At 64.5% G+C, this 81,445-nt stretch carries 74 protein-coding genes; 34 read left to right on the top strand and 40 right to left on the bottom strand.

The window, feature by feature from the left end; genetic code table 11:
* The first annotated feature begins 80 nt into the window (after positions 1-80).
* Together rhtA and DMX06_RS18495 are read left to right on the top strand one after the other, a co-directional pair.
* A complete protein-coding gene (gene rhtA / locus DMX06_RS18500; RefSeq protein WP_110738780.1) occupies positions 81-968 on the top strand; it encodes a threonine/homoserine exporter RhtA in 888 nt (295 codons plus the stop codon).
* A 186-nt stretch (positions 969-1,154) separates the two neighbouring features.
* Positions 1,155-1,436, top strand: a complete 282-nt coding sequence (locus DMX06_RS18495; protein WP_062573425.1) for a hypothetical protein — start codon at positions 1,155-1,157, stop codon at positions 1,434-1,436.
* A 54-nt stretch (positions 1,437-1,490) separates the two neighbouring features.
* On the opposite strand, the gene DMX06_RS18490 is transcribed toward DMX06_RS18495, so the two are convergent.
* Positions 1,491-3,293 carry an aminopeptidase P family protein gene (locus DMX06_RS18490; protein ID WP_110738779.1) on the bottom strand — a complete coding sequence of 601 codons (1,803 nt, stop codon included), beginning with the start codon at positions 3,291-3,293 and terminating at the stop codon, positions 1,491-1,493.
* A 195-nt stretch (positions 3,294-3,488) separates the two neighbouring features.
* Here DMX06_RS18490 and DMX06_RS18485 point away from each other — a divergent pair, with 195 nt between their 5' ends.
* Positions 3,489-4,601, top strand: coding sequence for a DUF3182 family protein (locus tag DMX06_RS18485; protein ID WP_110738778.1), 1,113 nt, complete (start codon positions 3,489-3,491; stop codon positions 4,599-4,601).
* Positions 4,585-5,355, top strand: coding sequence for an alpha/beta hydrolase family protein (locus DMX06_RS18480; RefSeq protein WP_110738777.1), 771 nt, complete (start codon positions 4,585-4,587; stop codon positions 5,353-5,355). Before DMX06_RS18485 ends, DMX06_RS18480 begins: the two co-directional genes overlap by 17 nt.
* Here DMX06_RS18480 and DMX06_RS18475 read toward each other — a convergent pair.
* Positions 5,334-5,714: an antibiotic biosynthesis monooxygenase gene (locus DMX06_RS18475; protein ID WP_110738776.1), complete on the bottom strand. Its 381-nt coding sequence runs from the start codon at positions 5,712-5,714 to the stop codon at positions 5,334-5,336. The two genes, DMX06_RS18480 and DMX06_RS18475, sit on opposite strands and share 22 nt — an antisense overlap.
* Positions 5,715-5,802: 88 nt before the next feature.
* Here DMX06_RS18475 and soxR point away from each other — a divergent pair, with 88 nt between their 5' ends.
* Positions 5,803-6,276: a redox-sensitive transcriptional activator SoxR gene (soxR, locus tag DMX06_RS18470; RefSeq protein WP_110738775.1), complete on the top strand. Its 474-nt coding sequence runs from the start codon at positions 5,803-5,805 to the stop codon at positions 6,274-6,276.
* Between the two features lie 4 nt (positions 6,277-6,280).
* On the opposite strand, the gene DMX06_RS18465 is transcribed toward soxR, so the two are convergent.
* Positions 6,281-6,844 (bottom strand): helix-turn-helix domain-containing protein, encoded by a 564-nt coding sequence (locus DMX06_RS18465; protein ID WP_110738774.1) that lies wholly within the window; start codon positions 6,842-6,844, stop codon positions 6,281-6,283.
* Positions 6,845-6,928: 84 nt separating this feature from the next.
* Between DMX06_RS18465 and DMX06_RS18460 the strand changes: the two genes are divergently transcribed.
* The 7 genes from DMX06_RS18460 (at position 6,929) to DMX06_RS18425 (ending at position 14,313) form a co-directional block, all read left to right on the top strand.
* Entirely contained in the window at positions 6,929-7,873 is a 945-nt protein-coding gene (locus tag DMX06_RS18460; protein ID WP_110738773.1) for a DMT family transporter, read from the top strand.
* Between the two features lie 391 nt (positions 7,874-8,264).
* The gene (locus DMX06_RS18450; protein WP_110738771.1) at positions 8,265-11,171 is read left to right on the top strand and encodes a monovalent cation/H+ antiporter subunit A; all 2,907 of its coding nucleotides are present in this window, start codon (positions 8,265-8,267) and stop codon (positions 11,169-11,171) included.
* A complete protein-coding gene (locus DMX06_RS18445) occupies positions 11,171-11,515 on the top strand; it encodes a Na+/H+ antiporter subunit C (protein ID WP_028690551.1) in 345 nt (114 codons plus the stop codon). Before DMX06_RS18450 ends, DMX06_RS18445 begins: the two co-directional genes overlap by 1 nt.
* Positions 11,512-13,191 (top strand): monovalent cation/H+ antiporter subunit D, encoded by a 1,680-nt coding sequence (locus tag DMX06_RS18440; RefSeq protein WP_110738770.1) that lies wholly within the window; start codon positions 11,512-11,514, stop codon positions 13,189-13,191. Before DMX06_RS18445 ends, DMX06_RS18440 begins: the two co-directional genes overlap by 4 nt.
* Complete coding sequence (locus DMX06_RS18435; RefSeq protein ID WP_110738769.1) at positions 13,188-13,676, top strand: Na+/H+ antiporter subunit E; 489 nt, start codon at positions 13,188-13,190, stop codon at positions 13,674-13,676. Before DMX06_RS18440 ends, DMX06_RS18435 begins: the two co-directional genes overlap by 4 nt.
* The gene (locus tag DMX06_RS18430; RefSeq protein WP_011534656.1) at positions 13,673-13,951 is read left to right on the top strand and encodes a K+/H+ antiporter subunit F; all 279 of its coding nucleotides are present in this window, start codon (positions 13,673-13,675) and stop codon (positions 13,949-13,951) included. Before DMX06_RS18435 ends, DMX06_RS18430 begins: the two co-directional genes overlap by 4 nt.
* The gene (locus tag DMX06_RS18425) at positions 13,948-14,313 is read left to right on the top strand and encodes a Na+/H+ antiporter subunit G (protein WP_110738768.1); all 366 of its coding nucleotides are present in this window, start codon (positions 13,948-13,950) and stop codon (positions 14,311-14,313) included. The genes DMX06_RS18430 and DMX06_RS18425 overlap by 4 nt, the downstream gene beginning before the upstream one ends.
* A gap of 3 nt (positions 14,314-14,316) precedes the next feature.
* Here DMX06_RS18425 and DMX06_RS18420 read toward each other — a convergent pair whose 3' ends face one another.
* From DMX06_RS18420 to DMX06_RS18395, 5 genes are all read right to left on the bottom strand, one after another.
* On the bottom strand, positions 14,317-14,526 hold the full coding sequence (locus tag DMX06_RS18420) for a hypothetical protein (RefSeq protein ID WP_110738767.1): 210 nt from the start codon (positions 14,524-14,526) through the stop codon (positions 14,317-14,319).
* On the bottom strand, positions 14,523-14,993 hold the full coding sequence (locus tag DMX06_RS18415; RefSeq protein ID WP_110738766.1) for a hypothetical protein: 471 nt from the start codon (positions 14,991-14,993) through the stop codon (positions 14,523-14,525). Before DMX06_RS18415 ends, DMX06_RS18420 begins: the two co-directional genes overlap by 4 nt.
* Before the next feature lie 507 nt (positions 14,994-15,500).
* Positions 15,501-15,695 carry a hypothetical protein gene (locus tag DMX06_RS18405; RefSeq protein ID WP_110738764.1) on the bottom strand — a complete coding sequence of 65 codons (195 nt, stop codon included), beginning with the start codon at positions 15,693-15,695 and terminating at the stop codon, positions 15,501-15,503.
* A gap of 116 nt (positions 15,696-15,811) precedes the next feature.
* Positions 15,812-17,410 carry a methyl-accepting chemotaxis protein gene (locus DMX06_RS18400; protein ID WP_110738763.1) on the bottom strand — a complete coding sequence of 533 codons (1,599 nt, stop codon included), beginning with the start codon at positions 17,408-17,410 and terminating at the stop codon, positions 15,812-15,814.
* Between the two features lie 161 nt (positions 17,411-17,571).
* Positions 17,572-17,976, bottom strand: coding sequence for a TraR/DksA family transcriptional regulator (locus tag DMX06_RS18395; protein ID WP_110738762.1), 405 nt, complete (start codon positions 17,974-17,976; stop codon positions 17,572-17,574).
* Positions 17,977-18,325: 349 nt separating this feature from the next.
* Here DMX06_RS18395 and DMX06_RS18390 point away from each other — a divergent pair, with 349 nt between their 5' ends.
* Positions 18,326-22,879 carry a hypothetical protein gene (locus tag DMX06_RS18390; protein WP_146232216.1) on the top strand — a complete coding sequence of 1,518 codons (4,554 nt, stop codon included), beginning with the start codon at positions 18,326-18,328 and terminating at the stop codon, positions 22,877-22,879.
* A gap of 36 nt (positions 22,880-22,915) precedes the next feature.
* Here the strand turns inward: DMX06_RS18390 and DMX06_RS18385 are convergent, their stop codons facing one another.
* The 8 genes from DMX06_RS18385 to DMX06_RS18350 all read right to left on the bottom strand — a co-directional run bounded on the left by DMX06_RS18385 (position 22,916) and on the right by DMX06_RS18350 (position 35,089).
* On the bottom strand, positions 22,916-23,689 hold the full coding sequence (locus tag DMX06_RS18385) for an enoyl-CoA hydratase (RefSeq protein WP_110738760.1): 774 nt from the start codon (positions 23,687-23,689) through the stop codon (positions 22,916-22,918).
* A 13-nt stretch (positions 23,690-23,702) separates the two neighbouring features.
* Positions 23,703-24,830: an acyl-CoA dehydrogenase gene (locus tag DMX06_RS18380; RefSeq protein WP_110738759.1), complete on the bottom strand. Its 1,128-nt coding sequence runs from the start codon at positions 24,828-24,830 to the stop codon at positions 23,703-23,705.
* Positions 24,831-24,838: 8 nt separating this feature from the next.
* Positions 24,839-26,032, bottom strand: a complete 1,194-nt coding sequence (locus DMX06_RS18375; protein ID WP_110738758.1) for an acetyl-CoA C-acyltransferase — start codon at positions 26,030-26,032, stop codon at positions 24,839-24,841.
* A 12-nt stretch (positions 26,033-26,044) separates the two neighbouring features.
* Positions 26,045-26,812, bottom strand: a complete 768-nt coding sequence (locus DMX06_RS18370) for an SDR family NAD(P)-dependent oxidoreductase (protein ID WP_110738757.1) — start codon at positions 26,810-26,812, stop codon at positions 26,045-26,047.
* Between the two features lie 12 nt (positions 26,813-26,824).
* Positions 26,825-28,471 (bottom strand): AMP-binding protein, encoded by a 1,647-nt coding sequence (locus tag DMX06_RS18365; RefSeq protein WP_110738756.1) that lies wholly within the window; start codon positions 28,469-28,471, stop codon positions 26,825-26,827.
* 89 nt (positions 28,472-28,560) lie between these two features.
* Positions 28,561-33,066 carry an NEL-type E3 ubiquitin ligase domain-containing protein gene (locus DMX06_RS18360; RefSeq protein ID WP_110738755.1) on the bottom strand — a complete coding sequence of 1,502 codons (4,506 nt, stop codon included), beginning with the start codon at positions 33,064-33,066 and terminating at the stop codon, positions 28,561-28,563.
* A gap of 78 nt (positions 33,067-33,144) precedes the next feature.
* A complete protein-coding gene (locus DMX06_RS18355; protein WP_110738754.1) occupies positions 33,145-34,161 on the bottom strand; it encodes an AraC family transcriptional regulator in 1,017 nt (338 codons plus the stop codon).
* A 64-nt stretch (positions 34,162-34,225) separates the two neighbouring features.
* Complete coding sequence (locus tag DMX06_RS18350; protein ID WP_110738753.1) at positions 34,226-35,089, bottom strand: LysR substrate-binding domain-containing protein; 864 nt, start codon at positions 35,087-35,089, stop codon at positions 34,226-34,228.
* 114 nt (positions 35,090-35,203) lie between these two features.
* Between DMX06_RS18350 and DMX06_RS18345 the strand changes: the two genes are divergently transcribed.
* Both DMX06_RS18345 and phnX read left to right on the top strand, forming a co-directional pair.
* Positions 35,204-36,310 carry a 2-aminoethylphosphonate--pyruvate transaminase gene (locus DMX06_RS18345; RefSeq protein ID WP_110738752.1) on the top strand — a complete coding sequence of 369 codons (1,107 nt, stop codon included), beginning with the start codon at positions 35,204-35,206 and terminating at the stop codon, positions 36,308-36,310.
* 34 nt (positions 36,311-36,344) lie between these two features.
* The gene (gene phnX / locus DMX06_RS18340; RefSeq protein ID WP_110738751.1) at positions 36,345-37,172 is read left to right on the top strand and encodes a phosphonoacetaldehyde hydrolase; all 828 of its coding nucleotides are present in this window, start codon (positions 36,345-36,347) and stop codon (positions 37,170-37,172) included.
* Between the two features lie 127 nt (positions 37,173-37,299).
* Here phnX and DMX06_RS18335 read toward each other — a convergent pair whose 3' ends face one another.
* The gene (locus DMX06_RS18335; RefSeq protein WP_110738750.1) at positions 37,300-37,860 is read right to left on the bottom strand and encodes an NADPH-dependent FMN reductase; all 561 of its coding nucleotides are present in this window, start codon (positions 37,858-37,860) and stop codon (positions 37,300-37,302) included.
* A 158-nt stretch (positions 37,861-38,018) separates the two neighbouring features.
* Between DMX06_RS18335 and DMX06_RS18330 the strand changes: the two genes are divergently transcribed.
* The gene (locus DMX06_RS18330; protein WP_028690532.1) at positions 38,019-38,237 is read left to right on the top strand and encodes a hypothetical protein; all 219 of its coding nucleotides are present in this window, start codon (positions 38,019-38,021) and stop codon (positions 38,235-38,237) included.
* Here the strand turns inward: DMX06_RS18330 and DMX06_RS18325 are convergent.
* The 4 genes from DMX06_RS18325 to DMX06_RS18305 form a co-directional block, all read right to left on the bottom strand.
* Positions 38,221-40,464, bottom strand: coding sequence for an Orn/Lys/Arg family decarboxylase (locus DMX06_RS18325; protein ID WP_110738749.1), 2,244 nt, complete (start codon positions 40,462-40,464; stop codon positions 38,221-38,223). The genes DMX06_RS18330 and DMX06_RS18325 overlap by 17 nt on opposite strands.
* A gap of 154 nt (positions 40,465-40,618) precedes the next feature.
* The gene (gene dnaQ, locus DMX06_RS18315) at positions 40,619-41,374 is read right to left on the bottom strand and encodes a DNA polymerase III subunit epsilon (protein ID WP_110738783.1); all 756 of its coding nucleotides are present in this window, start codon (positions 41,372-41,374) and stop codon (positions 40,619-40,621) included.
* Between the two features lie 109 nt (positions 41,375-41,483).
* Positions 41,484-41,930, bottom strand: a complete 447-nt coding sequence (rnhA, locus tag DMX06_RS18310; RefSeq protein WP_011534678.1) for a ribonuclease HI — start codon at positions 41,928-41,930, stop codon at positions 41,484-41,486.
* 13 nt (positions 41,931-41,943) lie between these two features.
* Positions 41,944-42,717 (bottom strand): class I SAM-dependent methyltransferase, encoded by a 774-nt coding sequence (locus DMX06_RS18305; protein ID WP_110738748.1) that lies wholly within the window; start codon positions 42,715-42,717, stop codon positions 41,944-41,946.
* 84 nt (positions 42,718-42,801) lie between these two features.
* Between DMX06_RS18305 and gloB the strand changes: the two genes are divergently transcribed.
* The 12 genes from gloB (at position 42,802) to DMX06_RS18245 (ending at position 56,164) form a co-directional block, all read left to right on the top strand.
* On the top strand, positions 42,802-43,581 hold the full coding sequence (gene gloB, locus DMX06_RS18300) for a hydroxyacylglutathione hydrolase (protein ID WP_110738747.1): 780 nt from the start codon (positions 42,802-42,804) through the stop codon (positions 43,579-43,581).
* A 100-nt stretch (positions 43,582-43,681) separates the two neighbouring features.
* Positions 43,682-45,109, top strand: a complete 1,428-nt coding sequence (locus DMX06_RS18295) for a lytic transglycosylase domain-containing protein (RefSeq protein ID WP_110738746.1) — start codon at positions 43,682-43,684, stop codon at positions 45,107-45,109.
* Between the two features lie 213 nt (positions 45,110-45,322).
* The gene (locus tag DMX06_RS18285; protein WP_220037415.1) at positions 45,323-47,155 is read left to right on the top strand and encodes an extracellular solute-binding protein; all 1,833 of its coding nucleotides are present in this window, start codon (positions 45,323-45,325) and stop codon (positions 47,153-47,155) included.
* Entirely contained in the window at positions 47,152-48,984 is a 1,833-nt protein-coding gene (locus DMX06_RS18280) for an extracellular solute-binding protein (protein WP_110738743.1), read from the top strand. Before DMX06_RS18285 ends, DMX06_RS18280 begins: the two co-directional genes overlap by 4 nt.
* Position 48,985: 1 nt before the next feature.
* The gene (locus tag DMX06_RS18275; protein WP_046854817.1) at positions 48,986-50,059 is read left to right on the top strand and encodes a microcin C ABC transporter permease YejB; all 1,074 of its coding nucleotides are present in this window, start codon (positions 48,986-48,988) and stop codon (positions 50,057-50,059) included.
* A 1-nt stretch (position 50,060) separates the two neighbouring features.
* Positions 50,061-51,080, top strand: coding sequence for an ABC transporter permease (locus DMX06_RS18270; protein WP_110738742.1), 1,020 nt, complete (start codon positions 50,061-50,063; stop codon positions 51,078-51,080).
* Between the two features lies 1 nt (position 51,081).
* Entirely contained in the window at positions 51,082-52,698 is a 1,617-nt protein-coding gene (locus tag DMX06_RS18265; protein ID WP_110738741.1) for an ABC transporter ATP-binding protein, read from the top strand.
* A 94-nt stretch (positions 52,699-52,792) separates the two neighbouring features.
* Positions 52,793-53,956 carry a hypothetical protein gene (locus DMX06_RS26155; RefSeq protein WP_146232215.1) on the top strand — a complete coding sequence of 388 codons (1,164 nt, stop codon included), beginning with the start codon at positions 52,793-52,795 and terminating at the stop codon, positions 53,954-53,956.
* A gap of 542 nt (positions 53,957-54,498) precedes the next feature.
* On the top strand, positions 54,499-54,744 hold the full coding sequence (locus DMX06_RS18260; RefSeq protein ID WP_011534689.1) for a hypothetical protein: 246 nt from the start codon (positions 54,499-54,501) through the stop codon (positions 54,742-54,744).
* Between the two features lie 78 nt (positions 54,745-54,822).
* A complete protein-coding gene (locus DMX06_RS18255; RefSeq protein WP_011534690.1) occupies positions 54,823-55,092 on the top strand; it encodes a DUF3077 domain-containing protein in 270 nt (89 codons plus the stop codon).
* 176 nt (positions 55,093-55,268) lie between these two features.
* Positions 55,269-55,742 carry a GNAT family N-acetyltransferase gene (locus DMX06_RS18250; RefSeq protein WP_110738740.1) on the top strand — a complete coding sequence of 158 codons (474 nt, stop codon included), beginning with the start codon at positions 55,269-55,271 and terminating at the stop codon, positions 55,740-55,742.
* A 74-nt stretch (positions 55,743-55,816) separates the two neighbouring features.
* Complete coding sequence (locus DMX06_RS18245) at positions 55,817-56,164, top strand: DUF3757 domain-containing protein (protein WP_110738739.1); 348 nt, start codon at positions 55,817-55,819, stop codon at positions 56,162-56,164.
* Between the two features lie 175 nt (positions 56,165-56,339).
* Here DMX06_RS18245 and DMX06_RS18240 read toward each other — a convergent pair whose 3' ends face one another.
* Both DMX06_RS18240 and DMX06_RS18235 read right to left on the bottom strand, forming a co-directional pair.
* On the bottom strand, positions 56,340-57,656 hold the full coding sequence (locus tag DMX06_RS18240; protein ID WP_110738738.1) for an APC family permease: 1,317 nt from the start codon (positions 57,654-57,656) through the stop codon (positions 56,340-56,342).
* A 384-nt stretch (positions 57,657-58,040) separates the two neighbouring features.
* Positions 58,041-58,853, bottom strand: a complete 813-nt coding sequence (locus tag DMX06_RS18235; RefSeq protein WP_110738737.1) for a LuxR C-terminal-related transcriptional regulator — start codon at positions 58,851-58,853, stop codon at positions 58,041-58,043.
* A gap of 123 nt (positions 58,854-58,976) precedes the next feature.
* On the opposite strand from DMX06_RS18235, the gene DMX06_RS18230 reads away from it, so the two are divergent.
* Positions 58,977-59,792: a carbon-nitrogen hydrolase family protein gene (locus DMX06_RS18230; RefSeq protein WP_110738736.1), complete on the top strand. Its 816-nt coding sequence runs from the start codon at positions 58,977-58,979 to the stop codon at positions 59,790-59,792.
* Positions 59,793-59,855: 63 nt separating this feature from the next.
* Here DMX06_RS18230 and DMX06_RS18225 read toward each other — a convergent pair whose 3' ends face one another.
* On the bottom strand, positions 59,856-60,728 hold the full coding sequence (locus tag DMX06_RS18225; protein ID WP_110738735.1) for a contractile injection system protein, VgrG/Pvc8 family: 873 nt from the start codon (positions 60,726-60,728) through the stop codon (positions 59,856-59,858).
* Between the two features lie 165 nt (positions 60,729-60,893).
* Entirely contained in the window at positions 60,894-61,997 is a 1,104-nt protein-coding gene (locus DMX06_RS18220) for a polyamine ABC transporter substrate-binding protein (RefSeq protein ID WP_110738734.1), read from the bottom strand.
* 138 nt (positions 61,998-62,135) lie between these two features.
* Between DMX06_RS18220 and DMX06_RS18215 the strand changes: the two genes are divergently transcribed.
* A complete protein-coding gene (locus DMX06_RS18215; protein WP_110738733.1) occupies positions 62,136-62,927 on the top strand; it encodes a helix-turn-helix transcriptional regulator in 792 nt (263 codons plus the stop codon).
* 2 nt (positions 62,928-62,929) lie between these two features.
* Here the strand turns inward: DMX06_RS18215 and DMX06_RS18210 are convergent, their stop codons facing one another.
* The 3 genes from DMX06_RS18210 to DMX06_RS18200 all read right to left on the bottom strand — a co-directional run bounded on the left by DMX06_RS18210 (position 62,930) and on the right by DMX06_RS18200 (position 64,226).
* Positions 62,930-63,385, bottom strand: a complete 456-nt coding sequence (locus DMX06_RS18210; RefSeq protein ID WP_110738732.1) for a hypothetical protein — start codon at positions 63,383-63,385, stop codon at positions 62,930-62,932.
* 101 nt (positions 63,386-63,486) lie between these two features.
* A complete protein-coding gene (locus DMX06_RS18205; protein WP_110738731.1) occupies positions 63,487-63,915 on the bottom strand; it encodes an MAPEG family protein in 429 nt (142 codons plus the stop codon).
* The gene (locus tag DMX06_RS18200; protein ID WP_110738730.1) at positions 63,912-64,226 is read right to left on the bottom strand and encodes a DUF2834 domain-containing protein; all 315 of its coding nucleotides are present in this window, start codon (positions 64,224-64,226) and stop codon (positions 63,912-63,914) included. The genes DMX06_RS18205 and DMX06_RS18200 overlap by 4 nt, the downstream gene beginning before the upstream one ends.
* A gap of 246 nt (positions 64,227-64,472) precedes the next feature.
* Between DMX06_RS18200 and DMX06_RS18195 the strand changes: the two genes are divergently transcribed.
* Positions 64,473-65,297 (top strand): helix-turn-helix domain-containing protein, encoded by an 825-nt coding sequence (locus DMX06_RS18195; RefSeq protein ID WP_258378881.1) that lies wholly within the window; start codon positions 64,473-64,475, stop codon positions 65,295-65,297.
* Positions 65,298-65,342: 45 nt separating this feature from the next.
* Here the strand turns inward: DMX06_RS18195 and DMX06_RS18190 are convergent, their stop codons facing one another.
* The 3 genes from DMX06_RS18190 to DMX06_RS18180 all read right to left on the bottom strand — a co-directional run bounded on the left by DMX06_RS18190 (position 65,343) and on the right by DMX06_RS18180 (position 68,272).
* On the bottom strand, positions 65,343-66,695 hold the full coding sequence (locus DMX06_RS18190; RefSeq protein WP_110738728.1) for a spinster family MFS transporter: 1,353 nt from the start codon (positions 66,693-66,695) through the stop codon (positions 65,343-65,345).
* Positions 66,696-67,111: 416 nt separating this feature from the next.
* A complete protein-coding gene (gene cynS, locus DMX06_RS18185; protein ID WP_110738727.1) occupies positions 67,112-67,582 on the bottom strand; it encodes a cyanase in 471 nt (156 codons plus the stop codon).
* Positions 67,583-67,612: 30 nt separating this feature from the next.
* Entirely contained in the window at positions 67,613-68,272 is a 660-nt protein-coding gene (locus DMX06_RS18180; RefSeq protein ID WP_110738726.1) for a carbonic anhydrase, read from the bottom strand.
* Between the two features lie 110 nt (positions 68,273-68,382).
* Here DMX06_RS18180 and cynR point away from each other — a divergent pair, with 110 nt between their 5' ends.
* The gene (gene cynR / locus DMX06_RS18175) at positions 68,383-69,273 is read left to right on the top strand and encodes a transcriptional regulator CynR (RefSeq protein ID WP_110738725.1); all 891 of its coding nucleotides are present in this window, start codon (positions 68,383-68,385) and stop codon (positions 69,271-69,273) included.
* Positions 69,274-69,276: 3 nt separating this feature from the next.
* On the opposite strand, the gene DMX06_RS18170 is transcribed toward cynR, so the two are convergent.
* Both DMX06_RS18170 and DMX06_RS18165 read right to left on the bottom strand, forming a co-directional pair.
* Complete coding sequence (locus DMX06_RS18170; RefSeq protein WP_110738724.1) at positions 69,277-69,615, bottom strand: hypothetical protein; 339 nt, start codon at positions 69,613-69,615, stop codon at positions 69,277-69,279.
* A gap of 92 nt (positions 69,616-69,707) precedes the next feature.
* Positions 69,708-70,142 (bottom strand): GFA family protein, encoded by a 435-nt coding sequence (locus DMX06_RS18165; RefSeq protein WP_110738723.1) that lies wholly within the window; start codon positions 70,140-70,142, stop codon positions 69,708-69,710.
* Positions 70,143-70,249: 107 nt separating this feature from the next.
* Here DMX06_RS18165 and DMX06_RS18160 point away from each other — a divergent pair, with 107 nt between their 5' ends.
* Positions 70,250-71,146, top strand: a complete 897-nt coding sequence (locus DMX06_RS18160; protein ID WP_110738722.1) for a LysR family transcriptional regulator — start codon at positions 70,250-70,252, stop codon at positions 71,144-71,146.
* Between the two features lie 27 nt (positions 71,147-71,173).
* Here the strand turns inward: DMX06_RS18160 and DMX06_RS18155 are convergent, their stop codons facing one another.
* Positions 71,174-72,088 carry a LysR family transcriptional regulator gene (locus tag DMX06_RS18155; protein ID WP_110738782.1) on the bottom strand — a complete coding sequence of 305 codons (915 nt, stop codon included), beginning with the start codon at positions 72,086-72,088 and terminating at the stop codon, positions 71,174-71,176.
* A 118-nt stretch (positions 72,089-72,206) separates the two neighbouring features.
* Between DMX06_RS18155 and lysA the strand changes: the two genes are divergently transcribed.
* Positions 72,207-73,442, top strand: coding sequence for a diaminopimelate decarboxylase (lysA, locus tag DMX06_RS18150; protein ID WP_110738781.1), 1,236 nt, complete (start codon positions 72,207-72,209; stop codon positions 73,440-73,442).
* 9 nt (positions 73,443-73,451) lie between these two features.
* Here lysA and DMX06_RS18145 read toward each other — a convergent pair whose 3' ends face one another.
* The 6 genes from DMX06_RS18145 to kdpF all read right to left on the bottom strand — a co-directional run bounded on the left by DMX06_RS18145 (position 73,452) and on the right by kdpF (position 81,379).
* Positions 73,452-74,147, bottom strand: a complete 696-nt coding sequence (locus tag DMX06_RS18145; RefSeq protein WP_110738721.1) for a response regulator — start codon at positions 74,145-74,147, stop codon at positions 73,452-73,454.
* Positions 74,144-76,798, bottom strand: coding sequence for a sensor histidine kinase (locus tag DMX06_RS18140; protein ID WP_110738720.1), 2,655 nt, complete (start codon positions 76,796-76,798; stop codon positions 74,144-74,146). Before DMX06_RS18140 ends, DMX06_RS18145 begins: the two co-directional genes overlap by 4 nt.
* A 148-nt stretch (positions 76,799-76,946) precedes the next feature.
* On the bottom strand, positions 76,947-77,510 hold the full coding sequence (gene kdpC, locus DMX06_RS18135) for a potassium-transporting ATPase subunit KdpC (RefSeq protein ID WP_110738719.1): 564 nt from the start codon (positions 77,508-77,510) through the stop codon (positions 76,947-76,949).
* Between the two features lie 10 nt (positions 77,511-77,520).
* On the bottom strand, positions 77,521-79,575 hold the full coding sequence (kdpB, locus tag DMX06_RS18130) for a potassium-transporting ATPase subunit KdpB (RefSeq protein WP_110738718.1): 2,055 nt from the start codon (positions 79,573-79,575) through the stop codon (positions 77,521-77,523).
* Positions 79,576-79,585: 10 nt separating this feature from the next.
* Positions 79,586-81,280, bottom strand: a complete 1,695-nt coding sequence (kdpA, locus tag DMX06_RS18125; RefSeq protein ID WP_110738717.1) for a potassium-transporting ATPase subunit KdpA — start codon at positions 81,278-81,280, stop codon at positions 79,586-79,588.
* A gap of 9 nt (positions 81,281-81,289) precedes the next feature.
* Positions 81,290-81,379: a K(+)-transporting ATPase subunit F gene (gene kdpF, locus DMX06_RS18120; protein WP_011534724.1), complete on the bottom strand. Its 90-nt coding sequence runs from the start codon at positions 81,377-81,379 to the stop codon at positions 81,290-81,292.
* Positions 81,380-81,445 lie beyond the last annotated feature (66 nt).

The following is an 81,445-nucleotide window of genomic DNA, read 5'->3' as shown; positions in this document are numbered from 1 at the left end:
CCCTATCCCAACCTTGCCAACCCACCCTCCCGCTGCGCACTATATTGCACACCCTTGCGCGCACAATAACGGAAGCCTCCATGAACACCCCAAACCGCAGCCTGGCCGCCACGCTGTTCCCCATCGGCTTGCTGCTGATCGCCATGGCCTCCATCCAGTCCGGAGCCTCGCTGGCCAAGAGCATGTTTCCCATCGTCGGCGCCCAAGGCACCACCGCCCTGCGCCTCATCTTCGCCAGCGTGATCATGCTCCTGTTGCTGCGCCCCTGGCGTGCTCGCCTGGATGCCAGCACCCTGCGTAGCGTGATTATCTACGGCATGGCCCTGGGCGGCATGAACTTCCTCTTCTATATGTCATTGCGCAGTGTGCCGCTAGGCATCGCTGTAGCCCTCGAGTTCACCGGCCCGCTCGCGGTGGCGCTATGGGCCTCGAGACGGGCGCTGGACTTCCTGTGGATCGCCCTGGCGGTCGTCGGCCTGCTGCTGTTGATCCCCATCGGTCAGACCGACGGCGGGTTAGACCCGATCGGCGCCGGCTATGCCCTGGGAGCCGGCGTGTGCTGGGCGCTGTACATCCTCTACGGGCAAAAGGCCGGGGCCGAGAACGGTATCCAGACCGCTGCCCTGGGGGTAGTGATCGCAGCCCTGTTCGTCGCCCCCATTGGTATCGCCCACGCCGGCAGCGCCTTGTTGACACCTGCGCTGCTACCGGTAGCCCTGGGCGTGGCCATCCTGTCGACAGCCCTGCCCTACAGCCTGGAAATGGTCGCCTTGACCCGCATGCCCGCCCGCACCTTCGGCACACTGATGAGCATCGAGCCGGCCTTTGGCGCATTGTCCGGGCTACTCTTCCTGGGTGAGAAGCTTACCCTTTGGCAATGGCTGGCAATCCTCGCCATCATCACTGCCTCTGTAGGCGCGACCTTGTCCATGAAACGAGATGCGGTACCACCCGTGGCCGCCGACTGATTTGAGAAATATTTGCATTTAGCTGACCTGCAACCTTGTACCGCCCGCCGTGGCTGATTAAGCTGTCACCCAAATATAATCTTGACGCTATCTACTGAGCGGTACATGGACGCTGGGGACCATCAGGGAAGAGACGAAGCGCAAACCACAGGCCCGTGAGTGCAGTCGGGCCAAATAAGGACAGGAATGAAACGTATTTTTCTCATCCTGGCCATCCTGGCCATCGCTGGATGCGCCGCGACAGCCAATACCGAGGTGAAGCGGGGGAAAAAGGGCCTGCATATCAACTGCTCGGGGCTCTCCTCGTCATGGGACAAGTGCTACAGCAAGGCCGCCAGCTCCTGCAGCAGCAAAGGCTACAAGGTCATCGCCCGGTCCGGCGACACCGACGAAGAGCCTGGCGACTATGTGTTCGGCATCAATCCGGCCGGCTATACCAGCCGCAGCATGATCGTGATTTGCAAGTAATCGATAAACAAGGGGCAGCCAATGGCTGCCCCTTTTGTTACCAATACATCATTTTCACAGCGCGGCAGTGCGTCGCTCCAGCCAAGCCAGCGCCTCGCCTTCCAGCAGCGGTGCCAGCCGCTCCCGCACCGTCTGGTGGTAACGGTTCAACCAGGCGATATCGTCGCTGCCCAGCGCCTCGACCAGCAGACAGCGGGTGTCGATTGGACACAGCGTCAAGGTCTCGAACGAAAGGAACTCGCCGAACTCGCTGGTACCGGCCTCGCGGTTGACCACCAGGTTCTCGATCCGCACGCCCCACTGCCCCGGGCGGTAGGTGCCAGGTTCGATCGAGCTGATCATGCCCGGCTGCATGGCCGTCTGCGGTGTGGCCGCGGCCTGGTAGGCGATCACTTGCGGGCCTTCGTGCACATTCATGAAGTAGCCGACACCATGACCGGTGCCATGGCCGTACTCGACCTGATCCGCCCAGATCGGTGCCCGGGCGATGGCGTCGAGCAGCGGCGAGAGCATCCCGCGCGGGAAGCTGGCCCGCGACAAGGCGATCATGCCCTTGAGCACCCGGGAGCAATCGGCCTTCTGCTCATGGCTCGGCTCGCCGATCGGCACCATCCGGGTGATATCGGTGGTCCCGCCCAGGTACTGGCCGCCCGAGTCGATCAACAGCAGGCCATCGCCTTCGATGGCGGCATGGGACTCTTCGGTGGCGCGGTAATGCGGCATCGCGCCGTTGGCGTTGTAGGCCGCGATGGTGGAAAAGCTCAGCGACACGAAGCCCGGACGGCGGGCTCGGGCCGCGCTCAACTGGTCGTCGATGGTCAGCTCGGTGATCGGTTGCGCGCCGAGGTTCGCCTCGAACCAGGCGAAGAATTCGCACAGCGCCGCGCCATCCTGCTCCATGGCCTGGCGGATATGGACGAGCTCACCCTCCCCCTTGCGCGACTTGCTCAGGGTAGTCGGGTTGATGCTCTCGACCAACCGCACCTGCTCGTGCAGGTTGTCCAGCAGGCCGCGGGTGACCCGCGCCGGGTCCACCAGCAGGCTCGCCGCAGCCGGAATAGTGGCCAACGCAGCATTGACCTCGGCGTAGTCGCGGACCTCGATGCCATCGGCCGCCAGCACCTGGCGCAGATGAGCATCGACCTTGTCACGGCCGACGAACAGGAACGCCTTGTCCTGGCTCACCAGCGCGAAGGAAACGAACACGGGGTTATAGGAAACATCACTACCGCGCAGGTTGAACAGCCAGGCGATATCGTCGAGGGTGGCGATGAAATGCCAGTCGGCGCCCTTTTCCCGCAAGGTGCTGCGTAGTTCGGCAAGCTTTTGCGCACGATTGACCGTGGCATGGGGTGGCAGGTGCTGGTACACCGGATTGCCCGGCAGCGAGGGACGGTCGGCCCATACCCGATCCAGCAGGTCGAGGTCGGTGCGCAACGTCGCGCCACGCGCCTGCAAACGCTCGCCCAGTTGCCGTGCCGAAGCCAGGGCCATGACCGCGCCGTCCACCGCGACGGTGCCGGACACTTCTGCGCCCAACCACTCCAGCGCCCCGGGCTGCCCAGGACGCAGTTTCATCAGCTCGATGCCGCTGCCGGCCAGCTCCTTGCCCGCCTGTTCCCAGTAGCGGCTGTCAGCCCATAGTCCGGCAAAGTCAGCCGTCACCACCAGCGTCCCCACCGAACCGAGGAACCCGGACAGCCACTGCCTGCCCTGCCAATAGCCCGGCAGGTACTCGGACAAGTGCGGGTCGGCCGAAGGCACCAGCAAGGCATCCACACCCTCCCGGGCCATGGCCTCGCGCACGCGGGCAAGGCGTGCCGGAACGGATTCGTGAAGGGGGGACTGACTGTTCATGCGCACTCCTGCGGATAGGTGTCGACGGGTCCAAGGCGCTGATAATGTTACACCCGGCAGACGCCCGCAATCACCACGACCGTAACAAGGCATGCATTGCCCCAACTGCCCTGCCGACCGTCGATCCATCCTCCTGAACTAAACCGGCTACGGGCCTTCACAACCCTTACATACCGTGGCTATGCGAGGTCGGCCATGCCCCACTCACGCGAACCGAAAAGCGCCGTCGTGCTGCTCGACACCCGCGAGCACACCCCCGAGCACGAACGCGCGGTCCACCTGAAGATCGCCGATCATCTGGCGCTGCTGCTGGGAGCCGAGCGGGTCGAGCCATCGTCCACACAGTCCAACACGGCCGGTTACTACTATGTACCGACCCAGACCCTGGTCGACGCGCAACGGCACGCAGCGCTGGGCATCCGCGACGAACAAGACCTGTTCGGTGGCGTGGTCAGCCATCCGCACATGGCCACCAAGGCCATCTCCCACCCGCTGCCGGCAGACGCCAGCTTCCCGCCCGGCTGGACCGACGCCTTCGCCCAGCATGCCAGCGGCGCCCTGCTGCGGGGCTATACCGTGTTCTCCAAGGCCGACGCGCGCCGCGCCGCCGAACTGTTGCTACGCGATGGACCGGTGAGGATCAAGCCGGTACTGGCCTGCGCCGGCCGGGGCCAGCAGGTGATCATCGATAGCCAGGCCCTGGAACCGCTGCTGGCGGCGATGGATGAACAGCAACTGGGCCTGTGGGGCCTGGTGCTGGAGGAAGACCTCGACGCGGTCGAAACCTTCAGCGTCGGCCAGGTGCGCGTGGCCGGGCTGACCCTGAGCTATCACGGCACCCAGCACCTCACCCGTGATCATGCGGGCACCGAAGTGTATGGCGGCTCCGACCTGGTGATCGTGCGCGGCGACTACCAGCAGTTACTGCAGTTGCCGCTCGAAGATCACCTGCGCCTGGCCATCAACCAGGCCATGACCTATGAAGAGGCCGCCGAGCGCTACTTCCCGGGCTTCATCGCCTCGCGTCGCAACTACGATATCGCCCGCGGCAGGGACCATTACGGCCACCTGCGCAGCGGCGTGCTCGAACAATCCTGGCGCCTGGGCGGTGCCACCCCTGCCGAGGTCCTCGCGCTGCAGGCCTTCGCCGCCGATCCACGCCTGGACCGGCTATGCGCGTCGACCCACGAGGTCTTCGGCCAGGCGCAGTTGCCCGCCGACGCCACCCTGTTCTACCAGGGCCACGACAGTGAACTTGGACAACTCTGCAAATATGCACGGATACGCGACCATGACCATCGAGAGTGAAACCGTGGAACTGCACGTGGAGGGCGACAGCATCGTCGGCACCCTGGTCAGCCCGGGTAGCCGCATGCCGGGAATTCTCTTCGTGCATGGCTGGGGCGGCAGCCAGCAGCGCGACCTGGCCCGTGCCCGGCAGATTACCGGGCTTGGCTGCGTATGCATGACCTTCGACCTGCGCGGCCACGAAAAGACCGAGAGCCAGCGCCTGACCGTGACCCGCGAGCAGAACCTGGCCGACCTGCTGGCCGCCTACGACCGGCTGGCCAGCCACCCCTCGGTCGACCCCGGCGCCATTGCCGTGATCGGCAGCAGCTACGGCGGCTACCTGGCCACCCTGCTCACCCGTCACCGGTCAGTCAAATGGCTGGCGCTCAGGGTGCCGGCCCTATACTGGGACGATGAATGGGATGCGCCCAAGCAGGCCCTCGACCGCCAGCGGCTCAACGCCTACCGCCTGCGTGACCTGGGCCCGGCCGACAACCGTGCCCTGGCCGCCTGCGCCGAATTCGCCGGCGACGTGCTGCTGGTGGAGTCCGAACAGGACGACTATGTGCCGCACAGCACGCTGATGAGCTACCGCTCGGCCTTCGTCAGCGCCCACTCGATGACCCACCGTCTGGTGGACGGCGCAGACCACGCGCTGTCCAGCGAGGAAAGTCAGAAAGCCTACAGCGCCATACTCACGGCCTGGATCAGCGAGATGGTCATCGGCGCGCGCCTGGACCGCTACCCGCACTACGCACCCTGGTATGCCTGAGTGCTGCCCAGCTGGCAATGCAGGCCGCCATCGACGCCACGCACCAGGCTGCGCAGCGTCTGGTACGCGGCGAAGTTCACCCCGCGGGCCTGGTGCTCGCCCAGCAGGTCGAGGAACGGCTCTTCGATGAAGCAGCCGGCGGCGGCGACCCAGGCCTGGCGCGATTGCCAGCGCAGGAGCTGGAGCACCCGACGACCGTCGTCGCTGACCTGGATGCTGACGCTGAGCAGCCCGTCGCAGCGTTGCGCGAGGTGCTCGCTGCGCACCACCAGGGCCTCGGCCAGGGCGTCCTGGCGCAAGGGTGGCACGTCGTACTCGATCATCTGGGTGAACCACAGGGAATGGGTGTTGACCGCCATGACGCATCTCCTCGTTTCGGGCTCTTGCAGCAGATGGTCGTGGAGGGTAAAACCTCCAGCTAACTCAAGGTCAAGGATTTTATTGCCGATGAAGCCCCCTTCCGCCCAGGAGCGTCTGCTCAGCGTCGGCCAGCTGGCCGCGCGCAGCGGCGTAGCCGTGACTGCCCTGCACTTCTACGAGACCAAGGGACTGATCCACAGCACTCGCAACGCCGGCAACCAGCGCCGCTATCCACGGGCGATGCTGCGCCGGGTGGCGGTGATCAAGATGGCCCAGCGCCTGGGCATCGCCCTGGCCGATATCGCCAGCGCCCTGCAGACCCTGCCCTGCGATCACACCCCCACCGCCGACGATTGGCAGCGCCTCTCGGCGCGCTGGCGCGACGACCTGAGCCGGCGCATCGACGAGATGGTGATGCTGCGCGATCAGCTCGACGGCTGCATCGGCTGCGGCTGCATGTCGTTGAAGGAATGCCCGCTGCGCAACCACCACGACCGTCTCGCCGATGAAGGTCCCGGCCCTCACCCGACCACGAGCGATGCCCAGCCGTCGCAATATTGAAAACTCAGATCACCACGTTGCGCACAAACCGCACCGGCTCCTGGCCATCGTTGCGGTAGGCGTAGCGGCAGTCACTGGGGAAGACGAAGAACTCGCCCTTGCCCAGTTGCCGCTCGCCTCCTTCGATGATCAAGGTCAGGCGGCCTTCGGCCACATAGATCTGCTCGCTCCAACCGGCGGCGTCGGCCTCGCTGGCGTAGCATTCGCCGGGCGCCAGGGTCCACTCCCACAGTTCGACTTCCCGTCGCGCCGGGCTGCTGCCGAGCAGCACGGCGCGGCTGGCGGGATGTTCACCGGCCCAGGCCAGCTCTTCGATGCGGCTGGGGTCACGCCGGTCTGGCGCCTGGATCAGGGTGCTGAACGCTACCCCCAGCGCTTCGGCGATCAGGTCCAGGGTGGTGAGGCTGACATTCTTCTCGCCGGCCTCGATGGCCACCAGCATTCGCCGGCTGACCCCGGAGCGTTCGGCCAGGGCGGCCTGGCTCAGGCCGGCGTCGCCACGCAGGCGGCGAACGTTCTGGCTGACATGTTGCAACACCGATGCGCGGTGCTCGGAATCTTTGTGCACTATATTGCTCACTGGTAGGGGATGCGCAGTATACTGCCCACTTTGCGGCGAATTGTGCGCCGCCCCTTCCGAGTGTGCAAGACCATGAACCAGGCCCCCGCCCGCAAACCCACTGTCACCTTGCGCCTGAGCAAGGCCGAACTGGTGCTGGTGTTCATCACCATGCTCTGGGGCGGTACCTTCCTGATCGTGCACAACGTCATGACCGTCAGCGGGCCGATGTTCTTCGTCGGCCTGCGCTTTGCCGCCGCCGCGCTGTTCGTCGGCCTGGTGTCGGCCCGTTCGCTGCCGGGGCTGACCTTCACCGAGCTCAAGGCCGGCGTGCTCATCGGCGTGTCGATCATGCTCGGCTACGGCTTGCAGACCATGGGCCTGCAGACCATCAGCAGCAGCCAGTCGGCCTTCATTACCGCGCTTTACGTGCCCTTCGTACCCCTGCTGCAATGGCTGGTGCTGGGCCGCCGCCCGGGCCTGATGCCGAGCCTGGGCATCGGCCTGGCTTTCGTCGGCCTGATGCTGCTGGCCGGCCCCGAGGGCGGCGCGCTGCACTTCAGCGAAGGCGAGCTGGTGACCCTGGTCAGCGCCGTGGCGATCGCCGGCGAGATCATCCTGATCAGCCGCTACGCCGGCAAGGTCGATGTGCGTCGGGTCACCGTGGTGCAGCTGGCCACCGCCTCGGCGCTGTCGTTCCTGATGATCGTGCCGACCCAGGAGCAACTGCCCGACTTTTCCTGGCTGCTGCTGGTCAGCGCGGTGGGCCTGGGGGCCATGAGCGCGGTGATCCAGGTGGCGATGAACTGGGCGCAGCAGTCCGTCTCGCCGACCCGCGCCACCCTGATCTACGCCGGCGAGCCGGTGTGGGCCGGCATCGTCGGGCGCATCGCCGGCGAGCGCCTGCCGGGCGTGGCCTTGATCGGCGGGCTGCTGATCGTGCTGGCGGTGGTGGTGAGCGAGCTGAAGATCCGTCGCCAGGATGAGGCCGATACCTTGCAGGATGATGAGGCGCGCGAGCGTGAGGCAGGGTTGTAGCGCCCTGTGGCCTATCGCCCAGCACTTTGGGCTGCGCTTTCGCGCAGGAAACCATGATTGCGCAGCCAACGCGCACCCTGTGGGAGCGGCCTTGCCGAGGCGTCGGACCGGTCGGAAAGGGGCGCGTAGCGGCCCCAGGGATTCAGCGTTGACGCATCAATAGCCGGGGCTGCCTTGCAGCCCTTTCGCGACACAAGGCCGCTCCCACAGGGAATGCGCATGGTTTGAATACAGCCCCACAGGCACACGATCAGCCGCTATGCTCTGAAAGAAACTGTTATAAAAAAACAGCTTGTCACAGCACATTTGTAGGATCCTGCAACCGCTTGCGTGTTGGTGATCAACCGCCCGGCACGTATGATCCTTGGCAAACTTCTCAGAACAGAACGCTATGTCATTGATTGTGCTATTGCTTCTGCCCTTCCTGGGCAGTTGCCTGGCGGCTGTACTGCCGCACAACGCACGCAACGCCGAGTCCATTCTTGCCGGGCTCGTGGCCCTGGTCGGCACCGTCCAGGTGGCGTTGCTGTACCCCCAGATTGCCGATGGCGGGGTGATCCGCGAAGAGTTCCTCTGGTTGCCGAGCCTGGGCCTGAACCTGGTCCTGCGCATGGACGGCTTCGCCTGGCTGTTCAGCCTGCTGGTGCTGGGCATCGGCACCCTGGTGTCGCTGTACGCCCGCTACTACATGTCGCCCCAGGACCCGGTGCCGCGTTTCTTTGCCTTCTTCCTGGCGTTCATGGGCGCCATGCTCGGCCTGGTGATCTCCGGCAACCTGATCCAGCTGGTGTTCTTCTGGGAGCTGACCAGCCTGTTCTCCTTCCTGCTGATCGGCTACTGGCACCACCGCGCCGATGCCCGTCGCGGCGCCTACATGGCGCTGATGGTCACGGGGGCCGGCGGCTTGTGCCTGCTGGTCGGGGCCCTGCTGCTCGGCCATGTGGTCGGCAGCTATGACCTGGACAAGGTCCTGGCTGCCGGCGACACCATCCGCCAGCATGCGCTGTACCCGGTGCTGCTGCCCCTCATCCTGATCGGCGCCCTGAGCAAGAGCGCGCAATTCCCCTTCCAGTTCTGGCTGCCCCATGCCATGGCGGCGCCCACCCCCGTCTCGGCTTACCTGCACTCGGCGACCATGGTCAAGGCCGGGGTGTTCCTGCTGGCCCGGCTGTGGCCGGCGCTGTCGGGCAGCGAGGAATGGTTCTGGATCGTCGGCGGCGCCGGCGCAGCCACCCTGCTGCTCGGCGCCTTCGCCGCGATGTTCCAGAACGACCTCAAGGGCCTGCTCGCCTATTCGACCATCAGCCACCTGGGCCTGATCACCCTGCTGCTTGGTCTGAACAGCCCGCTGGCGGCGGTCGCCGCGGTGTTCCACATCCTCAACCATGCCACCTTCAAGGCCTCGCTGTTCATGGCCGCAGGCATCATCGACCACGAGAGCGGCACCCGTGACATCCGCCGCTTGAGCGGCCTGTTCCGCCTGGTGCCATTCACCGCAACCCTGGCCATGGTAGCCAGTGCCTCGATGGCCGGCGTGCCGTTGATGAACGGTTTCCTGTCCAAGGAGATGTTCTTCGCCGAGACCGTGTTCATCACCTCCAGCGCCTGGGTCGAAGCGGCCCTGCCGGTGATCGCCACCCTGGCCGGGACCTTCAGCGTGGCCTATGCGCTGCGCTTCACCGTCGACGTGTTCTTCGGCCCACCAGCCCAGGACCTGCCGCACACGCCCCACGAGCCGCCGCGCTGGATGCGCGCGCCGGTCGAACTGCTGGTGCTCACCTGCCTGGTGGTCGGCATCTTCCCGGCGCAATCGGTCGGCCCGCTGCTGGCCGCGGCCGCCACACCGGTGGTGGGCGGCGTCCTGCCGGAATACAGCCTGGCCATCTGGCACGGCTGGAACGCACCGCTGATGATGAGCCTGATCGCCATGACCGGCGGCATCGTCCTCTACCTGCTGCTGCGCAAGCAGCTGCAACGCGGCCGCTTCCCCTACCCGCCGCTGATCGAGCGCTTCAACGGCAAGCGCCTGTTCGAGCACGGCCTGGTGCGCCTGATGCTGCTGGCCCGCCGCGTCGAGCGCCTGCTGACCACCCGGCGCCTGCAGACCCAGCTGTTCATGCTGGTGCTGGCGGCATTCATCGCCGGCCTGGTGCCGCTGCTGTACAGCGGCCTGAGCTGGGGCGACCGACCGAAGATCCCGGGCTCCGGAGTCTTCGTCGCACTTTGGCTGATCGCCATTGCCTGCGCCATCGGCGCCGCCTACCAGGCCAAGTACCACCGCCTGGCAGCCTTGATCATGGTCGGCGTCTGCGGCCTGATGACCTGCATCACCTTCGTCTGGTTCTCGGCGCCGGACCTGGCGCTGACCCAGCTGGCGGTCGAGGTGGTCACCACCGTGCTGATCCTGCTCGGCCTGCGCTGGCTGCCACGGCGGATCGAAGGCGTGTCGCCGCTGCCCGGCAGCCAGGACCGCGCGCGCCTGCGGCGCCTGCGCGACCTGGTGCTGGCGGTGCTGGTCGGCGGCGGCATGGCGCTGCTGTCCTACGCCATGCTGACCCGTCCGACACCCAACGACATCTCGTCGTTCTACCTCAGTCGCGCCTTGCCCCAGGGCGGCGGCAGCAATGTGGTCAACGTGATGCTGGTGGACTTCCGTGGCTTCGACACCCTCGGCGAGGTCACCGTGCTGGTGGCCGTGGCGCTGACCGTGTTCGCCCTGCTGCGCCGCTTCCGCCCACCGAAGGAGAGCATGCAGTTGCCGGCCCAGCAGCGTCAGCTGGCGCCGGACGTGGTCACCGACCTGGTCAACCCGCGCCAGGCCACCGACACCGCACTCGGCTTCATGATGGTGCCGGCCGCCCTGGTGCGCCTGCTGCTGCCGATCGCCCTGCTGGTGTCGATGTACCTGTTCATGCGCGGCCACAACCAGCCGGGCGGCGGTTTCGTCGCCGGCCTGGTGATGTCGGTGGCGTTCATCCTGCAGTACATGGTCGCCGGCACCCAGTGGGTGGAGGCGCAGATGAGCCTGCGTCCGCTGCGCTGGATGGGCACCGGCCTGCTCTGCGCCACCCTCACCGGGGCCGGGGCGATACTGCTGGGCTACCCGTTCCTGACCACCCACACCGCGCACCTGCACCTGCCGCTGCTGGGTGACGTGCACGTGGCCAGCGCGCTGTTCTTCGACATCGGCGTGTACACCGTGGTGGTCGGCTCGACCCTGCTGATCCTCACCGCCCTGGCCCACCAGTCGGTGCGTGCCTACCGCCCCGCCAAGTCCAGCCAAGCAGGAGCCGCCTGATGGAAGAAGTCATTGCAGTCGCCATCGGTGTCCTGGCCGCCTCCGGGGTCTGGCTGGTCCTGCGCCCGCGGACCTACCAGGTGATCATGGGCCTGTGCCTGCTGTCCTACGGGGTCAACCTGTTCATCTTCAGCATGGGCAGCCTGTTCATCGGCAAGGAGCCGATCATCAAGGACGGCGTGCCCCACGACCTGCTGCACTACACCGACCCGCTGCCCCAGGCGCTGGTGCTCACCGCGATCGTCATCAGCTTCGCCATGACCGCGCTGTTCCTGGTGGTGCTGCTCGCCTCCCGCGGGCTGACCGGGACCGACCACGTCGATGGCCGGGAGCGTGAGGAATGAGCGGGATGAACCAATTGATCATCGCGCCGATCCTGCTGCCGTTGATCACCGCATCGTTGATGCTGCTGATCGGCGAGAAGCACCGCTGGCTGAAGGCGCGCCTGAACCTGCTGTCCACCGCCCTCGGCCTGGGCATCGCCGTCACCCTGCTGATGTGGGTGCGCACCCAGGGCCAGGCCGAATCCATCGGCGTCTACCTGCCGGGCAACTGGCCGGCGCCGTTCGGCATCGCCCTGGTGGTCGATCACCTGTCGGCGCTGCTGCTGACCCTCACCGGCATCGTCGGCTTGAGCGCCCTGCTGTTCGCCCGGGCACGCTGGGACGGCGCCGGAGCCAGCTTCCACGCGCTGTTCCAGATCCAGCTGATGGGCCTGTACGGCGCCTTCCTTACCGCCGACCTGTTCAACCTGTTCGTGTTCTTCGAAGTGCTGCTGGCGGCCTCCTACGGCCTGCTGCTGCATGGCTCGGGGCGGGCGCGGGTCAAGGCCGGGCTGCACTACATCGCCATCAACCTGTTCGCTTCGTCGCTGTTCCTGGTCGGCGCGGCCATGCTCTATGGCGTCACCGGCACCCTGAACATGGCCGACCTGGCGCTGAAGGTGCCGCTGGTGCCGGAAGCCGACCGCGGCCTGCTGCATGCCGGCGCGGCGATCCTGGCCATCGCCTTCCTGGCCAAGGCCGGGATGTGGCCGTTGAACTTCTGGCTGGTGCCGGCCTATTCATCGGCCAGCGCGCCGGTGGCCGCGCTGTTCGCGATCATGACCAAGGTCGGCCTGTACGCCATCCTGCGCATGTGGACGCTGCTGTTCTCCGGCCAGGCGGGCGCCTCGGCATTCTTCGGTGGCGACTGGCTGGTGTACGGCGGCCTGGCGACCCTGGCCGTGGCGGCCATGTCGATCCTCGCCGCCCAGCGCCTGGAGCGCCTGGCGGCCCTGAGCATCCTGATGTCCGCCGGCACGCTGCTGGCCGCCGTCGGCTTCGGCCAGTCGATCCTGACCGGCGCCGCGCTGTTCTACCTGGCAAGCTCCACCCTGGCCCTGTGCGCGCTGTTCCTGCTGGCCGAGCTGGTGGAGCGCTCGCGCTCGGCCAACGAGGCGCCGCTGGACGACGAAGAGGACGCGATGCCCTCGCCCCTGGAGTCGCTGCACCCGCCCAAGGGCATCAACCTGGACGACGAGCAGCAGGTGGTGATCGGCCAGATCATTCCCTGGACCATGGCCTTCCTGGGTTTGAGCTTCATCGCCTGCGCCCTGCTGATCATCGGCATGCCGCCGCTGTCGGGCTTCATCGGCAAGCTCAACCTGATCAGCGCACTGTTCAACCCGCAGGGGCTGGGAGTTGCCCCGGAGCAACCGCTGGGCACCGCGGGCTGGATCCTGGTCACCCTTCTGGTGTTGTCCGGCATGGCCTCGCTGATCGCCTTCGGCCGCGTCGGCATCCAGCGCTTCTGGAAGCCCGAGGAGCGCCCCTCCCCGGTGCTGCGCCGCTATGAATGCGTGCCCATCGTCATCCTCCTGGGCCTGTGCATCTTCCTCAGCCTCAAGGCCGAGCCGCTGCTGCGCTACACCCAGGACACCGCCGCCAGCCTGCGCACGCCGGAAGCCTACATCAATGCCGTGATGTCGACGCGGCCAGTACCTGGCCCGACCACCGCCGACCTGGAGCTGCAGCCATGAACCGACTGTTTCCCGCGCCGCTGCTGTCAGTCGCGCTGTTCGTGCTGTGGCTGCTGCTCAATCTGTCGGTCAGCCCGGGCAACCTGCTCCTGGGTGCCCTGCTGGGCATCCTCGCGCCGATCCTGATGGCGCCGCTGCGCCCGCAGCATGCCCACGTGCGTCGGCCCTGGGTGATCGCCAAGCTGATCGGCCGGGTCGGCCTCGACGTGATCCATTCCAACCTGCTGGTCGCCCGTGGCGTGCTGCGCGCCGGCAGCACGCCACCGCGCTCGGCATTCGTGCACATCCCGCTGGACCTGCGCGACGCCCACGGCCTGGCGGCGCTGTCGATGATCACCACCGTGGTGCCGGGCACCATCTGGTCGGAGCTGGCCCTGGACCGCAGCGTACTGCTACTGCACGTGTTCGATCTGGACGATGAACCGGCGTTCATCGAGCACTTCAAGCACACCTATGAACGTCCGCTGATGGAGATCTTCGAATGAGCGGCCTGCTTGCCAATGCCGTCCTCGCCAGCCTGTTCATCTTCGCCCTGGCCATGGGCCTGACGCTGATCCGGCTGTTTCGCGGCCCATCCGCCCAGGATCGGGTACTGGCACTGGACTACCTTTACATCCTGGGCATGCTGATGATGCTGGTGCTGGGGATACGCTATGCCAGCGACACCTACTTCGAAGGCGCCCTGCTGATCGCCCTGTTCGGCTTTGTCGGCTCCTTCGCCCTGGCCAAGTTCCTCCTGCGTGGCGAGGTGATCGAATGAACGAATCCTTGGTATTGCCGTTCTGGCTGGAGCTGGTCACGGCCGCCCTGCTGCTTACCGGCAGCCTGTTCGCGCTGATCGGCGCCATCGGCCTGGTGCGCCTGAAGGAGTACTTCCAACGCATGCACCCGCCCGCGCTGGCCTCGACCATCGGCGCCTGGTGCGTGGCGCTGGCCTCGATCCTGTATTTCTCGATGCTCAAGCAGAGCCCGGTGCTGCACGCCTGGCTGATCCCGATCCTGCTGTCGATCACCGTGCCGGTGACCACCCTGCTGCTGGCCAGGGCCGCGCTGTTTCGCAAGCGCACCTCGGGCGAGGACGTGCCGGAAGAAGTCAGCAGCGGACGCGATCGCGGGAACTGAGCCTCAGGCCTGGCTCAGGCGCTGCAACTCGCGTCGCACCATGGCGACGAAGGGGGGCGGGCTCATTTGGTAGAGCTCGCCGGCCACCCAGGCCAGCCAAGCGCCCTGCAGTTCAACCCGGCGCGCCAGCAGGCGCTCGGCCTGTTCGACCGCCCCGGCCTGGTGCTGACGGTGGAAATCGGCCCGCGATGCGGGCGTGTCCTCGTCGCTCACTCGCTGGCCTTGAAGGTGGTCAGCTCGCCCTTGCGCCACTTGGCGACCTTGCCAGTCACCGCCTTGAGCAGCTTGCCCAGGCCTTCCTGGACCTGCTGCTGGGCCGCAAACACCAGCATCACGCCCTGCCCTTCACGGAACACGATGGCCTCGCCTTCGGGCACGGAAACGAAGGCGTAGTCGCCCTGCCCGTAGACATTGAACTTGATCTCACGAAAACGCAGTTCGAGCTTGCCGCCTTCGCGGCTGGGCAGCACCGCGGCGCGGAAGTGGTCACCCACTTTCAACTCCAGGCGCTGCTTGTCGTCGACCACCATGGCGTCGTCGGTATCGATCTCGGCCATGTACAGGCCTTCGGGGTTCTGCTCGGTGACATACACGAAGCGCCCCTGGAACAACTTGACCAACTGGGCGCGCAAATCGCCCAGGGCGAACAACGCATGGGTATCCAGAGTACTGACTGCCAATGAAAAGCTCCTCACATCAATTACAGCAGGCCGCACCGCGCACGCCGCTGGGCGTGGGGTGGCAGCCACTCAAAGTCGAAGTCCGATGGACCATGGATTCGGTAAGCGAAGATCCACGCACACGAACGATACGCCAAGCAGGGAACACTTCCCCGCTGGAACATCCGGCGTGCTTCGGCAAACTATCCGCAAATAGGAAACGTAATACCTGACAGCTAAAGGGTCAGGAAAGATGCGACTACTGAGGGCGACACTTCAGCTCAAGTGTGCCCCACCCCTTCATCGCGCATTACAGGTACAGGAATATGCACGAAAACACCGAATTCCGTCGAGAGGCACGTAGCATTTCTTGTCGCACGGCCGTGCCAGGCATATCCCGGTATAGCGTCGTGGCCGCCGGTATCGGCTTTTTCCACATCACTGAAACCCACTCGGGCAAAGTCCACGGATTCCGCCAACGCTACCAGGACGCCTGGGAGCTCGCACGCTACCTGGAGCGCTGAGGGCTCACGCCGCATGGTTCCTATCCACCTGCTGTTGCCACGCAGCCTGGCACTCCAGGGCCTCGTCGCGGCTGGCGAAGGCGGTTCCACGGCGCTCGCCGTCAACCAGTACCACCCAGCACACCCTTTTGCCCAAGGTCTGCAAGGACCGTGGCACACCACTACCGATCATCACGGCCACCTCGACTCGGCTCGTCATAATTCCCTCCGGAATTTAATTAGCCACCTAACGATGTGTCCATGATACGTCCTGTACTGCTTACAAATAAAGCGCAAGGCAGAACAGCAGTGTTACATCCCAGGCAACAAATCGCCTCAGTCGAGCCCGGGTTCGGGCCGATACCCCAGACGCAGGCCACCCCAGTGCCGGCCTGCGACGAAGATCGGCACCGACAGGTCGTGCATCAGCTCTCCGGTGTCTCGCGTGTAGGTCTGCAACAGCACCCGCTGCTGATGGCTGCCGCAGCGGGCGCCCGTGCGGTCGTCAAACATGCGCTTGCTGCGGTTGTGCGCTGTGTCGCTGGCGATATCGCCGGTCAGTGGCTGGTTGAAGGCATTGTTGTGGGTCGGCACATAGCCCTGCTGGGTACAGGCGATGGCATACACCAGCCCATCGTGCTGCAGCAATGGCTCCTGGAGCTGTGGCAGCACGGTATCGGTGTAGTGGTCGAAGCGCGTGGTGAAACGCGGGGGCTGCATGCCGGCAATCGGCCGATACTGTCGGTCGAACAGATCGTCCAGGCCAATGCGTCCCTGTTCGATATCCGCCTCGAAACGCTCGCCGATGTGCCGCGCGCCCGCCTGCGCCAGCTCAAACACCCGTTGGTGGTAAGCGTCCAGACCGACCTCGGCCAACCGTTCGCTGAGGCTTTCCACCTGCCCCTCCATCTGCACCGCCGCCTTGGCCAGGCGCCGGGTCTGCTGGTCGCTGACCTCCAGATCGCCGCGCACCTGGGCCACGGCCTGGAACAGGGTGTCGAGCTGGGCTTGATTGATCTGGGTGCCCCCGGCGATTTCGCTCACCTGGCCCTCGACACTGGCTGCCAGGCTGGCGATCTGCGCCAGCTGCCCACCGGCCTGCTCGACCTGGCCGACACCCTTGCCCAGGTCCTCGGCCAGCGTGCGGATCTGCGCCACCACCTGGGCGGTGCGCGCCTGGATGTCGGCGACCATCTGCCCCACCTCCTCGGTGGCGCTGGCGGTGCGTCCGGCCAGACCGCGCACCTCGTCGGCCACCACCGCGAAGCCACGGCCATGTTCACCCGCCCGCGCCGCCTCGATGGCGGCGTTGAGCGCCAGAAGGTTGGTCTGGCTGGCAATGCCCTGGATCACCAGCGTGACCCGGGCAATATCCTCGCTGCGCTGATGCAAGGCCTCGATCAACTCGCGGCTGGCCGAAGCGCGCACACTCAAATCGCGCATGCACTGAATGGATTCGGCCAGCACCTCGCTGCCGACCACGCTGCTGCCGTGGGCTGAACGAGCAGCTTCCAGTGCCTGCTGGCTTAGCTGGGCAGTCTGCTCCTCGGTGGTGATCATGATCTCGGCGCTGCCGACGATGTCCTGGGCAGCCCCAAGCTGCGACTGCACCCGGGCGGCCAGTTGCTGTACCGAGTGGGCCACTGCAGCGGCCGACAACGCATTATGGCTGGTGCCACGGGCCAATTCTTGAAGCAGCGAACCTTCCTGGGCAGGTGCAGGCGCCGGCTGCACGACGACCGCCTTGCGCGCACGCGGTAACCACAGCACCGAAAGCGCCAACGGCAAGGCCAGGTACAAGGACAGCCCGGCGAACGCCATGGCCGCCAACACCGCGCACAGCACAACGCCCTGCAACAGGGCGACGACGGCTCCCGCAGGAGAGGGGGTGGCCCGCGCTGCTTCGCTGGCCGGCAGAGATCCTTCTCGCATCATCTTCGTGATCCATCCGCATGTCGTTATTGTGACGACATTAAACGCCACTATAACGCCATTATCCACGCTCACTTGGATGCAGCCGGCCAGCCATTGATACAAGGCAAGAAAATACGAAGGCCCCAGGGATCACTCCGTGGGGCCTTGCGCAAGGCGTTGGATCAGATCTGCCGCTGGTGGCGGTCGAGCTGCTCGTGACGCTCCTGGGCTTCGATGCAGTACTTGGTGGTCGGGCTGATCAGCAGGCGCTTCAGGCCGATCGGCTCGCCGCTGTCGTCGCACCAGCCGAAGCTTTCATCGGCGATGCGGTCCAAGGCCATCTCCAGCTGCGGCAGCAGGCGCTGGTCACGATCGATGGCATTGACCAGCCAGGTGCGCTCTTCCTCGACCGACGCCACGTCAGCGGGATCCGATGGGGTATCCAGGCTTTCGATGGAATTGCGGCTGAGTTCGATGCGCTCGTGGGTTTCGACTTTCATCGCCTGCAGCAACGCGGTGAAGTACGCGAGCTGCTCGGCGTTCATGTAGTCATCGGCCGACATGGCCAGCAACTGTTCCTTGGTCATCGACTTCTCTATGAAAAATGTGCATTTGGGCGATTCAGGTGCCACCGACGACGTATCGTCGGTAGCGAAATTCTTCAAGCGCCAACCGGCACTCTTTTACAGGGGGCGGCAGTCTAAGGTGCCGCGTCGCAGTGGGCAACATAAATGACGGAGGATTTGTCCGAAATGGCCAGGAATCCGCCTACTGGTGCGCCGCCTGCCGCTTCGCGACGGCCAGGAAGCAATATGTCGTAACAATACCGCCTTCCATCACGCCTGAACGCAAACGGCGCAACGGCTGGAGGTATCGGGTTAGTGACCACAAATCGTCGCAAATACGCTTCATACGGCCTCTACTCACGTATGAGGCTTGATCATGAACGACCTACCGCACCTACGCCTTGCCCGCTCCAGCCCGCTTCAATGCAAGATTGCCCGGCGGTTCAGCGAACGTCCCGAGCTGCTCGACGCCGCAGACCATATCCTCGCCGCTCAGTGGCCACATTATCTACCGAACGTCACCCATGATCCAAGGGCACTTTATCTCGCCAGCCGAAATCCACGTTCCGGCAACCTGTGGGTTCGCCCCTTGTCGCATGTGCTCGCCGAGCGCTATTGCATGCGCCGGACACTCAACCTCACGGTTGGCGAGGATACCCTCACCACCCGCGTCGATGGTGATCCTGCCTGGCAGGTGACCATGCCTCTGCACCAGGTGGAGTTGCTGGTCAATGACAACGCACCGTTATTGCTCGGGGTGTATCAGCAATCGTTGGCAAGCTATTGGAGCCGCTTCGACAACAGTGGTGAAACCCCCTGGCGCTGGTACGCCGAAGACCTTCGCAAGCGCTTTCTGGAGGCCGTCGAGGCCCACCAGAGCGCTGGCAGCCTACCCGCGTTCGCCCTGACCGTCGCCAGGCTGGTGCATGCCTACCCCGACCCCGATCACAGGAACTGGCAGAATGCAGCCGGCCTGAGCGTCTCACAGCTTGCCGTGGACTTTTCCAAGGATGGGACGCTGGACAACGACCTGGCGAGCGCACTGCTGATCGAACACAGCGATGCCGACCCAAAGCGCAACCTGACCCTGCTCTATACCCTGACAGGCAAGCTGCTCGCTTTCCCTTCCCGCCAGGAGATGCTGGAGAGCATCGGTCGATACTGGCCCACGAGATCCCTGACCACCTCTCGGGAAGTCAGCATCGATCGGACCGCCCAAGGGGACTTCGAAAGCATGGCGCTGGGCGTGCTGGAACAGCAACTACGGGTGATCGACCATCGCGCCACGGCCTATCGAAGCAGACTCGACGCCATCAACATGAGCCTGGAACTGGACCGGCTTACCTCCATGCTCGACCTGTGCAGCGAAGCCGAGTCCAATCAGCGCAACGCGATATCGGCCCTACTGCCGGACTGGCTGCGTAACGCCAGGAGCCAGCCCTTGTTGCATTACAGCACGCTGCTGCTCGACGTCGCCCAGTCCTGTCAGAACACCAGCGGGCAATTCTGGCTCGACGGTGTCGACAACGCCGAGGACTTCGCCAATCGGCAACTGGCCGCGCGCTTCACGGCGGATTATCCGGGTGCCCCGCTCGACCCTGGGCAGGTCAGGGTCGTCAACTACCAGACCATCGCCGCCCCCGCCGCGCGCCCAGGGCTTACCAGCACGGGCAAGGTGAATCCCGTCACCTTCTCCCTCGCCCAATTGGCCATTGCCAACATCGGCCTGCTCAAGCCCGGACGGGTGGAGTTGCTTTCGAACAGCGCAGACCTGCTGCCTGGCTGGCTGAACGAAAACTACCTGCGCACAGTGGTCAGCGAGCTGGACATCGCCAGCGCATACCCCGCCATGCTACGCAGCAAGCTGTTGGATGACATCTCCCAACGCGGGCAGCGTCAACGCCTGCTCATTGCGCAACTCGCCAGCCAATTGCCCGCACTGGCGCAGGAGCTTTACCTGCGCGGAAAACTGCCGGATCAGGACGTTGCCAGCCATATCGCCCAGGTGTTCAGCACCGCAGACGACGATGACCCGAAGCGCTGGGTCATCCGACCGCTGGGTCTGCTCAAGGCGCCTGGCTCTACAGTGGATCATCCACGCAACACCTGGCTCATCGAGCCACGGTCACCCAACGCCGACAGTTGCCTGTTGTACCGTCCCCTGCACGAGGACAGCCTGTTGCAGTTCAGCGATCGGCTGGCGCTGTTCGTCGCCATCAGTACCCCTGGCGCCCTGCAGGATGACCTGCTGCAACGCCTTCCGGCCGAAGACCGCAGGTTCTATGCCCATGGCGGCTTCCTCGAACCTCACCTGTTCGTTCCACTGGATGACACCAGCGCCATCCCGTTCGGCAGGCCAGCTCCGGTGGAACTGACAATCGAATCGCCTTCCAACGACCTCGGCGCAGACCTCTACCTTGCCTGCGTCAACGAATCGATCCAGACGTTTGAAGCGCATGCCTCGACGAGCGCACAGACCCGCTGGACGCGCTGGAAAGAGCTGGGCTGGCTGCTGTTCAACACCCTGCTCCCCTTGGCGGGAGGCGCCCTGGGCAAGGTGGCGTGGCTGGCGCAGATGGAAGAGGCACTGGCCGAATTCGTTAGCACCGATGCCGAACACGACCCCACCGGGCACGAGCTGGCAGAGGTCAACCTGCTGGTCAATATCGCCCTGCTGCTGGCCGTCCATTCGATTACCCGCCTGAATGAGCAAAGCGGCAAGGCACGCACGCTTGGCGCACCGGTCATGCCTCTGGTCGCATCCGAGCCGAAACCCGTGCCCCCCAGCGTGGTCCAGGCCGCCTCTTCGCTCCATCTCGACTTCAGCTGGACGCGCCCCACCCAAACCTTGACTGCCGTGCAAAGCACCGCACTGCGAGCCTTGCGGGCGGATACCAATACCGCCTCACTCGGTGAACCGCTGCCCAGAGGCGCCCTGCGTGGCCTGTACCTGCAGGGTGACAAGCTCTATGCACTGCTGCACGGCAACCTCTACCAGGTCATGCTCGACATGCCTCGCAACCAGATGCGCATCGTCGGCCCCGACCAAGCCGCAGGCCCTTGGCTGCGCCGCGACGAGGCCGACCGCTGGCAATTGGACCTGAGATTGACGCTCAAGGGCGGCATGCCGCTGTCCGAGCAGATCCGCAAGCTGCAACTGGAAAAGGAAAGCGCCCTGCGTACCGCTAACGAACAGATCAAGGCCGACAAGGACGTCATCGACGCCAGGATCCGGGAACAGACCACCCTGGAGAAGCTGGTGGCCGCACCGCTCGACGACGCCCGCTTGCAGACCTGCCAGGACAAGCTCGACACGCTGTCGGAATTCTGGGCAACGCATATCGAACATCTGAAACAGCGCAACACCTTGCAACCGGTGAAGGAGTTCAAGAAAGTCCATGCCTTCGCGCTGTATCAGGACAGTTTCTGCCAGCGGCTGCTGCGCAAGGTCCTGCACCTGCGTTATCAACCTGATCGGGGCCAGTTGCTCAAAGCTGCCCGCCTCCAGCAGGCCGGCGAGACACTTACCCCCGCGGACGTCAATATCATCGCCGCCCGCCTGGACAGGCTGGCGCCCCTGATTGAGCGGATGATCGACAACAATCGACGCCTGCTCCACTGCCAGGATGAGCTGAACAAGCTGGCCAGCCCCCACCAACCTGAGATCCAGCAATGGCGAAACCTCGCCAGCAGCATGCCTGCGACCCAGGAACGGGAACTGATCCTGCGTTTCCTGCGGCTCGAGGGGTTGCTCAACCGCATGACGCTGGTCCATGGCCTGAGCGAAGAGGCGTGCTATTGGAGAGACCGCTTCTGGGGCAGCTTCGAACTGGGTATCGCTCAGCGTGCGAGGCTCTTCAAGCTGGAAAGTGCCGATGACGAAATCACCGCCAGGCTGCTACGCAGCATCATCGAACATCTCCAGACTGCGGCGCGGCAACTGGAGATATTCACGGAATTGGCCAAAGGCGATGCAGCGCAGCAGACGACGCGGCAGATGAAGGAACAACTCGATTGGCTGTTATCGCAAAACCGCCAAGAGCTGGACGAACTGCCCGACTACCCTCCGCTCAGCACGCTGGGACAATTGCGCAAGAAAGTGCCCGGGCTGATCGAGACCACCGAGCACGGGCTCCTGCTAGCCGAGCCTCGTAGCGACGATGCGAATACCGTCGACATCCCTGGCCCGGACAACAGGACACCCGCACGTACCTATCACCTCAAGCATGGCAATTGGGTGGAGCTCAAACCCGCCCAGACCGCCTCCCGTCCAACGCAGATGAGCCTGAAGCGCCTGCTCAAGGAAAGCGACACGTTGATTGCGCAGACCCACGACGAGGTGTCGAGTCTGCAAGCGCATCCGAATCGCTATCTGCCGGTGGAGATAGAAGAGAGCGTGCTTTATCAACGCACCCGCCTGCTCGAACGGGTCGATGCCATCGAGACACGCCTGACCGAGGACAACGAAACCGACGAGGCCCGTGGTGGCAAGGATGCCGAGCGGGTCGCCGGATCCCTGCGCAGGCTGGCGGAGGAGTTGCAGGGAACGGCGACGCGGCTACGCGTGTCAGCCGCCCTCACGCAGAAACCGCGCATGGGTGAAGTCATGTACCTGGTCGATGGCGGACACTTGCAGTTACGGGCCGAGGGAGCACGCAATCGACTGGCCAGGCTCAAGGGCCGGCCCGCCGATTTTCTCGACGAGTACAGCATCAGCCATGATGGCAAGGTACTGTGGTACGCGCACTTCCATTACCCTTCGATGAGCACGGCCAAGGCCGACTTCACCGCTGGGCATCTCAAGACCGCGGAGCAACGGCACATGCCGGGCCAGCGCTACAGCGATGACAGCGGCAGGGTGTTCGACGTCTATCGCGCACCGATCACCAGCGCGGCCGCCGCCCGATACTTCTTCGACTTGTAAGCCAGGGGGCGCGGCGCAGGCTGCGCCCCCTTCCCGTCAGCGGTCCTTGAACTGCGCCTCGCGCTTGGCAATGAACGCAGCCATACCCTCTTTCTGGTCCTCGGTGGCGAACGCGGCATGGAACACCCGGCGCTCGAAGCGCACGCCTTCGCTCAGGGTGACCTCGAAGGCGCGGTTGACGCTTTCCTTGACCATCATGCTCACCGGGATCGACTTGCTGGCGATGGTCGCGGCCACCTTCAACGCCTCTTCCACCAGCTCCGCCTGCGGCACGATGCGCGCCACCAGGCCGGCACGCTCGGCTTCCTCGGCGCCCATCAGGCGGCCGGTCAGGCACAGTTCCATGGCCTTGGCCTTGCCCACGGCGCGGGTCAGACGCTGGGTACCGCCCATACCCGGCAGCACGCCGAGGTTGATTTCCGGCTGGCCGAACTTGGCGTTGTCGGCGGCGAGGATGAAGTCGCACATCATCGCCAGCTCGCAGCCACCGCCCAGGGCGAAGCCCGATACCGCGGCGATGATCGGCTTGCGCCGGCTGGCAATGCGATCGGCATCGCTGAACAGGTCCTCGACGTAGATCTGCGGGTATTGCAGCTCGGCCATTTCCTTGATGTCGGCGCCGGCGGCAAAGGCCTTGGCGGAACCGGTCAGCACCACGCAGCCGATGTTCGGGTCACGCTCCAGCTGGTCCAGGGCCTGGTTGATCTCGCCGACGATCTGCGCGTTCAGCGCGTTCAGCGCCTGGGGGCGGTTGAGGGTGATCAGGCCGACCTTGCCGTGGATGTCCAACAGGATGGTTTCGAATGCCATGCAGTCTGCTCCTTCAAAGATTGCGCGCAATGACCATGCGCTGAATGTCGCTGGTGCCTTCGTAGATCTGGCAGACCCGCACGTCGCGGTAGATCCGCTCCAGCGGGAAGTCACTCAGATAGCCATAACCGCCCAGGGTCTGCAAGGCGTCCGAACAGACCTTTTCGGCCATTTCCGAGGCGAAAAGCTTGGCCATCGAGGCTTCCACCAGTGCCGGACGCCCGGCGTCGCGCAGGGCGGCGGCGTGCAACACCATCTGCCGGGCCACGGCAATCTTCGTCGCCATGTCGGCCAGGCGGAAGGCCACGGCCTGGTGCTCGATCAGCGGCTTGCCGAAGGTCTGCCGCTCGTTGGCGTAGTCGCGCGCCGCTTCGAATGCGGCCCGGGCCATGCCCACCGACTGCGAGGCGATGCCGATGCGGCCGCCTTCAAGGTTGGCCAGGGCGATCTTGTAGCCCTGCCCTTCTTCACCGAGGCGGTTGGCCACCGGCACGCGCACGTTGTCGAAGACGATCTGGCAGGTGTCGGAGGCGTGCTGACCGAGCTTGTCCTCGACCCGCGCCACCTGGTAACCCGGTGAATCGGTAGGCACGATGAAGGCCGTGATACCACGCTTGCCGGCGTCCGGATCGGTCACGGCGAAAACGATCACCACCCCGGCGTTCTGCCCGGACGTGATGAACTGCTTGCTGCCATTGAGCACGTAGTGGTCGCCTTCCAGACGAGCGCGGGTCTTCAGGCTGCTGGCGTCGGAGCCGGCCTGGGGCTCGGTCAAGGCAAAGGCGCCGAGCATCGCACCGCTGGCCAACGGCGCCAGGAACTGCTGTTTCTGCGCCTCTGTACCGAACTTGAGGATCGGCACGCAGCCCACCGAATTGTGCACGCTCATGATGGTCGAGCAGGCGCCGTCACCGGCGGCGATCTCTTCCAGGGCCATGGCATAGGCCACATAACCGGTGTCGCTGCCGCCGTACTGTTCCGGCACCAGCATGCCGAACAGGCCCAGGCCGGCCATCTCTTCGATGGCCTCCTTAGGGAAGCGGTGTTCCTTGTCCCATTGCTCGGCAAACGGCTTCAGGCGCTCCTGGGCGAAGTCGCGCACGGCGTCGGCGATCTGTTGTTGCTCTTCAGTTACCAGCATGATTCACCTCAGTACAGGCACTCGACCGCCATGGCCGTGGCTTCGCCACCGCCGATGCAGATGGCCGCCACGCCACGGCGCAGGTTGTTCTGGCGCAGGGCCGACAGCAGGGTTACCAGAATGCGCGCGCCCGAGGCGCCGATCGGGTGGCCCAGGGCACAGGCGCCGCCGTGGATGTTGACCTTTTCATGGGGCAGGTCGAGTTGCTTCATGGCCGCCAGGGTGACCACGGCGAAAGCCTCGTTGATCTCGAACAGGTCCACCTCGGCCAGGTTCCAGCCGGTGCGCTTGAGCAGCTTGTCGATGGCGCCAATGGGCGCGGTGGGGAACAGCGCCGGGGTGTCGGCAAAGGCCGCGTGGCCATGGATCACCGCCAGCGGCTTGAGGCCGCGTTTCTCAGCCTCTGAGCGACGCATCAGCACCAGCGCGGCGGCGCCGTCGGAGATCGAACTGGAGTTGGCCGCGGTGACGGTACCGCCTTCGCGGAAGGCCGGCTTGAGCTGCGGGATCTTGTCCAGGCGCGCCTTGGGCGGCTGCTCGTCGTCCTTGATGACGCGCTTCTCCTTGCCCTCGGTGACTTCAACCGGAACGATCTCGGCGGCGAAGCGGCCGCTCTTGATCGCGTCCTGGGCACGGGTCAGCGAAGCGATGGCGAAGGCGTCCTGGGCCTCACGGCTGAAGTCGCCCTTCTGCGCGCAGTCCTCGGCGAAGGTACCCATCAGGCGGCCCTTGTCGTAGGCGTCTTCCAGGCCGTCCATGAACATGTGGTCGATGATCTTGCCGTGGCCCATGCGGTAGCCGCCACGGGCCTTGTCCAGCAGGTACGGAGCGTTGGTCATGCTTTCCATGCCACCGGCGACGATCACGTCGGCGCTGCCGGCCAGCAGTTGGTCATGGGCCATGATCGCCGCCTGCATGCCCGAGCCGCACATCTTGTTCAGGGTGGTGCAGGTGGTGTGCTTGTCCAGGCCGGCACCCAGCGCCGCCTGGCGTGCCGGTGCCTGGCCCTGGCCGGCCGGCAGCACGCAACCGAACAGCACTTGCTCGACACTGGCGGCATCGATACCGGCACGTTCGACGGCGGCGCGGATCGCCGCGCTGCCCAACTGCGCCGCGGTCAGGCTCTTGAGGTCGCCCTGCAGGCCGCCCATCGGCGTGCGCACGGCGCTGACGATGACAATCGGATCGTGGTTCAGGCTCATGTTCGGTTCTCCTTACTTGGCAGCCATGCGCAGCGCGCCGTCGAGACGGATCACTTCGCCGTTGAGCATGCTGTTCTCGATGATATGACGAGCGAGCGCTGCGTACTCCTGTGGACGGCCCAGGCGCGGCGGGAACGGCACGCCGGCGGACAGCGAGGCGCGTACTTCGTCGGTCATGCCGGCCATCATCGGGGTTTCGAAAATGCCGGGGGCGATGGTCATCACGCGAATGCCGAAGCGGGCCAGTTCGCGGGCCGCCGGCAGGGTGAGACTGGCGATGGCACCCTTGGAGGCAGCATAGGCGGCCTGGCCGATCTGGCCGTCGTAGGCGGCGATGGAGGCAGTATTGATGATGACACCCCGCTCGCCGCCCTCGTCCGCCGGCCCTTCGGCCATGGCCGCGGCGGCCAGGCGCAGCAGGTTGAAGCTGCCGATCAGGTTGACGTTGATGACCTTGGCGAAGCTGCCCAGGGCGTGCGGGCCGTTCTTGCCCAGGACCTTCTCGGCACCGACGATGCCGGCGCAGTTCACCAGCCCGTGCAGGCTGCCGAATGCGCTGACGGCGGCATCGACCGCCGCCTTGGCGGCCTGCTCGTCGCTGATGTCGGCCACCGCGAAACGGGCATTGGCGCCCAGTTCGGCGGCCTTGGCCTCGACGGCCGCGGCGTTCAGGTCGACCAGCATGACCTTGGCGCCAGCCTCGATGAGCATCTGCGCGGTGGCGGCGCCCAGGCCCGAGGCCGCGCCGCTGACGATGAAATTCTTTTGAGTGATGAGCATATCGGTCTTCCTTCAGGCGCCCGCAGCGATCGGCTGCGCGGCTTGTTGTCGGGCGATTTCCTGGTTGCGCAGGATGAAGCGTTGCAGCTTGCCGCTCGGGGTCTTGGGCAGCTCGCCGACGAATTCGATTTCACGCGGATAGGCGTGGGCGTAGAGGCGCTGGCGTACATGCTGGCGCAGGGTTTCCTCAAGCTCTGCGCTGCCCAGGTAACCCTGGGCCAGCACCACGAAGGCCTTGATCAGCTCGGTGCGTTCCGGGTCGGGTTTGCCGATCACCGCCGCCTCGACCACGGCCGGGTGCTCGATCAACGCGCTTTCCACGTCGAACGGGCCGACCCGGTAGCCTGAAGTGGTGATCACGTCGTCGCTGCGGCCGACGAAACTGATGCTGCCGTCCTGGTTGAGCTCGACGGTGTCGCCGGACAGGTAGTACTTACCGACGAAGGCCTTGGTCGGCAGCCCTTGGTAACCGGCGAACCAGCACAGCGGCGACTGCTCGCGGTCCACCGCAAGGATGCCGGGCTGGCCGGCAGGCAGTTCGTTGCCCTGCTCGTCCACCACGACGATGCGGTGGCCGGGAATGGCGAAGCCGGCCGAGCCCAGGTGCACCGGGTGCGCCAGCGCATGGTGGTTGCACAGCACCATGCCCAGCTCGGTCTGGCCGTAGTGGTCGTGGATGGTCACGCCGAGCTCGTCGTCGAACCAGCGGATCACCTCAGGGTTGAGCGGTTCGCCGGCACTGCTGACTACCCGCAGGCGCCCTTTGATCGGCGCCGAGAATGCGCTGCCCGCCGCGATCAGCAGCCTGTAGGCCGTGGGCGAGCCTGCCAGGTTGGTGATACCCAGCTTGTCGATGACCCGCGCGCAGCTTTCGACGCTGAACGGGCCGTCGTAGAAGGTGGTGGCGTGGCCCAGTGACAGCGGTCCGGTGACCGCATAGTAAAGGCCATAGGCCCAGCCGGGGTCGGCCAGGTTCCAGAAGTTGTCGTCCGGGCGCAGGCCGATGGCGTCGCGCATGTAGCCCTGGAACGCGACGATGGCGCGCAATGGTACTTCCAGCGGCTTGGCCGGGCCGGTGGTGCCCGAGGTAAACATCAGCAGGAAAGGATCGTTGCCAGTACGCATCACTGGCGCGCAATCGCCGGCGGCGGCCGCGAGACTGCGATGGAAGTCCAGTTCGCCCTCGACGGCACCGACCGTGACGACAGTCGGACAGTCCGCCACCTCATCGAGCTTGGGCCGGTTGTGGCGGTCGGTGACCACCACCTTGGCGTGGGACTGCTCAAGACGGTGCTCGATGGCCTTGGGGCCGAAAGCGGTGAACAATGGCTGGTAGACCGCGCCCAAGCGCCAGGTGGCGAGGATGGTCACCAGCAATTCGGGGGTACGCGGCATGAGCCCGGCGACCCGGTCGCCGGCCTCGACGCCCTGGGCCTTGAGCACGTTGGCAAAGCGTGCGGCCAGGGCCTGCAGCTGATCGAAGGTATAGCGCCCGCTGTTGCCATCACGGTCTTCCCAGACCAGGGCGGGCTTGTCGCTGCCAGTGTGGCGGTCGCAGCACTCGACACAGGCGTTGAGGGCCTCGAGGTTGCCATGCAGCGCCGCAGTGGCGGCCCGGGCATGGTCGAACGAACGGGCGGCCTCGGCGTAATCGCGCATCGTCAGACTCCTGGTTTCTTATTGTTGGAGTGCACCATCGGTCTGACGATGTTCGCGCCGGTCAGCTCCGCCGGCAATGGCCAAAGCTGTCAATCGGGCTGAGCGGATTCGACCGGATCGAGCAGTTCGCCCTGCTCGACCGTTACCAGGGCTTGCCGCGTGAGCTGCCAGGTCAGGGCATGTTCTGCAACTTCGCGCTCGACCTTCAGGTCGTTCCACTGCTGCGCGTAGGCCTCGCTGCCCAGCGTCTCGCTCTGCTTGTCGAGTGCCGTGCCGCGGGCCTGGAAGGGTTCAGCGATGGCCGCGAATGCCTTCGCATGTCGATGGCGCAGGTAGGTGCCCCAGAACTCGCGCTCGCACAGGCTTTGCGGTAGCTCGTCGGTCGCCTCGCTGGCCCGCACCGCTGCCAGGGCGTCGCGCTCGCGCTCGGGAGTGATGCCGGCGAGCTGCTCGAAACGCATGGTCCGGGGTTGCCCAGGCAACTGCAGTTGCGCAGCCAAGCGCACCCGATAACCCAATACCACCTCCAGCACGTCGGTATCCGGGTGTGTGGTCAGCCGCCTTGCCGCATCCTGCTGGGCGAACTGGTCGAGGCATTCAAGCCGGAACAGCTGGCGGCCCAGCGCCAGCAACTGATCCCCCGCCGTTCCCGACGACGCCTTGCGATTGGCCTGGTACACCATTTCCTCCAGCAGCAGGCGGCTGAACCGTTCGGCGGTACTGTCGTGGCAGCCTTGCACCTCCCTGGCGCTGGCAAAGATTCGCTCGCGCAGGTCGGTATCTCTGTCAATGCTCGCGAACAACGTCCAGACCTGCTCGGACAGATAATCCCTGGCCTTGCTGAAATCGGTGGTCTGGGTCAACTGCGCCATCAGCTCGAACAACTCGCTGCTTGCGTCCAGGGCATGCAGTCTTTGCCATATCGCCTCCCGCGCAGGTCGCTCGGCCTCGACCGCCCGTTCGAGCCAGGGCCGCACGGATGGCGCTCCGGCAGGATCGGGCACCAGGTGGGCCGCTTGGGCATCGAGGCCATAGAGGCGGGCGATGGTTCGGTGCGGGATCGGATTGCCGCGAATCCTGAGGTGGTGCCTGAACTCCCAGGGCATCCGCAGCAGCTCGGGTGGAATGTTCGAGATCAGGTTGTTCCTCAGATCGGCCACCAGCAACATCCCGCAGCGCTCGATACCGCCCGGGATACTGAGCATCCCGCAGTGATTGAGGCGCAGGGTCGCCAGCTGTGGCAACTGGTGGAAACGCAACGCCATCGAACGGATGGGGTTACGACTCAGGTCCAGAAGATGCAAGCGAGAAAGGTTCGCCAACTGCTGTTGGTCGTGCTCGCCCATGCGAATGCGGTTCCCCATCAGGTGCAACGCGCGCAGGCGTGGCAAGTCGGCGATGCTTTCGGGCAGGGCCGTGAGCTGATTGTTGTTGAGGTTCAGCGTGCGCAAGGACTGGAAGCAGTGCAGGAAACTCGCTGGCAGCTGATCCAGCCCCATGCCCGCCATTACCAGTTCGCTGATATGGTCGAAATCCACGCTGGCCGGCAGTACCGGCAAAGAACCGACCCGCCAGCCACTGATATTGAGCAGCATGCCCTCGGCCTCGCCGTAGGGATTCCTGATCATCTCGCCATCGTAGCGCCAGGCACCGCACAGTCGATGGGACAGCTGGCGACGGACCGTTCGCATGTCCCGGTCGGGCGTCCCGATCACCCAGAACTCCAAGGTGTCCTCGAGCAGGGCTAGATTGCGCTCGAGGCTCAACAACACCTGATAAGGATTCGCGACACCCTGGTGCAGCTTGCGTTGATAGGTCTCGATCTCGTCGTCGCTAAAACCCGGATACAGTGCACGGATTCGCGCACGCAGGGATCCTCCTGCCGAACGCGAGACCGAACCGCCCAACGTATAGCCGACCCGACCGTCGGCCAGTCGTTTTCCAGGGTTGAACCATGGCGTGGTGGCCCGCAGGCCGAGCCGATCGAGGACACCGCTGCGGCTGGAAGGCAAGGTCTTGATGAGCGCCTCGCGCAACCGCCGAGCGCAGTCGGCGCCTTCGATCCCCATGGCTTTTCGGTCACTTTCCTTCAGCAACACCGAGATGGCGTCGAAGATCGACGCCGGCTCCGGCACCTCGTCCTCCAGCTCCAACCCCTGACTGTCATAGAGATGGAAGCGCCCCCGGCGCCATACAAGGACGATCCTGGAATCACTGGATTCCTGGGGATTCATGATCGCCAGCAACCGGCCACTCTCATTGCCCTCGCGAAGCTCAAAGTTGACAGACCTTGGCCAATTCCGCAGGCGCTCCAGCTGCGCCAGCACCAGCACGCCGGTGTCGTTACTGTAGCTCGCCTGGAAAAACACCCCTTCCAGCGCACGATTGACCCGGACCAGTTGAGACAGGGCGCGGGCGCACCTGGCCAGCGTCACCGGCACGCGCGATTCGAGCAGGGCCACCCTGCGCAGCGTGTGATCGGTGTCTCGCACCGCCTCTTCCACATAGACATCCGGCAGGTTGGGGAAGTCGCGCTTGACCAAGGCACCCAGCTCGTCCACCGGAGCCGGCACGCCAGCAAGATGCTCCAGCAACTGCCCCTGCACTTGAGGGTGTACGTCAACCAACCAGGCAGCGAGCGTTTTGCCGTCATTGGCCGCCATCCCTGACTGATTCCGCGCCCACTCGAGCACCTTGGCATCGGTGATCACCGCATCGGGCGCCCGCGCGGCCTCCAATACCCGCGTGATGCGCTGGTCGGCGTGGAACCGGCGCAGTGTCTCGCCCAGATTCACCGGCGCCGGGCGATTCTCCACCAGCACGCCGCGCAGCTCCTCAGGCTCCATGCCGGCGATACGCAGGATCTGCTGCGCTTGCCCATCATCCAAGGGGGGATCGCACGACCACAAGCGGTTGAGCATGCAGGCGCTGTCGCTCCATTCCAGCGGCCTCTCCACGCGCAGTCGCCAGAAGCGTTCGCCATTGTGTTCAACCAGTGGGCCAAAGGCATCGGCCGCACGCGGATGCCTGAGCCGCCGAGGCTTGGCAGCGACCGGCCGATGGACTTCGTAGTAGCGATCGCCCACGCGCAACCACTGACGTCCGTCCAGCGCATACAGGCCATCGTCCTGCAGCACGGCGGCGCCCGGATCGGACTCATAGACCTTCAGGTCATGGTTCCACAACCGCTCGCCGGCACCCTCGACATTCACCGGTTCCAGTGCATCGACGAAGCCGCTGCGAAGGGTACTGGCGACCACCCCCGCCCCCACCACGAGGGCGCCGGTCACCGCCACGGTTTCCGCCACCTGCAGCATGTGTTGCATGGCTTCGTGCTGGTGCCCCTCATGCCAGTCCACGGCACCTTCATAGACTTCGCCCAGGGTGTCCCAGACCATTTTCGCGAAAAGCGCCACACCCACCACCGGCACCGCCAGGCCCACCAGTCCCAGCGCGTCCAGCCCGAGGCCTTGCCAGCGCCGCAATCGTTCCTCGGACAACTGCCGATCCGCATCCGCGCTCGGAACCAGCACCAGACGCCCCTGTTCCTTGAGGCGATTGACCTGGTTGCGCGCCAGGGCCTCGAAAATGTCGCCTTGAACGACCCGCCCCTGCAGTTCGAAATCCGCCTCATCGTCGGACAGGCGCATGTCCAGCGTCCCCATGAAGCCGGCACGCTCCTTCAGACTGACCAGCAGGCGAATCTGCTTGTGCGGCTGCGGCGTGGACAGGTGCTCCTTGAGAAAGTCGCTCAGCAATTGCTGCGAGGCGAAATGGCGCAGTGGGCGCTGCTCATCGGCGGGCAGGTAGTACACCACCCCCTTCGATGCACCCGTAGCATCCCGCAGTTGCACCAGCAGCCCGTTCTCGATGGTGCACTGCAACATCCGCAGCTCTCCGGCATAGGCCTGCACCGGGCCTGGCGACGACTGCACCGCCGGTTCGGTCAGCCGTTTCAGTGCAGCGAGCGTGTCCATATCGATCAACGACTCGGCGGCCGCACGCTCACAGGCAAGGGCAAACGCCGTGCACTGATGCTTGGCCAGCACTGCCAGTGTCGATGCACTGAACATTCCCGTCAGCAACGCCTGGTACTGCTGCCCGGCATCCAGGGCATGGCAGCGCCTGGCCAGTTGCTCCGGAGCCGCGGACAGCACCTGGTCGTCGTCCTTGCGCACCAGGCCGCTGCCTTCGAAGAACTGGCTGTCCGTTGCAAAGCCCTGCATCAGCCTCAACAGGGCCGGAAAACGCACCTCGCGGCGCTCCATCGAGGGCGAGGAGATCACCTCGGACCGACCAAAACGGATGTCCAGCCACTGCATCTGTTCGAGGTCCGGCCCGCCTGGAAGGATCTCCTTGATCAACGGCGAGAATGCCTGCTGCGCGAACTGCCATGGCGAGAGCAGTCCCTGGGTCGCCGCCGTCACTTGCCGGCCACTGGCCATGTGCGCGCTGAAGCTTTCGCGCAAGGCCTTGATCCTGTCGGCCGGGGCGTGCTTCAGCCAGTCCGGCAGCCGCGTGGCGATGAAACCATCAATGACAGCCTCGTCGCTGAGAGTGGTCGTGGGTGGCGGGGTTTGGGTTGTCGATGACATGGGGTCGCATCCTGCTGTTCATATGGACAGCGGACACTAGCCAGTGCCTCTCGAGCGTGACAGCGGGAAACGAACCCTCTACGGCGTCGCTGGCAGGACCAGGTTGCGGTAATGCCCCGGATTGCAGCCGAACCACTTGCGAAACGCCTTGTAGAACGAGCTGGCATCGGCGAATCCCAGGCGCAGGGCGATGTCGGCCAGACCCAGGTCGGCTTCGGCCAGCCAGGCGATCGCCAGCTCCCGACGCACGCTGTCCTTGATGCCCTGATAGCTGTGCCCTTCTTCCGACAGCCGCCGCCGCAGGGTCGACACCGACATGCACAGACTCGCGGCCAGGCGCTCGGCGTCCGGCCAGGTGCTCGGCTCCTGACCCAGCAACATGGTGCGGGTACGCCGCGCCAGGCTGTCGGGGTCGCGGTACTTGACCAGGATGTTGCCCGGCGCCTCGGCCAGGAAACGCTGCAGCTCGACCAGCGTACGCCGCATGGGCGTTGCCAGACAGTCAGCGCTGATGATCATGCGCGTGCGTGGCCGCTCGAAGTGCAGGTTTTCCGAGAACATCACCCGATAATCGTCGCAGAAGGGCGGCTCGGCGCAGCGCAGCTCGATGGCCAGGATCGCGATGCGTCTTCCGGCCAGCCAGCAGGCAACGCCATGGACGATCATCCAGAAGGTGAAGTAGGTGAACGCCCGGCGCGGTGTGTCGCGCGGCTCGTTGATGACGATCTCGGCCAGGCTCTGCTGACGCACCAGGCTCGGTTGCAAGTCCTCCAGCATCAGCGACAGGAACCCCAGGGCCACGTCCAGTGCCTCGCCCAGGGTGGGCTGGGCCATGCTCGCCCGACAGAGGAACTCCAGGCTGCCACTGCGCAGGCCACGCGGGTCCATGGCGAAGAACTCGTCGTTGCAACGACGCGCCAGCAGCCGCCAAAGCCGGGCATACGCCTCGGCGCTGACCCGCGCCTCGGGCCGCTCGAGCTGGGTCGCGTCGATCCCCGCGCAGCCCAGCAGCACGGCATCCGGCGTGCCGTCCGGGCACGTCTGCAACAGGGCTTCGCGCACCAGTTGCATGGAGATGGTGTCTTTCTCGCTCATCGACAATCCAGTCAGGTATCTGCCGGCCATCTTAGGCCCGCACGGAAAAAACGCCAGGCCTGCCTTATTGCCCGCTATCCAGGTCGAGAAACGCCTGGATCAGACGCAGCTCGCGGCGTCGCTCCAGGCAGCCGAGCATGTGCTGGTTGACCAGCCCGGCGCCACCGAGCGGCCGGGCCACCACACGGGGGTCGTTGGCCACCTCGGTGGACGACACCACACCGATGCCCAGCTGCGCCGCCACCGCCTCGGTGACCGCCTCGCGACTGTCCAGTTCCAGCAACACGCGTGGCTGCACCCCAGCCCCGCCACAGGCCTTGTCGAAGGTGCGGCGAGTCGTCGAGCTGGGTTCGCGCAGCACCATGATCTGCTTGTCCAGCTCGGCCAGCGGCAGATCGCCCTCGACCTTCGCCCAGGCATGCCCCACCGGCAGTAACGCGCACAGCCGCGACTCGCACAGGCTTTGCAGGTGCAGCCCCTTGCGTGGTTCGATCTCGGTCAGCACGGCCACGTCGGCGTGCTCCGAAAGCAGCGCCGCGAGGGTTTCCTGTGCGTTGCCCAGACGCAGGTTGACGGTGATCCCCGGGTAGCGTTCGCGCAACAGCGCCAGCATCGGCATCACCCGGTGAGGGCCGTCCGCCGCCACCTCCAGGCGCCCGGTCAGCAATTGCCGATTGGCCTCGAGCATTGCCTGGGCCTCTTCGGCCAGGCCGAACATGGCCCGAGTGATGGCCGCCAGGCGCGTGCCCTCCTCGGTCAGCTCGACCCGCCGGGCGGTGCGACGCAGCAAGGTGATCTGGTAGTGCTCCTCCAGCGCCTTCACATGCCCGGTGACCGCCGGCTGGCTGATGAACAGCCGCTCGGCGGCGCGGGTGAAACTGCCCTCGCGGGCGACGGCGTCGAAGGCGCGGAGTTGGAACAGGTTCATATTTATCGGCCTTACTTATAGCTGGCATATCTACAAACAATTTGATTGATGGATCGGTGAATTGCAACCTAGCCCCACTAAGTTTCCAGCCCACCGCAAGTGAGGAACCACGGAATGAGCAACGCCCCGATCCTGCTGACCCCCGGTCCATTGACCACCTCGATCCGCACCCGCCAGGCCATGCTCGTGGACTGGGGCTCGTGGGATCGCGACTTCAACCAGTTGACCGCCAGCGTGTGTGAACAACTGCTGGCCATCATCGACGGCAGCGCCAGCCACCACTGCGTGCCCCTGCAAGGCAGCGGCACCTTTGCCGTCGAGGCCGCCATCGGCACTCTGGTACCCCGTGACGGCAAAGTGCTGGTGCTGATCAACGGCGCCTACGGCCAGCGCCTGGCGAAGATCTGCAAGGTGCTGGGTCGCGACTTCAGCACCTTCGAGACCGCCGAGGACCAACCAACCACCGCCGCCGACGTAGACCGCCTGCTGGCCGCCGACCCCGCCGTGACCCACGTGGCGCTGATCCACTGTGAGACCAGCACCGGCATCCTCAACCCGCTGCCCGAGATCGCCCAGGTGATCCGGCGCCACGGCAAGCGCCTGATCATCGACGCGATGAGCTCGTTCGGCGCGCTGCCGATCGACGCCCGCCAGATCCCCTTCGAGGCGCTGATCGCCGCTTCCGGCAAGTGCCTGGAAGGCGTGCCGGGCATGGGCTTCGTCTTCGCCGAGAAAGCCGCCCTGGCCGCCGCCGAGGGCAACGCCCACTCCCTGGCCATGGACCTGCACGACCAGCACGCCTACATGGCCAAGACCGGCCAGTGGCGCTTCACCCCACCGACCCACGTGGTCGCCGCCCTGCACGAAGCGCTGCAGCAGTACAACGAAGAGGGTGGACTGCCCGCCCGCCACCAGCGCTACGCCGACAACTGCAAGACCTTGCTCGACGGCATGGCGAAAATCGGCCTGCTGAGCTTCCTGCCCGCCGCAATCCAGGCACCGATCATCGTCACCTTCCACGCGCCGAAAGACCCGCGCTACCAGTTCAAGGACTTCTACGAGCGGGTCAAGGCCAAGGGCTTCATCCTCTACCCGGGCAAGCTGACCCAGGTCGAGACCTTCCGCGTCGGCTGCATCGGCGTGGTCGGCGCCGACGGCATGCAGGCCGCCGTCAATGCCGTGGCCGACGTGCTGCGGGAGATGGAAGTGCTGGACATCTGACCTTCTGCCCACCCAATTCAAGGAAAACGCGCACATGAACTACAGCAACCCCACCCAGCTGCAAGCCGCCATCCTCGACTGGGCCGGAACGGTGGTCGATTTCGGCTCGTTCGCCCCGACCCAGATCTTCGTCGAGGCCTTCGCCGAGTTCGACGTGCAGGTGTCCATCGAAGAAGCCCGTGGCCCGATGGGCATGGGCAAGTGGGACCATATCCGCACCCTGTGCGACGTGCCGGAAATCGCCGAGCGCTACCGCAAGGTGTTCGGCCGCACGCCCACCGACGATGACGTGACCGCCATCTACGAGCGCTTCATGCCGCTGCAGATCGAGAAGATCGCCGTGCACTCGGCGCTGATTCCAGGCGCCCTGGACACCCTGACCGGGCTGCGCAAGGACGGCCTGAAGATCGGCTCGTGCTCGGGCTACCCGAAGGTGGTGATGGACAAGGTGGTCGAGTTGGCCGCACAGAACGGCTACGTGGCCGACCATGTGGTGGCCACCGACGAGACGCCGAACGGCCGCCCGTGGCCGGCCCAGGCGCTGGCCAACGTGATTGCCCTGGGCATCGACGACGTGGCCGCCTGCGTGAAGGTCGACGACACCGTGCCGGGGATTCTCGAAGGCCGCCGCGCCGGGATGTGGACCGTGGCACTGGTGTGCTCGGGCAATGCCCTGGGGCTGACCTGGGAAGGCTACCGGGCGTTGAGCACGGAGAAGCTGGAGAGCGAGCGCAAGCGGATCCATGGGATGTTTGCCGCATCGCGCCCGCACTACCTGATCGACACCATCAACGAGCTGCCCGAGGTCATTGCCGATATCAACCGTCGGTTGGCCAAGGGGGAGATGCCGCAGGCCTCCTGACAGGTCGGTGTTACTTTCTTCGCGGGTAAACCCGCTCCCACAGGGATATCACTGCCTTGGAAGTCGGTGATTTTCCTGTGGGAGCGGGTTTACCCGCAAAGGCGTCAGAGCAGACAACCGAGAACCATCAGACTGCCCGGTTCAACTTCACCCACGACGCGAACCTGTCGATAAAGCCCTGCAGGAAGGGCCGGGTCTTGTCGTTCAGCTTGCCGCTGTCATCGAACAGCGTCGCCGCCCCGCCGATATACGCCTCGGGCATCTGCATGCACGGCATGTCGAGGAACACCAGCGACTGGCGCACCGCGTGATTGGCGCCAAACCCGCCAATCGCCCCCGGCGACACGCTGGCCACCGCCGCCGGCTTGCCGCCCCACACGCTCTGCCCATAGGGCCGCGAGCCCACGTCGATGGCATTCTTCAACCCGCCCGGCACCGAACGGTTGTACTCCGGGGTGACGAACAGCACCGCGTCGCTGCGGCGGATCTCATCGCGAAAATGCTTCCACGCCTCGGGCGCGCCCTCGGCCTCGACATCTTCGTTGTACAACGGCAGGCCGCCGATCTCGACGATCCGCAGGGCAAGGCTGGACGGCGCCAGCTCAGACAGCGCGCGGGCCACCTTGCGGTTGTAGGACTCCTTGCGCAAGCTGCCGACGACGACCGCTACCGAATAGACCTGGCTCATGGCGTTTTGCAACCTCTGCTCTGGGAATGGGACCTGTTAGTTATAGATGACCGTTCCTCGGCTTCCCGTTTTTTTTCCATTCGGCTGAAAACTTCCCGGGCGTTTCGCTGGTCTACGCCTACAGACATTTCCTACACGATTCAGAGGTTTCCACCTAAATGGCAGCAGTAATGGTCGGCCAGTTCCACGCCCGCGACGCCGAAGGCCGTATCTACCCCGTCCACGAGTTCCAGGAATCCACCCTGCAGGCCGACGGCAGCACCCTCGGCGCGCCGGTCACCAGCTATCGACTGGCCATCGGCGACCGCGTCAACCACCTGGGCGACGACCGCTTCGAGCTGGCCCAGACCGGCGTCGAGATCATCCGCATTCCTTGACGCAATCGACGGTGTAAAGCGTCCCCTCGCGCTGCAGCCCATGCACATCGGCGACGAAACCCGGGAAGCCGTGGTCGAAGGCCCGGGCGCAATCCAGGTAGACCAGGATCGAGCGGGTCGCCTCGGTGAAGCGCTCGCCCGGCATGATCAAGGGAATTCCCGGCGGGTACGGCACCAGCATCACCGCCGCGACCCGGCCCAGCAGTTGCTCGATCGGCACCGCTTCCACCTCCCCGCGCACCATCCGGTCATAGGCCTCGGCCGGGGTCATCGCCACTTCGGGCAAACGGGTGAACAGCAACTTGAGCTGCCTGGACGTGGCATTGCCGCGGTAGAAGGCATGCAGTTGCTGGCACAGGTCGCGCAGCCCCAGCCCCTGGTAGCGTGACGGCTGCTGCGTCACCACGCTGGGCAGGCAGTCAGCCAACGCGGTATTGGCGTCGTAGTGGCGCTTGAATTCCAGCAGTTCGGTCAGCAGCGTGCTCCACTTGCCCTTGGTGATGCCCATCGAGAACAGCACCAGGAAGCTGTACAGGCCGGTCTTCTCCACCACCAGCCCCCGCTCCCATAAAAACTTGCTGACCACTGCGGCCGGAATGCCGTGCTCGCCTGCCCCACCACCGGCTCCCGGCATCACCAGGGTGACCTTGAGCGGATCGAGCAGCACATAGTCGTCGCTCAGCTCGGCAAAGCCATGCCAGTCGGCCCCCGGCTGCAGCAGCCAGTCCGCCACATCCAGGCGCTCGCCGCCCTGCGCCAGCGGGGGCTGCCAGATGCTGAACCACCAGTCGTCGGCGGCGATGTGCTCGCGCAGGTTGGCCAGCGCCCGGCGAAAGCTCAGGGCCTCGTCGAACATCTCCTGCAGCAGCGAGCGCCCGGCCGGGCCTTCCATCATCGCCGAGGCCACATCCAGCGAGGCGAGGATGCTGTACTGCGGCGAGGTGGAGATATGCATCATGAACGCTTCGTTGAAACGGTCACGGTCCAGATGGCGTGAGGCGCCATCCTGCACATGGATCATCGACGCCTGGCTGAAGGCGGCCAGCAGCTTGTGGGTGGAGTGGGTACTGAACAACAGCGGCCCATCCTCGCCACGGGGCGTGCCCATGGCGTAGCGGCCGGCGAAGAACGCGTGGAAGGCGGCATAGGCGAACCAGGCCTCGTCGAAGTGCAGCACCTCGGCACTGGCACCGAGGGTCTGCTTGATCAGGCCGGCGTGATAGCACAGCCCGTCGTAGGTGGAGTTGGTGACCACGGCCAGCTTGATCTGCGCCGGCCGCCCCTGAGCCAGGGGATGGGCCTGGATCTTCGCCTGGATCGACGCCGGGGTGAATTCGCTGAGCGGAATCGGCCCGATAATGCCCAGCTCGTTGCGCTCCGGGCACAGGTAGAGGGGAATGGCGCCGGTCATGATGATCGCGTGGACCACCGACTTGTGGCAGTTGCGGTCCACCAGCACCAGGTCGCCGCGCCCGACCATGGCGTGCCAGACGATCTTGTTGGCAGTGGAGGTGCCGTTGATGACGAAGAAGGTATGGTCGGCGCCGAAGTTGCGCGCCGCCCGCGCCTCGGCGGCGGCCAGGGGGCCGGTGTGGTCGAGCAGCGAGCCCAGCTCGGGCACCGACACGGACAGGTCCGAGCGCAGGGTGTTTTCGCCGAAGAACTGGTGGAATGCCTGCCCCACCGGGCTCTTGTGATAGGCCACGCCGCCGCCGTGGCCTGGGGTGTGCCAGGAGTAGTTCGACTGCGCGGTGTGTTGCACCAGGGCCTTGAAGAACGGTGGCAGCAAACCGTCGAGGTAAGTGTGCGCGGCCCGCGCCACCTGGCGGGCGAGAAACGGCACGGTGTCTTCGAACAGATAGAGAATGCCGCGCAGCTGGTTGAGCTCGCCCATGGCCTCGGCCGGGGCGTTCTCCAGGGTGACCTGCTCGCCCAGGGCGAAGATCGGCAGGTTGGGCGCGCGCAGCCGGGCCAGGCGGATCAGTTCGGCCATGTTCTGCAGCAGGCGGCTGTTGTCGCCGACGCCCTCGGCGGCGATCAGCATGCAGGCCAGGCCGTGGTGGGTGGCGGCCACCAGGCGCGCCTCGGCCTGGTCGGCGGCGGCGAGGATGGCGAAGCCGTCCTTGGCCAGTTCGTCGGCGATGCCACGCACCCGTTCGCCGGCGACGCTGTCGGCCTTGATCGCCCGATGGACGATGAGGATAGGGAACTGGAGGTCCTTGTACATCGGGCGGCTACCTCTGCGGGGGCTTCCCCCTCAGGGTAGTTGAGGCTGGTGTCGTCAGTGCCGGCCTCTTCGCGGGTAAACCCGCTCCCACAGGTTCGGGGGGGTTGCCTGTGGGAGCGGGTTTACCCGCGAAAGGGCCGGTACTGTCAGAGAATCAGCTGGCGGGGGCCTCGGTCAGCACCTGCCACATCGCCGGCCCGCCCGCCGACTTGGCGACGGCCGCCAAACGCTCGGCATGGGCCTCGAGCTCTTCCTCGCTAGCCATGATCACCTTACCCGCCGCACGACCGGTAATCCGACGGATCTCACTGCCGGTGCTGCCCTGCCCATCCTCGCCCTGCGCGCCATCCCCCGCCAGCGACAGGCTGGTCTGGCCGCCGGTCATCGCCAGGTAGACGTCGGCCAGCAGTTCCGAGTCGAGCAGCGCGCCGTGCAGCTCACGGCCAGAGTTGTCGATGCCGTAGCGTTTGCACAGCGCATCGAGGCTGTTGCGCTGCCCCGGATGGCGCGAGCGCGCCATCATCAGGGTGTCGAGGATCGGGCAATGCTGCGAGATGTCGGCGCGATCCTGCTGGCCGATCCGGGCGAACTCGTTGTTGATGAAGCCGACGTCGAACGCCGCGTTGTGGATGACCAGGGTGGCGCCCTGGATGAACTCGAAGAACTCCTCGGCCACATCGCCGAAGCGCGGCTTGCCGACCAGGAAGGCGTCGGTGATGCCGTGGACGTTGATCGCGCCCTCGTCACTCTCGCGGTCGGGCTGCAGGTAGACGTGGAAGTGCCGCCCGGTGAGGCGCCGGCCCACGACCTCGACGCAACCGATCTCGATGATGCGGTGGCCTTCGGCCACCGGCATGCCGGTGGTCTCGGTGTCGAGGATGACGAACCGTTTGTCTTGCTGCTGCTCCACGGGTGACTCCAACTTGCGGGGCTTGAATTCGAGGCGGGAGTATACCGGAATCGGGGCCGCTTTGCGGCCATCGCGGGAGCGGGCTGGCCCCGCGATGGCCATCAGGTAATCAACGCTGGGCCCGCACCTCGTCGACCCCACGATTGGCCAACTGGTCGGCCCGCTCGTTGCCCGGATGGCCGATATGCCCGCGCACCCACTTCCAGGTCACCTTGTGCCGGTTGACCTGCTCATCGAGGGCCATCCACAGGTCGGCATTCTTCACCGGCTCCTTGGCGGCGGTCTTCCAGCCGCGCTTCTTCCAGTTGACCATCCACTCGTTGATGCCCTTCATCACGTACTGGGAGTCGGTGGTCAGCACCACCTCGCACTCGCGCTTGAGCGCCTTCAGGCCCTCGATCGCGGCCATCAGCTCCATGCGGTTGTTGGTGGTCTCGCGTTCGCCGCCCCACAGTTCCTTCTCGACGCCCTTGAAAACCATCAGGACGCCCCAGCCACCCGGGCCGGGATTGCCCTTGCAGGCACCATCGGTGTAGATCTCGACGCTATCGCTCATGTACCACTCGTGTTCAGTGCTTTTCGGAATCAGGGTGGGTGGCGCTGCGGTTGACCTTGGCCAACGGCAGTGGCAGCAGCTTGCCCATCGGCTCGCGGCGTTCCAGGCGCAGCGGCCGCAGGCCGACCACCATCTTGCGCGCCACCAGCAGGTAGACCCCGCCACCGGCACTCTGCCAGCCTCCGGCCACCCGCTCCCAACCGGCCAGGCGCTGTTGCCAGGCCGGCGAGGCAAGCGGCGGACGATAGCACCCATACCGGCGTTTCTCCAGCGCGAAGCCCAGCAGGTTGAGCCAGTCGCCGACCCGCGACGCCGAGATGCAGCGGGCCTTGCGCAAGGCGCCCTGGCTGAAGAAATGCCGCAGGCCCCAGCTGCTCCACGGGTTGATGCCGACGATCAGCAGATGGCCACCCGGACGCACCGCGCTGGCCGCTTCCCGGAGCAAGCCGTGGGGAGAGAGGCTGAAGTCCAGGCCGTGCTGCAGCACCACCACATCGGCTGCGTGTTCCGACAGCGGCCAGGCCTGCTCCTCGCAGACGATCTCAACACCCGGCAACGGCGCGCCAAGCCGCACGTTGCGCTGCACCTGCGGGGCGTTGGGCGGGGGTTCGGCGCAGGGACCGTAGTGCACCAGGTAACCACCGAAGAAACGCCGCAGCTCTTCTTCGAGCAACTTTTCCTCTTCCTTGAGCATCAACTGCCCAAGGGGGCCATCGAACCAGTCGCGGGCCAGGCTGATGAGCTCGACCCAGTCGGGGTCGGCCTGGGCGAAGGCTTGGTCGGTCATTGCGTTCTCCCTCGAAGGTTCTCCGGCCGCGCCATCGCGGCTAAGATGCCTCCAATGTCCAGGCTTGGCGATACGGATCCGCACATGATACAGATCGATGCCCTACCCGCTTTCAACGACAACTACATCTGGTTGTTACAGGATACTGCCAATCGTCGCTGCGCAGTGGTCGATCCCGGCGATGCCGGGCCGGTGCTGGCCTGGCTGGGCCAGCATCGCGACTGGGCGCTGGAGGCGATCCTGGTCACCCACCACCACCATGACCACGTCGGCGGCGTTGAAGCCCTGAAGCAAGCCACCGGCGCCACCGTCTACGGCCCGGCCAGCGAGCGCATCCCGGCCCGCGATGTCGCCCTGGAGGATGGCGCGCAGGTCAAGGCACTGGGCCTGGCCTTCGAGGTCATGGCCATGCCCGGCCACACCCTGGGGCACATCGCCTATTACACTGCGCAATCGCCCACGCCGCTACTGTTCAGTGGCGATACCCTGTTCGCCGCCGGTTGCGGGCGCCTGTTCGAAGGCACGCCCGAGCAGATGCACCACTCGCTGCAACGCCTGGCCGCCCTGCCCGCCGAGACCGAAGTGTACTGCGCCCACGAGTACACCCTGAGCAACCTGCGCTTCGCCCGCGCCGTGGAACCGGAAAACCCGCACGTTCTGCAACGGTTCGAAGACGTTACCCGTCTGCGCGCCGACAATCGCATCACCCTGCCCTCCACCATCGGCCTGGAGCGCCTGACCAACCCTTTTTTGCGCACCGCTGAAACATTCGTTAAACAAAAAGCAGACGAATGGAAGGGACATTCCAACCCTACCCAAGCCACTGTTTTTGCTGCCTTGAGGTCTTGGAAGGACGTGTTCTGATAACCTCAAGATATATCGTGACATAAGCCCAAAGGTTGACCCGGCCGGGGCCGGTTTCTAGAATCGCCCAACTTTTTTGCCCGGATAACCGTTCCAGCCGATGTCTTCCCTTAGCCGCAGAACCGCTCATTCGGTCGCCCTGACGCGACTGGCACAGATCAGTGCACTGGCGCTGGCCGCCACCCTGGTCGGCTGCCAGAGCACCCGTCAGCTCGACGAATCCGACAGCGTTCGCGCGCACAACTACCAGGCGCGGATCAAGCACAAGCCCGCGCCGCTGGTGGTCAAGCCCAAGGAAGCACCGCCCCAGGACGTCTGGGAGCGCATGCGCCAGGGCTTCGCCCTGCAGGACGGCATGGACGTCAACCCGCGCATCGAACAGCAGCGCCTGTGGTTCGCCAGCAACCCGTCGTTCCTCGAGAACGCCGGCGAGCGCGGCAGCCTCTACCTGCACTACATCGTCGAGCGCCTCGAAGAACGCGACATGCCGCTGGAGCTGGCCCTGCTGCCGGCGATCGAGAGCGCCTACAACCCGATGGCCTATTCCCGCGCGCACGCCGCCGGCATGTGGCAGTTCATCCCGTCCACCGGGCGCCACTTCAAGCTGCGCCAGACCAACTTCTACGATGGCCGTCGCGACGTCACCGCCTCGACCAACGCCGCGCTGGACTACCTGAACCGCCTGCACGACATGTTCAACGGCGACTGGCTGCTGGCCCTGGCCGCCTACAACGCCGGCGAAGGCACCGTCAGCCGCGCCATCGAGCGCAACGAGCGCCTGGGCCTGCCGACCGACTACTGGAACCTGCCGCTGCCGCAGGAAACCCGCGACTACGTGCCCAAGCTGCTGGCCCTGTCGCAGGTGGTCAACACCCCTGCCGCCTACGGGATCAACCTGAACCCGATCGCCAACGAACCCTATTTCGAAGCCGTCGCCATCAACGACCGCCTCGACCTGTCGCGCGTGGCGGCTTTCGCCGACATCGACGAAGACGAGCTGATCCAGCTCAACCCGGCATTCAAGAAGCGCATGACCGTGGACGGCCCACAGCAACTGCTGGTGCCCACCGCCAAGGCGCAGCTGCTGAGTGACCGCATGTCCAACCTCAAGCCTGAGGAACTGGTCGCCCTGCAGCCGAACAAGGCCGTGTTCCAGGCCGCCCTGGCCGATGCCAAGGCGCCGGCGGCGCGCAGCTACCGGGTCAAGCGCGGCGACAACCTGGGCAGCATCGCCAAGGCCAACCGCGTCGCGGTCAAGGACATCCAGCGCTGGAACAGCCTGCGCGGCAACAGCCTCAAGGTCGGCCAGGTGCTGGCCCTGCGTGGCGGCAACGCACCGAGCGCGGCGGCCAACCGCGTGGCCGATGCGAAGCAGCGTTCCACCCAGTACAAGGTGCGCAAGGGCGATTCGTACTACCTGGTGGCCAAGCGCTTCAACGTCGAGATGAAGCACCTCAAGCGCTGGAATCCGCGTAGTGGGCATGCGCTCAAGCCTGGGCAGACCCTGACCGTCTACCTGTCGCGTTAAACCACAACGTCGAAGCCACCGCCCCACCCTGTGGGAGCGGGTTTACCCGCGAAGAAGGCTCTGCGGTGCTTGGCACCGGCTTTGCCGGTGTTCGCGGGTAAACCCGCTCCCACAGGGGACTTCATTTGCTCCAAGGGCGACTCTTTTTCCATTCCAGACAAGCTGTTACTGTACCCCGAACCAAGCCCAACGCCTTCTGGATCGGATGCCGACTTGATACGTCCCCTCCTGCTGTCTCTCAGCCTGGCCTTGAGCTTCCCCGCCGTCGCGATGGTGAGCGAGAGCCACGGATACGCGCAGTTCGGCACGCTCAAGTACCCGGCCAGCTTCACCCACTTCGACTGGGTCAACCCGCAAGCCCCCAAAGGCGGCACCTTGCGGGCCATGGCCTTCGGCACCTTCGACACGCTCAACCCCTACACCTTCAAGGGTTCGAGCCCGGTCACCACGCCCAATTTCCTGCAGTACGGCATCAACGAGCTCAACGAGCCGCTGATGGTCGGCACCGGCATGTACGACCCCTCCGGCGACGAACCCACCTCCAGCTACGGCCTGATCGCCCGCTCCGTCGAGTACAGCGAGGACCGCAGCTGGGTGGTGTTCAACCTGCGCCCCGAGGCGCACTTTCACGACGGCGTGCCGATCACCGCCGCCGACGTCGCCTTCAGCTACCGCACCCTGCTCAAGGACGGCCACCCGATCTACCGCACCAACCTGCAGGAAGTGACCCGGGTCGACATCCTCGGCCCCCTGCGCATCCGCTTCGTCTTCAAGCGCGCCGGCAACCCGCTGCTGATCCTGCGCCTGGGCGAAATGCCGGTGCTGCCCAAACATTACTGGGAAAAGCGCGACTTCAAGGCCACCACCTTCGAGCCACCGCTGGGCAGCGGCCCCTACCGCATCAGCGAGGTGCAACCGGGCCGCCGGCTGGTGTTCGAGCGGGTGAAGGACTACTGGGGCAAGGACCTGGCCGTGAACCGCGGCAAGTACAACTTCAAGCGCGTCGAATACGAGTTCTACCGCGACGCCACCGTGGCCTTCGAGGCCTTCAAGGCCGGCGAGTTCGACATCTACATCGAGCACCAGGCGAAGAACTGGGCCAACGGCTACAACTTCCCCGCCGTGCGCCGCGGTGAGGTAATCAAGGCGCAGATCCCGCACAAGATCCCGACGCAGACCCAGGGCCTGTTCATGAACAGCCGCCGCGCCACCTTCAGCGACCCGCGAGTACGCCAGGCGCTGGGCCTGATGCTCGACTTCGAGTGGACCAACCGCGCGCTGTTCAACGGCGCGTACCGACGCGCCACCAGCTATTACCCCAACAGCGATTTCACCGCCACAGGCCTGCCCACCGGCAAGGAGTGGCTGCTGCTCAAACCGTTTCGCGACCAACTGCCGGAAAAGCTGTTCACCCAGCCCTACCAGGTCAGCCACACCGACGGCAGCGGCATCAGCCGCGCGGCCCTGCGCCAGGCCCTGGCGCTGTTCGCCCAGGCCGGCTGGAAGCTCAACGGCCAGCGCCTGGTGGACAGCAAGGGCCAGCAGTTCCGTATGGAGCTGCTGCTGGTGAACCCGAACCTCGAACGCATCCTGCAACCTTATGTCGAAAATCTGGCAAGCATCGGCATCGATGCGCGCTTGCGCACCGTCGACCGCGCCCAGTACAAACAACGGCTCGACCAGTTCGATTTCGACATGATCCTGATGACCCTGAACCAGACGCTGAGCCCGGGCCTCGAACAGTGGCTGTATTTCCACTCGAGCCAAGCCGCCACCAAAGGCAGCAAGAACTATGCTGGGGTCAAGGACCCGGTGGTCGACCACCTGCTCGACACCTTGCTCGCCGCCCGCAGCCGCGATGACCAGATCGCCGCCGCGCGCGCCCTGGACCGCGTGCTCTCATGGCAGTACTACATGATCCCCAACTGGTACCTCGACAATCACCGCCTGGCCTACCGCAACCGGTTCGCCTTCGTCACCACGCCGCCCTACACCCTCGGGCTGAACAGCTGGTGGATCAAGAAGACCTCGGAGAAAGCCAAATGACGCCCACCTTGCGCCGCCTGGCCGGCAGCCTGTTGCTGGCCTGCCTCACGCTCCCGGCCGTGGCCGCCCCGCAGCACGCCCTGACGCTGTACGACGAGGCGCCGAAATACCCGGCCAACTTCAAGCACTTCGAATACGTCAACCCGGACGCGCCCAAGGGCGGCACCTTCCGCCAGTCCAGCTTCGGCGGCTTCGACAGCCTCAACCCATTCATCAACAAGGGCGTGCCCGCCGACAACGTCGGCAGCATCTACGACACGCTGATGCGCCAGAGCCTCGACGAGCCCTTCACCGAGTACGGCCTGGTGGCCGGCAAGATCGAAAAGGCCCCCGACAACAGCTGGGTGCGCTTCTACCTGCGCCCCGAGGCGCGCTTCCACGACGGCCACCCGATGCGCGCCGAAGACGTGGTGTTCACCTTCAACGCCTTGATCAAGGACGGCGCGCCGCTGTACCGCCAGTACTACGCCGACGTCGCCGAAGTGGTCGCCGAAGACCCGCTCAAGGTGCTGTTCAAGTTCAAGCACACCAACAACCGCGAGCTGCCGCTGATCCTCGGCCAACTGCCGGTGCTGCCCAAGCACTGGTATGCAAACCGCGACTTCAACCGCGGCAACCTGGAAATCCCGCTGGGCAGTGGCCCGTACAAGGTCGCCGACGTGAAGGCCGGCCGCTCGATCCGCTACGAGCGGGTCAAGGACTACTGGGCCAAGGACCTGCCGATCAACCGCGGCTTCTACAACTTCGACGTGATGACCTTCGACTCCTACCGCGACAACACCGTCGCCCTCGAAGCGCTCAAGGCTGGTCAGTTCGACTACGCCCTGGAAATCAGCGCGAAGAACTGGGCCACCGCCTATGACGTGCCCGCCGTGCGCGACGGCCGCCTGATCAAGGAAGAGATCCCCAACGGCAACCCGGTGGGCATGCAGGGCTTCATCTTCAACCTGCGCAAACCCGTGTTCCAGGACATCCGTGTGCGCCACGCCATCAGCCTGCTGATGGACTTCGAATGGACCAACAAGCAGCTGTTCAACGGTGCCTACACCCGCACCGACAGCTACTTCGAGAACTCCGAGATGGCCGCCAGCGGCCTGCCCACCCCCGCCGAGCTGAAGATCCTTGAACCGCTGCGCGGCAAGGTGCCCGACGAGGTGTTCAACGGCGCGTTCCGCAACCCCGTCACCGACGGCAGCGGCATGATCCGCGACCAGCAGCGCCAGGCCTACAAGCTGCTGCAGGAAGCCGGCTGGAAGATCGTCGACGACAAGATGGTCGACAAGGACGGCAAGCCGGTGACCATCGAGTTCCTGCTGGCCCAGACCCAATTCGAGCGCGTGCTGCTGCCGTTCAAGCGCAACCTGGCCGACCTGGGCATCAACTTCGAAATCCGCCGGGTGGACGTATCGCAGTACATCACCCGCCTGCGCTCGCGGGACTACGACATGATCGTCGGCGGCTTCGTGCAGTCCAATTCGCCCGGTAACGAGCAGCGCGAGTACTGGAACAGCGCCGCCGCCGACAACCCCGGCAGCCGCAACTTCATCGGCCTGCGCGACCCTGCCATCGACCAGCTGGTGGAAGAACTGATCAACGCCGATTCGCGCCAGAGCCTGGTCGACCACTGCCGTGCCCTGGACCGCGTGCTGCTGTGGGGCTACTACGTGATCCCCAACTGGCACATCAAGACCTCCCGCGTGGCCTACTGGAACCATATCGGCCACCCGGCCGTGTCGCCCAAGTACGACATCGGCATCGACACCTGGTGGATCAAGCCCGACGTGACGCCCGCCGTCACCGCCGCCCCCGTGACGCAAGAGGCCAACTGACATGCTGGCCTATATCCTGCGGCGCCTGCTGCTGATCATCCCGACCCTGTTCGGCATCCTCATCATCAACTTCATCATCGTCCAGGCCGCCCCCGGCGGCCCGGTGGAGCAGATGATCGCCAAGCTCGAAGGCTTCGAAGGCGCCACCAGCCGCATTGCCGGCGGCGGCGCCGAAGTTTCGGTGGCCGGCTCCAACTACCGCGGCGCGCAAGGTCTGGACCCGGCGCTGATCGCCGAGATCGAGCGCATGTACGGCTTCGACAAGTCCGCGCCCGAGCGGCTGTGGATCATGGTCAAGAACTACGCCCAGCTGGACTTTGGCAACAGCTTCTTCCGCGACGCCAAGGTCATCGACCTGATCGCCGAGAAGATGCCCGTGTCCATTTCGCTGGGGCTATGGAGCACGCTGATCATGTACCTGGTGTCGATACCCCTGGGGATCGCCAAGGCCGTGCGCCACGGCAGCCACTTCGACGTATGGACCAGCTCGGCGATCATCGTCGGCTACGCCATCCCCGCGTTCCTGTTCGCCATTTTGCTGATCGTGCTGTTCGCCGGCGGCAGCTACTTCGACTGGTTCCCGCTGCGCGGGCTGACCTCCAACAACTTCGATGAGCTCTCCACCACCGGCAAGGTGCTCGACTACTTCTGGCACCTGGTGCTGCCGATCACCGCGTTGGTGATCGGAAACTTCGCCACCATGACCCTGCTGACCAAGAACAGCTTCCTCGACGAGATCAACAAGCAGTACGTGGTCACCGCCAAGGCCAAGGGCCTGAGCCGCACCCGCGTGCTTTACGGCCATGTGTTCCGCAACGCCATGCTGCTGGTGATCGCCGGCTTCCCCTCGGCGTTCATTGGCATCTTCTTCACAGGGTCCCTGCTGATCGAGGTGATCTTCAGCCTCGACGGCCTGGGCCTGATGAGTTTCGAGGCGGCGATCAACCGCGACTACCCGGTGGTGTTCGGCACCTTGTTCATCTTCACCCTGCTGGGTCTTGTGGTGAAGCTGATCGGCGACCTCACCTACACCCTGGTCGATCCGCGCATCGACTTCGCCAGCCGGGAGCACTGACATGGCCCTGTCCCCCCTCAATCGCCGGCGCTTCGAGCGCTTCAAGGCCAACCGCCGCGGCTGGTGGTCGCTGTGGATCTTCCTGGTGCTGTTCGTGCTGAGCCTGGGCGCCGAGTTCATCGCCAACGACAAGCCGATTGCCGTGCGCTACGACGGCGAGTGGTACTTCCCCGCCTTCAAGCGCTACCCGGAGACGACCTTTGGCGGCGAGTTCCCGCTGGAGGCCAACTACAAGAGCCCGTACATCCGCGAGCTGATGGAGAAGAAGGACGCCTTCGTGCTGTGGGCGCCGATCCCCTACAGCTACCAGAGCATCAACTACGACCTGAAAGTACCGGCCCCAGCACCGCCCTCCACCGACAACCTGCTGGGCACCGACGACCAGGGCCGCGACGTGCTGGCCCGGGTGATCTATGGTTTTCGCATCTCGGTGCTGTTCGCCCTCACGCTGACCATCGCCAGCTCCATCGTCGGCGTGATCGCCGGCGCCTTGCAGGGCTTCTACGGCGGCTGGGTGGACCTGGCCGGCCAGCGCTTTCTGGAGATCTGGTCCGGCCTGCCGGTGCTGTACCTGCTGATCATCCTCGCCAGCTTCGTGCAGCCCAACTTCTGGTGGCTGCTGGGCATCATGCTGCTGTTCTCGTGGATGAGCCTGGTGGACGTGGTGCGCGCCGAGTTCCTGCGCGGGCGCAACCTCGAATACGTACGCGCCGCCCGCGCCTTGGGCATGCGCAATGGCCCGATCATGTACCGCCACATCCTGCCCAACGCCATGATCTCGACCATGACCTTCATGCCGTTCATCCTCACCGGCGCCATCGGCACCCTCACCGCCCTGGACTTCTTAGGCTTCGGCCTGCCCGCAGGTTCCCCGTCACTGGGCGAGCTGGTGGCCCAGGGCAAGTCCAACCTGCAAGCCCCGTGGCTGGGCATCAGCGCCTTCGCCGTGCTGGCGGTGATGCTGAGCCTGCTGGTATTCATCGGCGAATCCGCCCGCGACGCCTTCGACCCGAGGAAATGACATGAGCCAAGACACCCTGATCGAAGTCCGCGACCTGGCGGTGGAGTTCGTCACTGGCGAGCAGGTCAACCGCGTGGTCGACGGCATCAGCTTCGACATCCGCAAGGGCGAGACCCTGGCCCTGGTGGGCGAAAGCGGCTCGGGCAAGTCGGTGACCGCCCACTCGATCCTGCGCCTGCTGCCCTACCCGCTGGCCCGGCATCCCTCCGGCACCATCCATTACGAAGGCAAAGACCTGCTGCACCTGGGCGAGAAGCCCATGCAGCGGATTCGCGGCAACCGTATTGCGATGATCTTCCAGGAGCCGATGACCTCGCTGAACCCGCTGCACAGCATCGAGAAGCAGATCAACGAGATCCTGTTGCTGCACAAGGGGCTGACCGGCAAGGCCGCCACTGCGCGCACACTGGAGCTGCTGGAACTGGTCGGCATTCCCGAACCGCACAAGCGCCTGAAAGCCCTGCCCCATGAGCTGTCCGGTGGCCAGCGCCAGCGGGTGATGATCGCCATGGCCCTGGCCAACGAGCCCGAACTGTTGATTGCCGACGAGCCCACCACGGCGCTCGACGTGACCGTGCAGTTGAAGATTCTCGACCTGCTCAAGGAGCTGCAGGCGCGCCTCGGCATGGCCCTGCTGCTGATCAGCCACGACCTCAACCTGGTGCGCCGCATCGCCCACCGCGTGTGCGTGATGCAGTGCGGCAAGATCGTCGAGCAGGCCGATTGCGCCACGCTGTTCAGCAAGCCGCAGCATCCGTATACGCAGATGCTGATCAATGCCGAACCCAGCGGCGCACCCGCTGCGAATGCCGAAGGGGCGCCGTTGCTGGAGGTCAAGGATCTGAAGGTGTGGTTCCCGATCAAGAAGGGGCTGCTGCGCCGGACCGTGGACCATGTCAAGGCCGTGGATGGGGTGAACTTCAGCCTGCCACAGGGGCAGACGCTGGGGATCGTTGGCGAGAGCGGGTCGGGCAAGTCCACCTTGGGACTAGCCATCCTGCGGTTGATTTCCAGCCAGGGTGGTATTCGCTTCCATGGGCAGAATCTTGAAGGGCTGAACCAGAAGGCCGTGCGACCGCTACGGCGGGAGATGCAGGTGGTGTTTCAGGATCCCTTTGGCAGCCTGAGCCCGCGCATGTGCGTGGCGGATATCGTTGGCGAAGGGTTACGGATTCACAAGATCGGTACACCGGATGAGCAGGAAGCGGCGATTATTGCGGCGTTGGAGGAAGTGGGGCTGGATCCGAGGACGCGGCATCGGTATCCCCATGAGTTTTCTGGGGGGCAGCGGCAGCGGATTGCGATTGCTCGGGCGTTGGTGTTGAAGCCTGCTTTGATTTTGCTGGATGAGCCGACTTCGGCGCTGGATCGGACGGTGCAGCGGCAGGTGGTTGAGCTTTTGCGGAATTTGCAGGTTAAGTACAACCTGACTTATCTGTTTATCAGTCATGACCTGGCGGTGGTGAAGGCGTTGAGTCATCAGTTGATGGTGATCAAGCATGGGCAGGTGGTGGAACAGGGGGATGCGGGGGCCATTTTCCAGGAACCGCAGCATGGGTATACGAGGCAATTGTTGGAGGCGGCGTTTTTAGGCACAGAGCGAAGTAAGGAATTTTAATAAAATTGATGCGCACAAATCTCCCGCACACAAACCCAACCAAAAATCAGCCACATTAAAAACATACCTAGAAACACCTTACAAGGATAACAAGGTGAGAAACCCTACCTTTGATACAGATGATGATTTTAGATTTAACGCCTGCGTAGGTAACAATGGATGGGTAGACCACTCAACATATTCCGACGGCTTTGACGAAGCTGTAGCAGTATTATGCAACACCGTCTTTAACGGCGGAACAGCAGACACCCTAATTTATCCAATAGTATTTTGCGCTCGCCACAGAATTGAACTATTTATAAAATCACAACTGAAAGAAATCGGAAATATCAAATCAGGAATATCCATACCCGAAGAAAAAATCATTAAAACGCACGACCTCAAAATACTTTGGAAACTTCTTGAAGCAATGACCAGACAGTGCGACAGTCGATACAACGAACACATCGACAAATGCACATCGATAGTTATGGATTTCTTTTCAATGGATCCAACCGGGGAAACTTTCCGCTACCCTTACTCCCAGGAAGGAACAAAACACCTAACTGATCAATCCATCATCGGTCTGCGTCGCTTTACTGAAGCATACTCGGAATTAACCGAAAACCTTGAAAATATCGAAACACTTTCAGGATTACTTAGCAGCGAGTACGCAACTGGCACTTACACCAAATCACTTTCTAGAGCCAATCTTGAAGAAATAGCAAAAATCCTGCCACCCCGCAATCAATGGGGAGACCCATCAGGTACATTTGACTCTATTAAGGCAAGTACAAAGAGCCGATACAACATTGGTTCTCTTGAGTACTCCGAAGCGTTGAAGTTAATTCAAAAACATAGGGAGTTTTCCAGCTACCTTGGAATAGACAACACCATTCAACACTGCCCAACCGAAAAACTTAATACTATTTTTGCCACTCGCACAAAAATCAACATACTCTCAGGCAGCGCACAGAATCTATTTAAACCAGAAAACCTTGAACTCAGAGATCAATACATTGGACTCATTGAAAACAACCTTACCCAGGAAGAGCTTGCAACCTTATTAGCCTTGCACGAACTCGGCACTTCTCAGGCCTATTACTCAGAAAGCTATGACTTTCTTTACAAACGAAGCCTTGAAGACATCCAATACAGCAAACGGGAGAGCACGTCCTATATATCATCCAAGGGGTTAATTGAGGAAAGAGTTATTATTGCGCTAACCAAAATGAACCAGCACCGCCTTCTTGAAGAGCTAGAGAATACAAAAAAATAGTCAACCCTATAAAACATTGCTACGCAAACGCAACCAAAATAACTGGAACACACATCAAAAAAATTAAATCACAATTTATTAGCAGCCCTAGGCACAAGCAGAATTACCGATACTCGACATCACCATATTGAAGGGAGGTTAGAAACTAAAATTCTCGACCAATATTCTGCACCTGCCCACCTCTTTTCACCTTACCTGGCCAGCGACGGGCAACCTTTCGTGCGAGTCCGAAATCTAGGCATCAAATCAGATTTAGCCTATTCCTTGTAGTCCATTTCCCAAATACACTCCTGCCGTCTTTTTTCCGTTGCGGTCGCCCTGGTGGGGCTCTAGTCTCGGTCTATCGTTGCACATCAACGATACAGCTTTGACAGGCTGTGACGGCAAATTGCACGCAGCTCAACCTTTATGGCAGCTGTACGTGCGGGCACGCTTGCGTGCGCCGGAACTTTGCAATTTCCGCCGGTCTGTCAACCCACGTACAGCTGCCACCCTACTGTTTGACAGCAGGCAGGTGGTCGCACCACCAAAGGGAAATTGTTATGTTAAAGATCGTCCCCGATCCACCCCACAACCACCACTCCCTCGAAGACACCATCATCCAGGCCACGGAGTACGCCCTGTGCGCGCAGACCGTGGCGCATCAGGCTGTTCTGCTGCATCCCAAGTCGCCCGTGTCGATTCTGGTCATGGCCGCGATGCATGAAATGGAGGCGCTGCGGGTGCTGCTCGAATCGGCGTTGATTCAGGTGCAGATGCCGCAGGTGGAGCCTCGGACGTTGCACTAGGGCTTTAGTCATTTGTTGGCTGGGCTGACGCAATCGCGGGGCAAGCCCAGGCACCGATCATTTCAGGGAGATTGAGCAATGAGCACAGACGACACCACGCCCCACACCACGGTGGGCAAGACCAAGTTCTACCAGGGTGAAAAGCATACCGACCCGCTGTTCTGCATCGAACCCGGCATCCCTTGCCAGCACGCACGCGAACAGGCTTCGGAGTTGATGGGCTGCGTGTGCGACCTGACCATCACCGGGATCATGGAGGAGAAACCTCAGCTGATCTGGGCATCGTATTACCTGAGCGCGCTGGCCAAGGCGCTGATGGATGATGCGGAGTTGGGGATGAAGCACTGACGCCACAGGCAAACGCGGGCCCTGTGGGAGCGGCCTTGTGTCGCGAAAGGGCTGCGTAGCAGCCCCGGCAATCTTCGCAACACATCAGAAACCGGGGGCCGCTTTGCGGCCCTTTCGCGACGCAAGGCCGCTCCCACAAGGGTTATGTGGTAGAGCCATCAATTCGGGAAATGTCCATGGAATGTCATGTCCGCCGCGCTCAGCGCGAAGACGCAGAAGCCATCAGCCGCATCGTGATCGCGGCGCTGCGCGAATCCAACTCGCAGGATTACCCGGCAGAGGTGATCGCCCAGGTAGAGCAAAGCTTTTCACCTGCGGCGGTCAGTGCATTGCTCGAGAGCCGAGTGGTTTTCGTGGCGGTCAACCAGAATAATCTGCTGGGGACAGCAAGCCTCGATGGCGAGGTTGTCAGGACAGTGTTTGTCGCGCCCACCCACCATGGGACAGGGATTGGCAGACTGCTGATGGAGGCCATCCATGCCGCGGCGATCAGGGCGGGTATCACTGCACTGCGCGTTCCTTCGTCCATCACCGCCCAAGGGTTCTACGCACGATTGGGGTATCAGAAACTTCGTGATGAATTCCATGGTGAGGAGCGCACCATCCTCATGGAGAAGTCCAATCTACCCCTCCAGGCTGCGCCGACCTGACATTTTTGCCAGTGGTGGGCTGTAAAGGCCTTGTACATGATGAACGTCCCAACTCTGCTGAAGGAATAGCTGTCATGCGTATGATCTGTACTACCCTGCTGGCCCTGCTGATGGTAGGTAACGCAGCTGCCGCAACTTGCCCGAGCGTTTCAAGCATCTCCCAGAAAGAAGATGGACAAGGTTACGCCTATAGCGCCGCAGGCGGCTGGGAGGGTGATAACCCAGTGGCCAATGAAGAAGACCTGAGCACCTTCGCATTTGTCGGCGCGAAAGTTACCGGGAGTTCGGTGATTTGTCGTTATGAGGGAGAAAATGAAGGTGGGACCAGCCTGACCTTGGCCGCTACCAAGCAAACTGCTGGCGATGGCTGGAAAAATGGTGAATGCACTGCATCCGAGGTGGGTGCCTGCGCATTCAAGTAGAGAGCGATCTATCACTTCCAGTGGCCTTGCCCTGCAACGTCGAAGACATACCCGTTGCAGGGCACGGCTGGTTGTGGGGCGGGGCCTCACACCAGGTTGACTGGCGCAGGCATTTGCAGGTGATCGCGGAACAAGCCCACTCCCACGAGAGATCTGACGTGGGCGCCCTGCGCTTTCAGGTCTCGACCTCCATCAACCCCGGTGTTGGCTTGCTGAACCCCGCCGTCAGCCACATCAGGTACAACCCGCCACACACCAGCCAAGCCCCCCCCGCCAGTATCACCACCGTGCTCAACAGCGACAGCAGATACAGGTTCACCCCAATCGCCAGCAGCGGAAACACCACGAACCCCACCCCACTCAACCGCTGCCTGCGCCGCTCGCGCAGGTAGTACGCAATCACGCACACATTCACCGCCGCAAACGCCAGGAACGCGCCGAAGTTGATCAGCGAAGCGGCCGAGCTCACATCCGCGCCGATCCCGATCAACCCCAGCCCAGCGATCAACAGCAGGTTGAACACCGGCGTGCGCGCCCTGCCCTGCAGCTTGGCGAAATAACGCGGCGGCAGCACGCCTTCGCGGCCCATGAAGTACAGCAAGCGGCTGGCACTGACCTGCACCGCCAGGCACGAGGCGAAGCCGGCGACGATGCCGCCGAGGTTGACGAAGTCGGCAAAGAACTGCCCACCCACCTCGATCGACAGCGCATAGGTCGCGGTCTCTGGGTCGGCGAACTGGCCACCGGGGTGGCTCAGTTGCATCAGGTAAGCCACCGCCGTGAACAGCAGCCCGCCCACGCTGATCACCAGCAGCACCGCCCGGGGGATGTCGCGCTTGGGCTGCTCGGCCTCCTCGGCCAGGGTGGTCACGGCGTCGAAACCGAGGAACGAATAGGCGGCGATGGCGGCGGCGGCGGTGAGGCCGGTCAAGGTGCTGTGCTCGTTCCATACGGGGTGGGTGAAGCCGACCTGGGGCTGGCCGGCCACATAGCGCAGGCAGTAGCCAATGAACAACAGCACCAGGGCCACGCTCAGGACCGTGAGCACTTTGTTCAGGCGGTCGGTCAGGGTCATGCCGCTGACGGTCACCGCCGTGGTCAGGCCGATGTTGATCAGCAGCCAGCCCCAGGTGGGCACCTGCGGGAACTGGGCGTTGAGGAACACCGACTGCAGCAGCCAGGCGACCATGGGCATGAACAGGTAGGCCAGCAGCACCGCCCAGCCGACCACGAAGCCGCAACCAGGGCCAAGCAGGCGCTTGGCGTAGTAGTAGGCCGAGCCGGACACCGGGAACAGGCGCGACAGCTTGGCGTAGCTCAGGGCCGACAGCAGCATGGCGCCGGTGGCCAGCAGGAAGGCGCTGGGGGCGATGCCGTCGCTGCGCTCGGAGATCACGCCGAAGATCACCATGGCCAGGCTCGGGCACATGTAGGCCAGGCCGAAGACCGTCAGCGAGGTCAGGGAGAGTTTTGCGGGGGTGGCGTCAGGCATGGGTGGCCTCCTGGCGCGCAGGGGCGATGCCACGGGCCGGGCCGTGAGCGAAATGAGCCATGGGTCATCCTCTTGTGATTGTTCTAGGAAATTGCCAAGCCGGTCTGCAGCACACTAAGCAGATGCAGCAGGTGCAGGTACAGCTACAGGTGCAGGGAATACAGCGTGGGAGCGGGCTTGCCCCGCGATGCAGGCAATGTAGTGGATGGCACCGGTTTGCCGGTGATCGCGGGGCAAGCCCGCTCCTACGCTACGACCACGAGGCCCGCTCTCACGCGGCTTCCAGGTGGTCACGCGCAAGAAAGCTGCCAGCCCAGTATGCGGATCCCCGTGCGGATTCCTATAACGTCGAAGGATTAACCTGGGGGTAATGGCGCGGGGGAATCACGGCGCCGGTTGCAGGCTGGCGAGGTCTTCGCCGGCCAGGAACAGCAGCGAAAAAAGCTCGCTCTGGGAGTTCACGTCCAGCTTGCGGTACACGTTGCGCCGATGGACCTTCACCGTCTCGGCCGACAGCTTGAGCTTGATGGCCGTCTCCTTGTTCGAATGCCCCGCCAAGATCAGCCGCACCACGTCCAGCTCCCGCGCCGTGAGCACCGACTCCAGCTGCCGCCTTGCCTCGTCGCGCCCCTGGGCCAGGCCCAGCGCGGGCTTGGCCGGTGCGCGCTCGGGCAGTTGCTCGAAGTGCAGGCGCTGACGCAGCAGGCCGATCAGCCAGGGGCGTACCAACTCCAGCTGGGCGATGGCCTGGGCGTCAAAACGTGAGCGCCCGCCCAGCGACAGGCACAGCGTGCGCCCATCGCCCAGGGCCAGGTTGAACTGCACCTCGTCGGCGACCACGTTGTGGGTGAAGTACAGGCGGTAGTAATCGGTCTGCTGGAACTGCTCCGGGGCCACGTCGGCCAGGCGCACCAGGCCGGTCAGCGGCCGCTCGCGGCTGCTGATGTAGAACGGGTCGAGCAGGTACAGGCCGTTGGCGTACACGCTCACCAGCGGGTCGATGCCCTCGCGCTCGTAAGGGCTCTGGTCGAAGATCAGCGGCTTGTCGTGGCTGAACAGCAGCGCTACCCAGGTATCCACCTCGACGAAGTCGCCGAGCAGCGTCGCCAGTGTGCGCCAGAAGCTCGGCCGGTCGAGGTGCTCGATGCATTGGCCCACCCCCTGGTGCCACGAAAGATCCTGCAGGCTCAAGCTCATGCCCTACCCCCGGGTTAACCCGTCGAAGTGATTGTTTTGCCAGTGATTGTTTTCATACTTGCACCACCCTTCGCAAATGTCACTCGCCCGCGGAAGGGTCGGGCCCAGCGAGACGGATTGCCCATGAAGATCGAAGTGGTACAGACGACAACCCGCGACAGCGACACCGCCCACAACCTGCGCGGCATCCTCGAGGCGCTGGCCCAGTGCGCGCCAGACACCGATATCCTGCTGTTCCCTGAGTCGCACCTGACCGGTTTTCTCACCGCGGACGACGTCGGCATGCTGTCCGAAGCCGTCGACGGCGATGCCGTGCAGGCGGTGGTCGCGGCGGCGCGCCAGCGCAATGTCGCGGTGGTGCTGGGGCTGTACGAGAACGACGGCGGCACGTTCTACAACACCACCCTGTTCATCGCCCCTGAGGGTATTCTGCTCACCTACCGCAAGACCCACCTGTGGCTGCCCGAGCACGGCATCGTGGTACCGGGCGACCGTTTCGCCACCGTCGAATGGCGTGGCGTGCGCCTGGGCCTGTTGATCTGCTACGACAGCGAATTTCCCGAGACGGCGCGGGCACTGAAGGCCTTGGGCGCGCAGTTGATGCTGATCACCGATGGCCTGGCCGAACCGGAGGATCATGTGCACCGGGTGTCGGTGATGGCACGGGCAATGGAGAACCAGGTGTTCGCCGTGGTCGCCAACCGCGTGGGCGACGGGCCGGATGGCTGCGTGTTCGTGGGGGCTAGCCTGGCAGTGGACCCGTATGGCCGCACGCTGTTCGAGGCCGGGCGCGGCGAGTCACGGCATGGCGTGACCCTGGACCTGTCGCTGATCGGCAAGGCCCGCGCCTTCCATGACTACAGCGCCAACCAGCGCATCCAGTTTCCGGGTGAGCGGATCGAGCATGCCAGTGGCGTATGGGAGCTGGTTATCGATTAAAGGCAAACACGACAGGGCAGGACGCAGAGGATTTCGGAAAAAGCTGCCGTAGCCTGAATGAGGCTATCGGCAGCACAGGCACCCACTGACCCGCGGCTGATCGGGATCGTTTCCGAGAAACGAGACCATCACCTCCATCCCCGTTCGCGGAGGCGTGACAGCACAACACCATTCGGATGCCACCGACAGCCAACAACAGCTCTTGTCGTCAAACCTGTCCTCAGGATCCCATGGGAATTTGACCTGAATCCGGGCGAGGCGCCGATCACACCGGCTCTCGTCATCCTCCACGGCGATGACCACGGCAGTCTGGTTCCCCGGCACCCGGGGCTTGGCATGAACCAGAGGCGGGCGATAAAGCACGCCCCACGGCAACACCGCCTGGCCATCAGCAAACACCAGCACATGGCCTTGGGCACTGTGCTGGAAGTGAAAGCGGATGCCCTCCTCCTCACACAGGCGCTGGACGAAGTGCAGATCCGTTTCGCCATACTGGGTGCAGTAGTCGCGCTCGGGGTAGCTCGCACTCAGCTCGAAGCGATAGGCGTCTCCCACGATCCCATGCTCTTCCAATATCAAGGCCACGATCCTGGGCACCGAGAACTGTTGAAAGATCCGCTGGTTGATGCGATGGCGCAGGTAGGACAGATGCGGCACCAGGGTCAACCTGTAACGCGCCGAACACGGGGCCTGCCCCATCGGCGCGATGTGGTAGATCCGCCCATGGATGCCATTGCCGTTCCTGTCGAAGCTGAAGAACGCCTCAAGGTCGAGATAGCGTTCAAGGTCCAGGACAGGCCACTCGCTGGCCAGTTCCACATTGAAGAAGTAAGGCCTGTTGGCCACCGCTTCCCCGGTGTAGCCAAGCACCTGGAAATCGTGCTCCATACCTTCGATGGTCAAACTCAAGTGTGTCTTATGGGCTGGGCTGAACATCCGCTGTTCTCCTCCGGCATAAGATGGGATGAAGCACGTGAAACCAGCGCCCCGATTTGCCGGGCGCCGTGAGACGATGTTTCACAAATCGCTTGAATCAGTAGGCCGCAAACGTGCTGCCCGATACCGCTCGGCACCGGGCAGCTGACGACACGTCAATTCAGGTCAAACGCCACTCTTCACCTTGGTCCAGACCCGCGTACGGATCCGCTCCAGCTTCAACGGCAGTGGCTCGAGCGGAATCAACGTGGCGACCGTCTTCTTGTCGGGGTAGATCCACGGGTTGTCCCGCAGCGCCTGTTCGACGAACTGGGTGGCGTCCTTGTTGGCGTTGGGGTACAGGGTGTGGTTCGAGGTCTTGGCGATCACTTCCGGGCGCATCATGTAGTTGATGAACGCCATGCCGGCCTTGGGATGAGGCGCATCCTTGAGCAGTACCAGGTTTTCCGACCACACCAGCGCGCCTTCGCGCGGCAGGCTGTAGTTGATCCTGCGCCCGGTGTTGTTCTTCTCGTTGAGGGCCTGCGCGGCCAGGGCGCCGTTGGCCCAGCCGACCACCGCACAGATGTTGCCATCGGCCATGTCGGTGTCGATGCGCGACGAGTCGAAATACAGCACGTAGGGGCGGATCTTCATCAGCAGGTCTTGCGCCTTCTGGTAATCCGCAGGGTTGGTGCTGTTGCTTGGCAGGCCCAGGTAGTTCAGGGCAATCGAGATGATCTCGCTGGGTGAGTCGAGCATCGCCACGCCACAGGATTTGAGCTTGCTGATGTTCTCTTCCTTGAAGATCAGGTCCCAGCTGTCCACCGGCGCCTGGTCGCCCAGGGCCGCCTTGACCTTGTCGACATCGTAGCCGATGCCGGTGGTGCCCCACAGGTAGGGCACCGCGTAGCGGTTGCCGGGGTCGTTGACCGCCAGTTGGGCAAGGATATCGGGGTCGATGTGCGAGAGATTGCCCAGTTGCGCACGGTCCAGCGGTTGCAGCACGCCCGCCGCGATCAGGCTGGGCAGCACGTTGGAGGTTGCCACCACCACATCGTAGCCGGTGCGCCCGGCCATGACCTTGCTCTGCATGATGTCGGCGCTGTCGAACGCGTCCATGTGCACGCGGGTGCCGGTTTCCTGCTCGAACGCCTTCGGTGTCTCCGGCGCAAGCAGCCCGAACCAGTTGTACAGGTGCATCCCGGGCTCGGCGGCCAGCACCGATGTGCTGATCCCTGCGCAAAGCAGCGAGGCCGAAAAAAGGGTTCGCAAACGTGACCTTGTCATGCAACATCCTTATCGAATCGATGTATCTTCACGGCCATCCTAGGCCCAGTGAGCGACTATACCGGGCAGGACCGGATAGTAAATACCTCGGAATACTTACCTCTGACCCGCGAATACCTAACCCAAAAGGGGTAGATAATGCCGTTCGACCTGCAAAGCCTGGCCTGGCACCGATCGATCGGCAAGCTGATCATGCAGCTGGACCGTCCGGCGTTCTGGAGCTCGCTGGTTCGGGTGTTGAACGAGTACGTGCAGATCGACAACTGGGTGGTGTTGATCTTCGCCAACCAGCAAGTGGAAGTGGTGAGCCTGCCCGAGGTGGCGGATGCCGAAGAGGTCAACGCGTTCATCCATCGTTATGTGAAGGGGCTTTACCTGCTGGACCCGTTCTATATCGCCAACCGGGAAAACCCGCAAAGCGGCTTCTTCCACCTGCTGGATATCGCGCCGGAATACTTTCTCGAAACCGAGTACTACCACCAGTATTTCGCACACTACATCTCGGCCGATGAAGCGCAGTACAACGTTCAGCTCGACGCTGACCGCACGCTGTGCATTTCCATTGGCAGCAAGGCGCGCTTCAGCCAGGAGCAGATCACCATCCTCGACCTCATCAAGCCCTGGGTGACGGCCTTGATGCACCAGCGCATGGCCTTCGAGGTGGACGTCGAGAAGGACCTTGCCGAGACCCCGCCCTGGCAGGAAACACTGACCCAGCTGGGCGCGCAGATCACCACCCGTGAAAGCGATGTGCTCAGGCTGCTGCTGAGCGGCTTCTCCAACAAAGAGATTGCCGGGAAACTTTCACTCTCGGCGGAAACGGTGAAAGTGCACCGCCGGAACATTTACGCCAAGTTGAACATCAAGTCGCAGTCGGAATTGTTTGCTCGATTCTTTGTGCAGAAGCCTGATGCGTTCTGTACCCGTTGAAGTCAGGCTTTTTGACTGACGCTGATCCCTGTCCATCGGGTGCTTTGCAGCAACAACTGGGCAAACACTGCACTGCCCAACAAAGGCCATCCCAGAAACACCTTGAACCACGGCGACCCTGGAAACCAGCACATAATCGCCAGGTTCGCCACGGTTCCACAGCCCAGGCCCGCCCAGGCCGAGCCGGTCCATTCCGGCGCCCGGGTGCTGCGCAGGAAGTGCCGGTACAGCTTTAGCCCTGTGTTCACGCCGACAAGGCCTACGATCAACACAATGACCAAGCCAATGCGATTCAGTTGATAGTCCCAAGGGTCATCGAACCCGTTATAGATCATCCCCGGGAGCAGGAAAACGGCGAATGTGGTGCAGTATCCCGTTACCAAAAACACGGGAAACACCACGACCAACCCCAATAGCCGAATGGCCAGTTTCCTGAGTACGGAAGGGGTATCGCTCATATCGACTGTCCTTGTCATTCGAGAACCAACGGCCCGCAGCCTCATGGCTGGGCGGCGCACGCTACCATAGCCGGCCTTCGGGCACGAGCGCTTGCTGAACCCTACGCCAAACACAGCCTGTTGATGACCAGCGCCGCCAGCCCGATCAGGCACAGCACACCGACCCCATAACTCACCGTCCGCCACGGCTGGATAGCCGCCAGGTAAGTCACCGTATGCGACACCCTCGCCACGGTGAATACCCCGCTCAGCCAAGCCGTCATGACAACGGGCGCCTCCAGCTCGACCGCCAGGCCGCCCAGCGCGAGGAACATCGGGATGTTCTCCAGATCGTTGCGCCAGGCCTGCATGGCCCGCGTGACCTGCGGCAGTTCCGCAGGGCAAGCCGAACGCTTGAACACCGCCGCATCCTCGCTGTTGGTGAAGGCCAGGAAGCGCAGGCGGAAGTAACCCTGGTAGCAGGAAATCGCCAGCATCTTGAAGAACAGCACCACCACGCAGCTGGCATAGACCGCCAGGGCGGCGCTCATGCCCCGCGCTTCTGCGCAAAGCCCTTGACCACGATGTACAGCAGCGGCCCCAGGGAAACAAACACCGCCGTCAGCAACAGATAGGGCAAGACCCCGAGCAACGAGCCGCCTCGCTGGCGCTGGTCGCTGACCATCCACGCACAGCCCAGCCCGGCCATCACATACAGGTCGATAACGACTTGAGCTGTATCCGGCCGGGACATCAGGTCTAGGCCAAAGGCGACAAGTGATTGGTCCGCAATCATCAGGGTCCAACCGGTGTACAGGGTAAACAGCAGCAACACTGGCAGCGCGATCCATTCAGCTTTCATTGTCCGACTCCTTGGCAGGGACCTGTAGGAGCTGGCTTGCCCCGCGATGCAGGCGCCGCGGGGCCTGGCACCCGCTACGCGGGTGATCGCGGGGCAAGCCCGCTCCCACGCAGCCCCAGTAAAATCTAAGATTTGTGCTTTGTTCGATGACCGCGATCTTGCTTTCACGGTAGTGATAGAGTCGTCCCCACCTCAATGACCTCACAGGTCATGGACGCTTCAGCCAAGGACAGCCAGAGTCGACGCATGAGCCCCACTCCCTTTCACCCGACGCAAACACCTGCCATCACCGATGCCGGAGAGCACCTGCGGCGCCTACGCCGCCAGGCCGGCCTCAGCCAGCTCGACCTGGCGCTGTTGGCAGGCCTGTCGCAACGCCACCTGAGCTGTGTGGAAACCGGCCGCGCCAAAGCCAGCCCAAGCACACTGCATGCCCTGCTCAGCACGCTGGATGTACCACTTGAGCACTGCAATGAAGTATTCCTCGCGGCAGGTTACGCACCGCGCTACATGGCCTCTGCACCGGAGGCCCCGGCCATGAAGATGGTACATGACGCAGTGGAGCACATCCTGCAGGCCAACAACCCCGCACCGGCCATCGTCATCGCCAGCAACTGGGACATCACTGCAGCCAATGCCAGTGCCGGGCTGTTGTTCACAATGGTCGGTGTCCCAACGAACAGCACCCCGGGCCTTAACCTGCTGGACACACTGCTGCGCCCGGGCGGACTGGGAGATCATCTGATCAATGCCGATGAGATACGGGCGATCGCCTGGCAGCGGGCGGCCAGGGAGGCGGTGGGCAATCCTGACCTGGCGCGGCGGCTGCAAGGCTTGCCCGCCCCGCCCGCGTTGACAGCGGGCACGCCGCAATCACCTGTGGTGATGACGCGGGTGCGAACTGTCGAAGGTGAACTGAGGTTCCTGTCCACCTTCACCACCTTCGGCATGCCACAGGACATCACGGTGGCGTCGCTACGCATCGAACACCTGGTGCCGGCCGACGGCACCACGTGGCGAACAATGACGGCGGCCTATGATCAATGGCTGGCTCGGCAGCGGCAACGATGAATCCGATGATGATCGGGCCGCGACATCTGGCCGAACTACTGGGGTTCAGGCCTGTGCGGCCTGCCCCGCCACCTCTGCGCCATCCAGCACCATGCCCTCGCGCATCCGTTGCGCATCCCGGCTGAAACACCGCGAGGCCGCCAGCAGGAACACCATGGTCAGCAACAGGGCCACAGGGATCAGGTACATCGCGTCATGCAGCCCCTGGGCCTTGAACGCCTCGCTCATCGCCACCTCGCCCGCCGCCGCCATGGCCGCCCCAGCAAAGTGGTCCGACAGCCCGCCGACCACCACCGGCCCCAGGCCACCACCCAGCAGGTACAACCCGGCGAAGAACAGCGCCATGGCCGTGGCCCGCAAGCGCGGCTGCACCACGTCCTGGATGGCGGTGTACACGCAGGTGTAGAAGTTGTACGAGAACAGCCAGCCGATCCCGAACACCGCCACAAACACGCCCAACTCGATACGCCCGGCATGCAGCGCCCAAGCGGTGCAAATGGTAGCGACCAGCATGCTCAGCGCGGCGAACACCAGGCGGCCATTGGCAAAGCGCTGGTGCACCTTGTCGGCCACCCAGCCGCCAAGGGTCAGGCCCACCAGGCCGCTCAGGCCGACGATCATCCCGGTGGCCACCGCGGCGTCGTGCAGCGCCAGCGCGAAGTAGCGCTGCAGCATCGGCACCATGAACGAGTTGCAGGCATACGAAGCGAAGTTGAAGGTCAGCCCCGCCAGCACCAGCCAGGCGAAGGTGGGCACGCTCAACACCCGGCGCAGTGGGCGGTCCAACGGGGCCTGGGCGGTGGCCACCGTCTCCGCGGCGCCGCGCGCGGGCTCGCGGATCATGAAGATGAACAGCGCCAGTAGCACGCCAGGCACGGCGGCGATGAAGAACGGCGCGCGCCAGCTGTCGAAGGCCTGGACCATCGCACCGATGGTGAAGAATGCCAGCAACAGGCCCAGCGGCAGGCCGAGCATGAAGATGCCCATCGCCCGCGCCCGCCGCCCGGCGGGGAACAGGTCGCCGATCAGCGAGTTGGCGGCCGGCGCGTAGCTGGCCTCGCCGATACCTACGCCCATGCGCACCAACAGGAAGCTCCAGAAACTGCCGACCATGCCGTTGACCGCCGTCAGCCCGCTCCACGCCAGCAGGCCCCAGCCCATCAGCCGGCTGCGCGAGCCGGTGTCGGCGATACGCGCCAGCGGCAGGCCGGCGATGGCATAGACCAGGGTGAAGGCGGTGCCGATGATGCCGATCTGGAAATCGCTCAGGTGCCACTCCAGACGGATCGGCTCGATGACGATGGCGGGGATGGTGCGGTCGAAGAAGTTGAACAGGTTGGCCAGGAACAGCAGGAACAGGATGCGCCAGGCGTTGGACGCTTGGGTGGCGGTGGGCATAGTCGGGTCCCTCGTTATCGTTGTTCGGGGTGCCAGCACGCCCTGCGCAAACTAGAGGGAGAGAACGAGGCGCGTCTGCCAACATTGATCGCATTGATAGCGGGCGATAGGCAATCCTTTAACCGCGACCCTTTCCCCAGCAGGAGATCGCCCAACCCTTTGGGCTGCTCTGTCGCACAGGAAACTGTTCCCCCGTGGGAGCGGCCTTGCGTCGCGAAAGGGCTGCGCAGCAGCCCCCAGCAATTTCGGTGGTGGCTCGAAATCTGGGGCCGCTGCGCGTCCCTTTAGCGACGCAAGGCCGCTCCCACAGGGTCTAGCCAAATCTATAAGTTCCGGTTTGTCCCGCGAAGAGGCCTGCCCAGACAACATCATTGCCTGGGTGGGCCTCATCGCGGGACAAGCCCGCTCCATCGTGATCAGAACGGTTTGGTCGGCAGATACTTGCCATCCAGGGTGATCACGGCGCGGGAACCGCCTTCTGGATCATCGACCTTCTTCACATCCAGCTTGAAGTTGATGGCGCTGATGATGCCGTCGCCGAACTTCTCGTGGACCAGCGCCTTGAGCGTGGTGCCGTATACCTGGAGCATCTCATAGAACCGGTAGATGGTCGGATCGGTCGGCACGCCGCCCGCGATGCTGCCGCGCAAAGGAATGGTCTGCAGCAGGGCGATGCCGTCGGCGTCCAGGCCAAGCTTGTCACCCACCACCTGGGCGGCGCTGGCCGGCAGCGGGTGCTGGCCCAGCAACGCGGCGGTGACGAAGGCTTCGGACAGGCCGGTGCCGTCGGTGATCTGGGCGAACGACAGGTCCTTGCGGGCCTTGGCCAGGAGGATGACCTCGCTCAGGGCAAGACGGGCGTTCTGGCTGATTTGCGACTGGATCATGGGAATGTCTCCTTGGGTTGAAAAACGGGTTCAGGCAACGTGCCGGGAAGGCTGGGAAACAGCGCGGACTTCTGGGTTGTCCGCCAGGGATACGAACTGGCCGGAGCGTCCGTCGAAGGCGTCGATGCGGCCGCTCTCGATGTCGTAGATCCAGCCGTGCAGGGCCACGCGGCCCTCTTCCAGGGCCAGGCGCACCGAGGGGTGGGTCTGGATGTTGGCCAGCTGGGCGATCACGTTCTCGCGCACCATCGCCTCGACCTTGGCATGGGGGTTTTGATGCTGGCGGGCTTCGTTCACCACCCGGGCCGAATCGGCGTAGCGCAACCAGCCGGCCACGGCGGGCATATGGTCCAGGCACTTGCAGGTGGCGATCGCGGTCATGGCACCGCAGTCAGAGTGGCCGCAGATGACGATATCGGCCACTTGCAAGGCGGCGACTGCATATTCAACCGAGGCCGACACGCCACCGGGTTCAGGGCCGTAGGACGGCACGATGTTGCCGGCGTTGCGGATGACGAACAGGTCGCCCGGCTCGCGCTGGGTGACCAGTTCGGGCACCAGGCGGCTGTCGGAGCAGGAGATGAACAGCGCCCGTGGGCTTTGCTGGGTGGCCAGGTCCTTGAACAGCTTGACCCGCTCGGGGAAGGCGTCGCGCTGGAACTTCAGGAAGCCGTCGATGATGTCTTGCATGGCTGATGCCTCAGTGTCGCGGTGTGTGAGGCAAAGGTTAGGCTTCGCGTTACATAAGGTAAAAGTCTCATTTATGATGCATGGCATCAGATTATCTTATGGAGAGAAGCATGCTCGCCCGGCATATCCAGTACTTTCTCGCGGTCGCGCAACACCACAGCTTCACTCGGGCGGCGGCAGCCCTGCACGTCTCCCAGCCCGCGCTTTCGCAGCAGGTCAGGCAACTGGAGGAAAGCCTGGGGACGCAGTTGTTCGATCGCTCGGGGCGCACGACGCGACTGACCGATGCAGGCGAGGTCTACCTGCGCTATGCGAAACGGGCGTCGCAGGAACTGCAGGAGGCCAGGCGCGCGATCCATGATGTGAGCGACCTCAGCCGCGGCTCATTGCGGGTGGCGGTGACGCCGACCTTTACCAGCTATCTGGTCGGCCCCTTGGTCGAGGCCTTCCACAGCCGGTACCCGAATATCACCCTGAACTTGCGCGAAATCGCCCAGGAGCACATGGAGGAACTGCTGCTGGCGGACGAACTGGATGTCGGTATCGCCTTCGATGAGCCCCACGCCCAGGACATCGACACCTACCCATTGCTGGTCGAGACACTGGCGCTGGTGGTCGGCAGCCAGCACCCATTGGCCCATGCAAGTGCCATCGGGCTACGGGCGCTGAACGACGAGTCGATGATCCTGCTCAGCGCCGAATTCGCCACTCGGGAGCAGATCGAGCGCTATTGCCGGCAGCACGGCATACGCCCGCAGGTGCGGATGGAGGCCAATGCTATCGGCGCGGTCATCGAAGTGGTGCGCAGGACGACGCTGTCGACGCTGCTCCCCGCCAACATCGTCCTGGCGCATGACGACCTGACCGCCATCGCCCTCGACCCCTTGCGCCTGCAACGCACGGCCGTGCTCATGCAGCGCAGGGGTGTCTACCAGACCGCGGCGGCGCAGGCCTTCCTGGCGCTGGCCAAGGAGGTGGCCGCACAGCTGGAGCGCAGCTGAGGCTCAGCTCAATTGCGCAATCAGCACCGCGTTGGTGTAGATCAGGCTGCCGTCGCTGGCCCGATGCCCGACCAGGTGGAACTGGCCGCGCTCGTCGTCGCTCAGGTAGACGCGCAGGCGGCAGTCAGACAGCGGGCCGTAGCCTTCGGGCAAGACCAGGTTCAGCGTGTCCATGTCGACATCTACCATCGCTTCGCGCTCGTGGCTCTGCTGCAGGCGCTCTTCGGCTTGCTCCAGCGCCGTATGGGCGGCGCCCTGGATGTCGAAGTGAATGTCGCCCACCGGAGTGGATCTGCGATCACCGTCACCTTTGCACCAGCCTTCGATCGTCAGGGTACTCATGATCAATCCTCATGCTGTGGACCGTTTTCGTTCACTGCTGGAAGGTTGACCCTGGCGGGCATCGTATTGTTCAGGTTTTCTCGAAAACCTGCTCAGCCAAGCACCACACGGGCGAACGCCTCCGGCGTCGGGCTCTCCTGCCACTGCGCAACCTGCGCCGGCAAGCTTATCCAGGGGTGCTTGCGCCGTACCCAGATATGCGCCACCGGCGCCAGCTGCGCGGCCCCCTCCAGCACACCGGCACGTACCACGCGCATACCAGGAGCGGCAGTCGTCTCGTTGAACAACCGGGTGAAGCACTGCGCGCAGGCATACTGAATAGAACGCTGGCCGTCCTGCTCGTGTTCGTGGGTCGCCGCTTCCCCAGTTACATTTACCGAGGGTGCGGCGCACAGCATGTGCAAGGCGAACGCACTGCCGCTCCAACGCTGGCAGTTCAGGCAATGGCAGGCGTACACAGGAGCAAGCGCTGGCGCTTCGATGTCGAGCCTGAGCTGCCCGCAGCGGCAGTGACCGGTGAATCGCATGGTGTTACTCCTTACAATGATGTGCGACGAAAAATGACGGGCAAATGATCCCTGCTCGGCCCACCGGAGAGAAGATTGCAAATGCAGCAGCTGCTGGTAAGGAATGTATGAACGCGCTGGAATGGGAAAGCCAGCGGGTGTTTCTGGCGGTGCTGCGCTCCGGCAGCCTGAGTGGGGCGGCCAGGTTGCTGGGTATCGCCCAGGCCACGGCCAGGCGGCGGCTGGATGCCTTGGAGCGATCCCTGGGCCTGAGCCTGTTCACCCGTACCCCGAATGGCCTGACCCCGACCCCTTGCGCCCGTCAGTTGACCGAGCATGTGGAGTCGATGGATATCGCCGCGCAGGCCTTCAACCGCATGGCCAGCGCCGCGACGGCGACGGATATGGGCAGCGTGCGGGTGACCTGCGGGGACCTGCTGGGGGTGGAGGTGTTGCCGGGCCTGCTGAGCGAATTCCAGTATCGCCACCCCGGGCTGAAGTTCGAACTGAGCATCAATGACGCCCTGGAGGACATCGCAAGGCAGCAGTCGGATATCGCCGTGCGCCTTGCACGGCCTACCGAAGCCGACATCGTCGCCCGATGCGTCGGCCACCTGCAGGTCGGGATCCATGCCAGCGCCGCCTGCCTCGAGCGTCATGGCCAGCCGAACAGCCTCGAGGCCGTGCATCGTGGACCACTGATCGGCCCTGATCGGCGTATGGCCGATCTGCGTCGGTTGGTCGAGGTCGGGTTGTGTGAAGCCGACCAGACATTCGCCATTGCCACCGATAACCACCTGGCTCAGTTGGCAGCACTGAAGGCAGGCCTGGGGTTTGGTCTGTGTCCGGCCAACATCGCCCGCGCGCATGGGTTGGTTCATGTGCTGCCGGACGTGTTTGGCTTCAACGTCGAGGTGTGGATCGCGATGCATAACGACCTGCGCAGGCATCAGCGGATTGCCAAGTCCTTTGAGGCAATTGGCGAGGCTTTGCATGGCCATCTGGAAAAACACCGGACTGTCTGAATCCTTGCACAAGATCTGCAGGAGTGCTCAGAAGACCGTTGCAAGCGTGGTTTCCATCTCCCGTGCTTGTCTACGCAGCGTTTGGCAAAACGGCTCCAGCACCACAGACGCCGGGCGCAGTTCCGGCCGGATCAACATCACATGGTAAGGCACCGAGAGGCTCAAGCGCCGTATCGACAATCCACCTTGCCCCGCCTCCAGCCCGCTAAGGGGATTGATGATCGCCACGCCCAAACCCTGCCGGACCATAGCGCACACCGAGGCAGCGCTGGTGGTTTCGATCACGGTGCGTCGGTTTACCCCGGCCTCGCGGAAGTGTCGGTCCAACTGTTGCCGGTAGCTGTCCAGGCTGGCCAGGTTGATGAAGTCGATCTCATGGAAGTCGTGCAGTGTGAGCACCGGCTTGGCCAGCAACGGATGTTGCTCGGGCAATAGGCAGACCATGTCGGCGCTAAACAGCAGCTCCCCGACCGCCCCCCTGGGCACCTGCCCGGTTTCGGTCAGGCCGAGGTCGTGCTGCTGGGCCACCAATGACTCCTCCAGCAACGGCGACTCCTGCGCGGTGATGCTTACGCTCACGCCCGGGTGTTGCTGGTGGAACACCTTGCAGGCCTTGGGCAGCAGTGTCTGCGAGAACAGTGGCAGGCAGATGATGGCCAGCCGGCCCTGTTCGAAGTTGCGGATGGCCTGGGCGAAGCGGTCGATGCGCTCCAGGCCGACGAAGGCGCGCTCGACCTCCTCGATCAGCAGCAAGGCCTGGGCCGTGGGCGCCAGGCGTCCGCCTTCGCGCTCGAACAGGTTCAGACCGGTGACCTGCTCCATGCGCGCCAGCTCGCGACTGACGGTGGGCTGCGAGGTGAACAGCAGGCGCGCGGCGCCCGTGACGCTGCCGGCAGCCATGATGGCGCGGAACACTTCGATGTGGCGGATGGAGAGTTTCATGATGATGCCAGGACCTGTGATAAACGCGCACATATCAAATATGAATCGATTGAATACAAATAGCTATTTTTCTGGATCAGCCCACTCCCTCACCATCGGTGTATCCATTACAAGGAACATCACCATGACCACCACCCTCCTGGCCCAGGCCGTTCGCCAGCACGGCTCGCCACTGTGGGCCTACGACGCCCAGACCATCCACCAGCGCATCGACCAGTTGCAGCAGCACTTCGACACGGTCCGCTTCGCCCAGAAGGCCAACCCCAACCTGCATGTCCTGCGCCTGATGCGCGAACGTGGCCTGGTGCTCGATGCCGTGTCGCTGGGGGAAATGGAGCGGGCTTTCACGGCCGGGGCGATGGTAGACGGCGATCCGGCCGGCGTGGTGCTGACCTGCGACGTGCTCGACCAGCCCACCCTGGCTCGAGTGGTCGAGACAAAGATCGAGGTGAATGCCGGTTCCATCGACATGCTCCGCCAGTTGGGCGAGCACTCCCCCGGGCACCGGGTGTGGCTGCGCATCAACCCGGGCTTCGGCCACGGCCATAGCCGCAAGACCAACACCGGTGGCGAGAACAGCAAGCACGGTATCTGGCACGAACAACTGCCTGAAGCATTGGCCTGTGTGAAACAGCACGGCCTGCATCTGGTCGGCGTGCACATGCACATTGGCTCCGGCGTGGACTACGAGCATCTGGAACAGGTGGCCGGCGCGATGGTCGGGCTGGTCGGCAAGCTGGGCGTGGATATCGAGGCCTTCTCCATCGGTGGCGGGCTGTCCACGCCGTACCGCAGCGACGACCAGCCGGTGGACCTGCAACGCTACGCCCGCACCTGGGCGGTGGCGCGGGCGGAGATCGAAGCCATGCTCGGTCACCCTGTGCGCATGGAGATCGAACCGGGCCGCTTCCTGGTGGCGGAGTCGGGTTGCCTGGTGACCGAGGTGCGTGCCGTCAAGCAGATGGGCGACCGCCACTACATTCTGGTCGATGCCGGCTTCAACGACCTGATGCGCCCGGCGATGTATGGCGCCTACCACCGCATGAGCCTGTTCGATGCCGTGGGCCGGCCCGTGAGCCGTCCGCTGCAACCGACCGTGGTGGCCGGGCCGCTGTGCGAGTCGGGGGATGTGTTCACCCAGAACGACGAGGAGCTGACCCCGCAGCAACTGCCAGAGGCCAAGGTAGGTGACCTGCTGGTAATTCACGATGCGGGAGCCTACGGGGCTTCGATGTCGTCGAACTACAACAGCCGCCCCTTGCTGCCTGAGTTTCTGATCGAACAGGGCAACCTGCGCATGATCCGCCGACGCCAGACCGTACAGGAGCTTCTGGCACTGGAGCTGGGTGTATAAAGCCCGCTCCTAAAGGGCCGGCGTCACCAATCGATACCCCACTCCCGCCTCGGTGACGATGTACCGCGGCGCCGTGGGGTCATCCCCCAGTTTCTGCCGCAGATGCCCCACCACGATCCGCAGGTAGTGGGTGTCGTCCACATGGGTCGGCCCCCAGATGTCCTTGAGCAGCTGCTGCTGGGTGATCACCCGCCCCGGGTGCCCGGCCAGTTGCGCCAGCAGCGCATACTCCTTGCGCGTCAGCGCCACTTCCACGCCATCCAGGGTCACCTTGCGAAAGGCGAAGTCCACTACCAATGGCCCGAAGCTCGCGGCAGACGTCGCACTACCGACCTGCGGCGCCTGGCGCAGCAAGGCCCGCACCCGGGCCAGGAACTCCTGGATGCCGAATGGCTTGGTCACGTAGTCGTTGGCCCCGCCGTCCAGCGCATCGACCTTCTGCACTTCGCTGGCGCGCACCGACAGCACCATTACCGGCACCGCACTCCACTCACGCAGTTCGCGCAGCACCTGCTGGCCGTCCATGTCCGGCAGGCCCAGGTCGAGCACCACCAGGTCGGGCTTGTTCAGCGCGGCTTGAGCCAGGCCCTCGCTGCCGGTAGCGGCCTCAAGCACCTTGTAGCCCTGGGACGCCAGGCTGATGCGCAGGAACTTGCGGATCTGCGGCTCGTCGTCGATGACCAGCAGGGTGGCGGCTTGGCTCATGGGGCTTCACTTTCAGTATCGGGTTGGGTCGGCAGCGGCAAGCATAGAGTGATGCAGGTGCCGTGGCCATCGATGCCGTCGTCGACCAGGATGCGCCCGCCATGGGCGCCGATCATGCCCTGGCATATCGCCAGGCCCAGGCCGGTGCCCTGCCCGCCGCGGTCGCCGCGGGCGGCGGTGTAGAACATGTCGAAGATCTTCTCGCGCTCGTCCTGGGGGATGCCGGGGCCTTCATCGGCGACAGCGAAGCACAACTGCTCGTCGCGCACCGAGACCTGCAATTCGAGCCGGCCATTGGCCGGCGAGAAGCGGGCGGCATTCTCCAGCACGTTGATCAGCGCCTGCTCGATCAACGCCGCGTGCACGAACAGCAACGGCAGTTCAGGCGGCACTTCGGTATGCACGCGCAAGGGCGCCAGCACCACGCGCAGGCGATTTAGGGCACTGCCGACGATATCGGCCGGGGCCACCCAGTCGCGGGCCAGCTTGAGGGTGCCGTGGCCCAGGCGGGTCATGTCCAGCAGGTTCTGGATATAGCGATCCAGGCGCTCGGCCTCGTTGCGGGTGCCTTCGAGCAGTTCGCGGCGGTCGTCCGGGGGAATCGCATCGCCCAGGGCCAGCAGGCTGTCGATGCTGCCGCGCATGGACGTCAGCGGGGTGCGCAGGTCGTGGGATACCGAGGCGAGCAAGGCGCTGCGCAGCTGCTCGGTTTCACCGTGCAGGCGCGCAGCCTCCAGTTGCTCGCCCAGACGTGCGCGGGCCAGGGCCTGGGCCAGGGGTTGTGCCAGGGCCTTCAGCAGGCGGCGGCGCTGGGCGCTCAGCGGCTCGCCATCGCGAGGACGGATACCGAGCAGCGCCAGGGGTTGCTCTTCCACGGCCAACGGCCACCACCACCAACGACCGTGAGGCAAGGTATCGCTGCCAAAGCCTGCGGCCTGGCCGTGCTGCCAGGCCCATTCGGCGGCGGCGCGCTCGTTGTCGGTGAAGGCATGGTTGCCGCCGCTGGCGACTTGCAACAAGCCATCGGCACTGCGCTCCAGCAGGCACACCTGCACGTCCTGCCAGCCGTCCATGTGCTGGCCGGCGGCGCTGAACACGGCCTGGCGGTCGGTGGCCACAGTGAGGCGGCGCGACAGGTCGAGCAATTGATTGGTCTGCGCCTGGGTTTCACGCAAGGCCTGCAACTGGCGGCGCTGGCGAGCGGCCAGGTTGCCGGTGAGCGCGGCCATCAGCAGGAAGAACACCAGGGTCAGCACGTCCTCTTCACGCTGGATGGCGAAGGAGAAGTTCGGCGGGATGAACAGGAAATCGTAGGTCAGGAACGACAGCGCCGCGCAGGCCAGCGCCGGGCCCAGGCTGCTACGCACCGCCACCAGCAGCACGGCGGCGAGGAACACCAGGGAAATATTGGGCAGCGCCAGCATGCTCGACACGGCCCAGGCCAGGCCGGTGGCCAGCACGGTGGCGAACAGCGCCAGCAGGTAGTGACGCCACACCCACACACGCTTGACCGCTGCCCGCGTCGTTTGCGGCTGGGCATCGCGGTCGAGGACGTTGACCTCCAGGCCGTGGCTCTCGCGCAGCAGGCGCGCGGCCACGCCGGCACCAAAGAAACGCCGGCGCAACAGGTCGCGGGACTGGCCGACCAGCACCAGGCTGGCCCGGCGTTCGGTGGCGTGCTGGATGAGGGTCCGCGCCACTTCCCCGGCACGCAGCAGCACCACTTCGCCGCCCAGGCGCTCGGCCAGTTGCTGGGCCGCCTGCAGGCGATGGCGGGCGGTTTCGTCGCGCAGGCGGCCGTTGTCCACATGCACCACGCTCCACGGCAGATGCCGGCGCTGGGCCACGCGGCAGGCGTGGCGCACCAGTCGTTCGGCCTGGTCGTCGCCATCGATGCCCACCAGCAGGCGCCCACGCAAGGCCGGGGCTTCCTGGCCGCGCTGGCGGTAGCCGCTAGCCAGGTCCGCGTCTACCTGGGCGGCGGCGGTCTGCATGGCCAGCTCGCGCAGGGCGGTGAGGTTGGTCTGGGAGAAATAGGCCTCGATGGCTGCCCGTGCCTGCTCGGGCACGTAGACCTTGCCCTCGCGCAGGCGCTCGAGCAGTTCACGGGGCGGCAGGTCGATCAGCACCAACTCAAAGGCTTCCTGCAGCACCCAGTCGGGCAAGGTCTCGCGCACCTGCACGCCGGTGATGTCGCGGACCTTGTCGTTGAGGCTTTCCAGGTGCTGGACGTTGACCGTGGTGTACACGTCGATGCCGGCGGCAAGCAGTTCCTGCACGTCCTGCCAGCGCTTGGCGTGGCGGCTGCCGGGGGCATTGGTGTGGGCCAGTTCGTCGACCAGCACCAGAGGTGGCGCGGCCTTGAGCAGGCCGTCGAGGTCCATTTCCTCAAGCATCACGCCACGGTATTCGCTGCGCAGCAGCGGTTGCTGGGCCAGGCCGCCGAGCAGCGCCTCGGTCTCGGCGCGGCCGTGGGTCTCGACCACCCCGGCCACCACGCGCACACCCTGGCGTAGCTGGGCATGGGCGGCTTGCAGCATGGAAAAGGTCTTGCCGACCCCGGGCGCGGCGCCAAGAAATACCTTGAGCCTGCCCCGGCCTTCCCGGGGCAGGCCCGCCAACAGCGCGTCGGCGCGGGCGGAGTCACTCATGTTTGATCCTTTGGTTGTTCACGGTCACTGTGGGAGCGGCCTTGTGTCGCGAAAGGGCTGCGCAGCGGCCCCAGGGTTTGAGTGTCTACACAAAGATCCTGGGGCCGCCTTGCGGCCCTTTCGCGACACAAGGCCGCTCCTGCAGGGGTCAGTGCACGGCCACAGGCGCCAGACGCTCAAGCGCCTGGTTCAGCGCCAGCACATTCACCACCGGTGGCCCGACCAGTGGTCGCAGGGTGGCCTCATTCACCAGCGCTTGCAAGCGCTCCTCCGAGACCTGCCGCGCCGCCGCCACACGCGGCAGCTGGTAAGCAATCGCCTCGGGCGGCAGGTGCGGGTCCAGCCCGCTGCCCGAGGTGGTCAGCAGCGACTGGGGTACCGGCCCCTGCTGTGCCTGATATTGCGCGGCGGCATCGGCCCTGACCCGCTCGGCCAATACCGGATTGCTCGGCGCCAGGTTGCTCGCGCCGCTGGCCACGGTGGCATAGGCCCCCGCCGAAGGCCGCGACTGGAACCAGGCGTCGCCCTTGAACTCCTGGGCAATCAGCGTCGAGCCACGCACCTCGCCGCGGTCATCACGCACCAGGCTGCCATTGGCCTGGTCAGGGAAGGCGACCTGGGCGATGCCGGTCACCGCCAGGGGATACAGCGCGCCGGTGACCACAGTCATCAGCAGGACCAGGCTCAGGGCCGGGCGTACATAAGCGGTCATGTCAGTCTCCTCAGACCAGGTGCAGCGCAGTGAGCAGCATGTCGATCAGCTTGATCCCGGCGAACGGCACGATGATGCCGCCCAGGCCGTAGATCAGCAGGTTGCGCCGCAGCAGGTGGGCGGCGCTGGCGGCCTGCACCCGCACCCCGCGCAAAGCCAGGGGGATCAGCACGATGATGATCAGCGCGTTGAACACGATGGCCGAAAGGATCGCGCTCTGCGGGCTGGCCAGGTGCATCAGGTTGAGCACGCCCAGCTGCGGGTAGATGGCGGCGAACAGCGCCGGCAGGATGGCGAAGTACTTGGCCACGTCGTTGGCGATGGAGAAGGTGGTCAGCGCGCCGCGGGTGACCAGCAGCTCCTTGCCCACCTGCACCACGTCCAGCAGCTTGGTCGGATCGCTGTCCAGGTCGACCATGTTGGCGGCCTCGCGGGCGGCCTGGGTGCCGTCGTTCATGGCCATGCCCACGTCGGCCTGGGCCAGGGCCGGGGCGTCGTTGGCGCCATCACCGCACATGGCCACCAGGCGGCCGTCGTTCTGTTCCTGGCGGATGCGCGCCAGCTTCTTCTCGGGAGTGGCTTCGGCGAGCACGTCGTCCACGCCGGCCTCGGCGGCGATGGCGGCGGCCGTCAGCGGGTTGTCGCCGGTGACCATCACAGTGCGGATGCCGAGCTTGCGCAGTTCGGCGAAGCGCTCGCGAATGCCGGGCTTGACCACGTCCTTGAGGTGGATCACGCCGAGCAGGTGCTTGTCGACGCACACCAGCAGCGGGGTACCGCCGCTCTGGGCGATGCGCTCCACTTCACGGGCCAGGGCGGCGGGCAGTTCCAGGCGCTGCAGGCCACAGAAGGCCAGCACTGCGTCGACAGCGCCCTTGCGGTAGCGGCGCTGCTGGAAATCGATGCCCGACAGGCGGGTCTCGGCGCTGAAGGCGATGGCTGCGTACTGCTCGGCCGACGGCTCGGCGAAATCGTGCAGCTGGCGCAGGTACTCGACGATCGACTTGCCCTCGGCGGTGTCGTCGGCCAGGGAGGCGAGCAAGGCGCCCTCCCCCAGCTCTTTGGCAGTCACCCCAGAGGCGGCGTGCAGGGCGCTGCAACGGCGGTTGCCGAAAGTGATGGTGCCGGTCTTGTCGAGCATCAGGGTGTGCACGTCGCCAGCCGCCTCGACGGCGCGGCCGGAACGGGCGATCACGTTCAGGCGCACCAGGCGGTCCATGCCGGCGATGCCGATGGCCGACAGCAGGCCACCGATGGTGGTGGGGATCAAGGTCACCAGCAGCGCGGCGAGGAAGATCAGCGGCAGTTCGCCGCCGGCGAAGCGGGCGAATGGCTGCAGGGTCACCACCACGATCAGGAAGATCAGGGTCAGGCCGATCAGCAGGATGTCCAGGGCGATCTCGTTGGGGGTCTTCTGGCGCTTGGCGCCTTCGACCAGGGCGATCATGCGGTCCAGGGTCGACTCGCCCGGGTTGCTGGTGATGCGGATCAGCAGCCAGTCGGAGACCAGCCGGGTATTGCCGGTGACCGCCGAGCGGTCGCCGCCGGACTCGCGGATCACCGGGGCGGACTCGCCGGTGATCGCCGACTCGTTGACTGCGGCGATGCCTTCGAGCACCTCGCCGTCGCCGGGGATCATCTCACCGGCCACCACGCGCACCACATCGTCCTTGCGCAGCTGGGTGGCGGCGACGGTTTCGAAGCTGCCGTCGCTCTTGCGGCGCTTGGCGGTCAGGCCCTGGCTGCCGGCCTTGAGGCTGTCGGCACGGGCCTTGCCGCGGCCCTCGGCCAGGGCTTCGGCGAAGTTGGCGAACAGCACGGTGAACCACAGCCAGACGGCGATCTGCACCGCCACGCCGGTACTCACGCCGCTGCCGGGCACCAGGCACAGCACGGTGGTGAGCACGGCGGTGAGGGCCACCACCAGCATCACCGGGGCGCGCTTGAGCTGGCGCGGGTCGAGCTTGACGAAAGCCTGTACCAGCGCCGGACGCCACAGGGCGGCGAAGCGGGTCTGGTCCTTGGCGCCTTGGCGCGCCTTCATTTCGGGAATGGGCATGTTCATTGTGTATTCCTCAGAAACCCAGGCTCAGGTGTTCGGCGATCGGCCCCAGGGCCAGGGACGGCAGGAAGGTCAGGCCACCGACCAGCAGGATGGTCACCAGCAGCAGCGTGGTGAACAGCGGGCCATGGGTAGGGAAGCTGTTGATGCCTTGCGGCGCGCTCTTCTTCGCCGCCAGGCTGCCGGCCAGCGCCAGCACCGGCAGGATGTAGCCGAAGCGGCCGATCAGCATGGCCAGGCCGATCATCACGTTGTGGTACACCGTGTTGGCGCCGAAGCCGGCGAAGGCCGAGCCGTTATTGGCGGTGCCGGAGGTGTAGGCGTACAGCAGTTGGCTGAAGCCGTGGGCACCGGGGTTGGTCACCGCGCCGGCCGGCCCTGGCAGGCTGGCGGCGATGGCGCCGAGGATCAGCACGCCCACCGGCATCACCAGCAGGCTCGCCACCAGCAGTTGCACTTCACGGGCCTGCAGCTTCTTGCCCAGGTATTCCGGGGTGCGGCCGATCATCAGGCCGGCCAGGAATACCGCGATCAACACGAACAGCAGCATGCCGTAGAGGCCGGCGCCGACCCCGCCGAAGATCACTTCGCCGAGCATCATGTTGACCATCGCCACCATGCCGGTAATCGGATTGAGGCTGTCGTGCATGGCGTTGACCGAACCGTTGGAGGCGGAGGTGGTGGTCACCGTCCACAGTACCGAACCGGTGGTGCCGAAGCGGCTCTCCTTGCCTTCAAGCGGCGCGCTCTGCTGTACCTGGGCGCTTTCCAGGGCCGGATTGGGCTGATGCTCCGACCACAACGCGGTGCTGCCGCCGATCAGGAACAGCGCCAGCATGCAGGCGATGATCGCGCGGCTCTGGCGCAGGTCCTTGACGTAGTGGCCGAAGGTGAACACCAGGGCCACCGGGATCAGGATGATCGAGGCCACCTCGAACAGGTTGCTCCAGGCCGTGGGGTTCTCGAACGGGTGCGCCGAGTTGACGCCGAAGAAGCCACCGCCGTTGGTACCCAACTGCTTGATCGCAATCTGGCTGGCGGCCGGGCCCAACGGGATGGTCTGGTCGGTGCCTTGCAGGGTCACGGCGTGGACGTAGTCGGCGAAGGTCTGCGGCACGCCCTGCCAGACCAGCAGCAGCGCCAGCACCAGGCACAGCGGCAGCAGGCCGTAGAGGGTGGCGCGGGTAAGGTCGACCCAGAAGTTGCCCAGGGTGCTGGCCGAGCGACGGGCGATACCCCGGCACAGGGCGACCAGCACGGCAAGGCCGGTGGCGGCGCTGACGAAGTTCTGCACGGTCAGGCCGATCATCTGGCTCAGGTAGCTGACCGAGGCTTCACCGCTGTAGGCCTGCCAGTTGGTGTTGGTCATGAAGCTGACCGCGGTGTTGAACGCCAGCGACCATTCCTGGCCCGGCAGGTGCTGCGGGTTGAGCGGCAGGCTGCCCTGCAGTTGCAGGACGCCGAACACCATCAAGAAACCGACCAGGTTGAAGGCCAGCAGGGCCAGGGTGTACTGCTTCCAGCTCTGCTCCTGGTCGGCGCGCACGCCGGCCACGCGGTAGCAGCCCCGCTCCACCGGGCCGAGGAGCGGCGTCAGCCAGGTGCGCTGGCCTTCCATCACCTTGTAGTAGAAACGCCCGAGCCAGGGCGCCGGCAGCAGCACGATGGCGAAGAACGCCAGCAGCAGCAGGTAATCGTAACTGTGCATGGTCGCCCCTTAGCCGCGGTCGGCGCGCAACAGCGCCACCAGCAGGTAAACCGCCAACGCCACCGCCAAGAGCAGTGACAGCCCGTCAAGCATGTACATGAGTGAATCTCCCCTGGTTGCGGCGTGAGGGCCGCTTTGGGGAAATTGTCCGAGGGAGGGGCGTAA

It is taken from the genome of Pseudomonas mosselii (assembly GCF_003205295.1).
Lineage (GTDB): Bacteria > Pseudomonadota > Gammaproteobacteria > Pseudomonadales > Pseudomonadaceae > Aquipseudomonas > Aquipseudomonas mosselii_B.
This window is presented reverse-complemented; position numbering and strand designations above follow the sequence as displayed.

Coding starts and splice junctions, on each gene's coding strand:
- rhtA (WP_110738780.1), top strand. CDS start 81: ATGAACACCCCAAACCGCAGCCTGGCCGCCACGCTGTTCCCCATCGGC.
- DMX06_RS18495 (WP_062573425.1), top strand. CDS start 1,155: ATGAAACGTATTTTTCTCATCCTGGCCATCCTGGCCATCGCTGGATGC.
- DMX06_RS18490 (WP_110738779.1), bottom strand. CDS start 3,293: ATGAACAGTCAGTCCCCCCTTCACGAATCCGTTCCGGCACGCCTTGCC.
- DMX06_RS18485 (WP_110738778.1), top strand. CDS start 3,489: ATGCCCCACTCACGCGAACCGAAAAGCGCCGTCGTGCTGCTCGACACC.
- DMX06_RS18480 (WP_110738777.1), top strand. CDS start 4,585: ATGACCATCGAGAGTGAAACCGTGGAACTGCACGTGGAGGGCGACAGC.
- DMX06_RS18475 (WP_110738776.1), bottom strand. CDS start 5,714: ATGGCGGTCAACACCCATTCCCTGTGGTTCACCCAGATGATCGAGTAC.
- soxR (WP_110738775.1), top strand. CDS start 5,803: ATGAAGCCCCCTTCCGCCCAGGAGCGTCTGCTCAGCGTCGGCCAGCTG.
- DMX06_RS18460 (WP_110738773.1), top strand. CDS start 6,929: ATGAACCAGGCCCCCGCCCGCAAACCCACTGTCACCTTGCGCCTGAGC.
- DMX06_RS18450 (WP_110738771.1), top strand. CDS start 8,265: ATGTCATTGATTGTGCTATTGCTTCTGCCCTTCCTGGGCAGTTGCCTG.
- DMX06_RS18445 (WP_028690551.1), top strand. CDS start 11,171: ATGGAAGAAGTCATTGCAGTCGCCATCGGTGTCCTGGCCGCCTCCGGG.
- DMX06_RS18440 (WP_110738770.1), top strand. CDS start 11,512: ATGAGCGGGATGAACCAATTGATCATCGCGCCGATCCTGCTGCCGTTG.
- DMX06_RS18435 (WP_110738769.1), top strand. CDS start 13,188: ATGAACCGACTGTTTCCCGCGCCGCTGCTGTCAGTCGCGCTGTTCGTG.
- DMX06_RS18430 (WP_011534656.1), top strand. CDS start 13,673: ATGAGCGGCCTGCTTGCCAATGCCGTCCTCGCCAGCCTGTTCATCTTC.
- DMX06_RS18425 (WP_110738768.1), top strand. CDS start 13,948: ATGAACGAATCCTTGGTATTGCCGTTCTGGCTGGAGCTGGTCACGGCC.
- DMX06_RS18405 (WP_110738764.1), bottom strand. CDS start 15,695: ATGACGAGCCGAGTCGAGGTGGCCGTGATGATCGGTAGTGGTGTGCCA.
- DMX06_RS18400 (WP_110738763.1), bottom strand. CDS start 17,410: ATGATGCGAGAAGGATCTCTGCCGGCCAGCGAAGCAGCGCGGGCCACC.
- DMX06_RS18395 (WP_110738762.1), bottom strand. CDS start 17,976: ATGACCAAGGAACAGTTGCTGGCCATGTCGGCCGATGACTACATGAAC.
- DMX06_RS18385 (WP_110738760.1), bottom strand. CDS start 23,689: ATGGCATTCGAAACCATCCTGTTGGACATCCACGGCAAGGTCGGCCTG.
- DMX06_RS18380 (WP_110738759.1), bottom strand. CDS start 24,830: ATGCTGGTAACTGAAGAGCAACAACAGATCGCCGACGCCGTGCGCGAC.
- DMX06_RS18375 (WP_110738758.1), bottom strand. CDS start 26,032: ATGAGCCTGAACCACGATCCGATTGTCATCGTCAGCGCCGTGCGCACG.
- DMX06_RS18370 (WP_110738757.1), bottom strand. CDS start 26,812: ATGCTCATCACTCAAAAGAATTTCATCGTCAGCGGCGCGGCCTCGGGC.
- DMX06_RS18365 (WP_110738756.1), bottom strand. CDS start 28,471: ATGCGCGATTACGCCGAGGCCGCCCGTTCGTTCGACCATGCCCGGGCC.
- DMX06_RS18360 (WP_110738755.1), bottom strand. CDS start 33,066: ATGTCATCGACAACCCAAACCCCGCCACCCACGACCACTCTCAGCGAC.
- DMX06_RS18355 (WP_110738754.1), bottom strand. CDS start 34,161: ATGAGCGAGAAAGACACCATCTCCATGCAACTGGTGCGCGAAGCCCTG.
- DMX06_RS18350 (WP_110738753.1), bottom strand. CDS start 35,089: ATGAACCTGTTCCAACTCCGCGCCTTCGACGCCGTCGCCCGCGAGGGC.
- DMX06_RS18345 (WP_110738752.1), top strand. CDS start 35,204: ATGAGCAACGCCCCGATCCTGCTGACCCCCGGTCCATTGACCACCTCG.
- phnX (WP_110738751.1), top strand. CDS start 36,345: ATGAACTACAGCAACCCCACCCAGCTGCAAGCCGCCATCCTCGACTGG.
- DMX06_RS18335 (WP_110738750.1), bottom strand. CDS start 37,860: ATGAGCCAGGTCTATTCGGTAGCGGTCGTCGTCGGCAGCTTGCGCAAG.
- DMX06_RS18330 (WP_028690532.1), top strand. CDS start 38,019: ATGGCAGCAGTAATGGTCGGCCAGTTCCACGCCCGCGACGCCGAAGGC.
- DMX06_RS18325 (WP_110738749.1), bottom strand. CDS start 40,464: ATGTACAAGGACCTCCAGTTCCCTATCCTCATCGTCCATCGGGCGATC.
- rnhA (WP_011534678.1), bottom strand. CDS start 41,930: ATGAGCGATAGCGTCGAGATCTACACCGATGGTGCCTGCAAGGGCAAT.
- DMX06_RS18305 (WP_110738748.1), bottom strand. CDS start 42,717: ATGACCGACCAAGCCTTCGCCCAGGCCGACCCCGACTGGGTCGAGCTC.
- gloB (WP_110738747.1), top strand. CDS start 42,802: ATGATACAGATCGATGCCCTACCCGCTTTCAACGACAACTACATCTGG.
- DMX06_RS18295 (WP_110738746.1), top strand. CDS start 43,682: ATGTCTTCCCTTAGCCGCAGAACCGCTCATTCGGTCGCCCTGACGCGA.
- DMX06_RS18280 (WP_110738743.1), top strand. CDS start 47,152: ATGACGCCCACCTTGCGCCGCCTGGCCGGCAGCCTGTTGCTGGCCTGC.
- DMX06_RS18275 (WP_046854817.1), top strand. CDS start 48,986: ATGCTGGCCTATATCCTGCGGCGCCTGCTGCTGATCATCCCGACCCTG.
- DMX06_RS18270 (WP_110738742.1), top strand. CDS start 50,061: ATGGCCCTGTCCCCCCTCAATCGCCGGCGCTTCGAGCGCTTCAAGGCC.
- DMX06_RS18265 (WP_110738741.1), top strand. CDS start 51,082: ATGAGCCAAGACACCCTGATCGAAGTCCGCGACCTGGCGGTGGAGTTC.
- DMX06_RS18260 (WP_011534689.1), top strand. CDS start 54,499: ATGTTAAAGATCGTCCCCGATCCACCCCACAACCACCACTCCCTCGAA.
- DMX06_RS18255 (WP_011534690.1), top strand. CDS start 54,823: ATGAGCACAGACGACACCACGCCCCACACCACGGTGGGCAAGACCAAG.
- DMX06_RS18250 (WP_110738740.1), top strand. CDS start 55,269: ATGGAATGTCATGTCCGCCGCGCTCAGCGCGAAGACGCAGAAGCCATC.
- DMX06_RS18245 (WP_110738739.1), top strand. CDS start 55,817: ATGCGTATGATCTGTACTACCCTGCTGGCCCTGCTGATGGTAGGTAAC.
- DMX06_RS18240 (WP_110738738.1), bottom strand. CDS start 57,656: ATGCCTGACGCCACCCCCGCAAAACTCTCCCTGACCTCGCTGACGGTC.
- DMX06_RS18235 (WP_110738737.1), bottom strand. CDS start 58,853: ATGAGCTTGAGCCTGCAGGATCTTTCGTGGCACCAGGGGGTGGGCCAA.
- DMX06_RS18230 (WP_110738736.1), top strand. CDS start 58,977: ATGAAGATCGAAGTGGTACAGACGACAACCCGCGACAGCGACACCGCC.
- DMX06_RS18225 (WP_110738735.1), bottom strand. CDS start 60,728: ATGTTCAGCCCAGCCCATAAGACACACTTGAGTTTGACCATCGAAGGT.
- DMX06_RS18220 (WP_110738734.1), bottom strand. CDS start 61,997: ATGACAAGGTCACGTTTGCGAACCCTTTTTTCGGCCTCGCTGCTTTGC.
- DMX06_RS18215 (WP_110738733.1), top strand. CDS start 62,136: ATGCCGTTCGACCTGCAAAGCCTGGCCTGGCACCGATCGATCGGCAAG.
- DMX06_RS18210 (WP_110738732.1), bottom strand. CDS start 63,385: ATGAGCGATACCCCTTCCGTACTCAGGAAACTGGCCATTCGGCTATTG.
- DMX06_RS18205 (WP_110738731.1), bottom strand. CDS start 63,915: ATGAGCGCCGCCCTGGCGGTCTATGCCAGCTGCGTGGTGGTGCTGTTC.
- DMX06_RS18200 (WP_110738730.1), bottom strand. CDS start 64,226: ATGAAAGCTGAATGGATCGCGCTGCCAGTGTTGCTGCTGTTTACCCTG.
- DMX06_RS18195 (WP_258378881.1), top strand. CDS start 64,473: ATGAGCCCCACTCCCTTTCACCCGACGCAAACACCTGCCATCACCGAT.
- DMX06_RS18190 (WP_110738728.1), bottom strand. CDS start 66,695: ATGCCCACCGCCACCCAAGCGTCCAACGCCTGGCGCATCCTGTTCCTG.
- cynS (WP_110738727.1), bottom strand. CDS start 67,582: ATGATCCAGTCGCAAATCAGCCAGAACGCCCGTCTTGCCCTGAGCGAG.
- DMX06_RS18180 (WP_110738726.1), bottom strand. CDS start 68,272: ATGCAAGACATCATCGACGGCTTCCTGAAGTTCCAGCGCGACGCCTTC.
- cynR (WP_110738725.1), top strand. CDS start 68,383: ATGCTCGCCCGGCATATCCAGTACTTTCTCGCGGTCGCGCAACACCAC.
- DMX06_RS18170 (WP_110738724.1), bottom strand. CDS start 69,615: ATGAGTACCCTGACGATCGAAGGCTGGTGCAAAGGTGACGGTGATCGC.
- DMX06_RS18165 (WP_110738723.1), bottom strand. CDS start 70,142: ATGCGATTCACCGGTCACTGCCGCTGCGGGCAGCTCAGGCTCGACATC.
- DMX06_RS18160 (WP_110738722.1), top strand. CDS start 70,250: ATGAACGCGCTGGAATGGGAAAGCCAGCGGGTGTTTCTGGCGGTGCTG.
- DMX06_RS18155 (WP_110738782.1), bottom strand. CDS start 72,088: ATGAAACTCTCCATCCGCCACATCGAAGTGTTCCGCGCCATCATGGCT.
- DMX06_RS18145 (WP_110738721.1), bottom strand. CDS start 74,147: ATGAGCCAAGCCGCCACCCTGCTGGTCATCGACGACGAGCCGCAGATC.
- DMX06_RS18140 (WP_110738720.1), bottom strand. CDS start 76,798: ATGAGTGACTCCGCCCGCGCCGACGCGCTGTTGGCGGGCCTGCCCCGG.
- kdpC (WP_110738719.1), bottom strand. CDS start 77,510: ATGACCGCTTATGTACGCCCGGCCCTGAGCCTGGTCCTGCTGATGACT.
- kdpB (WP_110738718.1), bottom strand. CDS start 79,575: ATGAACATGCCCATTCCCGAAATGAAGGCGCGCCAAGGCGCCAAGGAC.
- kdpA (WP_110738717.1), bottom strand. CDS start 81,280: ATGCACAGTTACGATTACCTGCTGCTGCTGGCGTTCTTCGCCATCGTG.
- kdpF (WP_011534724.1), bottom strand. CDS start 81,379: ATGTACATGCTTGACGGGCTGTCACTGCTCTTGGCGGTGGCGTTGGCG.